A 115,343-nucleotide genomic window follows, 5' to 3' on the forward strand; every position below is an offset into this window, starting at 1 on the left:
GCCTACGGTCTGCCCATGTAGGCCTGATAAGCGCAGCGCATCAGGCGTTTAGGCCCGCACGGAAAGTATCGCTTTTAGCTCCGGCACGCAGGAGCCGCAGTTGGTGCCGCAGCGTAGCTTCGCGCCCAGCGCGGCGGCAGAGTCGCATCCCCCGGCAATCGCCTCGCGAATGGCGTTTTCACCCACGCTAAAACAGCTGCAGATAATCCGCCCCTGCTCCACGCGCTCGCCAGGGCTCTGGCCGTTCAGCAGGGCGTGCCGTTCCGCCAGCTCTACCGGCGCGGTGTGAAACGCCGCTTCGATAAAACCATGCGCCAGCGCGGGCACCTGAGTGCCCTGCCAGAAGCCGAGCATCAGAGCCCCCTGATGCCAGGCGAGCAGGCTGCTGCGCTCCCCCGTTTGCGCGATTTGCAGCTGCCAGCCCTGCCCGGTGCAGTGCGCCAGCAGCCACTCCAGCAGCGGCTTATCCCCGGCCAGCGTCAGGCGTGAGACTCCGGTCACCGCCTTGCGCCACCAGTGGACGAACATCGGCAGCGTCATCTCTTCCCGGCTCCAGAGCTCCCCCTGCCAGGCGGGCTGCCACGGCATCAGCCGCACCGCCGTCTGCTTGCTCTCCGGCTGACCGGAATGGGGATCGCAGCGCCCCTCCACCAGAGCGTTCACCTTGCCCTGGCGGGAAAAGCAGCTGTTCCAGTGCATCGGAACGAACAGTTGTCCGACGCGCTGGCCCTCGTTGATCCGCGCCCGGGCCACCATCAACCCGCGCGGGGCGCTGATCCGCGCCAGCTGTCCCTCCTGCAGCACCAGCCGGGCGGCATCCTGCGGCGAGATATCCACCGTCGGCTCATCGCTGTGCTGCATCAGGCGCGGCACATACCCGGTGCGGGTCATGGTGTGCCACTGATCGCGAATGCGTCCGCTGTTGAGCGTAAAGGGATAGAGCACACTCCCGGTGGCGCCGTGGGGCTGCGGGTTAACGGGGATCTGGCGTCCACGGGTAAAAGCTTCGCGGTTGATGGGCCACTGCCAGGGCGTCAGTCCGTCCCACTCCTCGCGGGTAAGCTGTGCCAGCGCCGCGAGGTTTAGCATCCGCTCGCCCTGATTTTCGAACGCCGTCAGGGCAGCGTGTTCGGAAAAAATGGCGTGGGGATGGTCCCAGGCGAACGCCGCGCCATGGCCGAGCCGCTCAGCGATGCGGGCGATGATCCACCAGTCGGGTTTCGCTTCCCCAGGTACTGGCAGAAAGGCGCGCTGGCGCGAGATGCGGCGTTCGGAGTTGGTGACGGTACCGTCTTTCTCGCCCCAGCCCAGCGCCGGGAAGCGGATATGGGCGAAGCGGCTGGTGTCAGTGTCGCGCATCACCTCCGAGACTATCACCAGCGGACAGGCGGCCAGGGCCTGACACACCGCATGGCTGTCCGGGAGCGACACCGCCGGGTTGGTGCCCATGATCCACACCGCCTTGACGTCGCCGCGGGCGATGGCTTCAAACAGCTCCACCGCCATCAGGCCCGGCGTCTGCGCCAGCCGCCCGGTTCCCCAGAAACGGGCCACGCGGCTTAAATCATCCGGGGTGAAATTCATGTGCGCCGCCAGCTGATTCGCCAGCCCGCCCACCTCGCGCCCGCCCATCGCATTGGGCTGACCGGTCAGCGAAAACGGCCCGCAGCCCTCGCGGCCGATCTTACCGCTCGCCAGATGGACGTTAATAATGGCATTGCACTTATCGCTGCCGCTGGCGGACTGGTTGATCCCCATGGTGTAGAGCGTCACCGCCCGCGGGGCGGCAGTAAACCAGGCGTAGAAGGTCGCGACGTCGTCAGGGGCCAGGCCGCAAAAATCGGCCACCCGTTCGGTCGGCCAGTCGCTGGCACGCCCAGGATCGATGGCGTTCAGCAGGCCGACAAACAGCCCCGCATCGCTGCCGGGCGTCAGGGCCAGATGCAGGTCGGCGATATCGCAGGTCGCAGTGCGGCGCGGGTCGATCACCACCACCTTCAGCGCTGGATTAGCGGCGCGCGCCTGCACCAACCGCTGATACAGCACCGGATGGGTCCAGGCGGCATTGGATCCCACCAGCACCACCAGATCGGTCTTTTCAATGTCCTCGTAGCTGCACGGCACCACATCTTCACCGAAGGCCCGCTTGTAGCCCACCACCGCCGAAGACATGCAGAGCCGGGAGTTGGTGTCGATATTGGCCGCGCCGATAAAGCCCTTCATCAGCTTGTTGGCGGCGTAGTAATCCTCCGTCAGCAGCTGGCCGGAGGCATAAAAGGCCACCGCCTGCGGCCCGTACTGGTCGATAATCTCCCTCAGCCGCTCTCCGGCGCGATCCAGCGCCTGATCCCAGCTCACCGGCTGGTCGTCCACCTCCGGGTGCAGCAGACGGCCCGTCAGGCCGGTCGTCTCCCCTAACGCCGAGCCTTTCACGCACAGGCGGCCAAAGTTGGCCGGATGGCTGTCGTCGCCGCGCACACTCACCCCGCCGTCCTCAACGCGGGCGATCACCCCGCAGCCCACGCCGCAGTAAGGACAGGTTGTCCGGGTTTCCGTCATGAGGTCTCCGCGCGCATCACCAGTTCTTCGCTGCCCACCAGCACGCGGTTGCCATCCACCTTCACCGGCCAGGCGCGCACCGCCACTTCGCCGGTGTCGACCAGACGTCCGTCGCGCAGGCGGATGCGGGTTTTATACAGCGGGGAGATCACCACCGGCTCGCCGCCGGCATCCCCAAGAATGCCGCGCGACAATACGCTGGCGCTGCCGCCCGGCTCCCTGTCTTCGAGGGCATAAATCGACTTGCCGAAGCGGAACAGCGCAATCTGCTGCGAACCCAGACGGGCGCCTATCCCGGCCTCCTCGGGGATGTCGTCCAGGTTGCAGATATCCTGCCAGCGTTTTGCTGGTGCCGGGGCGGCGTCGAGCGTGCGGAACTGCGCCAGACGGCCCGGATCCTGCAGCGTGGTCTGCCATTCGCACTGATAGGTATCCACCACCCGCTGCATCTCCAGCTCCAGCTCACCGGCAATGCCCAGGCTGTCGTCGATGATCACCTCGCGCAGATACTCCAGCCCGCCTTCCAGGTTATCCCGCCAGGTGCTGGTGCGCTGCAGGCGGTCGGCGGTGCGGATATAGAACATCAGGAAGCGGTCGACGTAGCGCAGGAGCGTGGCGTCATCGAGATCGCTGGCAAACAGATCCGCATGGCGCGGCTTCATGCCGCCGTTGCCGCAGAGATAGAGGTTCCAGCCCTTGTCGGTGGCGATCACCCCCACATCCTTGCTCTGGGCTTCGGCACACTCGCGGGTGCAGCCCGACACCGCCATCTTGATTTTGTGCGGGGCGCGCAGCCCCTTGTAGCGGTTCTCCAGCGTCACCGCCAGACCGGTGGAGTCCTGCACCCCGTAGCGACACCAGGTAGAGCCGACGCAGGATTTCACCGTGCGCAGGGATTTACCGTAGGCGTGGCCGGTTTCAAACCCGGCATCAATCAGCTGCTGCCAGATCTCCGGCAGCTGCTCCAGCCGGGCGCCAAACAGGTCGATACGCTGCCCGCCGGTAATTTTGCTGTACAGCTGATAGCGTTTGGCGATCTGGCCGATGGCGATCAGCCCGTCGGCGGTCACCTCCCCGGCAGCCATACGCGGCACAATGGAGTAAGTCCCGTCTTTCTGGATGTTGGCGAAGTAGCGGTCGTTGGTGTCCTGCAGCGGCAGATGGGCCGGTTTCAGCAGGTATTCGTTCCAGCAGGAGGCCAGCACCGAGCCCACCAGCGGTTTGCAGATCTCACACCCGTGACCCTGACCGTAGCGGCTGATGAGTTGCTCAAAGGTGTGGATGCGATTGACGCGCACCAGGTGATAGATCTCCTGGCGGGAGTACGCGAAGTGCTCGCAGATGTCCTTTTTCACCTCCACGCCCTGGGCCGCCAGCTGGAACTCCATCACCTGTTTCACCAGCGCGCTACAGCCGCCGCAGCCGGTGGCCGCTTTGGTGCACTGCTTCACCGCCCCGATGTCGGTCGCGCCGTTGCTCACCGCCTGGCAGATATCGCCCTTGCTGACGTTATGACAGGAGCAGATCTGCGCGCTCTCCGGCAGGGCCGCCACGCCCAGCGCTTTCGGAGCACTTCCGGCTACCGCAGGTAAGATCAGGGTTTCAGGATCGTTGGGCAGGCTGATGCCGTTAAGCATCATCTGCACCAGGGTGGCGTATTCGCTGGCATCCCCCACCAGCACGCCGCCGAGCAGGGTTTTGTTATCGGCGCTGACCACGATCTTCTTGTAGATCTGCTGCGGGCCGTGGGTCCACTGGTAGCTCTGCGATCCGGCCGTGCGGCCATGGGCATCGCCAAACGAGGCCACGTCCACACCCAGCAGCTTGAGTTTGGTGCTCATGTCCGCCCCCATAAAGGCGTTCTCTTCCCCCGCCAGCGCGGCACAGGCGACGCGCGCCATCTGGTAGCCGGGGGCTACCAGGCCGTAGATTTTGTTCTCCCAGAGGGCGCATTCACCAATGGCGAACACATCCGTATCCGAGGTGCGGCACTGGTTGTCGATAATGATGCCGCCGCGCTCGCCAAGCCCCAGACCGCATTCGCGGGCCAGCGCATCCTGCGGGCGGATCCCGGCGGAGAAGACCACCATGTCGGTAGCCAGTTCGCTGCCGTCGGCGAAACGCAGCACCATTCCGCCGTCGGTTTCGGCGATCTCCGTTGTCGCTTTGCTGGTATGCACGCCCACGCCGAGCGCCTCGATTTTGCGTCGCAGCATGGCGGCCCCGTCGTTATCGAGCTGCACCGCCATCAGATTGGGGGCAAACTCCACCACGTGGGTCTCCAGCCCAAGCTGTTTCAGGGCGTTGGCCGCCTCCAGCCCCAGCAGCCCGCCGCCGATCACCACCCCGGTGCGCGAATCTTTGGCGCGGGCGGCGATGTTATCCAGATCGTCCAGGGTACGGTAAACAAAACAGCCCGGCAGGTCGCGTCCCGGCACCGGGGGTACGAACGGGTAGGACCCGGTGGCGAGCACCAGCTTGTCCCAGTGGGTCTCATGCCCGCCCGCCGTGCGGATCACCCGGGCGTCGCGATCGATAGCCTCCACCTGCTGAGAGAGGCGCAGCTCAATGCCATTTTCCGCAAAGAAATCCCCGGCGACCATCGACAGCGAGTCGGCGCTGCGTCCGGCAAAGTATTCTGAAAGATGGACGCGATCGTAGGCGGCATAGCGCTCTTCACCGAAGACCACGATCTGATACTGCTGATGCAAACCGCGGTTGACGCAGTCTTCAAGAAAATGGTGGCCGACCATACCGTGTCCAACCACAACCAGAGTAGGTTTTGTCATAGCGTTCTGTCCTGCAACCTGCGGCTGCGTAGTGAATCGATCGAACAGCCAGTCCGCCCGGGCGGGTTCTGACGTTGCCAGTAAATCGGTGAAGGTGGCCGCGCTGCGACACTCCCCCATCAGCAGCACGCCTGCCAGCGTGCCGTTGCGAACCAGTAAGCGGCGGTAGTGGCGGGTCAGCGGATCCCAGCTGGTCCACACCGCGTCATCCTGTTGCGCGCTCACCTCTCCGGCGCTGAACAGCTCAATGCCGGTGACCTTCAGGCGCATGCCGTTTTGCGTCGGGGTAAAGGGGGTGACGCTGTCGCCTGCAAGACGGGCGGCGAGGATCTCCGCCTGGGCCAGACAGGGCGCCACCAGCCCCCACGTCTGCCCGTCGATTTCGCAGCACTCGCCGATGGCGCTGATGCCCTCAAACCCGGTGCGCATCTCCTTATCCACCAGGATCCCGCGCCCGCACGGCACACCGCTTGCCTGCGCCAGGGTGATGTTGGGCAAGACGCCCGTTGCCAGCACTACCCGGGTGGCGGCCAGAGTGCGTCCGCCGCTGAGGGTGACGCTGTCGGGGGTTATCTGCGCAATACCGGCGTTAAGCTCGCAGCCGATACCGCGCGCCGAGAGCGCCTCCTCCAGCAGCAGCCCGGCATGCTGATCCAGCTGTTGCTCCATAAGCCACGGCCCGCGATGCACCAACGTGACGTTGTCACACTGGAGGCGTAATGCCGCGGCCGCTTCCACCCCGAGCACGCCGCCTCCCAGAATCACCGCCGGGCCGGGCGTCGCCAGAATGGCATTCACGTCATCCAGGGTGCGGAAGGTAAAGACGTGGGGCAGATTGCTTCCGGGGATCGGCGGCACGAACGGCTGCGATCCGGTGGCGAAGACCAGTTCATCCCACCCCAGCAGGCGTTTATCGGTGCGCAACATCCGCGCCGCGCACTCCACCCCCAGCACCCGTTCGCCGCACAGCACCGTGACGCCGCGCACCCGATACCAGGCGTCGTCATGCAGCTGCGTTGCCGCGGCCGCTTTCTCGCCCCCCAGCACCGGCGAAAGCTGGATGCGGTTATAGGCGTGCCCCCGCTCTTCACCGATAACGGTGATGTCGAAGCGCCCGGGGGCGCGGTCGGTCAACGCCTCGATCAGCCGCGTTGCCGCCAGTCCGTTTCCAATGATGACCAGGCGCATGGTGGTGCTCCTCAGGCCGCTTTCGGCTGTTTTTCATAGAGGAAGTGGAGGATCTGCTGGCGCATATGGTGATAGCGGCTCTCTTCCGCCAGCTGCACCCGGTTACGCGGCCGCGGCAGATCGACGCGCAGGATCTCGCCCACCGTCGCCGCCGGGCCGTTGGTCATCATCAGCACCCGGTCCGAAAGCAGTACCGCCTCGTCCACGTCGTGGGTGATCAGCACGATGGTGGTGTTCAGCTCCTGCTGGATGTGCATCACCGAATCCTGCAGATGGGCGCGGGTCAGGGCGTCGAGGGCGCCGAACGGCTCATCCATCAGCAGCACTTTTGGCTTCATCGCCAGGGCGCGGGCAATGCCCACCCGCTGCTTCATGCCGCCGGAGATCTCCCCCGGGCGCTTGTGGATGGCGTGCCCCATCTGCACCCGCTCGAGGTTATGTTCGATCCACTCCCGGCGTTCCGCTTTGCTCATGCTGCGGCGGAACACCTGATCCACCGCCAGCGCCACGTTGTCGAAGCAGGTCAGCCACGGCAGCAGGGAGTGGTTCTGAAACACCACCGCCCGCTCCGGCCCCGGCCCGGCGATCTCGCGGTTATCGCAGAGAAGCCCGCCTTCGGTTGGCAACGTGATGCCCGCTATCAGGTTAAGCAGCGTGGATTTGCCGCAGCCGGAGTGACCAATCAGGCTGATGGTCTCCCCTTCGTGAATATCAAAAGAGACGTTCTGCAGAGCCAGAAACTCGCCGCTGGCGGTGGAAAAACGCTGGCTGACGGCCTGGACCTGAATTAATGGTTTCATGTGCGCTCCTTATTTTTCCTGCCAGCTGAAACGACGGGCGATCAGCATCAGCCCCTGCTCCAGCAGCAAACCCACCACGCCGATAATGACGATGGCGATGAGAATGTTTTCAACGTTGAGGTTGTTCCACTCGTTCCAGATCCAGAAGCCGATACCCATGCCCCCGGTGAGCATCTCGGCGGCGACAATCACCAGCCAGGCGATGCCGATGGAGAGCCGCACCCCGGTCAGCACCGCGGGCAGCACGGCCGGGAAGAGAATGCGGCGCATCACCGTCCACTCGGAGAGCTGCAGCACCCGGGCGACGTTGAGGTAATCCTCGGGGATGCGGCGTACCCCTTCGGCGGTGTTAATGACCATCGGCCAGATCGAGCAGATAAAAATGGTCCAGCTGGAGGCGGGCTCCGCCTTCTGGAACAGCAGCAGGCCAATGGGCAGCCAGGCCAGCGGGCTGACCGGGCGCAGTAGGGCAATCAGCGGGGTGAACATGCGGGACATAAAGGTGAAGCGGCCAATCATAAAGCCCAGCGGAATGCCCACGATGGCCGCCAGGCCAAAGCCGATGGCAACACGCTGCAGCGAGGCCAGCACGTTCCAGCCCACCCCCATGTCGTTCGGGCCGTCGCGATAGAAGGGATCGGCAAACAGGGTGAGAGCAGAATCCAGCGTGCTGAGCGGCGTCGGGAAGCCTTTGCTGTTGATGGCCGCCAGCTGCCAGGCAATCACCAGCAACCCCAGGCCGAGCAGCGCCGGAATGAGGCGCTGCAGCAGGTCGTTAATCCGGCGGGCAAACGCCGGGGTGCGACGGCGCACCTGCACCGGCGGGAGGGTAATCACTTCACCGCTGACGGGCTCGGCGGGTGCGGCTTTGGTGTTAACTTTTTTCATATCAGGCCCCTGTACGGTGAATAGCGAAACTGTTGGCGTAACCCTTCGGATCGGTGCCGTTCCAGACGGTGCCGTCCATCAGGGTGCTGCTGCGCAGCGGCGAAGATGGCGCGCGAATGCCGCCTACTGCGGTGGCGGCGTCCTGCCAGACGTCGGTGCGGTTGATGCGCTGCGCGATGGCGGCGTAGTCAGGATCGGTTTTCAGCAGCCCCCAGCGGCGGAACTGGGTCAGGAACCACATCCCGTCGGAGTGCCACGGATAGCTCACCGCCCCGTCCTCAAAGAAACGGATCGGGTTGGCATCCTGCCAGCGGTGGCCGGTTCCGTTGTCGTACTCCCCCAGCATGCGGCCGGTGAGGTACTGCTCCTTGGTGTTGAGCCAGGCGCGACGGGCCAGCAGCTGAGCGGTTTCTTCTTTGTTCTGCGGCGAGGCGTCGATCCAGCGCTGGGCCTCCAGCAGGGCGCTCACCAGCGCCCGGGCGGTGTTCGGATGCTGCCCGACCCACTCGCTGCGGGTGCCCAGCACTTTTTCCGGGTGTTCCGGCCAGATCGACTGCGAGGTGGCGGCGGTAAAGCCGATGCGATCGTTAATGGCGCGGGCGTTCCACGGCTCGCCGACGCAAAAACCAACCATATTGCCGATGCGCATGTTCATCACCATCTGCGGCGGCGGCACCACCACGGTGCGCACGTCGTCAAACGGGTTGATGCCCGCGCTCGCCAGCCAGTAGTAGAGCCACATGGCATGGGTGCCGGTGGGAAAGGTATGGGCGAAGGTATAGCTGCCCGGCGCCTGCCGGGCGATGAGCTTTTTCAGCCCCTCAACGTCGCGCACGCCCTGCTGAGCCAGATCGCTCGACAGGGTGATCGCCTGCCCGTTGCGGTTGAGGGTCATCAGGTTGGCCATCGGTTTGGGTTTACCGGCGATCCCCAGCTCCAGACCGTACAGCAGGCCATAGAGAATGTGTGCCGCGTCCAGCTCCCCGGCGACCAGCTTGTCGCGCACCGCCGCCCAGCTGGCCTCTTTAGTGGGCACCAGGGTGAAGCCGTATTTTTTATCAAAACCTTTATATGCCGCGATGGCCAGCGGCGCGCAGTCGGTCAGCGGAATAAAGCCGACGCGCACGGTATCGAGTTCCGGTTTATCGGAGCCTGCGGCCCACGCAGCCTGCATCACGCCCGGCAACATGAGCGCCCCGCCGGCCAGCGCGCTGGCCTGTAAAAAACGCCGTCTTGTCCATTCCACCATGCTCACTCCCGAAAAAAAGCCAAAAAAAAACGCCCGGCAGTGCCGGAGCACTGCAGGACGCCTTTATCCTGAAGAACGACCCACCGCCGTTGGCGCGTCGTTAAAATTGTTATGTTGATTAATGCAAGGGTGATGCCAGGTTTTAAACGCTTAAATGACGGGCCTTTTCTGCCTGCGGGCAAGGAAAACGCACCTCAACCATGCAGGCCTTGCCCAGCCAGGGTGCATTCACGGCTGCCAGAGGGCTTTGACCGTCAGCAGCGCCCGGGCGATATCCACCATCCTCTGGTTTTTATCCATCGCCATCTTGCGCAACTGGCACCAGGCCTGCTCCTCGCTCATCTGCTGATGGGTCATCAGCACGCTTTTGGCCTTGTCGATGATTTTGCGCTCCTCCAGGGTGTCGCGCATTGAAGCCAGCTGGCGGGAGAGCTGTTCGATCTCCTGCGCCTGCTGGCGCACCAGCGGCAGCAGGGGTTTCTGCGGGTAGAGCGCCAGCGGCTCATCCGTTTGCGGCTCGGCGGGCGGCTCGTCGTCGGCCCGGCTAATCAGCGACTCTACCGCCAGCATCAGGTCGTCGATGAGCATCTCTTCCAGGGTGCGCAGATGTTCAAGGCGCTCGGTTTGCAGCGAGAACCAGTGCAGCGCCAGCACGCCTTGATCCGCAGCGGGTTGCCGGGTACAGGCCAGCCGCCGCAGCTGTTCAACTTCCGCTCCCGGCACGCTGAGTGTGAAGTGGTTATGCAGGCTGGCAGGCGTAAGGGAGAGGAAGATCTCGAAACAGGTTTGCTGCCCGTCGATCCGGTCCACCAGCGTCTGGCGCATTTCGTCGCTGAAAAAGCCCTGGGTAAAGCCAATCGCTCCCAGGGCCCTCTCCTGTCCTACCAGCTCTTTGCCCTGCATCAGGCTGTAAAGGGCGACAAATCTGCCCGCGATTTGCGGATCGTCAATGCTGTCATTAAGTTGCGGCACAATACTGAGCAGGTTACGCAGCATGCGGCCATAGCGCTCCATTGCCGTCGTCGCGGGCAGCGCGCAATCTGTAATTGCCTCGCGAAGCCCGGGAAGTTGCTCCAGGCTTTGCAGGGCGTTGGCGACCCGCTCGCACAGGGCACCGCTGGCCATCAGCGGCGTGCCGAGCGCCTGATGCAGCGCCTGCAGATGATTGTCCACCAGCGCGCGGCTGGCTTTACACTCCAGGGCGTACAGCGCCCCCTGTGAGCAGAGCCAGATGTTGGAGGCTCCGCGCTCGCACTGTAGCATGTGGGCAAGATGGCCGATCCGGCTGACCAGGGTGCCCAGCTGCGCCAGTTTGCACAGCTGGGCTTTCCGCAGCAATCTGGCCTGCTGGTACCATTCAGTGGCGCCGGGTGGACGGCCCGTGTTTATCGTCATGCTTTCTCTCCCGGATCGATATCTAATGATGAGAGAAGCAATTTTCATGCCTTTTCATTGTTCAGGAGTCAAGATGCAGAAGATTGTGATTGTCGCCAACGGCGCGGCCTACGGCAGCGAATCCCTGTTTAACAGCCTGCGGCTGGCCATTGCCTTGCGCGAGCAGGAGAGCGACCTGGATCTGCGCCTGTTTTTAATGTCCGATGCGGTGACCGCCGGACTGCGCGGCCAGAAGCCTGCGGAGGGCTATAACATTCAGCAGATGCTGGAGATCCTGACGGCGCAGAACGTGCCGGTAAAACTGTGCAAAACCTGCACCGATGGCCGCGGCATCAGCGCCCTGCCGCTGATCGAGGGGGTCGAGATTGGCACCCTGGTAGAGCTGGCGCAGTGGACGTTATCCGCCGATAAACTATTAACATTTTAATAATCCTTTAACTGAAATATTATTTTCTTATGAGCGCGGTTCCAGCATCAAGTTTGCCTGCCCGATGCCGATAGGCATTTAACAACAACACAGCAGGTATAACATTTATGTTCAGGTCAATTCGCGCTCGTATTATTGCGGCGACGGTCGGATGTCTGATCGCCGCGCTTGTACTGAATACCGTGATCAATTTCCAGGTCACGCGTCAGGATAATCAACAGTCGCAACGCTCCATGCTCGCCAGTACCAGCGCCAGTCACAGCATGGCGATTGCCGACTGGGTCAGCAGCAAGACAACCATCATCAACTCCCTGCAAAACGTGGCCCTGAGCGACGATCCGGTCCCGGTGTTTAAACAGCTGGCGCAGGCGGGCGGATTTATCAACGTCTATGCCGGATATGCCAGCAAAACCGCGAAGTTCTCCAATCCTGACGGCGTGCCCGCCGACTACGATCCGACGGTGCGCCCGTGGTATCAGCAGGCGGTGAAAGAGGATCGCGCCATTGTCACCGCGCCCTATGTGGATACCGGCACCAAAAAGCTGGTGGTGACCTTCGCCGTGCCGGTGAAAGAGAACGGCGAGTTAAAAGCCGTACTGGCGGGCGACGTGGCGATGGACAGCGTGATCGCCAACGTGCGCGGCATTCATCCGACCCCGGCCAGCAGCGGGCTGCTGGTGGACAGCGATGGCTCGGTCATTGCCGCAAGCGATCCTGAACTGACCCTGAAACCCTTTAAGGATGTCATCAGCGGCGTCGATCTGGCGGCGCTGAAGAACGGCAACAGCGCCGAAGGCCAGTACAACGGGGTGGCGAAAACCTTCTCTGCGACCCCGATTGCCGGCACCCAGTGGCAGCTGATTGTGGCGCTCGACAGCGATGACGCCACCTCGGGGATGCGCACCCTGCTGAAAGCCTCCTCCCTGTCGCTGGTGATCCTCGTGCTGCTCAGCGCGGTGGTGGTGCATTTCGTGATCGCCCGTCTGCTGAAACGCCTGTCGGAGATCCGCGATGCGATGCACGCCATTGCTAACGGCACCAACGATCTCTCCCAGCGCCTGCCGGAGAAAGGTGACGATGAGGTGGCGCAGATCGCCCATGCGTTCAACGCCTTCAGCGACAAGCTCTCGGTGGTGATGGTGCAGCTGCGCGACGCCAGCGCCTCGGTGAAAAACGCCGCTCAGGAGATTGCCGCCGGTAACCAGGATCTCTCTGGCCGTACCGAGCGGGCCGCCTCCAGCCTGCGTGAAACCGCCAGCGCCGTGGAGCAGATCACCGCCTCCGTCGCCCAGTCCACCGAATCTGCCGCCGTGGCGAACGAGCAGGCGGGCAAAGCTGCCGAGGCCGCGACGCGCGGCGGCAGCGTGGTATCGCAGGCGATCACCACCATGCAGTCCATCGAGGCCGCCTCGACCAAAATTGGTGACATCACCAGCGTGATTGACGGCATTGCCTTCCAGACCAACATCCTGGCGCTGAACGCCTCGGTAGAGGCGGCGCGCGCCGGTGAACAGGGTCGTGGCTTTGCGGTCGTGGCAGGGGAAGTACGCAATCTCGCCAGCCGCAGCGCCCAGGCGGCAAAAGAGATCAAGAGCCTGATCGACTCTACCACCGACAGCGTGGCGACCGGCTCGCGCTACGTGCATCTCGCCGGACAGAGCATGGATGAGATCGTCACCAGCATCGGCAGCATGTCGGGGATCATGCGGGAGATCACTGTAGCCACCAGCGAGCAGATGAAAGGCATTCAGGAGATTAACCGCGCGGTGCTTAACCTGGACAGCATGGTGCAGCAAAACGCCGAGCTGGTGGTGGAGTCGGCCGCTGCGGCCAGCGCCCTGCAGGGTCAGGCAGGCGACCTCGCTGAAACCGCAGGCCATTTCCGCATTTAATGTTAAAGCGATGCCTGAAAGCCGCGTAAAGCGACGTCAGCTGAACCCTTTCAGGCATATTGTCATTTTTGTTTAAGGTTTATGCCATTTTTTGATCAAAATCAGCACCCCTGACCTTCCCCTTTGGTGTTATGCCATGAGTGAATTGTGAACAACATCACGCTCAGGATTGGCCGCAAGGAGAGCGTCGTTTTCAGATACGGGGTAATAAAATGGCACTGGTAAAAGCAAGTCTGAAGTTGTTTGGCGGGGATACGGTAGTGGTGCGCTGCTCAGAGCGTTGCCATATTCATCTGATGAGTAACAAAGCACCACGTAAAACGCAGGCGGATATTTTAAGCGTGCAGGACAGAGACAACGCCTGGCTCACGGTGCCCTACACCGGGACCTGGGAGGTACTCATCGACAGCCACAGCCAGTCCCTTGAGCACTCCATCAGCTACGTCGCAGCCTGATAACTAAGCCCGGTGGCGCAAGGTCACCGGGCGTTTTTTCAGGCAAAGCCCGGACGCAGTTGGCTGTCAGGCGTGGCGTTATCCAGCAAAGCCCGCACCCGCGACACCAGCTCATTCAGACAATCATCCTGCATACCCAGACGCGTTAACTCCTGATCGAGGGAGAAGAGGTACTGCGCGTTGGTGCCAAGCGGGCCGCTGGCGGCGGCAATCAGCGGGGCAATGACCTGGGCGCGGGTATCGGCTTCAAACAGCGGATGGCGCGGATCCATAATGAACACCAGCGCATTAACGGTACGTCCGTCATCCAGTTCCAGCTTGCACCAGCTCGGCATATAGCAGCCGGTGATCATCTCGCGCTTCCACAGCAGCGCCAGCTCCTCTTCCAGGCTCGCATCCGGCAGGCGATAGGCCACCCCCGTGGTGCGTCCGCCCTCTTTCAGTGCAAGCATGCGCCCTGGCTGACAGGCGCTGCCGCGCCCGGCGGTCAGGCGCAAACAGAAGGCGCGATGCCAGCCCGGCAGCGTACCGGTTGCCGATTCGACAAACTCCAGCGCCGGGTTCCACATCAGGGAGCCGTAGCCAAACAGCCAGACCGGACCGTTGTCCGGACGGCAGGCAAGGGTTGCGGCCAGCGACGCCGCTCGCTGCTCGGCTGACCACAAAAGCGACTCTTCAATCGCACCGAAGGCCGTTTTACAGTCGGCCTTCATCAGAAAATCACGCGTTAACATATTGCACCTCCGCCACTGCCTGCTTCCATTCGCACACTTTTTTGAACCTTCCGGGTCCTTTTACTGCTCAATTAGAAAGCAGCTACCGTGACGATATGCAATAAACTCGCCGGGTGCAACAGAGCGGCGCATCGAGAGCCTTAAAAGTCAAAGCGCAGGGTGCAAACTATTAAGCACAGCGCACTAAGCAACGGCTATTTTTTCTTGTGCCACTTATCATCCTCACCCTTTTCATAATCCTGCTTCACCGCCGCCCAGGCCACCTTGTGCGCGGTCTCTTCGCGGCTGTCATCGCCCCGACGGTCCTCTTTGTCTTTGTACTGATCCCAGGCGCTGTTGAAAGCTTCTTTGTAGATATCCTGCGCGTGGGCGGGCAGAACGTGCTGAACGTTATCCGGTAAATCACTTTTCGATTTGTATGGCATGGCAAACCCCTCTTTTTAATCAATTATTAAGTGTGGTCCACAATTCCGGAGCCTTCCAGTCGAAGTGATAATCGGATAATTCTATTGCTTAATTCACTGTTATTAAGAATATATTTAATAAAATCTTCTTATTATGACGCTCTCACGTAAAAATGACGTGATACCGTAAAATTAAGTAAAAGATAAGCAGAAATTAACGGTAATCTGTTAATTTAACGTCCTCTTTTTCTGTCTACAATAATAAGCACCTGCAACTCTGGAGATATACATGACAACAGCACACGAGGCGGTGAAAACCCGCCATAAGGAGACGTCTCTCATTTTCCCGGTGCTGGCCCTGGCCGTGCTGCTCTTCTGGGGAAGTAGTCAGTCGCTGCCAGTGGTCATCGGTATTAATTTGCTTGCCCTGGTGGGTATTCTGAGCAGCGCCTTTAGCGTTGTCCGCCATGCCGACGTGCTGGCCCACCGCCTGGGCGAACCCTACGGTTCCCTGATTTTAAGTCTTTCCGTCGTTATTCTTGAAGTGAGCCTTATTTCCGCCCTGATGGCGACCGGTGACGCCGCGCCAACGCTGATGCGCGATACGCTCTATTCCATCATTATGATTGTCACCGGCGGGCTGGTCGGCTTCTCGCTGCTGCTGGGCGGGCGCAAATTCGCCACCCAGTATCTGAACCTGTTTGGCATTAAGCAGTATCTGATCGCCCTCTTCCCGCTGGCGATTATCGTGCTGGTGTTCCCGATGGCACTGCCGGGGGCCAATTTTACTACCGGTCAGGCCCTGCTCGTGGCGCTGATTTCCGCGGCGATGTACGGCGTGTTTCTGCTCATCCAGACCAAAACGCACCAGAGCCTGTTCGTGTATGAGCATGAAGATGAGAGCGACGACGATGACCCGCATCACGGCAAGCCGTCCGCGCACAGCAGCCTGTGGCACACGGTCTGGCTGGTGGTGCATCTGATTGCGGTGATTGCGGTCACCAAGATGAATGCGAACCCGCTGGAAACCCTGCTGACCGAGATGAACGCGCCGGTGGCCTTTACCGGTTTCCTGGTGGCGCTGCTGATCCTCTCCCCGGAAGGGCTGGGGGCGTTGCGTGCGGTGCTGAACAATCAGGTGCAGCGTGCCATGAACCTGTTCTTTGGTTCAGTGCTGGCGACCATCTCCCTCACCGTGCCGGTTGTGACGCTGATCGCCTTCCTCACCGGGAACGAGCTGCAGTTCAGCCTCGGCGCACCGGAGATGATTGTGATGGTGGCGTCGCTGCTGCTGTGCCAGATTTCATTTTCAACAGGGCGCACCAATGTGCTCAACGGTGCGGCGCACATGGCGTTGTTTGCGGCGTATTTAATGACGATATTTGCGTAGCCTGACGCCCGGCGGCGCTGCGCTTGCACGGGCCTACGGGTTTTGTAGGCCGGGTAAGCGCAGCGCCACCCGGCAAAATCACCCATAAAAAAACCCGCCGAAGCGGGTTTTTTATTAGTTGCTGGTATCCAGCTCTTCAAAACTCTTAACCAGGTCGTCAATCGCTTTAATCTGCTTCAGGAACGGCTCCAGCTTATCCAGCGGCAGCGCGGATGGGCCGTCGCACTTGGCGTTGGCTGGATCCGGGTGCGCTTCAATGAACAGGCCCGCCAGACCGGTCGCCATACCGGCACGCGCCAGTTCAGTCACCTGAGCACGACGGCCGCCGGAGGCTGCGCCAAACGGGTCGCGGCACTGCAGGGCGTGGGTCACGTCGAAGATCACCGGCGACTGGTTGGAGACGTTTTTCATCACGCTGAAGCCCAGCATGTCGACCACCAGGTTGTCGTAACCGAAGTTAGCGCCACGGTCGCACAGAATAACTTTGTCGTTACCGCCTTCGATAAACTTATCGACGATGTTCCCCATCTGGCCTGGGCTCACGAACTGCGGTTTTTTCACGTTGATCACGGCACCGGTTTTCGCCATCGCTTCGACCAGGTCGGTCTGGCGGGCGAGGAACGCGGGCAGCTGGATCACGTCGACAACGTCAGCGACAGGCTGCGCCTGGCTGGCTTCATGGACGTCGGTGATCACTTTTACGCCAAATGTCTGCTTCAGCTCCTGGAAAATCTTCATCCCCTCTTCCAGGCCCGGGCCACGGTAAGAGTGAATGGAGGAGCGGTTGGCTTTGTCAAAAGAGGCTTTGAACACGTACGGAATGCCCAGCTTCTGGGTCACGGTCACGTAATGTTCGCAGATACGCATCGCGAGGTCGCGGGATTCCAGAACGTTCATGCCGCCGAACAGCACGAACGGCAGGTCGTTCGCCACGTTGATATCGCCAATGCTAACCACTTTTTGTTTCATAGGATCGCCTTATTCAGGGGTGAATCGGAATTAAGATTAATGCAGTGTAATCTGTTTGTGCGCGATGGAATTAATCTGCGCGCGGATCATTTCGCTGATCGGATCTTCCGGACACTGCTCAACAAAATAACTCAAATCATTCAGCGCAACGTGGTCGCACTCAAGCTGGACGTAGATCAGACCGCGGTCGCGGATCTCATACGGATCTTCCGGGTTAAACTGCAGCAGCACCTCACTGGCACGCAGCGCCATCTCCATCTGCCGCTCTTCCATCAGCGCCGACTTCAGGGTGTCCAGCAGCTTGCGGATCACCTCGGCGTTATCCGCTTCATCCAGATCTTCGTTGTACAGCTCCGCCATCGGACTGATGTTGCCCTTCAGCCAGACATCCAGCGTATGGTCGTCGAGGGTCTCGCCATTGAACGGGTTGATTAACCACATTTCACCGTCGAGCCACTCGGCGCGCAGCAGCATCTGCGTCGGGAAGATGACCGGCACCAGCGGGATATCCAGACGGTGCGCCACCCATAATAAAATCGCCCCCAGGGAGACGGCGCTGCCCTGACGGTTTTTCAGTACCTGATCGAGCCACAGCGCGTCGGAGAGGCGATACACGCCGCGCGTATCGCAAAAGCCCCACTCGCCATAGAAAAGCTCAATCAGTTTTTCCAGTTGCCAGTCCTGAGGGCGCGCCTGATTAATCTCTTCACGCGCCAGACTCACCAGCTGCTCCAGCTCGTCGTAGACGTACTGCGAAATGAAATCATCGCGGATCAACTCTGATACCTTAATCATCCCATCGCACAGCGGCACTTTGTTAAATTCGAAATCGGCCAAGGACCTCATGACTTACCCCAGTATCGGTATTCTTGTGGTGGCGAGTTTAATGATGATGTACAGCACCACCAGCCCCAGCAGAAAGGCAATAAACCCCACCTGCTGGCTGCGCGGACGATGACGCCCCAGCGCAATAAAACCCAAAACGATGTAGATGATAACGCCAAACAGCTTTTCAGTCAGCCATGAGCCTTCATCTGTAAATGGCAGATAGCCCGTTATCCACATCAGACCCGCGCCGGAAAGAAACAGCACGGTGTCGATGCAGTGCGGCAGCACCCTCACCCAGCGCGCGTTGATCAGGGCATTACTGCTGTAACGCCACCAGTAACGCAGCGCAAAAAAACTGACGGTCAGGGTGACTGCCGTCAGATGCAGGGTGATGAGTAGAGAAAAGCTATTCATGCCATTTGCCAAGGGTCAGGCGCTCATTACCGCCATAGTCGCGACAGGTTTCAACCTGGGTAAAACCGGCCTGCCGGAAGAGGTTACGCACCGGATCGCCCTGCGTCCAGCCATGTTCCAGCAGCAGCCAGCCGCCGCTCACCAGATGTTGACGAGACTGGATGATAATATGGCTGAGATCCGCAAGGCCCTGATCCGCTGCAACCAGCGCGCTGCGCGGTTCAAAACGCACGTCGCCCTCGCCGAGGTGCGGATCGCATTCATCAATATAGGGCGGGTTGCTGACGATGGTCTCAAACTGCTGGTCAGCGAGGGCCGCAAACCAGCTGCTCTGTCGCACCGTCACGTTTTTAAGTCCCAGACGCTCAAGGTTACGCTGTGCCAGCGCCACCGCGTCGGGCATCACGTCCACCGCCGTCACCTGACAGTCAGGCCGCTCGCTGGCCAGCGCCAGAGCGATAGCTCCGGTGCCGGTGCCTAAATCGAGAATACGCGCGGGCGCGGCGGGCAATCTGGCCAGCGCCTGCTCCACCAGACATTCGGTGTCGGGACGGGGGATCAGCGTGGCGGCAGAGACATACAGCGGCAGCGACCAGAACTCACGCTCGCCCACCAGGTGCGCCACCGGCTCGCCGGTTTTACGCCGGGCCAGGAGAGCCTCAAGCTGCGCCTGCTGATCGGCGGTGAGCTCGGTTTCACCAAAGGCGAGAAGATAGGTGCGTGCTTTGCCGGTCACGTGCTCCAGCAGGATCTCCGCATCGCGACGGGGGCTTTCGCCGCCCGCCAGCGTCGTTATCGCCTGCTGTAACCAGTGCTGAAAATCCATTAATCCTGCTCTGCCAGCGCCGCCAGCTGATCGGCCTGGTACTCCTGCACGATAGGCTCGATCAGCGAATCCAGTTTGCCTTCCATGGTCTCATCCAGACGATAGAGGGTCAGGTTGATGCGGTGATCGGTCACGCGCCCCTGCGGGAAGTTGTAGGTACGGTTACGATCGCTGCGATCGCCGCTGCCCAACAGGTTACGACGGGTTGAGGCTTCCGCCTGCTGGCGTTTTGCCATCTCTGCGGCATGGATACGCGCACCCAGCACCGACAGCGCTTTGGCCTTGTTTTTGTGCTGGGAACGTTCGTCCTGACACTCCACCACAATGCCGGTTGGCAGGTGGGTAATTCGGATCGCGGAGTCGGTGGTGTTAACGTGCTGACCACCCGCGCCGGACGAGCGGAAGGTATCGATGCGCAGATCCGCCGGGTTGATATCCGGCAGTTCGGCTTCCGGCAATTCGGGCATGACCGCTACGGTGCAGGCGGAAGTATGGATACGGCCCTGTGACTCGGTGGCCGGTACGCGCTGAACGCGATGACCACCGGACTCAAACTTCAGACGACCGTACACCCCGTCGCCGCTGATTTTGGCGATCACTTCTTTATAGCCGCCGTGCTCGCCTTCGTTGGCGCTCATGATCTCCACGCGCCAGCGACGCGACTCGGCGTAGCGGCTGTACATGCGGAACAGATCGCCGGCAAACAGGGCCGCTTCATCCCCGCCGGTGCCGGCGCGGACTTCGACAAAGGCGTTACGCTCATCGTCCGGATCTTTTGGCAGCAACAGCACCTGAAGCTGCTGCTCCATCTCTTCAGAGCGGACTTTCGCTTCCTGCAACTCTTCCTGCGCCATCTCGCGCATTTCCGGGTCGTCGAGCATCATCTGCGCGGTTTCGATATCTTCCTGAACCTGCTGCCAGTCGGTAAAGCAGCGCGAAACATCGCTTAACTGTGCATATTCGCGCGACAGGGCGCGGAAACGTTCCTGGTCGGCAATGGTCGCGGCATCGCCGAGCAACGCCTGAACTTCTTCATGGCGCTCGTGCAGCGCTTCCAGTTTGGCGACGATAGAGGGCTTCATAGGCGTAAGTGCACCTTTTAATTATAAAATGGGTATGGCGCGCTATTCCAGCCCGAGGCTGTCGCGCAGAATGTTCAGGCGTTCGTCGTCCCCGTCACGGGCAGCCTGTTGAAGTGATTTGGTTGGGGCATGGATCAGACGGTTGGTCAGTTTCCATGCCAGTTCCTGCATGATGACCTGCGGATCGCCGCCCTGTTCCAGGGCCGCCATCGCTTTGGCAGTGAGTTCATTACGAACCTGTTCCGCCTGACCGCGGTATTCGCGAATGGTCTCGCTGACGCTTTGCGCGCGCAGCCAGGCCATAAATTCGCTGGTTTCCTGCTCGACAATCGTTTCGGCCTGCACCGCCGCCGCTTTACGCTGGGCGAGGTTATGGGAAATGATGCTCTGCAGATCGTCCACGCTGTACAGATAGGCGTTCGCCAGCTTGCCGACTTCCGGTTCGACATCACGCGGTACGGCGATGTCCACCAGCAGCATCGGCTGGTTGCGGCGGGACTTAAGGGCGCGTTCTACCATGCCTTTGCCGATAATCGGCAGCGGGCTGGCGGTGGAGCTGATGATAATATCCGCCTCGTTCAGACGGGCGTCGATGTCGCTCAGGGCGATCACTTCCGCGCCCACCTCATCCGCCAGCGCCTGGGCGCGTTCACGGGTGCGGTTGGCGATAATCATCTTCTTCACTTTGTGCTCGCGCAGATGACGCGCGACCAGCTCGATGGTTTCACCCGCGCCGACCAGCAGCACGGAGACCGTCGAGAGGGATTCAAAGATTTGGCGCGCCAGAGTACAGGCGGCAAACGCAACGGAAACGGCACTGGCGCCAATGTCGGTTTCGGTTCGCACTCGCTTGGCGACGGAGAAGGATTTCTGGAACATGCGCTCCAGCTCGCTGGCCTTAAGATGGCCTTTTTGCGAGTCGGCAAAGGCTTTTTTAACCTGCCCCAGGATTTGCGGTTCACCCAGAACCAGCGAGTCAAGGCCGCTGGCCACGCGCATCAGGTGGCTGACCGCATCGTTATCCTGATGCCAGTACAGGCTGTTGCGCAGCTCTTCTTCGTTCAGATTGTGGTATTCGCATAGCCAGCGGATCAGCGCTTCGTGCAGGTTATCCTGCTCTTCCACGCTGAGATAGAGCTCAGTACGGTTGCACGTCGACAGCACCACGCCCCCCTGCACCATAGGCTGGGCAAGCAGACTTTCCAGCGCCTGGTCGAGCGTGTCCGGCGAAAACGTGACGCGTTCTCGCAGTGAAACCGGGGCCGTTTTGTGGTTAATACCGAGTGCTAAAAGGGTCATATGAGCGGGAGTAGTACCAGCGTTAATAAGGTTAGCAGGCCGCATCATACAGGATGCGCGAGATCAATAAAAGAGACTGCCCCCTTTCGGAGTAATAGGTTATTAGTTGTTATTAACGGTTAAATTCAAGTTTTAAGACAACTTGAGCGTAGACGCTGCCGCTACCGGGCGCTAGCATTAAGCGATATAACTGCCACGTATCTCAAGGATTTGTCCTCATTATGACCAGACTGATTCGCCTGCTGCCCCTCGCCGCGCTGGTGCTTACCGCATGTTCCATTACGCCGCCCAAAGGGCCAGGCAAAAGCCCCGACTCTCCGCAGTGGCGTCAGCACCAGCAGGAGGTGCGCGGTTTAAGCCAGTACCAGACCCGCGGTGCCTTTGCTTATCTGTCGGATCAGCAGAAAGTGTACGCCCGCTTCTTCTGGCAGCAGACCGGCCAGGATCGCTATCGCCTGCTGCTGCTCAATCCGGTGGGGAGCACCGAGATGGAGCTGATTGCTCAGCCAGGCAGCGCGCAAATCACCGACAATAAAGGGCAGAAATATACCGGCACCGATGCCGAAGAGATGATCGGCAAGCTGACCGGAATGCCTATTCCGATCACCAGCCTGCGCCAGTGGATCCTCGGCCTGCCGGGCGACGCCACCGATTACAAACTCGACGACCAGTATCGTCTGAGCGAAGTAAACTACAGCCAGAACGGCAAAAACTGGCACGTGGTTTACGGCGGCTACGACAGCAACACCAAACCGGCTCTGCCGTCCAGCCTGGAACTGACCGAAGGCGGCCAGCGCATCAAGCTGAAGATGGATAACTGGATTGTCAAATGATGACCCACTGGCCTTCACCGGCAAAACTGAACCTGTTTTTATACATCACCGGCCAGCGGGCTGACGGCTATCACACTCTGCAGACGCTGTTTCAGTTTGTCGACTATGGCGACACGATTTCGATTGAACTCCGTCAGGATGGGCAGATCCGTCTGCTCACCCCGGTGGAGGGCGTGGCAGATGAAGATAACCTGATCGTCCGCGCCGCCCGGCTGCTGATGGCTGCGGCGCAGCAGAGCGGACGCCTGCCTGCGGGCAGCGGCGCGGATATCAGCGTCGAGAAACGCCTGCCGATGGGCGGCGGGCTGGGCGGCGGGTCGTCAAATGCCGCCACCGTGCTGGTGGTGCTCAATCACCTGTGGGGCTGCGGACTTTCGGTGGATGAACTGGCCGCGCTCGGTCTGACGCTCGGAGCCGACGTGCCGGTGTTTGTCCGGGGGCATGCCGCCTTTGCCGAAGGGGTGGGCGAGATCCTCTCGCCAGCAGAACCTGCCGAAAAATGGTATCTGGTGGCCCACCCGGGGGTCAGCATCCCCACCCCGATTATCTTTAAGGATCCGGACCTTCCACGCGATACCCCGGCCCGGTCAATAGAAACGTTATTAAACTGTGAATTCAGCAACGATTGCGAGGTTATCGCAAGAAAACGTTTTCGCGAGGTTGATGTCGCGCTTTCCTGGCTGTTAGAATACGCGCCGTCGCGCCTGACTGGCACAGGAGCCTGTGTCTTTGCTGAATTTGATACGGAATCCGCCGCACGTCAGGTGCTCGAGCTGGCTCCAGAGTGGCTGCATGGTTTCGTAGCGCGTGGTATGAACATCTCCCCGCTACAGCAGGCCATTCTGGCGCAATCTGAGTTTCGGTGACAACGTCACCCTGTTCCAGACGTTGCATCGCGCTCTTTAATACACCGCCTGGATAGCGTTCGCCTGGCCCGCACAGTTTTCGGCGACACTATCCACCACTGGACGCATGCCTGAGGTTCTTCTCGTGCCTGATATGAAGCTTTTTGCTGGTAACGCCACCCCGGAACTAGCACAACGTATTGCCAACCGCCTGTACACTTCTCTTGGCGACGCCGCCGTAGGTCGCTTTAGCGATGGCGAAGTCAGCGTACAAATTAACGAAAATGTACGCGGTGGTGATATTTTCATCATCCAGTCCACCTGTGCTCCAACTAACGACAACCTGATGGAACTGGTTGTCATGGTCGATGCCCTGCGCCGTGCTTCCGCTGGCCGTATCACTGCTGTAATCCCTTACTTTGGCTATGCCCGTCAGGACCGTCGCGTCCGTTCCGCACGTGTGCCAATTACCGCAAAAGTTGTTGCTGACTTCCTCTCAAGCGTAGGCGTTGACCGTGTTCTGACGGTTGACCTGCATGCCGAGCAGATCCAGGGCTTCTTTGATGTTCCGGTTGATAACGTATTCGGCAGCCCAATCCTGCTGGAAGACATGCTGCAGCTGAACCTGGACAACCCGATTGTGGTTTCTCCGGACATCGGCGGCGTGGTTCGCGCTCGCGCTATCGCCAAACTGCTGAATGACACCGACATGGCGATCATCGACAAACGCCGTCCACGCGCTAACGTTTCTCAGGTGATGCACATCATCGGTGACGTCGCTGGCCGTGACTGCGTGCTGGTTGACGACATGATCGACACCGGCGGCACTCTGTGCAAAGCCGCCGAAGCGCTGAAAGAGCGTGGTGCTAAACGCGTGTTCGCCTACGCAACTCACCCGATCTTCTCCGGCAATGCTGTAAACAACCTGCGCAACTCCGTCATTGACGAAGTTGTCGTCTGCGACACCATCCCACTGAGCGACGAAATCAAAGCGCTGCCAAACGTGCGTACTTTGACCCTGTCCGGGATGCTGGCCGAAGCGATTCGTCGTATCAGCAACGAAGAATCCATCTCTGCGATGTTCGAACACTAATCGGCCGCAGTCTGAAAACCCGCTACGGCGGGTTTTTTTGTCTGTAGCATTTATTTGTATGATTAATGCCTCCTTCACCTGCCATTGAAATGACAGATGATGCGCAACTGGATAATGATTGTGAAAAACGCTTCCTCTCATGTTCTTCCCTTCCGCGCCCTCATCGACGCCTGCTGGAAAGAGAAATACACCCTGTCGCGGTTTACCCGTGACCTGATCGCCGGGATTACGGTCGGCATTATTGCCATTCCGCTGGCGATGGCGCTGGCTATTGGCAGCGGCGTGGCGCCGCAGTATGGCCTGTACACCGCCGCCGTTGCCGGGATTGTCATTGCCCTGACCGGCGGGTCACGCTTTAGCGTCTCCGGGCCGACCGCAGCCTTTGTGGTGATCCTCTATCCGGTTTCTCAGCAGTTCGGCCTTGCCGGGTTGCTGGTGGCGACCCTGATGTCCGGGGTATTTTTGATTCTGTTCGGCCTGGCGCGCTTTGGCAGGCTGATTGAGTACATCCCGCTTTCCGTCACCCTCGGCTTTACCTCCGGGATCGGCATTACCATCGGGACCATGCAGATCAAGGATTTCCTTGGCCTGCAGATGGCCCACGTACCGGAACACTACCTGCAAAAAGTGGGGGCGCTGGTGATGGCGCTGCCGACCGCCAACCCCGGCGATGCCGCGATCGGCGTGGTGACGCTGGGCACGCTGATCCTCTGGCCACGGCTGGGTATCCGCCTGCCGGGCCACCTGCCCGCCCTGCTGCTGGGCTGCGCGGTGATGGGGGTGGTCAATCTGCTGGGCGGCCATGTCGCGACGATTGGCTCACAGTTCCACTATGTTCTGGCCGATGGTTCGCAGGGTAATGGCATTCCGCAGCTTCTGCCCCAACTGGTACTGCCGTGGGACATGCCCGGCTCCAGCTTCACCTTAAGCTGGGACTCACTTCGCGCCCTGCTGCCTGCCGCTTTTTCTATGGCGATGCTGGGGGCGATTGAGTCCCTGCTCTGCGCGGTGGTGCTGGACGGGATGACCGGCACCAAACATAAAGCCAACAGCGAACTGGTCGGTCAGGGGCTGGGCAACCTTATCGCGCCGTTCTTCGGCGGGATCACCGCCACGGCGGCCATCGCCCGCTCGGCAGCCAACGTGCGTGCGGGTGCCACCTCGCCGGTCTCGGCGGTTATCCACTCGATACTGGTGATCCTCGCCCTGCTGGTGCTGGCGCCGCTGCTCTCCTGGCTGCCGCTCTCCGCCATGGCCGCCCTGCTGCTGATGGTGGCATGGAACATGAGCGAGGCGCATAAAGTGGTCAACCTGCTCCGCCGCGCGCCGAAGGACGACATCATCGTGATGCTGATCTGCATGTCGCTGACGGTGCTGTTTGATATGGTGATTGCGATAAGCGTCGGGATTGTACTGGCATCGCTGCTGTTTATGCGCCGTATCGCCCGCATGACCCGTCTGGCGACGGTGAACGTTACGGTGCCGGATGACGTGCTGGTGCTGCGGGTGATCGGCCCGCTGTTCTTTGCCGCCGCCGAAGGGCTGTTCAGCGAACTGGAGTCGCGCATCGCGGGCAAACGCATCGTGGTGCTGAAATGGGACGCGGTGCCGGTACTGGATGCCGGCGGGCTGGACGCCTTCCAGCGTTTTGTGCAACGTCTGCCGGAAGGCTGCGAACTGCGGGTCACCAATCTCGAGTTCCAGCCCCTGCGCACGATGGCGCGCGCAGGGGTTCAACCCATTGCGGGTCGTCTGGCGTTCTATCCGGATCGCGACGCTGCGTTAGCGGATCTGTGACATCCTCCGCTGCATCATGATCCCGATCGCCTGCTGGAGCCACTCAAGCACGGCAGGCGTCATCCAGGTTCCCTTCATCAGATGCGGCTCCTGCTGCATCGCAAAGCGGAATTTTTGCTGAGTAACTGGATGCGTCCCGGCGTAAGACTGGAACAGCTCCAGCCAGTTTTCTGCCAGCCGCTGGGCTTCCGGGCTATCTGCACTCACGCCGTCCCGGCTCGCCTGATGCAGTTTTGCCACCAGCGCCGGCCACTCCATCATGCGATCAAAATAGTGCGCGCGGGTAAACGCCATCTCCTCGGGTGTCAGGTAGCGCGCCCAGATTGCCAGCTTGCTCTCGGCAAACGCCCGGGTGATGAAATCCAGAATTTCAGCGTTGATCCCCGTCTGCTCGCGCATCTGTGGCTCCACGCTGTGCATCTCATTCAGCCGGGTCAGGAAGGCCGGATTGCTCGCGGTATCCTGCTCAAGCTGCGTCATCCAGCGCGTCGCCAGATCGGTGGCGCGCGGGTCGGCAACGTCCACCTTTTCCGCCAGCAGGCTTTGCACTTCCGCCACCAGCCCGGCCCAGATCCCGGCCAGGGCGTCACTCTGCTGCGCAAAGGGTAATGCCTGTAACTCTTCTTTACTGAACCAGCGATCGTACATCGTCATTAACTCCAGCGTCTGTAACCAGGATTCCAGATCGGGCTCTGCCCCTGCGGCCATCGCGCCACGCAGGCCCATCAGCTGTTCGCGCAGCGTCTGTATGCCGCGCAGCTGTTTATCCAGCAGGGCGATTTGCACACTCAGTACGTCCACCATGGAGCGGGGATCCCGATCGAGAATCTCTTTGATTTCGGCAAGTTCCAGCCCCGCTTTGGCCAGCACCTGGATTCGGTGCAGCCGCTGTACATCCGCGAGGGTATAAAGACGGTAACCTGCCGCACTTCTGGCGGAGGGAAGCAGCAAGCCGGTTTGCTCATAGTGGTGCAACGTGCGAACGGTGATCCCCGCTCTCTTCGCCAACAGGCCAACCTGGATTAACATTGCTGCTCCTTTTATCTCGCCATCACGGTCACTCTGGGGGCTTACGTTACGTGAGGGTCAAGGAAAAAGGCAAAAAAAAACGGCTTCCGAAGAAACCGCTTTTCGCGCTGTCGCAGGTTAACTGTGCTTATGCTGATCGCGACGGCAGCGTTTATCGTAGTGGCGCACCCACCAGTATCTGTCGCAAACCTGCTCGTGGCCGCTGACGCGAGCCCCCGCGAGCCACAGCACCGCACCCAGGAAGATGCTGAGCACCGCGCCATGCGCGAAGTATTGCGGCAGGTCAAGTTGCGGAAGCTGGTTTAAAATGGAATAACCGACGCCGACAACCATGACGACTAATCCCAACCCCATCAGCACGTTACCGAGTAGCGAAGCGTTTTTGCGTTTCATATGTCACCTCCGGAACTTTGGGTTGTCAGGGAATAATCTCCCCAATCCTTGTGTGTAAAGTATAGACAACACCCTTTTTGCGGAGTGCGTGAGCGATCACAAATACGTACTTCAGTGCAACAAAACTTTACAAATAAGCCTTTGAGTAGCATGAAATTCTAATGGTTCAAAGGCGGTATTATTCAGCTTTTACGCGTCGGCACGCAGAATTTTGTCAACCGACGCGGCAGACAGTACACTACGCGCCAGTCTTAGCACTTTCAGGAACAAAAACGTGACGATTAAACTGATTGTCGGCCTGGCCAACCCCGGCGCGGAATATGCGGCCACCCGCCATAATGCGGGCGCATGGTATGTCGATCTGTTGGCCGAGCGGTTGCGCGCTCCCCTGCGTGAAGAACCTAAATTCTACGGGTTTACCTCACGCATTAACCTGGCCGGAGCCGATGTGCGTCTGCTGGTGCCGACCACGTTTATGAATTTAAGCGGTAAGGCCGTTGCCGCGATGGCGACCTTTTATCGCATCAACCCGGATGAAATCCTGGTAGCGCACGACGAACTGGATCTGCCGCCGGGCGTGGCTAAATTCAAACTGGGCGGCGGCCACGGTGGGCATAACGGCCTGAAAGACATCATCAGCAAACTGGGCAATAACCCCAACTTCCACCGCTTACGCGTGGGTATTGGCCATCCGGGCGATAAAAACAAAGTTGTCGGTTTTGTCCTCGGTAAACCCCCGGTTTCCGAGCAGAAACTGATCGACGAAGCGGTAGACGAAGCGGCGCGTTGCACCGAGATCTGGCTGCAGGATGGCTTAACCAAAGCCACTAACCGTCTTCACGCTTTCAAAGCGCAATAACCGGCGCGAAACGCCTTTTTTGCCCCGCAGGCTGCGGCTTACGTGTATAATAGGCGTAGTTTTTTACTTTTCTTCGACTCGTTAATGTTAACGCGTTGAATATCAAGATATTAAGGTGATTCAGAAATGGGATTCAAATGCGGTATCGTTGGTCTGCCTAACGTTGGCAAATCCACCCTGTTTAACGCGCTGACTAAAGCGGGCATCGAAGCGGCGAACTTCCCGTTCTGTACCATCGAGCCAAACACCGGTGTCGTACCCATGCCCGATCCGCGTCTGGATCAGCTTGCCGAGATCGTAAAACCGCAGCGTATTCTGCCGACCACCATGGAGTTTGTGGACATCGCAGGCCTGGTAAAAGGCGCATCCAAAGGTGAAGGCCTGGGTAACCAGTTCCTGACCAACATCCGTGAAACCGAAGCGATCGGCCACGTTGTGCGCTGCTTCGAGAACGACAACATCATCCACGTGAACAACAAAGTGGATCCGGCTGACGATATTGAAGTTATCAACACCGAGCTGGCGCTGTCTGACCTCGACACCTGCGAGCGCGCGCTGCACCGCGTGCAGAAGAAAGCCAAAGGCGGCGATAAAGACGCGAAAGCTGAACAGGCTGCGCTGGAAAAATGTCTGCCACAGCTCGAAAACGCAGGCATGCTGCGCGCGCTGAAAAACCTGACTGAAGAAGACAAAGCGGCGATCAAATACCTGAGCTTCCTGACCCTGAAGCCAACCATGTATATCGCCAACGTCAACGAAGACGGTTTTGAAAACAACCCATACCTCGACAAAGTACGCGAAATCGCGGCGGCGGAAGGTTCTGTTGTGGTGGCAGTGTGTGCTGCTGTCGAGTCTGATATTGCCGAACTGGACGATGCCGACCGTGAAGAGTTCATGGCCGAACTGGGTCTGGAAGAGCCGGGCCTGAACCGTGTGATCCGCGCCGGTTATGAGCTGCTGAACCTGCAGACCTACTTCACCGCGGGCGTAAAAGAAGTGCGTGCATGGACCATCCCTGTCGGTGCGACCGCTCCACAGGCTGCGGGCAAGATCCACACCGACTTTGAGAAAGGCTTTATCCGTGCCCAGACTATCGCGTTTGAAGACTTCATCACCTACAAAGGTGAGCAAGGCGCGAAAGAAGCCGGCAAGATGCGTGCAGAAGGGAAAGACTACATCGTTAAAGATGGCGATGTGATGAACTTCCTGTTTAACGTCTAAATAAAATTTGTTGTCTCGTGAGGTTTCATCGAATCTCATGAAAATCACAAAACCCTACAAAATCCACGCAACTGCGTGGATTTTTCATTTCACAATGTCTCAACACATCTCGTAACAACGCTGTCAAAAATGAGTACATGGATGAGTACAACATTCTTCCATCTTCATTTTAAGTGAGTACAATAACGGTATAATAAATAAACAAGGCCCCGTTATGCTCACCGATACACAATGCCGCACTGCCAAGCCGAAAGAAAAACTTTATCGACTTAATGATTTCAACGGTCTCTACCTGGAAGTTAAACCCAATGGCAAAAAGGCCTGGCGTTATCGGTTTAAACTCAACGGTAAATCCAGCATGTTTGCACTAGGTGAGTACCCGACGGTCAAACTTGCCGAAGCCCGCGAGAAATGCGAGCAAGCGCGAAAGCAGGTCGCGGATGGAGTTAGCCCAACACAGGCTCGTCAGTTAGATAAGATTCGCAAGGTCAACGACGCATCCAACACCTTTGAGCTGATCGCCAAAGAGTGGTTGCAGATGAAAGACTGGGCCGAAATTACCAAAACGCGGCGACTGGATATGCTTGAACGTGTGGTTTTTCCCGCAATCGGTAAGCTCCCGGTCAGAGAGATCACCCCACACCACATTCTCAAAATTCTTCAAGAAACTGCTAAACGAGGAGCACCGACAGTTGCCGCTGAAGCGCGTCGAACAATTTCATCAGTTTTCGAGTTGGCAGTAGCGACACTTAGAGCTGATAGTGATCCTGTCTGGCCCGTGCGCAAGGCTCTTCCGGCCAATAAGACACAGCACAAACAAGCACTGAATCCTCAGCAAATCGGAAAGTTATTAAGCTGTTTTGACAATAGTCGTGGCTCGTACCAAGTTAACTATTGCATGTGGCTTATGTGGTGGACATTGGCGCGTCCTGCAGAAACCACCGAAGCAGAATGGTCAGAATTCGATCTTGATAACGCCCTGTGGACTATTCCAGCAGCACGGATGAAAGCCCGAAGAGAACACGCTATTCCCCTGCCCTCTCAAGCTGTCAAAACTCTTAGAACGCTACAAGGATTAACCGGACGTCGGCAGCACCTTTTCCCGGGCAGGGATAATCCGAAAGGTCCAATGACATCACATTCCCTGCGCCAGCTACTTAAAAGCTTCGGCTGGAGTGGTACTTATAGCCCACATGCAACCCGAACCACAGGGAGTACCCGCTTAAACGAAATGGGCTATCGGCCTGATGCTATTGAGGCCCAACTTGCACACGCTGATACCAACAATGTTCGTCGCACATACAACCATGCAACTTACCTTGATGAGCGTAAAGTGATGATGCAGGAATGGGCTGATAAATTGGACGAATGGGTAGACATAGACAAAAAGTTTCATATTAATAAACAATGAAAATTACACAATATCGTCCATTTGCACTTTACTGTAAAAAGAGAGGCACTGACGTTGATCAAAAGTGCCTCGACAAAAACCGCTTATTTTATATTAAAGTTCAGGGGCATATTCTCTTATATAGCCAATGAATTTTATTGACATTTCATTAATTTCCTTGAAACCCTGTGTATTCTTAAACTGTGCCGAATACCTTTCAATGATAATGAGTCGATCCTTAATTATAAGCAACATTCCTTTTGGCACTTGAAAGTCAGCCTCTGCATATTTAAGCCCTGTTTCAAGATTATCTCGCCCCGCGATATAACTTTGCAACCGTTGTTTAAAAACACTAACAGTATTATTTAGTTCCTGCCTAAGAATTTCAAACAGCTCATTTTTATCTCCACCAGATGCAAATTCAACATTTAATTTGAATAATGTGTAATCATACCTGTAGGGATTGCGCTCTCTATCTATATTTATGTGGGCAAGATAGCCAGAAGCATACATAGCCTCGGTAAGCTCATCGTCAAGCCCTGGTACATCTTTATTTTGATATAATGCCCAACTAATATCATTTAGAGTAGTGATAACTACTTCACCATGGGGAGAACCTACCATTCTAATACCATGGTTTCTGAAAATATCCATTGCCCTGTTAATAAAATTAACAGTATTACCAGTGTGCTCTGTGTGAGGAGTTAATTCCAGCGCATGCCGGACTTCAGCTTCTGAAGCAGGATTGACTGCCCCCTTGACTTCGTGCAATAAGTCGTCATTATTTTCAATATCTGCTGGCGAACAAAAGTTAATATCATCGACAAGATTTATGCCACCTTCTTTATAGCACTGTGCTACTAAGCGAGAGCAAAACTGTTTTCTGCTATTTTCAGAAAATTGCTTTAAAAAATGTGGTCCTTTTACCGATAGCGCTTCGGATATGGAGTACTGGCTTCCGACAAGATAACGAGCATGTCTGCATATCTTTTCTATTACTTCAGGTTCAGGTGTTTTTTTAAGCCTCAACACCAAAAAATCGTTTATTTCACGCACTGTTGAACGATTAGGAATTCGGCTAAACACTCCCCCTGCTCGCGTTGCCTCAATGATAGTGCCACCAACGCATATCATTGCGTGAGAATATCGACTACCGGTCTGTTCACAAATCTTTTCTGAATACCATTCGTACCCCCTCTCAAGAATGATATCGCCCGGCTGCAGATAATCTACATTTAGAATGAAATGTGGCCCTGTATAGTTATCTGAGTCATTTACTTTATCCATCATGATAATTCATTCCTTTAATTTAATAAATACATTAAACATTCCCTACCAAGAGATAGTATTACCATACACTGGTATCTATAAGACATAAATATTAATGTTTTTTTTTCAATTCAAGATAAGGATGGCTCCAACATATCTCACGGTTGGTCACAAGCCCGTCATGCTCAATCGAGCCGCATACCCCTGGATTAGCCACCACTGCTTCATACACCGCCTTACTTTCAATACCCTGAATCATATGCGAAAGAACACACCCACGAACACTCGCAGTGATCTTGCCCGGTTTAACCATAAAAGACTGACGAACGGCATTACGTATGGCCCAGCCACGACCGGGGCAATTAACATGCTCATCAAGATAACGCGACACCAACGCGTTAAGCGCCCTTCTCACGGGCCGAACAAACTCAATCCACTCATCAGCCACACACACCGCTTCACTGTAGCCATACAAATCACAAAGCTTACGAAACGCAGCGCTGTCCTTGTGCTTACGAAACTCTCCGAGTGAATAAATCCGAGTATAGATAAGCAACTTAGCAGCCTTTTGATCAACGTTGAACCGACGCATAACCTTCTTCTTGGTGATCTTTGCCAGCCGCTTACATTTGATGCCGTATCGCTCCAGTTCATGTTTCAGAATATTCAGTTGGCTGCTTTTGATATCGTAGTTAATACCCACAACAACTTCCCATTTGATCGCGGCCTTTAACGCCTGAAAGCCGCCATTCTTCTCAAATGAGCGCGTTCCCCGCTCTGCCAGTTTGTATTCAGGGAAGTATTCAACCACCAAAGGAACGCTTGAAACCATCTTGCAACCACGCTCAGCCAGATGCTGGAGGAAGTGCGACTTCAGAGCAGCCTCCCTTTCATTTTCAGGAACGTAGGCCTGTAGCTTATCAAGGTTGATACGCAACGCCCCCATGTTGAGATACACCTGACGCATATATTGCTGGGTTTCACGGGATACGTGACGCGTAGCATGGCGGGGCTTATTAAAGTGCGATAACGCTTTGTGGATCAGTTGTTCCTCCGTCATGATCTTTTGGTTATGAACACGCTTACCCACAGACAGATAAATGTAACGGTCATCGCGCTGCCTGTAATCATCAGGCGAGCTTTCAAACCAGCGTTTGAGGTATGCCTTGGACAAAGCAAAAGTACGGCTTTTCCCATTCCCATAAGAGTATTTTTTAATATCTATAATTCCTGCATCTTTCAGCAACTCTAACGCCCTGTCACAACACAGGTATTTATCCTGTTTAAAGACAAACGGTAATTCCTTTTTACCCAGCTCATTATATATTGGCGAGTATTGCGTCCATGGATTATTCTCTGGGGTGTCTTTAGCATAAAGGAAGTTATTACAAATCAGATGCTGCAAAAACCGTTGGATATCCAGATAGTATGACGGAGACTGGCGACCATCTTTCCCAATGAAAGGTATGTTATGTACATCCTCAATGAACTTATTATAAGTATCAAGTGTAACCAGAATGCCACGTTTAATAATATAACCCACATAACACCTCGTGATTGAAAGTTGCATAACACAAGAAACACAGTTGTTTTTACAACATCAATTACGAATACCTTAATGAAGGCCAATTTTTTTCATATCACTCATTCACTCATCACACTCACGCTCTTCTCGCTCTATTTCCGCTGCTGCTGATTATCACTATTAATATGGCAGTGACATACATATACTATATAGTGAGTAATATAGAGTTATACCTGATAATTACCTTGAGGAGTGCATTAATCGGTATAATTAACAAAAATACATAATCGTAAATACAAACAGGGATCCTGTGTTATGGGTAGAATCGTTAATCCCTGCGGTTAATACCAGGTACTAAAGCCGATGTTTGGAATAAAAAACCATCGGCGGTTTTCCCCTACCATTGTACGAGATGCGAATCTGACACCAAACAGCAGCGGTAGCTAGCTGGTCTGTCACACCAAAATCCTGCAACGATGGGCGGTTTAAAACCGTCATCTTTCAGGTTTCTGATTTAACATGTCCCCATCTTCATGCTTTGAAGCAAACGGCATCCCTGTCCAACCACAATTACCCCTGTTTTCGTCGTAACTGAAGCCACTTCTGGCGATGTTCAAATTGCCAGTATTGTGGTTGTGCGAGAATCCCAAGTTTTTCCACCACAAGCGGTAACATAGCCCATACAGCCTCTGAATCGAACAATTCTACACGGTAGCGCTCCATGAGTTTATCAACGCGCTTATCAGCAGCTTTTTTCGCTGAGCTGACCTGCTTACCATTCAGGGTTGCTGAAGGCTGGTAATCCGCTCTGGCAACCGGATAAGGAACATACTCACGTAGCAGGCGAGAAAAATCAGGTTCAAGCTCAGAATCTACCAGCGCGTTACGGTCATTAAATGCGAGTTTCGATACCAGATTCTCCATACTGAGCAGGTTGTTCAGCATGAGCTTTTTCTTGCCGGGTGATAAACGCAACTCCAGCCGCAGAAAACGCCGGAACTGTTGCTCATCAAGCAGAAGGACAGCTTGTTCATACCTTCTCTCAGTTGCCACACCCGGAGCATCGGCCTTTTCATATATTGACGCGACGATAGTCGTAGATCCCAGCCGTAACCCTTCCTGCTCTCCATGCAAATCATTAAAGTCGCCGCTCCTTGCACCAACCAGCCTGATTAAATAGTCGTGGAGCTTCATTCCCACCACGTCCAGCGCGTAATGGATAGTTGTTATCCAGGCATTACGTAATCCCTGATATAGGTACTTACCGATGCGTCCCTTCCGCCCCAGCCACACAAACAAATCAGTTATCTGTTTCGCAGAATAGTGCTGGGGACTAAGTTCCATTCGCTGAAATCCACGTTGACTACTGGCTGGATCAAAATGGATTGCCAGCAATATGGGGTGTTTGCGCGATTTAGCTTTCAGTCGGATTTCCACCACCCAGCGATAGTGTCCACCGCACTCATCCCTTCCAGCCGGTCGAACTTTGATCAGGTAGTCACCACTAGAGACAAGACCAAGCAACCGCTGCTTGAGTTCGAGATTTTTCTTCCAACCATGCATGTCCGTGACACATGCTAGTTTGTCCAATCCTCCATACATAGGCTGGCCTGCACTATTCATATTCAGAGGATGTTTGCCAAGTAAAGATGTCACACGTTCACGATTAAATTGTTGCGTCATATTCTGTTCCGATAGCGCATAGCAGCAACAGTGATCCCCTCTTTCATATGCAGGTATCATCACTGTTACTGCTTATATGGTTGTATGCCAGGGGTTGGATAAGGCTTACAGATCACTGCGTATTGCTAATCCCGCGCGACTCAATCCAGCTTTGAATTTCATTTGATCCCCATCCCACTGCGCGCCCACTGTCGCCAGTCAGTTTCTTAGGTATTGGGAATGTCCCTTTCGCAATGAGTCGGTACATCGTGGCGGCGGAGATCCCGGTCAGGTGAAGAACTTCTTTTTTGCGGAGAATACGGTTGGTGTTCATGCTTGTGCTCCTTTGAGCTGTTTCAGGAGCTGCGCTATTTACAAGCATGAAAATGGGCTGAATTAGGGACAAAAGCGTGATCATCACGGCTTTTTGTAGTATTTGAGCTTTGACGTTGCGTGAAGATCACGTTAAATACATAATCAACCATGATCTTCACGTTAAGTTACCTACCATTTTTTCTGAGCATTGATGACACAACTGCGCTGGGAATTATTACGTGAAGATCACGCTAGCATGGCTTGTTGATTAATATAATGACGAACAGGCACCTTGAATGAAGGCAGGATTGGCATGGAAAACGAAGACAAAACGCGATTGCAGAACCGTCAGAGACAGGAAAAACGCCAGGGGAATCTGAAAAGGCGTTACGGTAAAGCCTTCTCCCTGAATCTCAATGAAGCGACGATGGAACGTCTGCTTAAAATCATCCCTCAAACCATAGTTAGGAAGAATGAAGAATCAATAACAGTAAAGAGAAGCCTTGCGGTAACCGAGCTGATTAACCGATATTTTCTCGAAAATACGGTACCCCGACATTCTGAAGTATCCGTCACCACTTATGAACTCTATTGTAAGGTTAGGAACATGCGTATTTCAGGTAAAATAAGTCAAAAAATTGCTGAAGAGTTAAATAATGCTGGTCATTTAATCCCTGTGTTTGACAACGAGACCGGGCGGATTTCGCTGGAAGAAGGCACCTGGAATAGTAGGGATATATTAACTATATCTGACACGAATAAAATAATTCAGATGATTGATTCAAATGAAAGGTATCAATAAATATCATAGTCATATCTTTTAGATTTATTAACAGCATTTGATATGACGGCTGTTTCTTATTTTCATGCTCTCTCCATGATAGTCATAGCGCGACGTCGTGGATATGTCGCTGTGCTCCGCAAGCTGACGTACGGTGTGGATATCCACGCCCGGCTATACCAGCGGATAACGGGGTGAGGTAGTAGTATTTAAGCTGTGGCTGGATTAGATGTCGGACAGGGCGTTACTATTAAATTGTCATGACTAACAAGGAGATAAACTATGGTATTTAACATCGACGAAGAAGCACTTCGGGCCTCAGTATTCAAACAGCATTATGTTCCTGCTGTTGAATCTATCGGAAAAATTGGGCGTTACTGGTTTGGTGGAACACGGCAGGCCGCCTCAATGGTAGCATCCTTATTGAGAGAAAGTGGGATGTCGGTCATCTTACATAATGCACCACCCCGATGGGAATTCGTGGTTTACCTGACAGAAAGTGAAGTCAATAGTGATGACTTAGATAAAATTGCGCTTCGTCGACACGAGCTGATAGAACAAGGTGTTGCAGAACGGGATTTTCCTCTTTAGCCATCACCAGCACCGCAACCTCTGTGATGCTTTGGCTTTCATGTCATCATCACGATAGTCGTACCGGGTTGTGGTGGTTATGTCGCTATGGCCTGCCAGCTGGCGTACGGTATTGATGTCCACGCCCTGCTCCAGTAAACGGGTGATAAAGGTGCGTCGCATATCATGTGGGGTAAAACGTGCTATATCTGACGTTTGCTGTAATTGCTCCAGGATGCCGGTTAAACCGGTCGTTGTCAGCGGCTGGCTGGTAACCCTGCCGTTGCGCTGAATACGGTTAAACAAGGCATCCCCGGCCTCTTTCACTCCACTGGCTTTAATCCATGCGCGGATGACTTTATCTACCGCTGCCGCAACGTGTATCTCCCGGTATTTACGCCCCTTCCCCTGCCTCACTGTAAGAATGCCATTGTTATAGTCCCGGCGCTCAAGGCTGACCAGTTCCCCGGCCCGCAAACCCGCACCGCAAAGTGTCATTACAATGGCGACATCACGACAGCAGCGGATACGTTGCGGATGCCGTTTAGCGGCCTGAACGAGTGCACGAACCTCCTCCCGGCTGAGCGCCCTTCCCCTACGCTGGATATCGCCACTTACGCGCTTAACTGATCGGATACGTGCCAGCGTTTCAGCATCCATGCAGTTGAGGTTAAAGGCTGTCTGCGCCACGCCCCGCAGTGCTGACAACGCCATATTCACCGACGACACGGCATAACCGTCATCCAGCAGTGCCACACGTACTTTAGCTACGGCGGCGTAGTTAAGTTGTTCCCACGGATAAACTGCTGCATCCGCACCACGTTTGAGTATGCGGGCACTGCGGTTCAACAGACTGGTGATACCCCGCCGACCCGATGGTGCCAGACCACCAATATACGCATCAAACACGGTAGTTTGCACCACCGGAACGACCTGACGAAACGCAGCCCTTTTCATGTGCTTAACCCGCAATAACGTACATTAAACCAAGTAACTTTCAGCATCACACCAGCCCCCGCTCAGCCATCGACACCGTTTCAGTTCCCGCTACGATAAAGTGGTCAAGTAACCGCACATCCAGCATTTCCAGCAGCTCCTGAAGTTTTTTGGTCAACTTGATATCGCAACGACTGGGTTCAGGCTCGCCGCTGGGGTGGTTGTGGACAAGGATGACTGCGGCGGCGTTATGTTTCAGTACGCGTTTGATAACTTCGCGGGGGTGAACGCTGACCGAGTTTAACGTACCCCTGAACAGGATTTCGCGGTGCAGCAACTGATTCTGATTATCGAGCAGGATGATGCCAAACTCTTCATGTTCAAGCGGTGCCAGCTCAACCATTACGCACCGTCGAACCTCATAAGGGGAACAGAGTTGAACGCCACGCTGATAGTACCGGCTGATAATGTCACGCGCCTGGTCAAGGATACGGTTTTCACGCTGGGTAAACATGGTCATTTCAGAACTCCCGTTCAATGAAGTAAATGGCGTCGGGAAACAGCTGGCGGCGGGTTACACCAGTACGCAGGGAGAAGGCTTTACGGGGCATGGTGGTTCGCCCGTTGCTGTCGAATAAGCAGAGCATTTCTTCATCTATTTTGACCAGAAGGGACCAGTGAAACTGGTCGCTGAGCATAATCAGGCGGGAGTGGTCAGTGACGTCAAGAAACCGCTGCATTTCCCTGAAAAGCCGCCCGTCGGTTAGCCCCCGCGTCCCGGCAAAGGGTCTGGTGATTTGAACTGGGAACTGGCGGCTGTAATGTCCTTTCTGCAACACCTGAGCTATCAGCCAGTCTAAACGGTCTTCTTCAATCCCTTCAGTTAGCCATTCATGCAAAGGCCAGCGCTGCTGATAAGCCTGAATAAGCCGGTTCATTAAAGGGCGTCGCTTCACCCTGCCGTCATACAGCCAGCTCAGCATGTTAACCACGCAATAAGCCCCGCAAAGACAGTCCAGTTCGCCCTGTTGAGACGCACGTATCCCTCTGTTATCAGTCACAGATAATTCCCCGTAAGATAGTGATGATTAGTGTGGTGGGATTAGCTTTCCCAGAGAATGGTAATGGTGTAAGCGTTCATGGCGTGATACTGAATAAAGTTGGATTGCCAGAGTTCAAACAACTCCCTTCCGGCGTTAACAGGCAGATCACCAATATGAGCAAGAAAGACATATTGCTGACTCCAGCTAAAATCAAATTCCTTTTCCAGTTCAGGGTATACCGTCCCCATATAACTGAAGTCGGTAATGTAATCGAAATACCATTCATCATTGCATGAAATAAGCCGTATTTCGACGGGATGGAAACCGCCCTTTTCAGCGCTGTAACTCAGGTCTTTAAATAACAGACTGACGGCTGTAATTTGGGCTTTATGCGGCGGTGGATTTCCCGCTTCATTTATTATGATGTTTATTAATTCCTGATCGACGGGCATAGCCAGCCCTTCCTGATGGATAACACTCATCGTTTTCATTCCGAAAAATATGCATTTGGATTGATGATACAAACCAATAATTGACCATTGCCCATACTGACTGTTTAGACGATAGACGTCCTCCCATCAGAATGGGATAATAAAATGAAATGCTAAGTTGGCAATTAATTTGTATCAGCCACTGGACAATATGACACTATCCAGCAATGTTATTTTACCAGGGCTATGCTTTTAATGCAAATAGTTTCACTCAGGAACTAATTTGGTTGTTATTTTATAAACTCATCTAAAAACATAATCAAGCTTTTTCTCTTAGTGTTATCTAGCTTATTCCAGACTTGCTCGAGACGTTGTTTTAATTCAACGTCAAGCCCAGTAGCATAGTTAATCGGGATATCAGAAACATTTAAATCCTCCATACAATCAATAAAGAACCAACTGATTGGAGTTTTTAAAGCAACGGCAATTTTGACTAAATGAGCAATATTGATCTTATTCGTTCCGCGTTCATAGCGGGAAAGTTGTTGTTGAGAGATATCGATAGTCTCTGCAAGATCGGCAGCAGTTAGCCCTGCTTCTTTACGTCTGGCCTGAATACGCTGTCCTACCAGCTTATCAGCTGAATCTGCCATCAGTTTAACCATCATTTTATCTCCAGAACGTCCATAAGAGGAATTCTGGGGCCTTTTTACTCTTGCATGAACATCCATAATGGACATAAAATTGATATTTACGTCTTTTATAGACAAAAACGGCTGCAGCCGATCAACCAGGCTGGATTGAAAGCCCCATCTGTTGAGCAGCAGAGCAAAGGTGGACAAAAAGGAGAACATTGTGGCAACCACCATTACTGAGATAACGGATTGCTTTGAGTACTTTTTCAGCTCTCTTTACCGGCGAGAATTTGTCAAAACACTGCGTCTGAATGAATGTAGCGAGCGGGAATTACTGCCTTTGGTACGTTGCTATTTGCTGGGTTGGTTTGCAGACAACGTCTCGCCTGAAGTCAAAAGCAGGCTACCAGGAACGGTATCCGGGCATGGTTTCATTGATTTTGTGATTGACGATGTGGCCGTTGAGTTTGCAGTCCGTAAGCCAACAGCTGCTCGTTCCAATGTCTCCGCAACCGTCAACAGCACGGAGGTAAAGAAGCTGATGAAGCACGACGGCAAAGCCCTGCTTGTACTATTTGACTTCTCTGACACTCCCTATTCAGAAGAACAGATCGAATCTTTCCGTAACTGGCCCTCCCTGGGTCGGGGGAATCACCGTAAATCAGCTTTCAACGTTGTGTATTTCTTTGTGGAAAAACGCAGACCTCTGGCACTAGGGAAAATCACCAAAAACATTCGTATCAACTAACAAGGAATTTAATGATGGAAAGAACATTTGTTGCGTTATTACTGGCAGGCGTTGCCCTTCCGACAATCGCTGCTCAGTACTCCAAACCCGGCGCTGTTTTAGCCTTGAAACCAAGTAATAGTAATGTGGAGTTCAGTATAAGTGCATCAGTCAGGGATGGCTCAGGGACCTGCAATATGGAGGGGACAGCACAACAAATAGCTGCTGGCGAGAATCAGAAGCACCGTTGGGTTTGGAATGATAGTTCCAGCCAGTGCGTTGCAGTGTTCAGTGAAATGAATAATGGGAAAGCCGGCGTTATGACGCGTAGTTGTGAAGGATACTGCGGTGCTTCTGCGTCGGGTTTAATAGATGGCCAATACAACAAAAAATAACAAGACAACAACTTTGAATTGAAGGAAAACAATAAATGAAAGTAAACATGCTTCTGGTGTTGATTGCAGCGGGTTTAATGGTCGGTTGCGGTGATAAGACGCCCAAATGCAACAGTGATGATGCCAAGAATCTGGTCGTTGATATAGCGAGGAAAACGATAGAGAAAGGAATGACGTTTGATAAGGATGTCCGAATTTCTGTCGATAATGTCAGGACTTTAAGTCATGAGCCAGGTCTTGAAGTTTATCAGTGTGCTGCTGATCTAACTTTCGCCAAACCAAACATGAAAGACTCGTTGCCAATTTCGTATCGGATACAGAAAACAGAGGATGGCAAGGGACAATTTTATATAAATGTGTATGGTTTATGATAGTTAAACGGCAAAGGATGCCAGTCGACAAGAAGAGGATTTTTTTTAGAATTTGACCGGTGGATGGGATTGATTCAGATTGGCACAACAGCCGAAGACATTCATGCTACACATTAGTAATGTTAGGGACTGTGACCAATCAATGACCGCCGCCGTTGTTCCGACGCGCTAACTTAATTGACTCTATATATGCGCTCCGTGCCATATGCAGACATTAAAAAGAATCGCATGTATTAATCAAAAGGGAGCAGGTCATAGGCTGAGCTCACGGGCAGCGGCAGCGATACCAATACGCTCAGCCAGTTTCAGGGCTTCATCGAGGAATTAGGGTGTGTACTGCTTACGGGTCATTTTGCTGGTCGATGCTGGTTTTGTCATGAGTAATCACCGCTGGCTGAGCGTCAATATATTACGGGTAAGATCATCGAGCGTTGTTTAAGGTAAGCGTTTTCCCCAGGTCTAATTCTCTCCTTCACTCTGCCAGTGAAACTGAAACGCCGATCTTCTTGTATCCTGCATATTGATGACGTAGAAGTTGCGGGGAAAATACTCTATTGGTGTCTCACTGAAGGTGTTTAATCCGTACAATGCAATTTGTTTTCCTATTATTTCCGTTGGATCTGGGATGGTGCTGGAAGGCACACGAAAGACCTTAACAACTGAATTATCGGGTAGCAGGATCTTCAGCGTAAGAAGATGATCGTCATTTTCCGCATCAAGTAATTTTCCACTAATATCGATTCCGCCATGCTGATGATCAGAAAGAGACGGTTGCATCTGCTTGCATAGCTTTTCTGTCCAGGCCGGGCACGAGCAACGGCAGGAACAATGGGAGCAGTACGTGCCTGGACAAGCCAACTCATATACTGAAAGTGGGATATTCCGTGGCAAAAGTCGATTAATATTTTTGATAATCGTAGTGACCCGTTCAATCAGGTCTGTATTTAGTGCCCCTTCCCAACTATCACGGCTCCCCGTCAGAACTAACCCAATGTTCATATCAGGTGCTCGCTCTTTTACCATTATGCCATAGGCCGCAACCTGTAACAGGTTAGCTTCTTTCGGCTGGTTTTGTTCGTCTGTTACCTTTCCGGTTTTCAAATCAACTACGTTTAACCGATCGGGTCGCTCCTGATATATGAGGTCGGCCCGCCCATGCATATCGAAATCATTGCTGGTCAGCATAACCTCCCGGCCAACGGGTAATGTTTTTTCGTGTGCAAGGCCCCCTTTTACGAAAACAGGCGGCATAAGCGATCTGACGTAGCGGATCTGGGTAACAAGCATTTGGCGTGACACCAGCCCGGCAACGCCGTGACGGTCATATATCCAGTTTGCTACCGGCCCGGCACGTCGATTGGCTTTCAGCTCGATCGAAAAATCATTTTCCAGTTGCCTGAGGGTATAATTCCCAAAAGCGGCCTCCCTGCGTATCACTGAATTGACCCGTTGATGTATTACCTGGCCCAGAATCACTCCCGGGTGCAGGGGTAAACGTGCGTAAGAATGAGCTTCACTTTCCAGCAGGTATTTCGCCGGGCAAATGACGAAGCTCCCCAACAGAGAAGGAAGCACCGGACGAGTACGCGATAGCGTCATTTCATTCATTGCATTATCACTCCTGAGCCGAGGACGCCTGAGTCCGTAATTTTGCCATTTCAGTCCCCATGCGGCGGGATAATGCAAAAGTATTCGTCGCGTCTACGTCCACCTCATATGAAAATGCCTCAAGTTCCGGGTTTGCAGCAAATGCAGCATCTGGATCCCAGAATGGATGTAGTACGGCAGCCCAACGCCCGGCCCCGGTGCGAATCACGGGTATATTCCCCTTCATTTCTGCGGCACTGTCGCTGTATAGCGAAGCGGCCTCTTTGGCTAATCGTAGGGCATTTTCTGACCAGTCAGCTACGCCCGGAGAGGTAAAATCACCGTTCAGCCCGGCGTTATAGGTTTGATCCAGAAGAAGTTGAATAACATCCAGTCCCAGACGCCAGTCCAGCAATCCGTGATACGGCTGGTTTCCGTACCGGTGCAGGCAGTGATAACACCCCTGAAAGCAGCGTTCGCGATGATCGGGTTGCAGGAACTCAGCCAGCGGGTAGGCCGTTTTGTTATTTAAAATATTCTTCATGATCTCAAGGATAATGAGAGAACCGGATGCGCCCTTCTGCTGTAGCCGTTCACATAACCCTGAACCATTAACCAGACGATCGGCCATTTGCAGAACCGGTACCGACTTACCGTTTTTCAGCATTTGAACACGGGGTTCCAGAATTTCGATTTCTTCAGGATCAATATCCAGTAGCTCTTTTGATGCATAATTCACAATGATAGAAGACGCCGAGAGCGCAGCAGCTCTGAATGCCGGAGTTAGAGTGGAATACTGTAGCCGGAGACCCGGCGGGGTTTGGGCAACCATCAGCGCAAGTAGATCAGTCACTTTAGGCGCGGCAAGATAAAATGTGTTTCGCGTTTCTCCCCGATCGGTAAAGCGGTTTTTAACTAACAGGTCGGCCTCAATTATTTGACTATCCATCCAAACCCGGTTCGCCCAAAGCGGCTGGTGGGTCCCCTGCTTTCTGAAAGGGACCGATAGGCTCCCCTGTGTTGCGCTGAAACCACGCCATGTTTTATTGGTATAAATTCCCCGATTCAGGCGGTGCAGACATGTCTGTGGCTGAAGCTGTATCGCCACATTAACGTCAGGCTCAGGCGTTGCAGAAAAAGCGTAGGCTTCTGCAATTGATACACGACTGGCCGTGGTCAAGATCTGATCAAAATCCTCTTTGGCCGATTTTGGTTCCAGCGTGGTGATAAATCCATAAGGAACATAGCATTGATAGCGCTCTGCCTTATCCATAACGGCACCGCAGATAGTACATTCGGTAGCCAGAGAGTTTGCTGGAGCCCAAATGTTGCACACCGGACAGGCGGTCATTGTTCTGAGTTCACCCGGTTCGCAGGCATTTGAATAAAATGATCGTGGATTTTTTCTGCTCTGTTTAAGCAGTCCACTATAACCTGCTGTAAAGTAGCGTCGTTTATCCTGAACCAGAATTTTTCCGGGGGCAAATTCCTGTATCGCAATATCCAGATCGCGATCCATGCTGGCGAATTCGATTTCTTTTCCACCTGTGCTTACAGGCCTTGTCAGCAAAAGGCGTGATCGGGTCGGCATGCCATACATTGGGAATTTACCGTGTTCCGCCAACGCTTCAGCCAATCCTTTCGCCTCCATCGCGCTGTCGTTCAGTACGGCGTTGATATCCTGAATCAGCTGTTCCGGCGTCAAAGGCTGAATAATTTTCTGGAACAAATGGGGGTTTTGCTGTGTGCTAGTCTGGGCAAATTCATTGCGCGCCAGGATGGTTGCTTCGATGGCCTGCCGGATTTTTGGCAGCCAGTCCGTTTGGTTTTCTTTCAGCCAGTGCACCGGGAAAAACTCACCATGGTTATCAGGGACGTGTGCGTAGTCGTCAACCGGCCATGGATGATCGGCTTTTTCCGTTTGCTGTCTTAACCATTTGAATGCTGACACCATCCAGATTTTTCGTACCAGTCTCTGGCAGATCATTTCCAGCTTTGTAGTCAGAAACGGTGGCGGAGGGAGGTCGCCTGTAATTTTTTCCGGATAGCGGAAGTAAAACAGATCGTGACTCTTACTGCGACACGCGGTTAATACGAATGAAAACGCTTGTCCACGTCGTCCGGCACGTCCGACACGTTGTTGATAATTAAAGCGCTGTGGCGGCATGTTGGCCTGAAAGACCGCACGTAAATCACCGATATCCACGCCCACTTCCATGGTTGTGGTTACGGAAAGCACATCAACCACCCGGGCTGCCCGGTCAAGATCTCGATCGGGCTCAAAATTTTTCATTCCTTCTGGTAAAATATCATCGTCGTCGGCAATCAAAATACCTTTAAACCGGCGTAGCCTTGCCGCCGGATTTTCGGTCATTCCAGTCAGTTCCTCTGAGCGCATCCTGTGAATACCAGAAGAATGTGAGAGACGTTTGCCGAGATAGTGTTGCATCTGGAGCGTTTTTGCCTCACTGCACGGCGTTTCTGGTAAAGGAGAGTAGCAGCGAGTACAGATTCCCGCGCCGGTGTGCATGTGTATACGCCCACAGCGGGAGCAGCGCCAGACGCGATCTGTAGGTTCCGCCAGGCGAAAGTGCATTTTACCAATATCAATAATACCGCCCTGATGACCCGCCAGCTCTAGTCGCCGGAGAAAACTATCAATTAAAGATAAAGGCTCGCCTCCTGAACACTGGCATATCTCCTGTGTAAAACGGTACAGGCGGTTTCTACGATTGACATCGCGCGCTGAACTCCATGGAGTTTCTGGCTTTGTATATTGTGAAGGGGTAACCCGGTATGCGTCCGCCAACACACGAAACATTGCGTCATAAATCGCGAGATGTTCCCGTGAGTCGTTTCCGGTAATGGGAAGGCAGGGATAACCCCAACCGGACTCTTCCAGCGCGAAGTAGGTTTTACTGAATACGCTTTCCCCTACCAGCCGTTTCAGATCGCGTGAAATCTCCTGTCGTGCCACAAGCAGGTTGTCTTCATAGGATGGAAGCGCTTTCCAGCACCACTCCCCCTGCGTGTTCTTTTCAAAGAGTTGTTGCCATGCAAAGGTCAGCGTGCCTTCTTCATGTTTTTCTGGATCGGGAACAGGCGCGATGCCAGTACGATCGGAAGGGTGAATACCTGCATCTACCTGCGCCCTTAACAGCGGGCCAAGTGGTTGACCTGCATCCGGTGATTCAGGTTCGAGGATTTCACGCAGAGGTATGCTGTCAGATTCAGGCTTTGATAATAACCCTCTGATTTTCTTTCGTTCATCAGCAAGTTGATCCAATTCATCCTCTTCCTCATCCGACCTTACGCTGAGGTTAACTAGTGTTTTGTTCCGGTTCTCTATCTCTGCCTGGCGTATTTTTAGTTGGTTATGGGACGGTTTATCAGCCGCAATAGTCTGTAGCGAATGGACAACAATTTCTCGTCGGACGTCGTCATGGTGACCCGATTCCAGATCGAGCGCCGCCCTTGCGGCATCTTGACGACTGTCTGAAAACGTTACCAGTTGCTCACGGTTACCCGATCGCTGTAGTTCCGCCATTAGCGAGCTGGCCAGTAGTTGTGTCGTTTTCGAAAAACCGACGCGAAAGCTACGGATTGGGGAGAGCTTACCTTTGCCGTATTTATAGGACGTACCGCACGCCGGACACTGAAAAGGTAGCGCCGTTCCCGGTGACTGGCTGGATGACTGGCCTCTTTCCGAGGAGGCAAATTCACCGGGTTTAACGTAATAGAACCAGCCCGCTATATGGTTTTCCGGTAGCGGTTTTAAGAGCGATGCTGGGTGTTGAATAGTGGCGGTAAATGGATCGTAGCTGGCTTTTACCCAAGTACCAAAAGTATTGTCATTATCGCTGTTTAGCTCCTCATTTCCTTTCGGCCAGAAACGTTCGACAACGGGCATAAATAGCGCGTATTCTTCAGCAGATCGGCGTTCTACCATGACTGATTTTGCGTGTTCGGGCAGTTGTTCCGTATCAGGGTCGTTGGGTAAAAGTTCAATTCGACTTTCTGAACCGGAAAAGACCGAAGGTTTACCCCCCCAAAAGAGATTACCGCAACATTCACAATAGAGTAATTCGACACGCCGCGATTTTTTATCTTTGCCGTAACGTAAGCCGGACTCCACGGTAAGATCGCCAAAATATCTGTGATTAATTTCTTGCGCAGATGCAGCGCTAGGGACGGGCAATGGCGCGACATATAACCCCTCAAGAGCGCGCAAAAAAGCATGAGCGCGGAAACGTGGCGCACCGATATCATCAGGAAAGGCATGTGAAAACCATTGCGGCCAATCTCCCTCAGTCGAACGTAACCAGATTAATGCCTGGAGCGCTTTGTCACTATGGGGTTGGGCGTTAAAAAGGCGTGAACTAAGCATTTTGATTGACGTAGCTCTCGGAGAATGATCGTCCGTATAGCAGCCACTTTCAAGCAGGTTGCCCGCCTGTAAAACGACACGTTGCGCTAGTTGTTCTGTAGAGGCTTCACTGGCTGTCATTTCCATGCTGCGGGCGACATTCTGCCAGTGTTGTAATGAGGTAAGTGGTGCTTGCTGTAACTGAAGCACTGCGTGATAAAACGCCTCCAGATCCCCCTGGAAAAGAGACATATTGCCCGGGGGAAGGGTGTCACCTTTAATAATACATTCTCTCCAGTCGCTGGAAGAGGCACCTGCGGGTAATCCCCGCTGACCGAACATCCCCCATAAATATTCGACGCTTTGATCACCTTCAGCACCTTCAACGGGTAAAGAGGCGCTGGAGGCCAGAATGCGCAATTTGTGTCGGTGTTTTTCCTGATCCAGCCCCAGCCGGTTGATCAAATGTTTAAGCAAGTAGCTGACTTCAGTACCAGCGGTTCCTCGCTGTAGATGAAGTTCGTCAAGAATAAGATAAAAATAGGCATCAGGATCGCGCTCAATCCACTGTCGGGTTTGCTCAAAAATAGGATCGTCCACCTCGCGAACCAGCATCGTTGAGAGCATGCTGGTGTTGGTGATCAGAATATCGGGCGGTGTCTTTTGCATTTCCCAGCGGCTGAGAACCTCTCCGCCAGCGGTTCGGGGGAAATTAAACGATAATTCGTTATCCTTGTCCTGCTGCGCTTGTCGTACCGCCTCCTGATGGGTCTCTTCCGTTAATTGCATATATTCACGCAGCTCAGTGATTTTTTTAGCCACGCGCTTTTTCTCATTTTTTTCTTCACTGAGTCGGGGATGTTTAAGCCAGCCAGTTACTTTAGTTGCGCTGGTATAACGGCCAAAGAAGATCCGGTTGCCGCCGAAATGCGTATCCATGACATCATGAGCTTCGCTGGAATCCAGCGCCCGTCGCATACGTACCAGTTGATCCTCTACCAAGGCATTCATCGGGTAGAGGATCAGCGCGCGTACCGCTTTCGGACGAGCAGCGGCTTCATGCTCGCGCATGAAGCAGGGCTGTTTATCCGCTACCTTATGCCACCACGGTTGCCAGCACTTCAACGCCGGGCTTTGCGGCCAGCCGGTAGCTTCTTTTGCGATCTGTGCCAGAACCGGCAGTAAAAATGATTCGGTTTTACCGGAACCGGTCCCGGAGGTGACAATACCCGGTTTCCCTGGCTGTACCCCTCTTTTCAGCATGTCCAGTTGATGGGTATAAAGATTAAAACGTCCCTTAGTTGAATCCGTTTTATTGTGGGGCAGAAGTCCACCTAAACAGAGGTCGATGAATGCCGCCCTTTGTTGCGCATTAAACCCTGGCAACCATGTCTGACCATAAGCATCATTTCGTAATTCGCTGATAGTTAAGCCATAATGCTGATATCGGGGCATCGGTTCAAGAAATAGATCGGCACATAATGTCCCTTGCTGTTCCAGTAACGCTCGCCGTTCAGACTGTATGTCTGATGAATCAATACGGAAGGCTGTTTCAAGGTACGAAATATAAAAATCTCTTATTGATTCAAATGTTTCCAGTGGATTATTCATTATTATTCCTTTGCTTATAACTGGAAAAGGTGCTCAAGTACGCTTGCCGATTCACCGCTAGTCATTTCCTGAACATATGGCCCTAATTCCGGTGCAAGAATGTCAATCGTGGTCGCAATATCTTGTGTTGTACTACGACCGAGACCGTAAGCCAGACGGGCAACGGCTTGCGCTTGTTCATCAGGAAGTAAAGAGAGTAGCGCTGCTTTTAGTGCTTCCCATGGCGCACAAGCCGGGTGTTCTGGCTGGTGGTTGTCCACATAGATTGTCTGCCATAGTTCTGGGGCAATACGAGAAGGCGTGATGTCAGTATTTTGCTCAAATGGCCGTTCATCCGACCATATATTCTCTGCCAGAAACAGAGGTAACTGGTAAGCAAGAGGAGCCTGTAATGGAAACGTGCTTTTCCCGGTGGTGAATGTGAGTAAAAAAAGTATTGGGTGCCGGATGGGCAAATGTCGCAAAGCCTGTCGCCGATCCGTCCAACTGCATGCGGCAGAATGGGGAGTTCTGAATAAACACTCGTGGAGTTCGGGGAGCAGCGTTTCTGGCGGAGTACGGTTAAAACCACGCAATTCAATAATGCTCGCCAGCCCTGCCTCTTGTTGTTGGGTCAAAAAATCGCCCAGTGTCATGGTATGAGTATCGCCGGATAAGCGGATCAGCGTGGGGGAGTTCATTAAATCGCTGAAGCTAAAATGATCGCTATGTACCGATACTTCCCCCCAAACATTACCGGCTAAAAGGTTCGCTAATGAAGCGATAGTCTGTTTTGTCTGTTTTCCCATCAATCCGATCGCGGGTGTAATACTCGCAGTGGCAATCAGGCTGGATAATAAAGATTCACTTAGTCCCGTTGCCTGTGCCTGTTTTTCGATAGCCAATGATAGTTGATGCTTGCGAGTCAGGAGGCTCACCTCTGCTAATGGGAAATTAGAATTTACTGATTCGGCTACAGGTTCTGGTGTTATCCGTTGTTGGACAGGTTGTTCCTGCGCTGTTTCATTTTTGATAATCGCCCGCAGTAGCGCTGTCTGGGCTAGCGTTTCCACTCCCGCTTGAGATGCGGCTTCGAAGGTCTTTTTAATCCGTTGTTCCAGCTCATTTTCTTGCTGACGTAGTGCTTTATTAATTCGATCGGTCTCTTTTTTCAGTTTTTTCTTCTGATCGACTATTTCATTTTCAAGCTGTATTTTCTTTTCAGATAATACCATTATTGATTGTTTAATCTGATACTGTTCGTCTTCGTAACGAGTCAGTATTTCCTGTTTCTCAATATTAATTTGCGCCTCAACCTCAGGTAAAGCCAGTAACTGTTGAGTCGTATCATTAAGAAAGGATCTTGTATCTGCTATCTGTTCCAGATGAGATACTGCACGAAGATAGGATGCCTCATTATCAGATTCATGTTCAGCAATAAAATGGGTTAAGTTTTGTAGCTGCCCTTTACTGAATTGAGGGAAGTCTTTTGCTGAATCAGTTCGTTTAAGCAGGCGTTTGATCCACGTAGTAGCTTCAGCACAATCATACTTTTCACTCACCTGAGGGAGTTCAGTGATCACCGTGAGGGCATGAGAACCAAGTAATGTCTGAGGAACCTGACGATAACTCTCCAGCGGCATATCAAAGTCATATTTTTTAGGATCAGACAAGTCACCCGGTAATCTCAGGGATACTCCATCACTTAGCTGAAAAATGACCGACGTATCGTTTTGCGGTTGGTAGCTGGTGAGTAACCACTCTCTGACAGTATCAGGTTCATCTGAGGCATGAGGCAGCGCGACGACAGGATAAACGCGCGACAGGTAGTCAGTAATGACATACTGCGCGGGTTTATCAGACGGCTGATATCGGGCTTTCCATATTGCAATTTCACCCCGAGTAAATTTTTTGCTGAAATGATTCTCAAAACCAATGGCTTCACCACCATGAGGGAAAAGATCTTTTACCAGTTCCTCCGGGAGGTCTCGTAGGTTGCCATTAATTAACAGACTAATCGGCGTAACAAAAAAAGCGCCGGACGCGGTTAACGCTAACACTTTTCCAATGAACATAACTTCGTCCATCGAACTGTCGATTTCTTTGGAAACAACGGGAGGAGCCTGTATTACACTGGTACCATCCATTTTTTTAAGGTCGTGACTGGCTTCAAACTGATCGATAAGTTCACCCAATTTTCGCGCCAGCGGTAAAGAATGTTCTGATAGCTTTGTCCGCCATCGATTATCGGCTGTACGCGTTCCCCTAAGTGCGTCAACCAATCCCCCAACAAACAGTGGAATAGTGCGCTCTGGCATAGAAATTTCTTTACCCTGACTAATTAAGGCACATTGTTCAATGTCTTCGTCAGTGAAATTAATTGTCAAGGAGTCAGAAACACCATGTTGGGGTAAATCAATTTCTTCACCATTCAGGAATTTCGTTATAATTTCAGGGCAGTCAGAAGAAATATAGAATCCCAGAATGGTGCGCCATAACGGTTTACAGAGTTCAATATCTTCTGCATTACTTTCTGCTTCTAACAGATCTCTAAGAACAATTTGTGGGTCATTTTGTTCAGAAAACGTTAAATTTTCACGAAGCCAATCAGACACAACAGGTTTGGCCTTAGGTGGTAACGTACGGAGAAAATGTAACCTTTTCTCCGGTCCTTTCGGTAAATTATCCGCTTTAGCGCCATTTCTGGTGAGTCTTTGCTTGCACTCTTGCAAGCATCTGATCAATTCATGAGATTCTGTACCGAAGTAGTACATTTGGCCCAGCCGGTCGCTGATAATATTTTTCTTTTTAGCCATCTTAAACGTTCTCCTTACCACCTGATTCTGTAAAATTACTGTAAGGTTCTGCGCAACTTGCGTGTTGTCAGCGCTCTGTTCCGTCGTGCCAACGCTCGTTGACAGGAGGGGAAGGTCATTACATTGTCCCAGAGTGGAACTTTCCCCCCTGCAAATAAGTAACCACCGTTATCTGCTATCGACAAGCATCCATGGGCAACATGGATCCACCACTGTAAAACGGAGGGCGGTAACGCAATAATTTTCGTTGACCAGCACCAGCCACTATCGCCTTTTTGCACACCAACCGTTTCTCCTGAACATATCATCTGAGCCATTAAGGCCCAGGAGAAGCTATCGGTTTGCCAGTATCCAGCATTCTGCCTAATAAAATAACGATAACGCTGTTTTTCCTGACACCGTATCAATAGATTATTTGCCGTTTGAGTAATCCGCTGTTCTTCTGACCATTGGTATTTTTCAGCTTGCCATAGCGACACATGGAGATCCGGGGGTAAAGCCGGGGTAAACTGCATTTGAGACATCGGTAGCAATACTCCGCTCAAAGCATTTACGGGGAAATCGTCGTGATTAACCAAACGTAACCCAAACTGTTCAATGAAAGCATGGACACGCTCTCTGGCTGACAGATGCAATTCAATACAACCCATTGAACAGCCGTTATCCTCAACTAACCGACGCCCTATTCGCTCACCGTTATTAAGTGCTTCTTGTAGAAGATTACGTTCACTTCTTGTAAACATCCCCAGAATTCGAGCAACAATTCCCTGCTCAGTGACATCAACGGAAATGGTTCTTTCAGCCAATGAGACTAACGAATATGGCGCATGACGTCGTTGTACTACACAAAGCCAGCCAGCGGCAAAGAGCATGCGACGCAATTGCCATTCGGGTATCCTCGTTACCTGTGATACCGGTTCAATATGTTTTTTTAATTCACCAAAAGGCAATGTGCTACGGCGTTGAAAACGCAAGGCCAGCGCTTCAGCGATCCAGTCAAATGCTGCGGGTATATTATGTAATTCAGTATATTGACATGTTACAGGAAAGCCATTTTCATACTTCCATAACATCTGAGCACCACTCAATGGCGTTATTTCTTCGCGTTTCAGTGGGGGGATCACTGCCGTATCCCCTAACGCCATTAATACTCCCGATGGTCCATCAGTCAGCCAATCATGTGGCTCTGAAATTTTACAATAAGTGGCGTAAGGCGCATGATCTAACACGTGCACATCAAAATTTACTGGGATATCTGAATGCGCTAACGTAAGTTCGTAGCGACAAAATGCCTGACCAGATATTTCCATCAACTCCTCTGGTGAAATGAATAATCCTTCAGCTCCCTGAGATAGCGAGCCATGAGTTAATTCTTCTCCGTCTTTATTGCTGATGACATAGCATCCTCTTAGTACTTCAGGCATATGAATTATCGGTGTACTGGCAGGGTTAAGCAGTATAGCCTGTCCAAATCGCGCTGCACCTGACATACGAGGTCGAGCAGGCTGCCATCCCTGTATTAGAAAACGACGGGCTTCTTCTGGTAACAAACGGGCAATCTTATCCAGCGTTTGCCTGCCAACTTTATCGGAAGAAACTATCGACCATTTGGTAGATTTAATATCCCGACGTTGTACTCTTTCGCCAACCTTCTTCAAGACAGTGAAAACACTGTCTGCATATGTATGATGAAGTATTAAATAGGTTGGAGAATCTTCATAATATTCTCCTTCTGAACTAATATGACAAAAATCATCACGAAAAAGCGGTAAACACCCAGACCGCAATGCGACTCCCACTCGTGATTTATAGAAATAACCCTTCCGTTTTTTTAATAATAAATCCAAGGAATTTAATGTGGTGCCTATGTCTCGTTCGTAATATATATTATTATAGTTCTCTATTTCATTAGGCAAGGAGTAATAATGCTGGATTTCTGAGGCTGTAGCAGCAGCGTCATCCATAAGAAGATAAATCTCCGGATTACCTGAATCATTAAACTCCATGTGAATACAATACTTACCATTCTCTTTGAGTTGTTCTCTCTCCGTATGTACAGTGATATCACGAACAGCGCCCCAAAAAGGAGAGTCATAAGCCTGCTGCATGGCAGCCTTTGAAAGTAATGTTCTGAACTCAATAAACTCTTGGTTAAAAACCTCGCTAAAATAATATATATATTGATGTACTACCTTATTAACTGATTCAAAAGTTGAATAGTTATCTAGTTTATTATCGATGAGAATATTCCGTAAAAAGACCTCATCTTTGTAGCAGGGAAAAGCAATTCTCTTGGAATACCCAATCAATCTTTCATGCTTTGATGGCCTTGGCAAGATTAAACGGGTACAGTTTTGTCTTTTACTACTCCATCTTTCTAACCTTTCCCATAAGTTGGGTAATTCAGTAAAAACAAATTTTTTATTTTTATCAAAGCCAAGCAGCACAGAAAATCGAACCCGAAAATCCCCTTCGTCATGTGTTTCATCATCAGCACTGGCAGCAAGTAATGTTAAATATAAAACGGCAAAATAAGTAGGGTATCCTTTTATTTGCGCTAAAATGTCTAATCGCGACTCATCTCTGAGAGCATCCTGGATTTTAGACGCTTTTTTTCCAAACGAAATCAGGAAACTTCGCTTAGCATCCTCTTTGCTACGTGGACCTGCAAGTTGCTCAAAAATGCGGCCCGTAGTATCAATTCGGCTTAAAGTCGAGCCCGTATGCGAAGACTCAAGAAAGACGATCTTTACTAGTTCAGCATTCCATTCTTCTAAAGTAACCGGGAAAGAATCATCCATACTCACCGCCTAATTACCGTTCGCTGTCATCATTTTCAAACCAGTACCAGAAAATAAATGCCGAAAAAGTACCTCAGCCAGCAGTGGAGGAACAGCATTACCAATTTGGGTAAATTTTGACTCGACGTCTCCTACAGGCTCAAAACCCTGTGGAAAAGTTTGTATTCGTGCACATTCCCGCCATGATAACCGCCTTGCCTGTTCCAGTTTGGGACGAGAAGTATCAACAATTAGATGCTCATATTCATCAGAAAAGTCCCAGCGCTGCTTCCAGCCATCCTCCAGGTTTGACCATGTTAACTTCATCACCGGGCTGGCAGGATGTAATGTCACATGACGCCAGTTAGCTACGACGGTGTAAGCAGGGCTGTCCCATAGAGCTTTACGATTTCGGGACATGAAATACCATGAGAAATGCCCTTCAGGATCATGTGGTCGTTCGTAAAACTCACCTTCAGGCCATAGTGGTAAATCCCTAATAGCCTCACCATGTGAAACATAGGGTTTTAAATGAGGATTCTTTTTTGTCGCTTTGCCATGTGTTTCAGCAGGAAATTCAAAGTATTGCCCCAGGTCGTTTCTGACACCAATGATAAACAAACGCTTGCGTGACTGAGGTACGCCATAAGCCCTTGCGTTTACCATATGATAGCTGACCTGGTATCCGGCAGCTTTGTATGCTGTGAGCTGTTGTTCCAGAAAACTACCGGCTCCCAAATGTTTCAAGCCAGAAACATTCTCAGCAACAAAATACTTAGACCGAACGGTCTCTAATACCCGTAGAAAGTGTTTATAAAGATTTGTTCTGTCGTCATTGTTTGGTTTTCTGTTACCTGCCATTGAAAATGACTGGCAAGGATAGCCACCAACAACAATATCAACATCTGGAAAAGACTGAATTTGAGAGATATCGCTATGTCTGACATCAGTATCGGGGAAATAATTTCCTAATGTTTTACAGGCATTCTCTACGACATCGTTGGCAAAGACGATGTCTCCACCAGCTGAGGTAATTCCAAAATCCATACCACCACAACCGGAGAAAAGTGAAAGTACCCGAATATTATCGTTCTCTCTCTCAAAAACACTGCTCATACGCCCATACCAAATATCTTCTTCTAACAAACCGTAACTGGTTGTTAATTCGCCATAAAATCATAGAGAAAGATTATACCCCTCAGTAAAGAATCTTACATCAATATACTTAGCTTTTGAGGGGAAAGTGGTGTTTTTGTTGTTAAGGTATTACTAAATGGCCGTTCTTCAGATAGCGCTTCCCACCAAATCCCTCATCAGCAACATCGGATCCATCGGCAACGGTTCAGCGGATAAAATTCCCGCGCTTCTTCAGACAACGCATCAACCAGCGTCCCGCGAATACCGATGGTTTCCGCCACCTGTATTACCCGCAACTCGAGGTCACGTATCAGTGCCAGCCCCATACCTTGCCTATGTAGCGATTTATCCACCTCTAGGCGTCCCAGCACCAGAAGGGGATCGGGCAAGACATATTGCGACAAAAGCGCACGGGGGCAGTATTTGTTGTTACAGCGCTTGAAGCCAGCGAGTAGGAAGACATCACCTTAGCATCGTCGAAGCAGACAAACGTGCGGGATGCGACGGAAAGCTGGTTCTTCATCGCCCACTGTTTTAGCCAGTTATCCATAGAATCCACTCCACAACAGAACGAGGTAAGAATATGCCCTGTATGAAGGGGAAAATGTATTTATTGAAAGCCTCCAGAATGTCAGAGGCATATCCTTCAGACCATCGACCAAATCTCGTCGCATGCCATTCAAGTGCCACAGTCTGGAACGTGTTGTTGAGTTGTCCATCGCAAACCAGTTTCTCTTATTTCTTTGTTGTTGATGGGTGTAAGCATACCCGTTTTAGTTCCACGCACTTTTTGAGATCTCCGGGTTTTTGACCCTGGCCCAAAATCAGTGCAGTGCTAAATCAGAGATCTTCGTCTTTCCGGAGACTTCGGATGAATTCAGCCGGAGTCATGTCATTTAATGATGAATGCGTCCTTTCATGATTATATTCCCTGCGCCAGCTGTCGAGTTTATCCTGCGCATCTTCCAGTGACAGGAACCAGTGAATGTTCAGACACTCATCCCGCAGACTGCCGTTAAATGATTCAATAAACGGGTTATCTGTCGGCTTTCCGGGGCGCGAGAAGTCCATGGTCACGCCGTGTTCATACGCCCATTTATCCAGACTTTTTGAGATAAACTCGCTGCCGTTATCTGTCTGAATACGTACCGGCAGGCGCTTACCCAGCACCCGCAACCCTTCCATCACACCGACCACATCCTCGCCTTTCAGCGACTTTCCGGCATGGATCGCCAGACACTCCCGACTAAAATTATCGACTACAGTCAGCGCCCGGAAACGCCGTCCGTTAAACAGATTATCCGACACGAAATCCATACTCCAGCACTGATCGATATGGGTCAGGACCGGACGTTGCTGGCGTTGTGCTGCACTGACATGTCTGCGGGGGCGCTTTCTGCGCAGGTTGAGGCCTTCCAGACAGTAAATCCGGTGTGTTTTCTTATGGTTAACAAACCAGCCCTCCCGCCGCAGCTGGATATGAATACGCGGACAACCATAGCGTATCCGGGTTTCCGCGATCTCCCGGATACGCAGGGTTATCGCCCGATCGTCACGCCGGCTCTGCCAGTGGTAGACAGTTCTGCTCTGCATCAGTAATCCGCATCCCCGGCGGACACTGATACGGTATGCTTCCTGCAGGAAATGCACCGCCTGGCGCTTCTGAGCCGGCCTCAGAACTTTTGCTTCAGTACCTCCTGCAGCATCTCCTTATCCAGACTCAGATCGGCCACCAGTTTCTTCAGCCGCTGATTTTCATCCTCCAGTTGCCTCAGGCGCCGCAGTTCCGTCACACCCAGACCGGCAAATTTCTTCTTCCAGTTGTAAAAGGTGGCCTCAGAAATGCCCATCTTTCTGCAGACTTCCCCGAATCGGATCTTACGCATAGCGATCTCCTCAGGGGACATAATCAGTATGTCGGAAGATCTCTAAAAGTGAATGGTTCGGTTTGCCGGGATACTTACAAACTCACAACCCAAAGCTATCTTTTTCTAACGACGAGCGAGGGATGGTCTGAAGTACTCGACTCCTCAGCCTCAGCCGGTCTGAAATAAACTAGCGAGAAAAAGGCGGCAATCATAACGCTTTAGAATATAATTCCAGAACGGATCCAATTTGCCACCTTGGACGGTAATCAACTCAGACGAACATATTCATCTTAGAGTCAGATGTTCAACTGGGAATTCATAAAGTACAGCACACTTCCATCATCGAGCTTGACCTCATCTCCACATGCTCCCTTAAAAAGGGCAACACTGCGACTGTCCACCTTTAAACCTTCTTGTGACAAGTAGTGATAAAATGACGGATGATAGTCCAATCCTTCGCGAAAGCGGTAAGGATCATCTTTGGTTCCAACTCCAAAAATATCCCTTCCAAATTTCAATTTTTGACCTTCAAGTATTCGCTTCGCCTTGATACTTTTTCCGAGGTCAGTTGATTTTTCTCGCAGCGAGTCGAGCCAAGATCCGGTCAGCATAGAGGCTACTTGGCGATCCATCATCGCCTCAATCCCACATAGCGTTGAAAGCATAAGTGTCAATTGTGCCAGAATTATCTTATGACCTGACTTCCACCCTTCTCCCCCGCCCCCCAAAAGATCACCTCCGGTAGCAATTGTACCGTGCGCAACATGGGACAAGAAACCGTACTGGCTGAGCACCCCTGGTTGTTTTGAATTCATTGTCCCTAGTGGAGTTAGTATGTTATACGGCTTTTTGATAGACTCTCGCCACAGGTGCTGCCACTCGGACGTTGCACCAGACAAGTTCGAGCTTCCCGCAAGAACTCGTGCCAATTGTTTCTCAGCGTTCGCCAATAATTCCGAAATTTTTCCGGAGTTAGGGGCAGACTTTTCCACCTCATTTTTAGCTTTGGTTAATTTCTCCCCTAACTCGAATGCCAATGCATGATGCTCAAGCATTGAGCGCACGAGTAGCGTCACCCCGAGAACGCTGTCTGCGTTAACAAGTCTCGCCGCTTGACGAGCCATAGACCACATCTTGTACTCAATTACCTCGATGCTGAAGCTCAAACTCGGAACTAGGATCGAGAGCTGCTCATTACCCTCATACGACCCATTCGGTATAGGTAAAGAATTAGCAGCTTGAGCAAGTCGAAATTCTTGTTGAATTAAGAACGAATATCGATTCTGCCCTGAAATTGTCTTAAGTGAGTCAGGCCAAAGACTTGGTGAAAGCTGGCTCTCTCTCAAAGCCTTGATTGCCTCAACATCTGTTGGCCAAGTCGGCGGAGTACCAAAAGCGCTTTCCCAGTTAGACTCGCAGTTAGCAAAATGGTGAAAAGTCCCCTCTGCGTCCTTCCAATCTGCTTCTCTATGCCCCATTTCCACAGAGTATGTCTTTTTGAGGATGGGTAAAGTGACATCCGCCAAGATACGGAAAGGATCAATTGAGGATGTCTGATTCAAAGGTAAAAAAACAATATGATCGCAATTGTCATTTTCAACCCATGGCAATTGAAAAAACGCTTCATAAATCACGATAAAAGCGTCAGCTACAATAGTTGCGGCCTCAGTGGAGTGAGGCCTCACAGATAGAATGTGGCTACCATAGTTAGGATGGACATATTCACTAAGTTGGTTGAAAGCCAGCTTCAGACTTTCATGACGTTTATCGGCTATCTCTTTATCTGAAGCCTGATTAGTCAGCTCCTCCCTATTTTTTGATTCCAGCCTAGGTAAGACCCGACTTTGGAGAAAACGAATTTTTACCGCCACAGCCTCACTGTCAAATGGAGTCTTTTTGCCAAATTCAAAGAGTTCCGCAACGACATTTAATGCATCGAGTTCTTCTATCTGGGTTCGAAGCACTAGAGCAGCCAAATGTAGGTCACCTGTGGTGGAGGCTTGGTCTAACGCCTCTTCCAGGAGCAACCAGCGTGGCCAGACACATGCCAAAAGCAAAGGTTCGATTTTTTGGTGCAATATCTCAGGGGAGTCCAATCGCGCCCGTGATAAATTAAGAGCAGCAAGAATCAGGGTGTGATCACTCAGACCCTCAAGTGCTGGAGGTCTTTGACGCCCTCGCTGCCTCCGCGCGGCAATAGAATCAAGCTTAGTCATCTTATCGCTGAGTTGAGTGTCCCAAATCGAGCGCCATGGGCGGAACACTGGAATGTTAAGCATAGTTAATCGTTAATTCCTTATAGTAATCTGCGCAAAGCAATTTAAAAACTTAGCATGCTTTGCTTGCCTTATCCGCATCACTATCACAAGCAGTGCCAACAACACCCGCGGTGCAATCCACATTATCGCCTCCCTAGCCGTAAACTCCAGTCCCATAATATGTAAACCACCATAGCCTTCTACCCATTGGCTCACCTTTGTTCCGTACCATTCAAGCGCCACAGCCTGAAGCGTGTTGTTGAGCTGCACATCGCGAACCAGTTTTTCTTCTTTCTTGGCAAAAGATGAATCGATGCCCTCAGCCAGCTTTTTCTTGGCTTCATCACGTAGTGCCCTCGCTCGTGCAAGAGACACTGATGGATAAACACCAAAAGCCAAACGCTTCTCTTTTCCATTGAAGCAATATTTCATCCGCCAGTACTTGGAACCAGAGGGAACGACTTCAAGATACAAACCAGCCCCGTCTACCCACTTGTAGGCTTTCTCTCTGGGTTTAGCAGTGTCTACCTGTCACGCATTAAGCTTCATTGGGGGCATCTCCCTGGACCGAACACATAATGCCCCCACTTATACCCCCAACTGTGACTTGATTCCGGTTAAGTCCAGTTGATAACAGGAGATAAGACACGGGTCATAAACCACTGTATACGGGCTTTGTGTTGATTTCGATAGACTTGAGAAGCGTTTGAAATGGTGTCGATAATAGGAGTCGAACCTACGGCCTTCGCGATACTAATGCGAGCAAACTCCAAAATGAGTACAATGATAAGTACATACAAAAATATGAATAAAATAAAACACTTATATCAATAAGATAATTGTTAAATCACGGTTCAACGTCTGATGTCTTAAGCGAGCCGCACGCTGTGGCTCTTTAAATATAAAAATCCACGCGCTTGCGTGGATTTTTTATTGCAGGGAAACTTACTGGTAGTAAAGTCGGAATGAGTACGCCCCGCCCACTTTAACACCATCTACGTAAGCTGTGCCTTTCGGATATTTGTCACCGGCACCCGGCCCAAATCTGTTAAGTAAAAAGATCGGGGCTTCAAATTCCTGTTTTATGGCCCACCAGCTGACGGCATTATCTGGCGTACACTCATCACAGGTCAGGCGCAATACATATTGCTGATTGTGGGTGATCTTCACCCCATCTAAATCAAACCACGCGTAGGCATTGTCTTTGAGCGTTTCCATTTTGACGACCTGGCTTGCGATAACCTTTCCTGAATTATCCAACAGCGCAAGGGTTAGCGGGCCATGGTTTTGCCGCGCAAAGGTTGCCAGCATCAACTCGACCCCTCTGAGAGAATTCGTTTCCGCCATGATCGACTGTTCAAACCGACGCCCATTGGTAAGATAGCCATAGCTGGTATTAAACAGAGGTTGCTCAACAATCGTCACGGACTGCCACATGCGGAGGTCTAAAAATTTTACTGTCGCAGGGTAAGTCGCCGTGATTAAACCCGTTACCATCAACACAGCAACCACGCCTTTTATGATCTTACTACGCAGGTACGCGATCACCTTTGCTATGACTAAAGAACAAACGGGTAAAAAACCAAAGAAATATCTGGCCTGCATTGCACCCGTGTAGCCTGTTTTTAGATGCATGTCTCTGATGGTGAACAGGTATATGATGAAGAAAATGAAAAATGCCACAATCAAAGAGGATGTGATAACAAAGTAACTTTCCTTTTTGGAGGATTTTTTGATTGATACATATCCAGCCATCACAGTTAACACAATCAAGATAGCTTTAACGACGACGATTCTGCTTTCACTGTCTGCAATATAAATATGCCCATAGGGAATAGTCAAAGTTACTAAATTCCCGTTGAGAAAATTGCCAACAAAATCTGAAAAGGCCAGCCGTTTCGCATCGGGGTTTTCAACAAAAAACCACGTCGCAGGCGTGCCCTGAGGCGCAGGATAAAACCCACCATAAATTTTATGCACGCTAATAAAATAGACAACCACAATCGCGACCGAGGCGACAATGATTAGCCATTGTTTTACAGACAGATTCTTTACAAGCTGTATCACTCGGGAAAAATTGAAAATCGCAACGCTCACCAGCATGCACACGATTGCCAGCGAACCGGTGGCTTTTGTGAGTGAGGCGATAATACCGCCTGCACATATACAAAGGATCCACGATGTTAAGGGCTTCTTTTCTTTGTCAATTTCCATTAACCCTAACAGTCCGTAGATAACCAGAGTACAGCCAAGCGTATTGATCTGATCGTTACTGACCGCACTTCCTAATAGCACAAACATAGGGATAACTAATAAAAAAGCCCCCCCCAGAAAAGTCGCGAGGCTGGATTTGGTCGTCTGATATAACATTCGACATGTTAATGCAATTATGATAACCGAAATAAGCATGTTTACGTATCGGCCTACATTTGCAAAAGCATCCTGCAAATCCAACAGCTTGGCCAGCTCGCCCACAATCACATAATAGAGTGCAGGATGATTCAGGTAGTTTAGTTTGTTACTCGAGAAAATGAGGCCTTCCCTGTAATCGGGAAAGTTATTTTTCAGCACATCAACAATGTATCCCATATGAGCAAACTCATCTGGGAAAAAACCTGGATTATAGGATTGTGAATAACCGATGCCCAGCATCAGATAAAACAAACAAAGAGCAATAACAATTAAAACAACGCTGAGTTTTTGTTTAATCATAACAGTCATCTCAGAGTGAGAGAGTATAAATAAAAGAAGCAATCGCCAACTACCGTCGTAATTCGACTTATAATTACCGCCATGACGATATCAATCTCAGCAAAGAAAGGCTTCAACAACAGAATCAACAAAAATTCTCTGATACCCACCCCAGCGGGCGAACCCGGTGTGACAAGCCCTGCAAGCCACGCGATGACATAGGCTCCAATAAGCGGAAATACCATTGCGGGAGTTAGTGTCCAGCTATCGACAATTGAATACAATACGCACAGGAATACGGTGCCTGAGATAAGCAGGAATAAAAAGTACCTGGCTACCACCCTGATTAACCCCCCCTGACCTCGCCATTTAAGGCTCCATGCAAACAACAGCGCGGTAATCACAAAGAGCGACAGGCCATAAACAATGGTTAATGCCGGGTACAACAAGGGTAACATCCACAGAACAAACCCGGCACCGGTCAGAACCAGCAGCAGTAATTCCAAAAATGCGCTTTTGGCTATGGCTTTTCCGGAAAAGCCATATGACATCGCCATAAACTGCCTGCCGGCAAACTGAAAGATATTACCCGGCACATATTTCGCCAGCTGCGTCAGGCCGTATATCCTGGTTGCAACCCGGGCGCTGATAGCCTGCTCAAGCTCAGTCATCAGCACCCGCCACGCTGAGGCAAGTATAATGTTCGCTGCACCGTAAACACATGCCAGCAGCAGAATTAACAACAGCAACTTTACCGTAAAGGTGTTATCCGGAACCTGCGCCCAGTATGCGTGGATCCTGTGCGCAACAAACAGGACACTCAACAGGGCAATAATGCTACCAGCATAATTGAGCGCCTTGCGTAAATTACTTTTTGTCATACGGCACGCACAGCAGCATGGTCCAGGGGAAAGGAGAAGAGACTTCCAGCACCTTGAAATACCGGCCAGTGAACTTGATAAAGGCATTTTTTGACCAGTGTTGTATATGGCCCGGCGTATTACCAAAGTCTTTTAAGTACTTTCCACGGGCCATATTGAGCGCGCACCACACCGGTTCACGTGGCACGCTGACAATGAGATAGTGTTTAACCAGACTTTGTAAAACCTTCATCGCGCGGTCTGGATCCTCAAGATGCTCCATAACCTCACAGCAGACAATGAGATCCGCGCTGTCGGTTTCAGGCCTGAGATCGTATATACTCTTAGCGTTAAACACATCAGGTATAAGCCCCGCGCTTGCCGCATTCTCTCGCGCTAAAGAGATAACATCATAAGAAAAATCGCTGCCGACAGCCTGTAATCCCTGCCCGTTCCATTTGTTGACCCAAAAACCTTCGCCGCAGCCAACCTCATGAATTGTTTGTGGATTAGCGAGGGTAACGAAGTTTTCAAGAGAGGAGTCAAAACCCTTCATCATCCATTTTACAATGGGATTTTTAGAGCCGTATTTGTCGAAAGCGTTTCCGAAAACAACGCCGTCTTCTGACTTTCCACCCGATACTTTAAAACCCATAATTACCTCTTCTGTTTTTGTTCTTAGTCATTATTATCAGATTTATTTCTCGGGCTGGTCTCCCGTTGAGCGACCTTAAAACGCAGATCTTCAAGCAGCTTTCTGTTGGCGGATAAAAGATCCGTCACAAACGCGACAAGGATGGTCTGAAACCCCATTCCCATCAGTATCGATGCCAGGATTAATGACTGAACATAACCATCACCGTCGCCGGTCAGGTATTTATAAAGGAAACGAAGGCCTAATAAGAACCCGGCCGTAAACAGCACGGTGCCTATTGTGCCAAAAAAGCGGAATGGGCGATAAATAACAAAAATACGGACAATGGTAATAATACTTCTTTTGATATAGGACGAAATACTTTTTACCAGGCGTGAAGGCCGCAAATCTTCGTTGACACGTACTGATACTGAAGTGATGGTAATGTTTTTTTGACCCGCCTGAATAATGGTTTCTAATGTATAGGTGTAGTCGTTAAAAACCATTAATTTTTGCGCTGTCTCTCGCGACATTGCCCTGAAACCGCTCGGCGCATCGGGGATATTGGTGTTACTTGCTACCCGGACAACCCAGCTTCCGAGTTTCTGCAGGTATTTCTTTATGGGAGAAAAATGTTCGATGGTAGTGATGGGTCGCTCACCGATAACCATTTCTGCGCGGTGTTCGAGGATAGGCGCGACAAGAAGCGGTATATCATCAGCGCTGTATTGATTGTCAGCATCCGTATTGACAATGACATCAGCATTCAAATTAAGACATGCGTCCAGACCGGTCATAAAGGCTTTAGCCAGTCCTTTATTACCTGCATGCTTAACAATATGATCAACGCCGTTTTGTCTGGCCACGTTAACGGTATCGTCGGTACTGCCATCATCAATAATCAGCCATTCAACCGTGTCGAAACCGGCAACCTGTCTGGGCAGGGCATTCAAAGCAATTGCAAGTGTTTCAGCTTCATTAAAGCAGGGAATTTGTATGATTAATTTCATTACCCTTCACCTTACATTTCTTTTTGATTGATTTTTTATACCGCTTCCTTATCGAAGGTTACACTTTATATACAAAAAGTTAGCTTTACAAATTTCGCATCGCAGAGGTTTTGTTTTAATGATTATTCTCTGAAAAGTGTTATTCGGATCGCAAAATGGCTGCGATATATTCTGATTAACCACGGTTGTCTGTTTTAAAAAACAGAATAAAGCGAGAATAAAAGTGATATATCCAACGCGTTCAGAGGAATATAAGTGCTATCTACCCAACCATACCTTATATAACATTCTGCCCGTTTTTCGTACTTATCCCGCTGGCTCAGCAAAGCCTTTCCTGTACGCCGCAGGCGTCGTCGACAGCTGGTTTCTGTAGTGATGGCGCATCGTCGCCACGCTACCAAATCCTACCTCCCCCGCAATCCGCTCAATCGACAGCCGGCTGTTCTCGAGCAGATCCTGGCTGCGACTCAGGCGGGTGTGTAGCAACCACTGGGCGGGCGTTTTACCGGTTGTCGCGGTAAAGCGGCGCAAAAAGGTTCTCGGGCTCATCCCGACAAATTTCGCCAGCGACCCGACGGTATGGGGTTCCGCGAGCCTGGCGTGCAGGTAGTCAAACAGCGCACCAAGGCGATGGCCTTCGTAGGCGACAGGGACAGCCTGCTGAATAAACTGGGCCTGGCCGCCATCGCGATGTGGCGACACCACCAGCCGACGCGCCACGCGGTTGGCCGCGACACTGCCGTAATCCCGGCGCACCAGGTGCAGGCAGAGATCGATGCCTGCCGCACTACCGGCGGACGTCAGCACGTCTCCGTTATCGATATACAGCACGTCAGGCATTACCTGAATGGCGGGATAACGCTGCTGCAGCAGGTCGGTGTATCGCCAGTGGGTGGTGGCCTGGCGGTTATCGAGTAATCCTGCGGCGGCCAGCACAAACACCCCGGAACAAATCGACAGGATCCTGGCGCCTCGACGGTGCGCCGCGACAAGCTGTTCGCACAGCGCGGCGGGCACCGGGACATCCGCCCCCCGCCAGCCGGGAACGATGATGGTTCCGGCCTCACTCAGCAGCTCCAGCCCGCCGTCGACCACCAGCCTGAAGCCGCCCGTTGCGCGCAGCTCTCCCGGCTCAACGCCCGCTACCGCAAAGCGATACCAGTTATCACCCATCTCAGGGCGGGCAAGGGCAAAAATCTCAACGGCAATGCCGAATTCAAACGTACAGAGCCCGTCATAGGCCAGCGCAACCACCAGAGGATTATTCATCACCGCACTCAATGCTTTTTGTCATGATCTTGATGTTATCTGGCATTTCTGCCAGCTGTCAAAACTGCTGCTCAGCCGTAGAGTAAAGGCTCAATTATGGAGGTGTTTATGAGCTATGTGACTGATTATCCTGCTGCGCCAGCAGAGACGGCGGCCAACCATTTTTTACAGCGACTGAGTGTGGAAACAGACTGCGACGATGTCCACACCGCGTTCAAAGCGGGTGATGTCGATTTTGTGCTGCTGCATGTGGTGGGTAGCCCGGAGGCGTTCGCCCGCCGCCATATTCCGGGGGCGCTGCACCTGCGGCATCGGGATATGAACCCACAAAGAATGGCGGAGTGGCCAGCCGACACATTATTCGTTGTCTATTGTGCCGGGCCGCACTGCAACGGTGCCGATCGGGCCGCGCTGAAGCTGGCCCAGATGGGCCGCCCGGTAAAAATTATGATTGGCGGCATGACCGGCTGGGCCGACGAAGGTTTTGCTTTCAATCTCACCTGACATTGCAGACACCCTCTTAACGCGAGGGTGGTCTACAGCATAAAAAGCCGAGCTACTGAAAAGGCTGCTAAAGCAGCTATTAATTCATTGATTGCTAAGGTATGCCCCAGGATAACATTTGGAGTTCGTTAGCGACGTTGTCCCTGCAAATGGAGAGCAAAATGAAACTCGCGCTGGTTGGTAACTGTCAGCTGGAAGTATTGGGTGACCTCATTAAAAATTATCCCGCACTTCATCAAGATAAGTTTACTTATGTTTTTAATACCCCTATCTACAAGCTTAATGAAAAAGAGCATCTACTGAATTTTTACCATGAACTCGAGGAATGCGATGTCATTTTCATGCAGTATCATTCAAAGAGATGGGGAACTTTATCAACAGCGTCGATGAGTCAATATTTTGATCTCACGATGCTCCCGACGCTGGAATCGCGTGTGTCGACCCCGCAGTTAGGTTATTACGATTTACCGATCCCGGACCTGATGGTGTATGTCGATTTTCGTTTCTTACATCTCTATCTGACCGGCCACAATCATCGTGACGCCGTTTCCCGCTATCATCACGTTCAGTTCTCCAGCACCAGACAGTTAGCCATGCTGGAAGAAGACGCTAAAAAATATAAGACGTTGTTCCAGAAAGGGAATGTTTGCTTCGATTATTCAGAGGATTATTTCCGTCTCGTTAGTGAAAATACTGACAGCTACTCCACCATTAGCCATCCAAACAATGAACATCTGGGGATCCTCCTGCGCGCAATTTACCAGCATATTTTTGGTAGCAGCGAGAAATTCGATCTGCAGGGTAATGATATGCTTCTCAATTACACTGCGCCGAAAATGGGCTCCGGTGATGATTCCTATTTCATGATGCGCAATACCGGCCTTTCACTTGCAGGTAAAATCAACTTTGCCTTTTTTGAACATCAGGACAAAGCAGTGCTCAAAAATGCCTTGCTGAAATCGGCCTATTACCAGTCATTATCCGCGGAGCATATGAATATCTGACCTCTGCTCAGGCAGTTCACCCCTGCCCTACGCAGCTTGGGGTGAACGGTAATTTCTTTACCTTCCCGACGCCGGATAGATCGTCTCTTGCGGCAGTACCCGACGGTCAAAGCGTCGCAAGCCATAGTACAGCGCCGCCGTGCAGAACCAGCCAATCACCCACGAGACATCGTTGTCGGCAAAAATCCAGGTCAGCGAACCGTGATAGAGCGGGTTCTCAATAAACGGCAGCTGGATTAACACCCCAACGGCATAGACGCTGATCGCAAACAGATTCCAGTGGCCGTAGCGCCCCTGGGCATCAAACAGCGCCGGGATATCCACCGCTTTGCGGGAAATAATAAAGTAGTCGGTCAGGCTGATGGCGCTCCAGGGTACAAAGAATGCCAGCAGGAACAGCAGGAAATGGGTGAAGTGTTTCAGGAACGCGGGTTCGCTGAGCAGCGCAATCACGCAGGAAATCGTCACCATCAGCACCACGAAAGTGATGCGGCTCTTCTGGCTCAGCGTGGTCTGTTTACGAAAGCCCGACACAATGGTGGTTAGCGACATAAAGCTGCCGTAGGCGTTCAGGGTGGTGAAGGTGATTTTGCCGAAGCAGATCGCAAAGTAGATCACCATCGCCATCGCCTCGCTTTTACCCAGCCCGACGATGTAGCTCACCTCATGGCCCTTGAAGGCGCTGCCGGCTATCGCCGCAGCGATCACGCCGAGCGTCATCGAGGCCTGAGTGCCGAGCACCGTGCCGCTGAAGACGGCCAGGAAGGTTTTCACTCCGGAAACGTCGCGCGGCAGGTAGCGGGAGTAGTCCGACACATAAGGGCAAAACGCGATCTGCCACGACGATGAGAGCGACACCGCCAGCAGGAACATCGGCATCGAGAAGTGGTTGTTTTGCGCGACAGCGCTCAGATCGCTGGACATCAGCAAAGCGATAAACAGGTAGACGAATGCCAGCACCCCCACCACGCTCGCCACCTTTCCGAGTTTGTGGATCACCCGATACCCCAGCACCGCAATCACGATAATAATTGCGCTGAAGAGGATCATCCCGGCCACGTTCGACACCGACAGCAGCCTGGCCATTGCCTGTCCGGCCAGCACCGTACCGCTGGCGGAGAAGCCAACGTACATCACACACACCAGTACCAGCGGGATGACGGCCCCCAGCACGCCAAACTGGGCGCGGCTGATGATCATCTGTGGCAGGCCGAGGCGCGGCCCCTGCAGGGCGTGAAACGACATCACCACGGCGCCCAACACCTGACCCACCAGCAGGCCAACGATCGACCACACCACGTCGCCACCCAGCACCACTGCCAGCGCGCCGGTCACAATCGCGGTGATCTGCAGATTGCCGCCAAACCACAACGTAAACTGACTGAAGGGGTGGCCGTGACGTTCATTATCCGGGATGTAATCAATGGAGCGGGTTTCCGAAATCCGCGCCCCGCTTTTCTTTGACTGCTCTTCTGAAGACGAAAAAGACGACATAGTTTCCTCTCTCAATGGATGATTCATGACCGTCAGACACCCTGCCTGTACTACGCAACGCCATATGACAGAACATGTATATACAACCATTGACAACGCCCCACACAGATCTGATGATGGATTTGTGAGCTGAACTGTGAATAATTTGTAATTAATATGAAAATTATCTGTATCTCAGATAGCGCGACAATCCACACTCAGATGAGGCATTACCGCGGCCGGCGGCATCGATCGCCATGATAAGCAACCCGCTTTAACAGGAGCGCAGATGAGTAACAACAGACGAGCGGTTCCCGGGATCCGCCATTACGCCGGACCGGCAGGCGGCTGGGGAGCCTTAAAAGCCACGGCGATAGCCGTTCGCACGCAGATGGACGCCTTCGACGCGCCCGCCACGCTGCTGCGCACCAACCAGCCAGACGGCTTTGACTGCCCGGGCTGCGCCTGGCCCGACAAAGAACACAAATCCACCTTCCAGTTCTGCGAAAACGGCGCCAAAGCGGTGACCTGGGAAGCCACCACAAAACGCGTCACGCCGGAATTTTTCGCAGAGCACACCGTCAGCAACCTGTGGGCGAAAAGCGATTTTGAGCTGGAAGGTTACGGGCGGCTGACCCATCCCATGAAGTACGATCCCCGGAGCGACACTTTCCGCCCGGTGGCGTGGGACGAGGCCTTTGCCCGTATCGGTGACGTACTGCGCAGCCTGGCGCCGGATCAGGTGGAGTTTTACACCTCCGGGCGCGCCTCGAATGAAGCCGCTTTCCTGTATCAGCTGTTTGCCCGCGAGCTGGGCACCAATAATTTCCCCGACTGCTCCAATATGTGCCACCAGGCCACCAGCGTCGGCCTGCCCCGCTCCATCGGCATCGGTAAGGGCACCGTCTCGCTGGAGGATTTCGACCACACCGATCTGGTGATCTCCATCGGCCATAACCCGGGCACCAACCATCCGCGCATGATGGGCACCCTGCACGAACTGGCCCGCCGGGGCGTGCCGATTATCGTCTTTAACCCGCTGCGCGAAACGGCGCTGGAACGTTTTGCCGATCCGCAAAGCGTGCGTGAGATGGCGACCTGGAGCGCCACCGATATCGCATCAACCTACTATCAGGTAAAAGCCGGGGGCGATGCCGCGGCGTTAAAAGGTATCGCCAAACATCTGCTGGTACTGGACGCGCTGGATCACGACTTTATCGCCGCCCATACCCAGGGGTTTGCCGACTTTGCCGCCGATATCGCCGCCACCAGCTGGGAGGCCATAGAGCGCGAATCCGGCCTGAAGCGCGCCGATCTGGAGAGCGTGGCGCAGATCTACGCGAAATCCAGCGCCGCCATCATTACCTACGGGATGGGGATCACCCAGCACAACAAGGGCACTGCCAATGTGCGCCTGATTGCCGATCTCCTCCTGCTGCGCGGTAATTTTGGCAAGCCCGGGGCAGGTATCTGCCCGCTGCGCGGCCACTCCAACGTGCAGGGCAACCGTACGGTGGGGATCACCGAGAAGCCGACCGCGGCGTTTCTGGACAGGCTGGGGTCGGTGTTTGGCTTTACCCCGCCTGCCGCCCACGGCCATGACGCGGTGCAGGCAGCCCAGGCGATGATCGACGGCCAGGCAAAAGCGCTCCTCTGTCTCGGGGGCAACTTCGCGGTGGCAATGCCCGATCACGACAAAGCCTTTCCGGCGCTGAAAAGCCTCGATCTGAGCGTCCATATCGCCACCAAGCTGAACCGCACCCACCTGCTGGTCGGCAGGGAGACGTATCTGCTCCCCTGCCTCGGTCGCACGGAACTCGATATGCAGCAGGGCGGCCAACAGTCAATTACCGTCGAGGATTCCATGTCGATGGTACATGCCTCCAGCGGCAAGCTGAAGCCCGCCTCCCCGTGGCTGCGTTCGGAACCGGCCATTGTCGCCGGGATCGCCCATGCCACTCTGGCGAACAGCAAAACCGACTGGCTGGGTCTGGTGGAAGATTACGACCGCATCCGGGATCGCATTGAGCAGACCCTCCCCGGCTTTGAGAACTTCAACGCGCGCATCCGGGTGCCCGGCGGATTCCGCATGCCGCTCCCGCCGACAGAGCGCGTCTGGCCCACCGCCAGCGGCAAAGCGATGTTCTCGCTGTTTGATGGCGTGGCGGAGAACAGTCCGGGCGAAGGCGAGAGCGTGCTGCGCCTGGTCACCTTAAGAAGCCACGACCAGTACAACACCACCATCTATGCCCTGGACGATCGCTATCGCGGGGTGTTTGGCCGTCGCGACGTGCTGTTTATGAACGAAGAGGACATGCGGCAGTTGGGTCTGGAGCATGGCGACAGGGTGGATATTCACACTGCTCTTGCAGACGCTCAGCAGCGGCTGGATGACATCACCGTGGTGGCCTATAGCATTGCGCCGGGCACGGTTGCCGCCTATTACCCGGAAGCTAACGTGCTGGTCCCCCTGAGTTATCTGGATAAAGAGAGCGGTACGCCGTCGTATAAATCGGTGCCCGTTCGTCTGACCCTGCGCTCAAAACAGATCCGCTCCCTGTAATTTCACCCCGCATCCCTGACCGAGCCGGCGTTTCGCCCGGATCGGTCAGCCGTCTTCATATAGACAAAATAAACTTTTTAGTCCACACTGAGACATGACTTTCTTACCCGTAGCGGGAGCATTGTATGACCAGGCACCTGAATCCGGCCTCTGAGACTCGCGGCGATCGTGACCTGATCGCTATCCGGGCGGCGATGAACATTCTCGATAAGTGGGGCTGCACCCCCGAGCAGCAGCAGAACATCCTGCAGCTTTCCCGGGCGGCGCTGTACAAGTATCGTCACGGCGACACCAAATCCGCCTCCCTTAGCCATGACCAGTTAACCCGCATCAGCTACCTGCTGAACATGCACTCGGCGCTGCGCATTGTGTTCAGCAACCCCGAGAACGTGTACGGTTTTATGACCATGGCCAACCACAATGCGTACTTTAACGGCGCCACGCCGCTGTCGCTCATTGAGGGCGGCGAGTTCGGCAACCTGCACGAAGTGGCGAAACGGGTGGACGTGCTGCGCGGAGGCCTCGCCGGATGATCCATCCCGACGTTCCCCGTACCGCAGTGGTGCCCATCAGAGGCTACCGTCTGCTGCACACCAAGTACCCTGCCATTTATGTGTTTGAAGACGTCGCCACGCCCGAGGCGTTCGACGTGCTGTATGAGATCCAGAAACTGACCAACCCGCGTCTGTCGGACGAGGTGGGCAATCTCAGTTTGTTGCCGCGCAAGGAGTGGGTGCTGGGGATCCGCGGGGCGCATTACGCGATGGCCGCCTTCACCCACGTTAACCCGGACGGTAGCCGCTTTTCCAACGGCGATTATGGCGTCTATTACCTCGGCGACAGCAAAGAGACGGCGCTGGCCGAAATCGTCTACCACTGCGATCTCTACTGGCATAACGTGCCGGAGCTGAAATTCGAACGCTTCGAGTACCGCTGTCTGGAGACCGAGCTCGGCGGCTGCGCCTTTGCCGACATCACCGGCCTGCCGGATTCACACCCCTGGTATCATCCCACCGACTACAGCGAGCCGCAGCGGTTTGGCGCCAGCCTGCGCGTCGCGGGCGAGACCGGCGTGACCTACCGCTCGGTGCGCAGACCGGGCGGCATCTGCTGGGCGCTGCTCACCCCGAAACCGATCACCAGCATTATCCAGACCTCCCTGCACCAGATTATCTGGGACAAGGGCATCGTCAGCGTCGGCCTGGTCACGCCGGTGAGCAAATAAAACGCTTCAGACGGTTTCGGCAGGCTCAACATCTAAAACAGACGTACCGTAAGAATTATCGATGGTGCACAGCCAGCGGTCGTTTTCCTGACGGAAGACATAGGTCGCGCGACGGGTGATCTCTGTCGTGCCGCCCTGTTCATCGGGGAAGAAAAGCTGGGTTTCCATGATCACCAGCGCGTCGCCGCCGCCTTCGATGATCTGCATTTCGCCCTGCTTGACGGTGAGCTGCTCCTGAAAATAATCCGCGATGGAAATAAAGGCGTTACGGATATTGTCTTTGCCTCTGACGATCATTCCGGGCTTAACCACCAGCGCGGCGTCCTCGGCGTAATACTCCATCAGCGCGTCGAAATCTTTGGCCGAGATCGCCCTGTCACACGCCTTGATGATCTGGTGAAGCGGATGTTCGTACATGTGCTTTTCTCCTGTTAAGTGACTGCCTGTATTGAATCTACCACCAGACTGCCAAATGTGCAGGCCGGGCACGCATAGCGCGTCCGGCTGGCCTTTCTGGAAGACGCCTCGCAAAGCTGAAAGTAAGCCTATGAAATTCAGGGTTATGGCTTTTCATCCTTTTATCATGGTCATAAAGTGACCGCATTGCGGCACATACGCAATCAGGCCAGGGAAGCGAGTGGGCATTGCATGCAGGGAGCGATATGTGCATATAGAAGAAGAGGTTTTTCTTGACGATTATGGCATGAGGCGGAAGACGTTTTTCTACGATCGTCGGATACATCACAGCTACGTCTTTGTTGCCGGGACCGAGGTTTACACGGTGATTGTGGGTAGTTTGTTAGATGAGGTCACGTTTACACGGATCGGATACGAAATGCCGTGGGGTATTCCATTCCCGATCAACGGAATGGCAGAAGTATGTTTTGATACTTTCGACGGTATGGGGGGGTTGGCTGATTTTCGCCATATTAAATTTAAAGGACTAGGTAGCGCTGTCGTTTTGCAATCAGTCTCCCTGGCGTTAATCGCCCATGCGGAGAAACTCAACATTGGTGGTTTTGTTTTCCAGGCGGCATCAGGAGGTGTGGTTGATAAAGGCCGCCGCACTTCCCTGGAAGAGACCTATGACATTCTGCTTGGGTTAAAAAATGTACCGCGTTACAATTCACGAACAGGGTTGCCAAAGCGAATTCCGCGACCACTGATACAGGGAAATTTCCATGCGTACAAGAGAGTTACAGAAGGGAGAGCCTGCTATGTCGTATTGCAATAAGCATGAACATTCCGCGCATCTTGCCCCGGGTGACAGGGAAAAGAGAGTATTTCAGGCATTAGCGTCTGCTGAATTGAAAGCACACGGCATCAGTGCAGAGGCCTATATCCGCGACCTCAAAATTGAACTGGCTGCGGTTAAAAAACGCTCCTCAGCCTCCCTGCTTCGCAAAAAACTGAAAGAAACACCTGGACGTGTATAAGCGCACCTGACCAAATATCTTTCAGCAAAAGGCCCAACGACTGGGCCTTATTTTTTCAGAAGACTACGCCAAAAAATACCCCGCCGCGCAGAACGCCACTACCCCGGCAATGACTGTGGCAAATAGCCCACGGGTAATAATGCCCACCAGGGTAGCGAACGCCGCCGCCAGCAGCGAAATGCTGATCCCCGAGTCCGTCATGGCGGGTTTACTCATCAACTCGGCGGCGACAAGGGCGGCCATAATGGCGGTGGGGATAAAGCTCAGCCACTGCAGTAGTACCTCAGGCAGGCGGAAGCGGGAGAGCAGTAATACCGGCACGGTGCGCATCAGGGCGGTGACCAACGCAGAGGCGAGGATCGCCAGCAGAATATTTCTTTCCATCTTATTTTCCTTTCCGGGCGCGTAACAGCAGCGTCGCCAGGGTGGCGGCAAGGGATGCGGCGACAATCACCACCATACTGAGCGACGTGCTCCCGGCCATCAGCAGCGTGATGACCACCGCGACGGCTATGTTCAGGGTTTCCAGTATTTTTCTGCGGCTGGCAAACCACATCATCAGGATCAGACCGATAAACATCGATACCAGGCTGAAGCCCAGCCCCTCCATCAGCGACGCTGGCAGCGCGGTCGCCAGCCAGGCCCCGGTTACGCAGGCGATGATCCAGTTCAGCCAGGCGGTGACATTCAGCCCCAGCATCCAGTAATAGTTGATCCTGCCCTGCGGACTGGCGCGCTGCACCGCCACGCCAAAGGTTTCGTCGGTCAGCAGCAGCCCGCTGACCACTTTCTGAAAGGTGGTGTATTCACGAAAAAAGACGCTCATGGAGGAGCTCATCAGCAGGTAGCGCAGGTTCACCAGCAGTACGCTCAACACCACCGACGCCATTTCCGCCCCTGCGGCCCACAGCGAGTAAAACAGAAACTGCGCCGAACCGGCGTAGAGGGCACTGGCCAGCAGCGCGATTTGCCCGGTAGTAAACCCGGAGAGCGTGCCAATCGCCCCGGCGGCAAAGCCTATGCTCCAGTAGCCCGCGATGGTGGGCAGACAGGCGGTAATACCGGCCCGAAATTCGTCCACAGCGGACGCGGGGTGTCCGGTATTTATCTTCATCAACATCGTTTCATCCCTTATATTACTTAGTTCAATAACTATCTTAAGAATCAGCAGCAATCGCTATAGTAAAATCCTGCTCAGCAGTGAAATTTACGAAGGCCAGGGAGACGCGACGTGGGGCAAGTGAAACGCGATGAGATTAGCCTGTGGCGCGACAGCCAGCTGCATGGCGGGATGGAGATCCTACAGGCCACCTGCTACGAACACAGCTACCCGCCCCATTTTCATGATGAGTTTGTGATTGCCGCCTTTGCCCGCGGGGCGCAGCGCACCCGGGTGTGCAGGCAAAACGGGATTGCCGCAGCAGGGTCGGTGATGATTATCGCCCCCGGCGAAGTCCACACCGGCGAGGCGGTGCAGCGCGATGAAGGCTGGGATTACTGCGCGTTCTATCCGGGCGAGACGCTGGTCAACGAGGTGGCGCAAACGGTGCTGAGCGGCAAAGGCAAGGTGAATTTCGGCCAGCAGGGAATTCGCCACGATCCGCTTATGGCCCGCCGCATGTTGCAGGCCGCGAGCGTGATGAAACAGAGCAACGATCCGCTGGAAAAAGAGTGCGTGATGTACCAGATCCTTAACCTGCTGGTGGGTCATTATGGCGAGCGCAGCGTAAAAGGCTCGCGCCAGCCCTTTTTGCGCGCGGATATCCGTCAGGCTATCGACTTCTTGCACGGCAACTACGCCCTGCCCCTGACGGTAAAAGAGATTGCCCAGGCGGCAGGCTTAAGTGAGTTTTATTTTATGCGCACCTTCCAGAAGATGACCGGCCTGTCGGTGCATCAGTATCTAACCCAGATCCGCCTGATGCGCGCCAAGGGGTTGCTGGCGAAAGGGATCGGCGCCGCGCAGGTTGCCAGCGATATCGGCTTCTTTGACCAGAGCCATCTAATCAAACACTTCCGCGCCCATTTTGGTACCACGCCTGGGGTGTTTGCTGCCGCGTCTGTTTGACGCTTTTGTAGGCCGGGCAAGCGAAGCGCCCCCGGCAATGCCCTTTCAGGCATTCATCTTCAGCAAGCGAAACACCCCCATCACCACGCCAATAATAATGGCGGCGAGCACGACGATTTGGTTCGGGAATGGCTCAGGGTGACCCACTACCTCCACATTCAGATATTATTACAACGTGAACTGTTCACTAAATCAGCATATTATGCATTACCATCACAGTTCAGAGGGATATTGAATGCAGGCTTCAGACTATTTAAGAGTGAAGTTTCAAAGTGACAGGCAGTTTGCCATCCATGCTGAAAATGGATTTACCAACACGATAAAGGCAGCAAGAGGTGTTGCATCTGATATTTATTCGGGGATTGAGCGCGCCAGCTGGTACTCTAGCTGTTTAATTCCCAGTTATAACAACATATGTCAGGAACTCAAAGCTGAAGAGATAAGGATGGTCTATTCCATTATGTCTATTTACAGATACCGCAATGTCATTGCCCACATGCTTTATTTGTACTTCCAGACCCTATGCAAGGATGTGAAAGAGGGCAATCATGACGGTTCGGCTCAGAACATGGTTCGCAATGCTGCAAGCCTTGCGGCAAGTATGGCAGTAGCGGGTGGAACGCGGTTCGTCGTAGCGGCGGCGATGGCGGAAGCCATCGCACAATCTGAGTTTCTTTCGAAGTCCGTTGCACAGAAGCTGGCGGGGAAAATGCCCGTTGGCGTTTATCTTCTTCAGGTGTATGGCATCCAACAAAAAGCGGCCATGGCTGCTCGGGGGCTAAAAGCCATTGATCCTAATTATTACTGGATCCTTTATCAGGCAAAGCTGGAAATGCTCTATTACTTCATCGAGCCCGTACTCGCTGACATTATAAAAAAAGTGAAAGCAGGTCTCTATTCTTCCCTCGACGACCTTACCGATGAAATCAGGGAGAAATTCAGTGTTTAAAAGCGTTATCTCACTTTTACTCTATAATCTGGTGCTCCCTACTATTCTTATCGGCTTCGCTGTGCTCTGGTTATATTTATTTCCTGATTATTGGTGGGGACTAATGCTCGTTACAGTTATCGCTATCTTTTGGTTTTTCCCCCTCATCACTGCGAAACTCGAAAAGTTTAAATAATGAATCACACACATATATCAACGTAGTCTATAAACACAAGGAATGTATATGTCTAATCCTGCTTATCTTTGGTTAGAGGATGCCAATGGTTCTCCGCTTGTCGGTTCATCTCTGATTGCTGACCGGATCGGTGCGATCGAAATCAAATCTCTTACCCATAACGTGAATATCCCAACAGACGGGAATACAGGGCGACTAACAGGTACACGCATTCATGCCCCGATTCAATTTCAGAAAGAGTTTGATCGGGTCACTCCCTTTTTATATAAGGCTCAAAGCGAAGGTGCCACGCTAAAAAGAGCAACAATAAAAATGTACACTATTACCGAAGTTGGCATGGAAAAGGAATATTTCAATATCATTCTTGATAACGTAAAAATAACATCAATTACCGCCGACCTTTACCCGGGGGCATTAACCGGAACACACCTTGAAACCGTTCTGCTGCGCTATGAAAGCATTACCTGGAAGCATTGTGAAGGGAATATTATCTATACGGATGCCTGGAATCAGCGCGTTTTCGCGTAGTGGTCAGAGCCCATTACAGGGCTGTGAAAACAGCCCTGTAATGGGCTCTGACCGCATGGTGAAATGATTTTTCCCATGTGGACGGATCATTTTACCTCACAACTTCGGTTTTGTAGGCCGGGCAAGCGAAGCGCCCCCGGCAAGTTCTTTCAGGCATTCAGTTTCAGTAAGCGAAACACCGCCATCACCACGCCAATAATAATAGTTGGTGAATGAAAGCTGATGTTCACGATCTCTCCCCTCTTTTTATGTGACTAAAGGGGAGTGTAGTTATCGATGCAGGGCAAGCCAATCACCCGGTATGACCTTTCTGGAAGGCACCTCGCAAAGCCGTAAGTAACCTTATGTAATCTGTGGTTAACCCTTTTTTTCAGGGGATCGGCATCGTAGAGTGATTGCGTTGCGGCACATCCGCAATCGGGCGTAGGAACCCGCTGGCACAAGCGACATTTATTATGTCGCAGCAGCGTATATCCGTTAAAATCACGGTGGCGCTGGCGGAGCAGCCGTAAGGCTGGCCGTTTTCATTGTGCACGGCATTCCTACCTCCGTCAGCGCTACCACCTCGAGCGTAGGAACTCACAGGTGGTTAATCAAAACTGCACAATGAGGATGCCCTATGGCTAATATCCCTGCTTTTTCTTATCTCCAGTCTGACGATAGCATTCTTCACCCGCTTATCGCCCTTCCCCTTCCTGCTGATGCGGATCTCTTTGAGACCGCCGACCACTGCGCCGCACTGGTCATCGTGCTGATCGAAACTGACGATCCGGCAACATGTACTACGCTCTGCGAGCGCCTGCTGCATGGGCTGCGCCAGCTACGAGAACTTTGCGATGCCGATCTGCCCCCGCATCTGATCGCACAGCTCATCGCGGGTGAGAAAATCACTTCCTGTGTGCCAGAATGCTGGCAGGATACCGCGTTACAGGTGGATTATGCGCTGGCATTAACACAGGCGCTGCTGGCTGGCACACTGCCGCCTGGCATTGCGAAGGAATTAACGGGTTTGCTGCATGATATGGTGTGGCTGTTGGATGAGTTTGTGAAAGAGCCCTATATCACTGCGCATTAAGCGCATTTAAGACATTGAGAAAACCGGTCGCAAAGACCGGGTTTATAGTGGCTATGCTTGTCTGTTTCTCAGGGTGGCGACGATATAAATTAATAAGGTATTGATTATTACTGACGCCCCAAGAATGGCTAACATGAATAAATCATTCCATGCCTGTTCGGTAATGAAACCAACCAACTCGCTGAAACGTCTAAAAAAATAAACCTCAGGCAAGAACAGATAAAACGCTGAAAAATTAATAGAAACGAACAAAAATAAGCAAGCCAGAACCCTGTTTGTTTTGCTGGCGTCATAGTTGATACGCCTGAATATGCATTAAGTTGCATGTGAAAAATACGAAACTCAGCATTTCGCTCTCGACCACGATTATCGAGAGAGATCATAATATATTTTACCGACGTCATTTTTAATCCATAATCAAGAAAAAACCATAATTTACAATCTCCATTCAGATTGAGGTCTCAAGCTATAAATTTATGATTTTCAATTACATATGCAAAAAAATTAGTTCTCGAACTGCCTATTTATAACTTAAAGATTCTGATGGTTGTATATGAAAGCAAAAAATTCCGATTAAGTGCGAACTCGAAATTTAGTACTTATAGACACTTAAAGGATGGTTACCGAAACGGTATCATTTCGTGATTTGCAAAATCATTTCCGCACTTTAATCATGTTATACTGATTATACTTTTAATATTACTACAATCATTACGACTTACTCACAAAAACAACGGGGCAAATTCTTCTGCTATTTCTTTGAATTCACAATCACTGGTTGTTCACTAAACACATTTATATTCAAAGTAAATTTGTAGCATTCATTATTATTTTTTCTTAGATACATCACACGCCATTGTTTTGTCCCACAATCAGATATAAATGAAGCATCTGACAAAATCGCAACTCTTGCCAAGTAAACTGAAGATAGAGCAGCAAGTAAAAAAGGAATCGCTACAACAATTACTAAATACTGAAGAATGTTAACAACCCTGACAAACATCGATTGCTCATAACTAACTTTTATCCACTGTGGAAGGAAACTAATAATGTTACCAGTAACCATGCTTATTGATCTTGATATACCTGCCAATAGCACCAATAAAAAATACGAAACACAAAAAGAAATAGGAATGGTAACTATGGCAGGGGAAAACTTCAAATACTCCTCATCAACACTATAAATCACACTGAGCATTTTTAGGGTCAATAAATATGAAATGAACCATATCACCACATTATAAAATTTTATAGTAAATACACTTTTTATTATTTTTTCTAGCAGAAATCTTTCAGGGTAAAGTTTGTACAAGCTGTAAATTAATAAAACTGAAAATGCGATAAAAACATGTTCACTCGTAATTAGTAGCAACACAACCACAACCACGAAAATTAATAGCAAAAGATCCTTTACTTTCTCTTTCATACCTTAACCTTATCATTTAAGTTGGGTTTACATCAAAAACATCATAAACAACATACATAAAACATTAAATACAACTCCAATTTGATCGTTGCATCTTTGACACTTCATTTCAACTTATGAAGTATCAAGAATTTAAACTTGAGTATTCATTTGACTGTTTGCCGTTTGAGGTAAATACCAATAAAAGATGGGTAACAGATGCTTGTAACACTTGACAACACCACTTGAAAAAAATTAAGCGAGGCATTAATAAAAATCAACAATATTCGAGATATCCCACCAGCACAAAAAAACCGGGCCCGCTCTCGCGGGCCCGGCCCTCTACCCTTCCGAACCTACTCCTTCACGCGCGCCCGCTTCCCTCTCTGCTCCTCCTCACTCTCCGCCGCTTTCACCAGCGTAAAGTTAAAATTCACCTCCGTATGCTCCCCGTTGAGGTCGCGCTCCCGGGCCACAGCCGCATCGGTAATCTTCACCGGATCCGCAATCAGCTCCGCCCTGGTCGCGAACGCAAAGTCATCCCACAGATACTCATCCCCGTTCAGGTTGATCTGCGTGGTCAGGTGCTTGTACCCCGGTGCCGACACAAAGAAGTGCACATGCGCCGGGCGGTTGCCGTGGCGGCCAATGGCTGTCAGCAGCTTCTGGGTTGGGCCATCCGGCGGGCAGCCGTAGCCGCACGGCACGATGCTGCGCACGGTGTAGCGACCGTCATCACCGGTACGGATGCGGCGGCGCAGGTTGTATTCGCTCTGGGACTGGTCGAAGAACGAGTAGCCGCCGAGGGTGTTGGCGTGCCAGATGTCCACAATTGCACCCGCCACCGGCTTGCCGTTCATATCCGTTACCTGGCCCTGCAGCCACATGGTTTCCGCCTGCTCCTGCCCGTCGTCCATGCGGGCAAAGCCTTCGCTCAGCGGGGCGTTGGCCACGTACAGCGGCCCTTCGATGGTGCGCGGGGTGCCCACTTCGTTGCCGGATGCCGCCTCTTTCTCGTCGGCACGCATGTCCAGATAGTGCTCCAGCCCCAGACCGGCGGCCAGCAGCGCCGCTTCCTGACGTCCGCCCAGCTCGTTGAGGTAGTTCACCGCAACCCAGAACTCTTCATCGGTCACATCGAACTGCTTGATGGTCTTGCACAGGTCGCTCAGCAGCTGGTGCATGATGTTCTTTAAACGGTCGTTGCCGCCGGTGGAATTTAAGCCGCTGCTGATTGCCAGTAAGGTGTCCAGTTCGGTTTGATGTACAGGATTCACAGACATTGCATATTCCTCTTGTAGGGTACGATTGTTGTAGTTATTGCGACGACTATTGTTCGTTGTGAATGGATGACGGATGCGTGCACAGAGGCTGGACGCTGATCTCCATCCACGGGTAGAGGGGCAGCGCGGTCAGGATGTCGTGCAGCTCCTGGTTATCCGCCACGTCAAAAATGCTGACGTTGGCGTACTGGCCGACCACGCGCCAGATGTGCGGCCACTTGCCTTCACGCTGTAGGCGCTGGGAGTAGGCTTTCTCTTTCGCCTTAATGGCTTCGACGTCTGCCGAAGGCAGCGACGACGGGATGTTGACCGTCATTTCAACTTTAAAAAGCATGATGTTTTCCTTTATTGACGCGCGTAATGACGCAGCTTGTCTTCGTCGATATCAATGCCTAATCCTGGCCCCTGAGGTAACGTCACCTCTCCCTGGCTGAAATCCAGCGGACGTACCACGATGTCATCCTTCAGCAGCAGCGGGCCGAACATCTCGGTGCCCCACTGCATCTTCACCGTCGACCAGGCGTGCAGCGAAGCCACCGTGCCGAGCGTGCCTTCCAGCATGGTGCCGCCGTAGAGCGCCACCCCTGCCGCCTGCGCCACGTGCGCCAGCTTCAGGGCCTGCACCGGGCCGCCCGCCTTGGCGATCTTCAGGGCGTAAACGCCGGTAAAGCCGCCGCTCGCCAGGGCGTAGCCGTCATGGCTGGTCGCCACCGCTTCGTCGGCGAGGATCGGCACCGTAAAACGCTGGCTGAGGGTGATAAGCCCTTGCCGGTCCCACAGCGGGATCGGCTGTTCCACCAGGTCGATGCCGCCCGCCTGCAGTTGGGTCATCCCTTTGATGGCGGTGGTCAGATCCCAGGCCTGGTTTACGTCCACCCGCACGCTCACCTCATCGCCCAGCGCGGCCTTGATCGCCAGGGCGTGGCGAACGTCCACGTCCAGTCCGCGAGCGCCGATTTTCAGCTTGAAGGTGTTGTGACGCCCCTCCGCCAGCAGGCGTTTGCCCTCATCGATGTCTTTCTGCGTGTCGCCGCTCGCCAGGGTCCAGAGCACCGGGAGGCGCTCCGTCAGCGCCCCGCCCAGCAGCGCGCTGACCGGCTGGCCCAGCGCCTTGCCCTGCGCATCGAGGAACGCGGTTTCGAGGGCAGATTTGGCAAAGGTATTGCCCTTTACGTGAGCGTTCATCTTGTCGGCGAGCGCCGCCACGCCGCTGAACGACTGGCCGCACACCAGCGGGGCCAGATAGGTCTCAATGGCGGATTTGATCGCTTCCGGGCTTTCCGGGCCGTAGCTCATGCCGCCGATAGTGGTGGCTTCGCCCCAGCCGGTGACGCCGTTCGCGCAGGTCATTCTGACGATGGCGAGGGTCTGGCAACCCATGGTCGCCATCGACAGCTTGTGCGGGCGAATAGTGGGAATGTCCACCAGCCAGCAGGCCAGGGATTCAATGGTGAGGGTCATGTCGTGCTCCTGCGGGTTAAAAAGGTCAGCACCTGCTGGTTAAAGGCCTCCGGGCAGGCGACGTTCGACAGATGCGAGGCGGGTAGCGTAACGGACTCCGTCTGCTTTGCCTGAGCCGCGAGCCACCGGGCGTCCTGAACCGTGGTGACCGGATCGTCTTCGCCTGCGATGGCCAGCATCGGTCGCAGCATGGCGGCCACCTCTTCGCGCAGATCGGCGGTGGCCAGCGCTTCGCAGCAGGCGGCGTAGCCTTCGGCGGGCGTGCCGGCCAGACCGTCAATCAGCAGCTTCACCATTCCGGGATTGCTCTGGCGATATGCCGGGGTGAACCAGCGCTCCGCCGCCGTGCTGGCGACCGGGGCCATCCCCTGCTGGCGCACCGTTCCGGCACGCTGTTGCCAGCCTTTCGCCTCGCCGATTCGGGCTGCGGTGTTCGCCACCACGAGGCGTGAGAAACGTGACGGGGCGTAACGGTTCAGCCACATCCCGGTCATCCCGCCCAGCGAGATGCCGCAAAAACAGGCGCGTTCCACGTCGAGATGATCCAGCAGGGCAATCACGTCCTGCCCCAGGGTGTCGAGCGTGATGCCCGCGTCCGGCACCGGCGAGCGGCCGTGGCCGCGGGTGTTGTAGCGCAGCACGCGAAAATGGCGGGTGAAGTCGGCCATCTGCCCCTGCCACATCTGCCAGGTGGTACCGAGCGAGTTGGAGAGCACCAGCAGCGGGGCCTCTTCCGGTCCGTCGAGGCGATATTCCAGATCCATTTACGCCTCCTCGGTTTCAGCGTTCAGGGCAAAGGTCAGCGACACCGGGGTGACGGACTGCAGATACTCCGCCGTCACGTCGCCAAACAGCTCGCGCACCACGATGCCATCCGGGGTGATATCCATCACCGCCATGTCGGTGTAGATCCGGTCGATGCAGGCCATGCCGGTCAGGGGATAGGTGCAGGTTTTAACGATCTTGCAGTCGCCCTGACGGGTCAGATGTTCGGTCATCACATAGACGCGCTTCGCGCCAATCGCCAGATCCATCGCCCCGCCAACCGCCGGAATCGATGAGGGTTCGCCGGTGCTCCAGTTCGCCAGGTCGCCGCGCTCAGAGACCTGATAGGCTCCCAGCACGCAGATATCCAGGTGGCCGCCGCGCATCATGGTGAACGAGTCGCCGTGATGGAAATAGCAGCCTCCCTCGAGCAGCGTCACCGGCTGTTTTCCGGCATTAATAAGCTCAGGATCTTCTTCTCCCGGCGCAGGCGCCGGGCCCATGCCGAGAATGCCGTTTTCACTGTGCAGGAAGATCTCGCGATCGGCTGGCAGATAGTTGGCAATCCGCGTCGGCAGGCCGATCCCGAGGTTCACATAGGCCCCTTCCGGGATATCGCGGGCGATACGTTCGGCCAGCTGTTGATGGGTCAGTTTATTCACAGGCTCTCCTTATGCCGTCTGCGGCAGGCGTTGCGGCGCGACCGTCACCACGCGCTGGACAAAAATTCCCGGCGTTACCACCGCCTCCGGATCAAGCTCGCCCAGGCGCACCGTCTCGCTCACCTGCGCAATGGTGCAGCTGGCGGCGGCGGCCATGATCGGCCCGAAGTTGCGCCCGGTTTTGTCATAGACCAGGTTGCCCCAGCGGTCGGCCTTCAGGGCTTTGATCAGGGCGAAATCGGCTTTTAATGGGTACTCCAGCACGTAATCCCTGCCGTCGATGTGCCGGGTCTCTTTGCCCGCCGCCAGCTCGGTGCCAAAGCCGGTCGGGGTGAAGATCGCCCCCAGCCCGCTGCCGCCCGCCTGAATGCGCGCCGCGAGGTTGCCCTGCGGAACCAGCTCCAGCTCTACTTCGCCGCGACGGTAGAGGTCGTCAAAGACCCAGGAGTCGGTCTGGCGCGGGAAGGAGCAGATCACTTTTTTCACGCACCCGGCCTTCAGCAGCGCCGCCAGACCGTAGTCGCCGTTTCCGGCGTTGTTGCTGATCAGGGTCAGATCCCGCGGTCTGCGGCGGATCAGGGCATCCAGCAGCTCGGCGGGCTGTCCGGCCGCGCCGAAGCCGCCCACCATCACCACCGCGCCGTCAAAAATGTCCGCCACGGCGGTATCGGTGGCGGCAATCCGTTTATCAATCATTTGCTTACCTCGTTATTATTCGTTGACGGCAGGCTGCGCAGGGCGATCCACGCCAGCAGCGCGTAGGCCATCAGCAGCAGGGAGACCGGCCAGGAAGCATCGAAGTGCATCAGCAGCGCCACCGCCAGCATCGGCCCCAGTCCGCCGGAGAAGATCGAGCCCACCTCATGCCCCAGCGCCAGGCCGGAGTAGCGCACGCGCACCGGGAACAGGTCACTCATGATGCAGGGCTGGGTGCCGATCATCGCCCCGTGGCAGAACGGCAGGCCGAGCAGCATCGCCAGCATGATCCAGCCGTAGTCGCCGGTGGAGAGCAGCCAGAAGAACGGGAAGGCCATCACCAGCAGGCCGATGACGCCGATGTAGTAGACCGGCTTCAGGCCAATGCGATCCGAGAGCGCGCCCCAGAACAGGATCGAGAAGAACTCCACCAGCATCGCCAGAGTCACGGCGCTGATGATCTCCCCGGTGCCGATGCCTATGTGTTTGGCGTAGACCACCGAGAAGGTGAAGAAGATATAGGAAGCGCCGTTCTCCGGCAGGCGCAGGGCGATGGCCTGCAGCAGCGCTTTCGGGTGCTCGCGCACCAGCACCATCAGCGGGATCTTCTCGTGTTTCTCTTCGGGCTTCGCCTGAGTGAAGGCCTTGCTCTCGCGGATGTTTTTGCGGATATAGACTCCAACCAGGAAGATGACGATGCTGAGCAGGAAGGGCACGCGCCAGCCCCAGCTCATCAGTTCGTCTTCCGGCAGCTTTTGCACCAGATAAAAGGCAAACGCCGAGAGGACAAACCCGCCGGAGACCCCCATCTGGCTCCAGGCGGTAAAGAAGCCGCGACGCGACGCCGGAGCGTTCTCACTCAGCATCAGCACCCCGCCGCCCCACTCGCCGCCCGACGCCACGCCCTGTAAAAAGCGCAGGGTGATGAGTGATATCGGCGCCCAGATGCCAATCTGGGCATAGACCGGCAGCAGGCCAATGACGAAGGTGGTGGCCCCCATCAGGGTCAGGGTCATGATCAGCGTCATCTTGCGGCTGTAGCGATCCCCGATATGGCCGAAGACGATCCCGCCCAGCGGACGGGCAAGGAAGCCCACCGCAAAGCCCGAGAAGGCCAGCAGCGTGCCCTGCATCGGGTCGCCGCCCACCGGGAAGAACAGCGGTCCAAACACCAGCGCCGCAGCGGTGCCGTAGAGGAAGAAGTCATACCATTCCAGCGCGTTACCCAGCACCGAGGCGAACACCAGCTTGCGCATCTGCCCGGCATCGTGCGGAACGGCTGCCGGGGCGGCGGTGGTTTGAGTCTCAACATGGCTCATCAGCGTTACCCTTATGGTTGGTTTTACGCTTCCACGTCATGCCCGATGGCATGGTAGCGACGGTTGAAGTAGACCAGCCCGCGCGGGGCGTCGCTGATGCGGATCGCCTGCACCTGGCAGTAGAACACCGTGTGGCTGCCCACTTCATGGCAGGTGTCGATCACGCAGTCGAAGCTGGCGACGGACGAGCTCAGCACCGGCGCGCCGCTGGCCATCACCTGCCAGGTGTCGTACTCGAAACGTTGCTCGGAGCGCAGGCTGGCGTTGGCGAAGATCCCGGAGAGATCCTGGTGGTCGCTGGAGAGGACGTTGACGCACAGGACCCGGTTCTGCTTGAAGGGCTCATGGGCGTAGGAGTTGCGGTTCATGCACACCAGCAGCGTCGGCGGCGAGTCCGTGACGCTGCAGACGGCAGAGGCGGTAAACCCAAACTTGCCCGCCGGGCCGTCGGTGGTGATCACGGAGACCGCACTGCCCAGTTGCGCCATGGCATTACGAAATTCGGTTTGCAGTGTCATAAGGAATTCCTCACAGATCGATAACTAAACGGGCGCTTTTTGCCCGGGAACAACACAACAAAATCTGGTCGCCGTCGGCTTTCTCTTCGTCGGTCAGGTAGCTGTCGCGATGATCCGGCTCGCCTTCCAGCACGTCGGTCAGGCAGCTACCGCAGATCCCCTGCCTGCAGGAGACACACACCTTCAGCCCGGCCAGCGCCAGCGCCTCGACGATGCTCTGGTTCTCCAGCACCTGCACGGTGATGCCGCTGGCGGCGGCGAACACTTCAAAGGCCGCCCCGCCGGTGACCACCCCGGCGCTGAAGCACTCCTGATGCACCTGCTCCGGGCGATAGCCCGCTGCCGCGGCCTGTTCGCTGACCGCATCCATCAGCCGCGTCGGGCCGCAGGTGTAGACGTGGGTGTTGGCCGGAACGTCGCTCAGCACGGCCGCCAGGTTCAGGCGCTGGATATCGCTGAAGTGCAGATGAACGCGGTCGGCATACGGAGCCTGCTCCAGTTGAGAGATAAACGCCGCCTGTTCCCGCGTCCGGGCGCAGTAGTGCAGGCTGAACGAGCGCCCGCTGGCGTGCAGTTCGGCGGCCATCGCCAGCATCGGGGTGATGCCGATCCCGCCGCCAATCAGCAGGCAGTGGCTGGCCGTTTCCTCCAGCGCAAACAGGTTGCGCGGGTCGCTGACCTGAACCCGATCCCCTTCGTTCAGGGCGTGGGCGGCAAGGGAGCCCCCCTGGGATTTACTCTCTTTGAGAATGCCGAGCTGGTAGTGGCGGCGATCGTTCGGGTCGCCGCACAGGGAGTACGGACGCACCAGGTCTTCTGCCAGATGCAGATCGATATGCGCCCCCGCGCTGAAGGGCGGGAGGTCGATACCGTCAGAATGCGCCAGCGTCAGCAGGACCACCTCGCCCTGCAACTCCCGCCTGATAACCTGTAATGTCAGCATGTTGACTCCTTAACGCATAAACAGGCCGCCGTTGATGTCCCAGGTCGCCCCGGTGACAAACGACGCCTGCTCTGATGCCAGCAAGGCCACGGCCTGTGCGACAAACTCTGCTTCACCTAATTTGCCGACCGGGATCATCTGCAGCAGTCCGGCCATCTTCTCTTCCGGAACCAGGGCGTGAACCATCGGCAGATCCATCGGGCCCGGGGCAATGGCATTCACCGTCACGCCGGATTTACTCAGCTCGCGGGCAAACACTTTGGTGAGGGTCAGGATCCCGCCCTTCGAGGCCGCGTAGTGGGCCCCGGAGGCGGTTCCGCCGTTCTGCCCGGCCAGTGAAGCCAGGTTGATGATGCGGCCATAGCCTTTGCCCGCGAAGTAGCGCCCCATGGTCTGGCAGCCGACAAAGGTGCCGCGCAGGTTGGTGGAAATCACCCGGTCGAACTCGTCGACCTCAATCTCCATCACCGGCGTGGCGAGGGTCAGCGCGGCGTTGTTCACCAGCACTTCAAGGCTGCCGAAACGCTCGAGGGTGGCCGCCAGCGCTTTGGCGAAATCCTGCGGCTGGCGGATATCCAGCCCCAGCGCCAGGACTCTGCCCTGCCCGTTATCCAGGCGATCCGCGGCCTGCTGCGCCCGGGCGGCGTCGACGTCGGTCAGCACCACCTGATATCCCTGCTCCAGCAGGTGGGCGGCAATCACGTTGCCGAGACCGGCGGCGGCGCCGGTCACTAATACGGTTTGCGTCATGGACGGCTCCTCAGAGGATGTAGCCGATGCTGTGCAGCACATCGTCGCTGTTGACCAGGCGGATCACCTTTTGGGTAATCAGCAACCTGCCGTCCTGCGGCTTGAGGTGCCAGGTGATGTCCGCCGCGTAGTGGCGGCTGTGCCCCTTGCGGTGCTCCCACAGGGACTGCGCCCCGCGCACCACGATCAGATCCTCGCTGGATTCCAGCAGGCGGAAGCGCGACAGGGTGCGCAGCGTTCTGGCGCGCGGCGTGGTGGAGATGGACTCCCCGCTGTAGAGACGCTTCACCCGGCGCTCGCGCATGTGGTGATCGTCGCAGGCGTAGTTGAGGGTGTTTTTAAAATCGGTTTCATTCGCGTCGATGGGCACCACGTACAGGCCGTCGCGCTGCCACAGCTCCAGCCAGGCGTTGAACTCGCCCTGGTCCAGCAGATCGCCTTCGAGGTTGATTACGGACATGGCCGCAAACAGGACAGAATCTGGGGTCATCATTTTTCGCTCTCCGTCATCAATTTTTTCCACTGCTGATAGGCTGCGCGCATGCCGGTCTCGGCGCTGACGTCGCTGCGCAGGCCATCGTCGGTGCGGTACTCACCGGCAAGGCCGCGGTTGAGCATGATCCACAGGTCGTCGCCAGCGGTGGCCCCGCGCTGCACGCGCTCCCAGGCTTCGGAGTCGTCGGGGGTGCCAAAGCCCATCGGCCCCTGGAAATGTTCGTGCAGACGCAGGCGCGCCTGGTTGGCAATCTCCGGCCCGCCGTCCATGGTGATCACCGCGTGGTGGATTTCGGTTTCCATCACCGAGATCGGCTGCAATACGCGGAAGAAGGCCATCGAACAGGCGATATTCGGGAACAGGTTGAGGTTGAAGCCGGAGCCGCCCACCGCGCGCACGATGCGCTTAACCTGCTCTTCGTCGTGATCTTTGCGCAGTTCATTTGCCAGTTCGACAAAGCGCTCCGGGATTGGCGCATCGAGGTTAGCTTCCAGATCCACCAGCTCGGGGATCATCACCATCACGCTGTGGCCGTTGCCGAGATCTTCCACATAGCCGCTGCCGTCCACGAAGTTGAGCATCTCTTCGGTCTGCTTATCCACCGAGCTCAGGAAGGAGCGGTGCACCACCGGGAAGTGGTAGCCGTCGGTGGTGTTCTCCAGCTGAATTTTCCAGTTGCCCGGGAAGCGGAAACGGTGCGCAGGCCCGGTCTTGATCGGGTAGCCCGCCCCCTGCTTCATAAACAGATCCATCCACTTCTTCGCCGCGCCGAGGAAATCCTCCAGCGGTTCGATCTCGTCGTTAAAGGTGGCGAAGACCATGCCCGCATACTGTTCGGTACGCAGCGACACCAACCCCAGCTCGTTTTTCTCAAGCTGATCGGCATAGCTTTCCGGGTGCGGCACGCCGCGCAGGCTGCCGTCGAGGGCGTAGCCCCAGCCGTGGTACGGGCAGACGAAGCTGTTGGTCTTGCCGCTGCGGTGCTCGCAGACGGTGGCCGCGCGGTGGCGGCAGCGGTTCAGCAGGGTGTGAATGGTGCCTTTGCGGTCACGCACCACGATCACTGGCTGGGTGCCGATCTCGGTGGTTTTGAAGCTGCCGGTCTCCGGGATCTCGCTGACGTGCGCCACCCAGACCCAGGTTTTGCTGAAAATACGCTCCAGCTCCAGCTGGAAGAGTTCGTCTGAGGTGTAGAGCGACGTGTGGACGCGGTCATGCTTTACCAGGCCCGCAATCTCTTCCCGGCTCAGGCTCGGCTGCGCGGTGGTATCGATATTCTTGACGTTGATGATGTGGTCACACTGCATAATCTTTCTCCTGCTGGCAGTCGAGGTTCTAGTTTTTGTCAGGGACAGGTAACGCATCCGCCGCATGCCAGTGGCTCACCGGCCGGCTGAACAGGTTGCGGGTGGTGAAATGGTGCATGGTCATCTCACCCGCCTCGCGACGGAAAATAATCTGCAGCTCGGCGGCATTCAGATGCGCGCCCCCGGCGGTAAAGGCGGAGGTTTGCAGCATCTGCCAGCGGCCATGCAGCTCGCCGTCGGCATCGTGATACAGCGCTTCGGAGCACAAAAAATGGCCGTTCAGGGCGAAGTGCGCGGGCGTGCGGACGTAGCCCGCCATCATCGCCACAATCGCCTCGCGCCCCTGATGTCTTCCCAGCCGGGTGGCGTAAGGCTCACCCAGCCCTTCCCAGCAGGCGTCTGCGCTGAACAGGGCCCCGATGGCCTGCACCGTCGCCATGTCGTCCAGCCGATCGCACAGCCGCATGTAGGTGCTGATACAGACCCGGGCGGCCTGCTGATCTTCAAGCTGCTGTAAACGCAGCGCATCCTGTGGGCTCATGATCCACTCCGTTACTGAATGATCAGTTCACGACCGACGCGGGCTTCGATCTTGCAGTACTTCCACAGCTTGCTGTCGCCGTCGCCCACCGGGGTGGTGCGGAACAGGTTGCAGGCGGCCACCACACTGTCGAGGGTGTCGGCATCGGCCAGCACGTAGGTGGTCCACGGGGAGGTGGTGGACGGGCCGACCATCAGGCGGTCATCGTCCATGTTGCCGATGACGCGGATCCCCTGGGTTTCGTCGATGCCCTTCATCATCACGCCGAATGCGGCCCACACCTGTTTGGCTTCTGCCGGGGTAGCGTCAAAGAAGTTCTGGTTCACGCCGATGCAAAACAGCACGCGTAAGGTTGTTGTCTGGCTCATCTGTTGCTCCTTTCGTAAAAATTACAAATAACCCGGCAGAGGCTGGCCACCGAAATAGACCGTACCGGCGTTGAGATAAGAGAGGTCGCCCATAAAGGCGTGCTGGGTGATCACCATGGTGTCGCGCACGTAGCGTTGCAGCGGGCTTTTCATGGTGATGCCGCCCATGCCGTTCAGCGCCAGCGCCTGGCGGGTGACCTCGGCGGCCACGCGGGTGACGTGGGTGGACGACAGCCGCAGGGCGTTAATCTGCTCGCAGGCCGGATCATCCCCGGCGAGAATGCACTGCCAGACGTCGTCGATGGCGTCGTAGAACCAGGCCCGGGCGGATCGCAGATCCGCTTCGCAGCGGGCAATCTGCATCTGCGCCTGCGGGCGGTCGGCGAGGCGCGGCGCGCCGGTGACCGACTGCTGACGATGGGCAATGGCATAGATTTCATTGAGAGCCGCGCGGGCGACGCCGAGCGCCACCACCGACAGCACCTGGGTCGCGAGGGACAGCACCGGATAGCGATAGAGCGCCCCTTCCAGGTTGAGCGCGCCGCCGCGAACGAAGGTCCACTCCTGCGGCACAAAGGCGTCGTTCACCACCAGATCGTGGCTCCCGGTCCCGGCCAGGCCGACGGTGTTCCACACCGGGTCGATCTGCACGCTGTCACGCGGTAGCACCGCCATGCGCGGCAGGGTTTCGCCACTCTCCGGCAGGATCCCGACGCCAAACACCGAGGCGCCCATGCTGCCGCTGGCAAAGCCCCAGCGTCCGGTGACGCGGTAGCCGCCATCCGCCAGCACCGCTTTCTGCGGCGGGAAGATGCCACCGGCAAAGACCACGTCCGGGCCGTCGCGGTAGAGTTCTTTTAAGGTGTCCGCCGGCAATGCGCCGAGATAGAACGGGCTCATGCCGAAGCTGGCGACCCAGCCTGCGGAGCCATCGGCGGTGGCGATCTGCTCGATCAGCTCACAAAACTGCGCCGGGGAGCACTCTTCGCCGCCGTAGATTTTTGGGACTAAGGCGCGATAGACGCCAATCTGCTTAAAGCGGGCGATGATGTCGTCAGAGATATGACGCTGTTGCTCAAAATCGGCGCTGCGGGTGGCGACTTCATTCAGCAGTGGAACGAGTTCCTCACGAACATGAACGGCAGACATAGCTTCCTCCCAAAAGAGTGTGCGGCCCGCAGAGAGACGAGTGCTGCCGCAATGAGTGGTACTCACTGAGTTATGGTTAAAACTGAACGGTAAAACGGGATGTTTAGCGGCGTCGTCGCCCGGACAACCACTCAGCCGCCTGAACCAGCAGACCCTCCTGCCCTTTGGCGGCGACGAGCTGCAGCGCCACCGGGCGTCCGTTTAGCGTGCCCGCAGGCAGGGTCAGCGCCGGATGGCCGCTGAGGTTAAACGGCCGCACCAGACGGGTGAGGTTCACCACGGTCAGCGGATCTTTCGCCTCTTCCAGGGTTGGCGGCAGTTCCGGCAGGGTTGCCAGCGCCAGCAGAGGGGTTTTCGCCAGTTGGGCATCCACCTGGGCGGTAAAGACCTGGCGGATGGTTTCTGCGGCATGCAGGGCACCGGCATCGATATCGGCCCCGGCACGGATGCGGGTAGCGACATCGGCGGAGAGCCGCTCATCGCTCAGGAGCGGGTTAAACGCCTGCCAGTTTTCGTGGCTGATGATGGTCAGCCCGGCGCGATGGGCATCGCCCAGCAGCGGGAGCTCAACCTGATGGGGACGCAGGTCAGCCTGCGCCAGGAACTTCAGCAGCAGCGAGTCGATGTCGACGAGCGCCGCCGGGATAAAGCCGATGGCGGGCATCGTCTGTAATGGGGCGTCAACCGGCAGCCCCAGACGGGCCAGTACCTCGCGCAGCACCTCGGCGCGGCGGGCGAAGATCCCTACGCAGTCCAGCGAGCTTTGGGCGGGCATCACCCCTTCCCGGCTAAGCTGGCCGTAAGTTGGCTTTAAGCCGAGGATCCCGCAGCAGGCGGCAGGCATGCGCACCGAGCCGCCGGTGTCGGTGCCGAGGGCAAAATCGACCTCGCCGGAAGCCACTACCGCGGCAGAGCCGCTGGAGGAGCCGCCGGGGATCAGGTCAGGAAACTGCGGGTTAACCGGCGTGCCGCCCCAGGGGTTGATCCCGGTGACGCCAAACGCCAGTTCATGCAGGGTGGTTTTTCCGGTCAGGACGCAGTTCTTCCCGAGAAGGGTCGCAACCACGTCGGCGTGCGTTGCTGCCACCGGGTTTGCCGCCAGCGCCGGGCAGCCTGCACGGGTCGGAAAGCCTGCGATGTCGAGGGTGTCTTTCACCGCGAAGCGCAGGTCGCCCTCACCAAGGGTAAACTGCGCGACGTAACCATTGCTCTCAGTAACGGGCTGCATAATTCGCACCTTAACCAGAAAAAACGAATCATATTCGGGCGGGGCAGTCTTCGCTGCGGTTCGACCCACGTTTGCTCAGGTCAATCATGGAATATTTAGATGAATATTCAAGTAATATTTCACGTTAATTTTACGAAAAAATAACACTGAAACATTTTGTTAACACATGTGGATAAGTGGGTCAGGATGATGAAAAATAACAATAAAGCCTGCACGGGAATCAAAAAAAAGCCGCCCTGACAATCAGGACGGACTGTTTATAAAATCATTTATTTACAGTGGCTTATAACAAATATCTACGGCGGTCACAAAACCGCAATTCTCCCTGTGGCAGCTTCAAAGCTCGTTGAGGTTGTCGAGCACCTTCGACAGGGAGAGGTTCATTTTTTCCATCTGGGCGGCGGTCATGCCCTTAAAACCCTTCTCGAAAACCTTGCTGGCAAGACGGTGTGCCTCGGTCACTTTTTCGCGTCCGGCATCGGTGAGCATCACCTCGGTGACTCTGGCGTCCTGTACGCTGCTGGCGGTGGTGACCAGACCGTCATCGCGCAGCCGACCGACGATTTTGGTGACGGTGGGCATTTTAGTCATGGCGTATTCGGAGATCTGCGAGATGCTGGCCTTACCGTACTGCTCGGTAATCATCAGCACCCGAAAGCGGGACACATCAAGCTGCACCTTTTTCAGTGTGATTTCCATAACTTGCGTATAGCGCGCGTAGACGTTGACGATCCAGTAGAAGGGGAACTCTTCGCGGTGAAAAGTGGGGCCGGTGTCTGACGATGTCTTCGTTTGACTCATGAAATGACGTTCCAGAAGTGATGCAATGGCCGCAATTATACCCGCTATTGACCGCCCGCTATAGCCCGATCGCACCCTGCCCCGGGCTGTTAACAAATCGCCGCGCCACAAAAGCCGATCGATATCGCATTATGATTCGAAAACGCTACGTGATTAACATTTGCGTATCATTTTTTAAACAGAACATTGACGTTCATATGTGCGGTTTCCTATACGTTAGCGCACGTGTTCAGCTTGCACGAAATAACAACAATACCTCTAACCGCTATGTGGAGCATTTCATGAACGACAGCCCATCGATGGAACAGACACGTGACAACGTGCTGGGTCCGCCTTCGTCTGCTGACGGCACGCTCGATCCGCGTCAACAGCGAGTGATCAAAAAGTTGTTCCGGAGATTGATCACTTTTTTGTTCATTCTTTTCGTCTTTTCGTATCTGGATCGCATCAATATCGGCTTTGCCGGTCTGACGATGGGCAAAGATCTGGGCCTTACCAGCACCATGTTTGGCCTGGCAACCACGCTGTTTTACGTGATGTATGTCATCTGTGGGATCCCCAGCAACGTGATGCTGAGCGTGGTGGGCGCCCGCCGCTGGATCGCTATTCTGATGGTGGTGTGGGGGATTGCGTCCACGGCCACTATGTTCGCCACCGGCCCTAACAGCCTGTATGTGCTGCGTATGCTGGTGGGGATTGCCGAAGCGGGCTTCCTGCCGGGGCTGCTGCTGTATTTAACGTTCTGGTTCCCGGCGCACTACCGCGCCCGCGCCAACGCCCTGTTTATGATTGCCATGCCGGTGACGATGGCGCTGGGGTCGCTGGCCTCCGGGTACATCCTGAATCTTGATGGGGTGATGAACCTGAAGGGCTGGCAGTGGCTGTTCCTGCTGGAAGGCTTCCCGTCGGTGATTCTGGGCTTCGTGGTCTGGTTCTGGCTGGACGACAGCCCGGATAAAGCGCGCTGGCTGACCCAGGATGACAAAGCCTGTCTGAAGGAGATGCTGGAGGCGGATCGCCTGAACGCCATCAGCACCCGGGAGCGGGAACAGGCCGCGACGCTGGTACCGCAGCAGCGCAGCGTGATGCGCGAGCTGTTCACGCCGACCATCATGCTCTACACCCTGGCCTACTTCTGCCTGACCAACACCCTCAGCGCCCTGAGCGTCTGGACGCCGCTGATCCTGCGCAGCATCAGCGAAGAGAGCAGCAACGTGACCATCGGCATTCTGAGCGCCATTCCGCAGGTGTGTACCATTGTGGCGATGGTCTGGTGGAGTAAACGTTCCGACAAGCGCAACGAGCGTAAGATCCACACCCTGCTGCCGTACCTGTTTGCCGCCGCAGGCTGGATCCTGACCGCCACCAGTACTAATCCGATGCTGCAGTTCACCGGGATCGTGATGGCCTCGTCAGGTGCCTTTGCCGCGATGGTGATCTTCTGGACCACCCCGGATCGTTCCATCTCCCTGCGTGCCCGCGCGTTGGGTATTGCGGTGATCAACGCCACCGGGATGACCGGTGCCGCGCTGGGGCCGCTGCTGATGGGGCTGATGAAAGATATCACCGGCAACTTCAACGCCGGGATCTTCATGGTGGCCGGTTTCCTCGTGCTGGGTGCGGCGGTGATTGCCTTGATCCCGATGAAACACGCAACGAAGCAGGCAGAGTCGTTGAAAGGATTGCCGACGAACGGGTGATTTTTAGCACCTGTGCGGCATGTTCCCCCTCACCCTAACCCTCTCCCTCAAGGGAGAGGGGATCTATCGTGGACACATTTAGTCCGCTGCCACCGGTTTAACCCGCACCCCGGCGAATACCATCACCATCGCTGCTACCAGCAGCACGCCGCTGGCGGTAAATACCCCGCTCGCCCCGTTGAGATCGAATACTGCTCCGCCCCCGGCGGCACCGGCGCTGATCGCCAGCTGGATCGAGGCCACCATCAACCCACCTGCGCTTTCGGCTTCGTCGGTGACGGTGGTTGCAAGCCAGGTTGACCAGCCCACCGGCACCAGACCAAACGCAAAGCCCCACAGGCTCACCAGCAGGCCGTCCACCAGCGCCAGATGCCCGAACGCCACCATCAGCAACGCCAGCATGCCCATCGCCAACGGTACCAGCGCCAGAGTCAGGCGCAGGTTGCGGGCCAGCAGATGCCCGGCAATGGAGGTGCCGACAAAGTTCGCCACCCCAAAGCCCAGCAGGATCAGCGAGATGGTCTCCACGCTCACCTGCCCTACCGTCTCAAGGAACGGACGCAGGTAGGTAAAGAAGGCGAAATGGCCGCTGAAGATCAGGATGGTGGCCAGCAGGCCGCCCACCATTCCCGGACGGCGCAGCACCCGCACCAGAGTGCCGAGGCTGCCGCTGTTTTCCGGGCGCATCGACGGCAGCACCCACAGTTGCCACAGCAGAGCCAGGGCGCTGGGCACCACGCAGAGAATAAAGACGTTACGCCAGCCGATCAGGCTGCCGAGATAGCTCCCCAGCGGCGCGGCCACCACGGTGGCAATCGACACCCCGGAGAAGATAATTGCCAGCGCTTTAGGCACATCGCTGGCGGGCACCAGCCGCATCGTGGTGGCGGTGGACATCGCCCAGAAGCCGCCTATCGCTACCCCCAGCAGCAGGCGTCCGCTCAGCAGTACCTCCAGCGACGGTGCAAAGGCCACCAGCAGGCTGGAGACGATCTGCAGCACGGAGAAGAACATCAGCACCCAGCGGCGGTCGATGCTTTTGGTCGCCGGGGTGATCAACAGGCCGGTGACCAGCGCCACCAGCGCGGTGGCGGTCACCGACTGCCCGGCGACCCCTTCGCTCACCCCCAGACTGGCGGCCATGGGCGTCAGCAGGCTGGCAGGTAGAAACTCGGCAACGATCAACCCGAACACCCCGAGCCCCAGGGACCAGACCGCGCGCCAGGCCGGTCTGGCCGGGGCGCTGGCCTCGTTTGCGACGATGGATGAATGCATTTGTAATACTCCCGTTATGAAAATGTGACGTATGTCGCAAAGCATAGGAAGTTCACCGCGGACGATCTATGACATATAATCTTCATTTATTGATTATTCGTCCGGGAATAGAGAAATGAACCTTCGCTCGCCAGATTTGATCAGTGAGTTACTGCGCGGTATGCGCCTGTCGGGGGTGAAATACCGCCGCATTGAGGCCAGCGCGCCCTTTGGCGTGGCCTTCGGCGCGGCCCCCGGCAAAGCGCAGTTCCACTTTATCAGCCGGGGTCCGGCGGTCCTGCGGATGCACAGCGGCTCGCGGTTCGAGCTTAACAGCGGTGACGCGGTCTTTCTGCCGAACGGGGATGCCCACGCCCTGCTCTCCGGGGATGACGCCACCATCACGCCGGTATCGGCCTTCCCCAGCGAACCGATCTGCAACAGCGTGTGCGACATTCACTGCGAGCCGTGTCCGGACAGCGAGAACGTGGTGATATTCAGCGGGTGCATGGATTTCGATCTGGGCGGGATGCAGCCGCTGATCAAGGCGATGCCGGAAGTGATGATGGTCAGCCGTCTGATGACCACTTGGCCGGAGATCCATCCCCTGCTGGTGGCGATGGAGCGGGAGTCGATGGCGCGCCAGGTCGGTTTTGCCGGGATCCTCGCCCGGCTGGCGGACGTGGTGGCGGCGCTGATTGTCCGCGGCTGGGTTGAAGCCGGGTGCGGTAAGGCCACCGGCTGGATCCAGGTTTTGCGCGATCCGCGCCTCAGCCGGGCGATCTACGCCATGCACCAGCAGCCGGGCATTAACTGGAGCGTGGCGGAGCTGGCAAAAGAGGCGGGAACGTCGCGGTCGGTGTTTGCCGAGCGTTTTCTCTCAGCTACCGGCACCACGCCGGCGAAGTACCTGAGCGAACTGCGGATGCGGCTGGCGATCCAGTATATCGGTCAGGAAAATCAGGCGATTGAAACCGTGGCATTGCGCCTCGGCTACAGTTCGCTGGCGGCCTTCAGCCGGGCGTTTAAGCGGATTGTCGGCCAGTCGCCGGGAGCACTGCGCGAAGCCAGTCAGACCCCACAGGAGATCTGACCGGCCCGGAGAGTTACAGCCAGCTCTGCTGGACAGGCGCGCCTTCGGTGCGCTCCGCCCGGGGCATCTCAATGGCCAGGGTTGACAGGTGTTTGGCCCACAGGTCAGCCACCCATTTTACGCCGCGCGCGGTAAAGCGTGCCTGAGACCAGGTGCGCTCGTTTTCACCCACGCCGCTGTGCAGGGTAAAGTAGCCCGCATCGATGTGGTGCTGCGGCGGAACCAGGTTGCCGCCGACGCGCTGCATGATGTTGCGCTCCAGCAGAAACTCCCGGAACTGGGGCTCTTTGGCCTTGAGGATCTTACAGAGCTGGCGGAAGCCCAGCGACTCCTTCACCTGCACGAACTGATCAAAGAACGCCGCCTTGGGGGCCCAGAGCGCAAGCTGCTCTTCGGCACGCTGGCGTTTTTCATACTGCTCGGCCCAGGCGCGCGCCGCCGCCGCCGGGTTGGTGAAGTCCGGGATATTGACGTTTCTCTCCTGCTCCTGCCAGCGATCGAGCATGGCGGCAGTGAAGCCCGGGGAGATACGTGAAACCGTCAGCAGGGAGTCCCGTTTGTTCAGCAAAAACTCCTGCCGCGTTTCACCTTCGCGCTCATACAGGCTGGTCGTGACCGGCTGCGAAAGACGCTGCGCCGTTTCCAGGCTTTGCACCATACGCTTCACCTCGGTATGGGCAATACCGGTCAGCTTCGCGATTTCGCGACTGCTGATGGTGGCAAGCTGGCCACTGGACTGGAAAGTTTCAACAGGAATTACCATAGGTTTCACCCCTCACTCATACATTACTCGGGTAATTTGCTCTAATAGTATACAAATACCTGTTCAAATATCCAGTATAATTTTTAAACGATCATCTTCAATGCCGCGCCACGCCTAAGTTGCGGTAACTAAGGCTGTTTCTGGTTTTCACTTTTTTCAGATGTACCAAAATGCGCGGTGTCGCCGTGGCCGTGTTCTCCGCTGCCCTGCACGCGCTTAAGCTGAATCACCTCGCCGCGCTGCCAGGCGTTGGCGCCTTCCGCTACCGGGTGGGCCAGGATATCGGCCCGCCGGGCTTTGATCTCCTGAGTATCGATCTTCAGGCGGCGATCGCGATCCGCCAGCAGCGCCGGATCGAGCTGTCCCTCTCCGGTAAAGCCCATCATCAGCGCCGGGATGCCGAGCGGCAGGGTTTTGTCGCGATCCGTATGCCAGGTGTGCCAGGTTTTGCCGTAGGTGTTGACGATTTTATTCATCAGCGCCTTGTCGGCAACCGCAGGCAGGCCGGGGGCCACCAGGCTGCCCGATTTCACTTCGTACTGGTGGCTGTGCCAGAGCTTTTTCTCCTCCGGCGGCAGGGTGTTAAACAGGCGCTCGCTGATGATGTACTCCACCCCCATCAGGCGGGCATCTTTGGTATTACCGTCATAGATGACCGCCTGCATCACCTCTTCATTGAGCACGGTCACGTAGTGATGGGCTTCCATCTGCCCGTTTTTATCCCCGCTGTAAAAATGAAAGCCGTCCAGATACGCGCTGATGGCCTCCACCGGCGGCCGCGACTGGATAACCTGAGCCCCCGTTTCCAGGGTACTCAGGGTGGCAGAGGTACTTTTACCGGGGAGAGGGGCCTGGGGCGGGGTATTATTCGCGCCGCAGCCGACAAGCAGCAGGACAGCAAGATTCAGAGGTAACGATTTCATTGGCACTCCCTTTCATAAAACCTGGTTATGAAGGTAGTGCAGATGAGGGAATTGATCCGGCATATCTGAGAAAAAACAGCGGCTTCGCTCGTTTTCATCCGCAACGGTAAATTGTCTGTATATGCGCAAAATGTGGTGTCGAACACACGAAGTCACTCAGTTTCGTCTAAGGTTTTCAGGTGATTAATGGCAGCGGTCGCGCTGCCCGGAGAACCCAGGAGAACAACCATGATGAGACCTCAGCAGCACGCAGCACTGCGGCTGGCGATTGGCGGCATCCTGCTTGGGATTACTGCCTACAGCTATGCGGACGAACCGTCCGGCGCAATGAAACAAGCCCCTGATATTCTGTTTGGTCCACTGTTTAACGACGTGCAAAGCGCCAAACTTTTCCCGGATCAGAAAACCTTTGCCGATGCCGTACCGAAAAACGATCCCCAGACGATCCTTGCCGACTACCACATGCAGCGTAAACAGTCCGGGTTCGATCTGCGCCACTTCGTGGAGATGAACTTCACCCTGCCGACCGAAAAAGAGAAATATGTGCCGCCAGCGGGTCAGACCCTGCGGGCCCATATCGACGGGCTGTGGCCGGTGCTGACGCGCACCACCTCCAGCGCCGGGAAGTGGGATTCGCTGCTGCCGCTGCCGCAACCCTACGTGGTGCCGGGCGGGCGCTTCCGCGAGATTTACTACTGGGACAGCTACTTCACCATGCTCGGGCTCGCGGAGAGCGGCCACTGGGACAAAGTCGCCAGCATGGTGGACAACTTCGCCTATGAGCTCAACAGCTGGGGCCACATCCCTAACGGCAACCGCAGCTACTACCTGAGCCGCTCCCAGCCGCCGTTCTTTGCCCTGATGGTCGAACTGCTGGCGACGCACGATAAAGACGCCCTGAAGAAGTACCGTCCGCAGATGGAAAAAGAGTATGCCTACTGGATGGAGGGGGTGGATGCCCTGCAGGCGGGCCAGGCCAGCCAGCGCGTAGTGAAACTGGACGATGGCGCAGTGCTTAACCGCTACTGGGACAATCGCGATACGCCACGCCCGGAATCCTGGCTGGATGACATCAACACCGCGAAAAAATACCCCAGCCGCCCGGCGACCGAGATCTACCGGGATCTGCGTTCTGCAGCCGCTTCCGGCTGGGACTTCAGCTCGCGCTGGATGGACGATCCGCAGCAGCTGGGGACGATCCGCACCACCAGCATCGTGCCGGTGGATCTGAACGCCCTGATGTTCAAGATGGAGAAACTGCTGGCGAAGGCCAGCCAGGACGGGGGTGACAGCGAAGCCGCCAGCCGCTACGAGGGTCTGGCCGCCGATCGTCAGAAAGCGATGGAACGCTATCTGTGGAACGACAAACAGGGCTGGTACGCCGATTACGATCTGAAAAACAAACAGGTTCGCGATCAGCTGACCGCCGCGGCGCTGTTCCCGCTGTACGTTAATGCTGCCTCGCAGGAGCGCGCGGACAAAACGGCGAAGGCCGCTGAAGCCCAGCTGCTGAAAGCCGGGGGCATTTCGACCACCACCGTTAACAGCGGCCAGCAGTGGGATGCGCCTAACGGCTGGGCTCCGTTGCAGTGGGTGGCGACCGAAGGTTTGCAGAACTACGGCCATAAAAAAGTGGCGATGGACGTGACGTGGCGCTTCCTCACCAACGTGCAGCACACCTACGATCGCGAGCAGAAGCTGGTGGAGAAGTATGATGTCTCAACGACCGGCACCGGCGGCGGCGGCGGCGAATATCCATTGCAGGACGGCTTTGGCTGGACCAACGGCGTGACGCTGAAGATGCTGGATCTGGTTTGTCCGCAGGCCAATCCTTGCGACAAAGTGCCCGCCACGCAGCCCGCGGCCAATGATGCGTCGGTAAGCACGACGCCATCGACCACCAGCGAGCAACCGGCGGCGAATAGTTCATCGACAACCAGTGACCAGCCAGCGGCCAATGATGAACCGGCAGACGCACAGAAAAGTGTCGGCCAGCAGTAACCTCCAGGCCGCTTGGCGGCGCTACGCTTGCCGGGCCTGGAAGGTCAAAGGCGACATGTAGGCCGGGTAAGGCGTAGCCGCCACCCGGCATTTCGCACCGGTGCAGGCCACAAAAAAACGGCTCTAAACAAGAGCCGTTTTATACGTTTCAGGCGCGTCGCACCATTCTGTAAACAAGTAGCACGATAATGGCACCCACCACAGCCACCAGAAAACTTTGCAGGTTAAATCCGGATACACTGCCGCCGATGCCAAACATCGTTGCCAGCCAGCCGCCGACAACCGCACCTACGACCCCAAGGATACAGGTCACAATAAAGCCGCCGCCATCACGTCCCGGCATGATGAATTTTGCGATAACGCCAGCAATCAGACCAAATACAATCCAGGCGATGATACCCATAGCAATGCCCTCTTGCAGAGTTAAGCCCGTGCGGAACACCGGCCCGCGCAGGTAATACTAAGTATAGGCAATAGCGGGAAAACCAGTTTTACTACACCGACTTAATTGCGGCTGAGGCGAAAAAAATAATTACCGGTTTGTATTAAGTTCCGCGCCGGCGTGCCGATAACGCATCCACAGACTGTCATCAATGAAGGAGCCCTGGGGCGTGAGTAATTACAGTGAGCAGTTCCTGAAAACGAATCCGCTGGCGGTGCTAGGTGTAATACGCGATCTGCAAAAAAATGACGTACCTGTCCGCATCAGCTGGGGCAGCAACCAGTTCATCAGCAAAATTCTGGATGCGACCCCGGAGCGCCTGGTCATGGATTTGGGCAGTCAGGAGTATGAAAACCGCGCGGTGCTGCGCGCAGAAAACATCACCGTGGCCGCTGATACCCAGGGAGCGAAAGTCGAATTCGAACTGCCGCGCATTGAGCAGGGCAATTACCAGTCCCTGCCCGCCTTTATCACCCCCCTTCCGACATCGGTGTGGAGCATTCAGCGCCGGGAATATTTCCGTATCAGCGCCCCGCTGCATCCGGCCTACTTCTGCAAAGCCAAAATGCCGGACAAGAGCGTGATCCGTTTTCGTCTGCACGACCTGTCGCTCGGCGGCATGGGTGCGCTGATGGATACCGCCAAACCGGAAGGTCTGGTGGAAGGGATGCGTTTTTCGCAGATCGAACTGGATATGGGCGGCTGGGGTCGCTTCTTCTTCGATGCGCAGCTGATCACGGTAAGCGAGCGTAAAGTGGTGGACAGCAAAAACGAAACCATCACCACGCCGCGTCTGAGCTTCCGTTTTCTTAACGTCGGGCCAGGGCCGGAGCGCGAGCTGCAGCGGATCATCTACTCGCTGGAGCGCGAAGCGCGGGAACGTGCTAACAAAGTGCGTTGATCGCCACCGGGCAGCGCGACGCTGCCCGGCAGCCGATTACATGGCGTCCATCGCTTTCTGCACTTTCCAGATATAGCGCGGTGCCTGCGGTGCGGGGTGGTTATTGACGACATGCTCAAAGAACTCGTCTTTATCCATATCGTTGATTTCGGCTATCGCCTTTTTGCGATCCGACGAGAAGGTGCGCAGCAGCGCGCCCGCGCCGTTAACGTACGAGACCACCAGTGCATATTGCATTACTTCCGGATCGTCGATTCCGTTCAGGATCCCGTGCTCAAGAATGCTCAGATAGGCGGTACCCATGGAGATATTGCGCTCCGGGTTTTTTAGCTCGCTGGTGGAGGGTTGCCCGCTCCAGCCCATGTGCCGGTAAACCTCGCGCCCGGCGGTGGAGGCTTTAAGCTGCATCAGGCCCACCGCGTTCGATTTACTGACCAGATTCGGGTTACCGCCCGACTCCACCGCAATGATGGCCGTCACCAGACGCGGGCTGACGCCCCAGGCCTCACCAGCTTTTTCACTGATCGGCATCCACTGCATCGCCCGTTTAACCGGGACTTCCGGGTTCCATTCCGGCTTCTGGTAATCCTGCTTTGAACTGCATCCTGCAAGCAACACAATCAAAAAAGCAAACCATCTTAATTTCACGTCATCTGTCCTTATGGTCATTCATCGCTGTTACCCTATCCTCCGCTTGATGAAGGACGCGCTCAGGCGGCATGATATATACATTCAGCTTTATAAGTCAGCAAGGAAATGCCATGTCTCAGTTTCATCTCATCGCACCATCAGGTTACTGCATTAATCAGGAAGCGGCGCAACGGGGCGTGGCGCGATTAATGGAAGAGGGCCATCAGGTACAAAATCAGACGATTATACCCCGCCGCCAGCAGCGATTTGCCGGTACCGAGGCTGCGCGCCTGAATGATATCAACGCCCTCACCCGCCTGTCCGGGGCCAACCAGATTGTGCTGGCGGTACGCGGCGGCTACGGTGCCAGCCGCTTGCTGGAGCAGATCGACTGGCAGGGGCTGGCGAAACGTCAGCAGCAGAACCCTTTGCTTATCTGCGGTCACAGTGATTTCACGGTGATCCAGCTGGGCCTGCTGGCGCTGCACAACGTCATCACCTTCAGCGGCCCGATGCTGGCGGGCAATTTCGGTGCGCCAGAACTGAACGCCTTCACTGTAGACCATTTCTGGCGGGCGCTGCGTAATTCTACCTACTCCGTCGAGTGGCAGGGCGATGGCCCGCAGTGCGAATGCGAAGGCCAGTTATGGGGCGGCAATCTGGCGATGGTGGTGTCGCTCATCGGCACCCCGTGGCTCCCCGCCATTGAGAACGGCATCCTGGTGCTGGAAGACATCAACGAACACCCGTTCCGCGTCGAACGTATGCTGCTCCAGCTGCTTCACGCGGGCATTCTCGACCGTCAGCGGGCGATTGTGCTCGGCAGCTTCAGCGGAGCAACCCCCAACGATTACGATGCCGGATACTCTCTTGCGACCATGATCGATTATCTGCGCGCCCGTGTGTCGGTGCCGATTATCAGCGGGCTCGATTTCGGCCATGAACAGCAAACCGTCACCCTGCCGATTGGCGCACAGGCGACGCTGGTTCATACATCAAGGGGAAGTTCTTTAACGTTGAGCGGTCATCCGGTGTTAAAGGCATAAAAAAAGCCCCTTAAACGCCCGATTTCCGCGCTGTGAGGGGCGTTAATATGTTAGGGTTTTAATAACAGTCACCACGTCGGGCAGGGAGTACGCAAACATTGGATGCCGCAGCAATAATCAGTCTTTTTATCCTGGGTTCAGTTCTTGTAACCTGCAGTATTTTATTGAGTTCATTTTCATCACGTCTTGGCATCCCCATTCTGGTTATTTTCCTCGCCATCGGCATGCTGGCGGGGGTTGATGGCATCGGCGGTATTCCCTTCGATAATTACCCGTTTGCGTACATGATCAGTAACCTCGCCCTGGCGGTGATCCTGTTGGATGGCGGGATGCGCACCCAGGCCAGTTCGTTTCGCGTGGCGCTGGGCCCGGCCCTGTCGCTGGCGACGGTCGGGGTGCTTATCACCTCCGGCCTGACCGGGATGATGGCGGCGTGGCTGTTTAAGCTGGACATTATGGAAGGGCTGCTGATCGGCGCGATTGTGGGCTCAACCGACGCCGCGGCAGTCTTCTCGCTGCTCGGCGGCAAAGGGCTGAACGAACGTGTCGGCTCGACGCTGGAGATTGAATCCGGCAGTAACGATCCGATGGCGGTGTTTCTGACCATCACCCTGATTGAGATGATCCAGCAGCATGAAACTGGCCTGAGCTGGATGTTCGCCTGGCACATCCTTCAGCAGTTTGGCTTAGGCATCATCATTGGCCTCGGCGGGGGCTATCTGCTGCAACAGATGATCAACCGTATTTCGCTCCCGGCGGGGCTCTATCCGCTGCTGGCGCTGAGCGGCGGGATTTTGATTTTCGCCCTCACCACGGCGATGGACGGCAGCGGCATTCTGGCGGTCTATCTGTGCGGCTTCCTGCTCGGCAATCGCCCTATCCGCAACCGCTTTGGCATTCTGCAAAACTTTGACGGCCTGGCGTGGCTGGCGCAGATCGGCATGTTCCTGGTGCTGGGGCTGCTGGTGACGCCGTCGGATCTGCTGCCGATTGCCATTCCGGCACTGCTGCTGTCGCTGTGGATGATCTTCTTTGCCCGTCCGCTGTCGGTGTTTGCCGGTCTGCTGCCGTTCCGGGGCTTTAACCTGCGCGAGCGGGTGTTTATCAGCTGGGTGGGGCTGCGCGGCGCGGTGCCTATCATCCTCGCGGTATTCCCGATGATGGCCGGGCTGGATAATTCCCGTCTGTTCTTCAACGTGGCGTTCTTTGTGGTGCTGGTGTCGCTGCTGTTCCAGGGCACGTCCCTGTCGTGGGCGGCGAAAAAGGCCCGCGTGGTGATCCCGCCGGTGGGCTGGCCGGTCTCCCGCGTGGGGCTGGACATTCACCCCGAAAATCCGTGGGAGCAGTTTGTTTATCAGCTCAGCGCCGATAAGTGGTGCGTGGGCGCCTCGCTGCGCGATCTGCATATGCCGGAAGAGACGCGCATTGCCGCCCTGTTTCGCGATAACGCCCTGCTGCACCCGACCGGCAGCACCCGGCTGCGCGAAGGGGATATTCTCTGCGTGATTGGCCGGGAGCATGACCTCCCTGCCCTCGGCAAGCTGTTCAGCCAGTCGCCGCCGGTGGCGCTGGATCAGCGCTTCTTCGGGGACTTTATTCTGGAAGCCAGCGCCAAATTCGCCGATGTGGCGTTGATCTACGGCCTGGACGAGGGGCTGGAGTATCGCGATAACCAGCAGACGCTGGGCGAGATTGTGCAGAAGCTGCTGGGAGCCGCACCGGTCGTGGGTGACCAGGTGGAGTTCGCCGGGATGATCTGGACGGTGGCGGAGAAAGAAGATAACGCTGTGCTGAAGGTGGGTGTCCGCGTGGCGGAGGATGCTGAAGAGTAGGCCGGGTAAGCGTAAGCGCCACCCGGCGTTTGACTCCGGTGCTGATGCCGGGTGGCGGCTACGCCTTACCCGGCCTACAAAACTGCTTTTGCTTTTATATGGTAACCACCGGCACCCGCGGCGCTAGCGCGGTTAACAACTCATACCCGACGGTGCCCGCTGCGGCGGCAACGTCGTCCACTTTCACCTCGTTGCCCCACAGCTCAACCGGCGTACCGATCCCCGCCTGCGGGCACGGGGTCAGGTCAATCGCCAGCATATCCATCGACACGGTACCGACCGTGCCGGTACGCACGCCGTCCACCCACACCGGAGTACCGGACGGGGCAATGCGCGGATAGCCGTCGGCGTAGCCTCCGGCGACAATGCCGATCCGCTGCTCGCCCGGGGCGCGGTAGCGGCTGCCGTAGCCCACGGTATCCCCCGCCTTCAGGGTCTGAACGCCGATAATTTCGCTGCGCAGGGTCATCACCGGCTTCAGGCCGCTGTTGGCGATATCCTGCCACTGCCCGGACGGTGACGCGCCATACAGGACGATCCCCGGACGCACCCAGTCAAAATGCGCCTCCGGATGCCAGAGCGTCGCCGCCGAGTTAGAGAGCGAGCGCGGGCAATCCAGCCCCTCTGCCGCCTGCTCGATGCGCTTCATCGGTTCGGCAATGCCCTCCGGCTTTTCCGCATCGGCGAAATGGGCCATCAGGGTCATCTCCCCGACGTTCTTCAGCGCCCGCAGCTGTTGCCAGACGCTGTGAACCCGCTCCGGCTGGAAACCGAGACGGTTCATGCCGCTGTTCACTTTCAGATAAATATCGAGCGGGGCGTGGAGCCTGGCATTCTGGAGCGCCTTGACCTGCCAGTTGCTGTGCACGCTGGTGGTCAGGCGGTACTTATCAAACAGGGGCAGCTCATCTGCGTGGAAAAAGCCTTCGAGCATCAGGATCGGTCCTTTCCAGCCGCGCTCGCGCAGCAGGATCGCCTCTTCGAGATTGAGTAGCGCAAAACCATCAGTCGCGCTTAATGCACTCCAGACGCGATCCAGACCGTGGCCATAAGCGTTAGCTTTGACCACCGTCCAGACGCGTGAAGCTGGCGCAGCGCGACGGACAATTTGCAGGTTATCCTTCAGGGCCTGCAGATCCAGCTGAGCCAGAACGGGACGGGACATGACGACTCCTTGTTAGTTATGCGCGCCGTGTAAATGCTGTGGACGTGACGGCGTGAACCCCGGACGGTAGCGCGCAACGCTTAAATCATCGAACGGAATAGCGGGTGTGCGCCCGGAGATCAAATCACTGAGTAACTGCCCTGAACCGCAGGCCATTGTCCAGCCCAGGGTGCCGTGTCCGGTGTTCAGCCACAGGTTCTTAAACGGTGTCCGCCCGACTACCGGAGTGCCGTCCGGGGTCATTGGACGCAGCCCGGTCCAGAAGGTCGCCTGTTCAATAAAGCCGCCGCGCGGGAACAGGTCGCCAACGACCATCTCCAGCGTTTCCCGGCGCGGTTGCAGCAGCTCAGTGTTAAAGCCGACGATTTCCGCCATTCCTCCCACGCGGATCCGGTTGTCAAAACGGGTGATCGCGATTTTGTATGTTTCATCAAGGATAGTTGAAACCGGGGCGCCGCTGTCCTCTTTCACCGGGATGGTGAGCGAATATCCCTTCAGCGGGTAGACCGGAATATCCACGATGCCTTTCAGCATGGCGGTGGAGTATGAGCCGAAGGCCATGACGTAAGCGTCGGCCTTGACCACTTCATCGCCACAGAGCACGCCGTAGATGTTATCCCCTTCATACAGCAGCTTATCGACGGCGGTGTTGTAGCGGAATTTGACGCCCGCCTGCTCTGCCATCTGTGCCAGATTCTGGGTAAAGAGCTGGCAGTCGCCGGTTTCGTCATTGGGCAGACGCAGACCGCCGGTCAGCTTGTGCGCCACCTCGGCGAGGGCCGGTTCCACCTGCGCCAGCTGGCTGGCTTCCAGCAGTTGATACGGGACGCCCGCGTCCTCGAGGACGGCGATATCACGGGTGGCGTTTTCGTACTGCTGGGCGGTACGGAACAGCTGCAGGGTGCCCCCCTGACGGCCTTCATACTGGATGCCGGTGGAGGCGCGCAGCGCTTTCAGGCAGTCGCGGCTGTACTCCGCCAGACGCACCATCCGCCCTTTGTTTTCCATATAGTGCGAGGTGTCGCAGTTGCGCAGCATCTGCCACATCCACTTAAGCTGGAACTGCGTGCCGTCGAGGCTGATCGCCAGCGGCGCATGGCGCTGGAACATCCACTTAATCGCCTTCAGCGGAACGCCCGGTGCCGCCCAGGGCGCCGCGTAGCCCGGAGAGATTTGTCCGGCATTCGCAGCACTGGTCTCCAGTGCCGGACCCGGTTCCCGATCGATAACGGTCACATCGTGCCCGGCCTGACTTAAGTACCAGGCGCTGGTTACGCCAACGACGCCACTTCCCAGTATGACAACACGCATAGCCACTCCATTTATAAGCAAAAGAACAATCTTCTGGTTACATATTGATAACCCAGCTGAAAATATTATTCAACATAGGCATTTTTTATGGTGACTTACCTCACACCTTCCCCATATGACGGGGCTGGCGGGTATTTGGCATCTCCTGCTGCGCGGCATTTTTAACCAGCAGATTATGCTGTTGACCACCCCGTTTTCGCCATCGCCGCGACGGGAAATCGCAAAGAAAAAAAATAGCGTGCCAGCACGCTTTTGAATGCTGTGTTCTATGCTTGAAAAGAGGTTCTCCAGACAGAGAGAGCTACCAACAACGAGGGCGCGCTAATGGCTACTATTGATTCCATGAATAAGGACACCACACGTCTGAGCGATGGACCCGACTGGACATTCGAGCTGCTGGATACCTATCTGGCGGAAATTGATCGGGTGGCGAAACTCTACCGTCTGGACGCCTACCCCCATCAAATCGAAGTCATTACTTCTGAACAGATGATGGACGCTTACTCGAGCGTTGGGATGCCCATCAACTATACCCACTGGTCGTTTGGTAAAAAATTCATTGAGACCGAACGCCTGTATAAACACGGCCAGCAGGGGCTGGCGTATGAGATCGTCATCAACTCCAATCCGTGTATAGCCTACCTGATGGAAGAGAACACCATCACCATGCAGGCGCTGGTGATGGCGCACGCCTGCTACGGGCATAACTCGTTTTTCAAAAATAACTACCTGTTCCGCAGCTGGACCGACGCCAGCTCGATTGTCGATTACCTGATCTTCGCCCGGAACTACATCACCGAGTGTGAAGAGCGCTACGGGGTGGAAGAGGTTGAGAAGCTGCTGGACTCGTGCCATGCGCTGATGAACTACGGCGTGGATCGCTATAAACGTCCGCAGAAGATCTCCCTGCAGGAGGAGAAAGCCCGGCAGAAAAGCCGCGAGGAGTATCTGCAAAGCCAGGTGAATACGCTGTGGCGTACCCTGCCGAAACGGGAAGAGGAGAAAGCGGTGCCTGAAGCGCGCCGTTATCCCTCCGAGCCGCAGGAGAATTTGCTCTACTTTATGGAGAAGAACGCCCCGCTGCTGGAGCCGTGGCAGCGTGAGATCCTGCGCATCGTGCGTAAGGTGAGCCAGTACTTCTATCCGCAAAAACAGACCCAGGTGATGAACGAAGGCTGGGCGACCTTCTGGCACTACACCATCCTGAATCATCTGTACGATGAAGGCAAAGTGACCGAGCGCTTTATGCTGGAGTTCCTGCACAGCCACACTAACGTGGTGTTCCAGCCGCCTTACAACAGCCCGTGGTACAGCGGCATCAACCCGTACGCGCTGGGCTTTGCGATGTTCCAGGACATCAAGCGTATCTGCCAGAACCCGACGGAAGAGGATAAATACTGGTTCCCGGATATCGCCGGTTCCGACTGGCTGGAGACGCTGCACTTTGCGATGCGCGACTTTAAGGACGAGAGCTTTATCAGCCAGTTCCTGTCGCCGAAAGTGATGCGTGATTTCCGCCTGTTTACGGTGCTGGATGACGATCACAACAACTATCTGGAGATTTCAGCTATCCACAACGAGGAGGGGTATCGCGAGATCCGCTCCCGCCTCTCGGCCCAGTACAACCTGAGCAATCTGGAACCGAATATTCAGGTCTGGAATGTGGATCTGCGCGGGGATCGCTCCCTGACGCTGCGCTATATCCCGCACAACCGGGCGCCGCTGGATAAGGGGCGCAAGGAAGTTCTGAAGCACGTGCACCGTCTGTGGGGCTTTGACATTATGCTGGAGCAGCAGAACGAGGATGGTAGCGTTGAGCTGCTGGAGCGCTGCCCGGCGAAGGGGAATATGTTGTAATTCGGTGCGGCCTGTTTGCCGGGTGGCGCTTCGCTTACCTGGCCTACAAAGATTGCAGATTTTGTAGGCCGGGTAAGGCGCAGCCGCCACCCGGCAAAAAAAACCTCTCAAGCGAGAGGTTTTTTATTTTAGCGTCCGTGAATTGCCAGATCGCCCGGGAGGGTTTTCTGCATGCGATGCCAGATCTCGCCGCTTTCACGGCCGTAGCGACGTACGGTTTCATACACCTGGTCGTGCTGACCTTCAGAGCAGAGCTCGCTCAGCTTGTGGTAGAACCCCAGCGCCAGGCTGCGGGCTTCCGGGTTGGCGAAGTAGTGACGACCGATGCGGGTATAGAGCCCCTTCATGCCGTTGAGGATCAGGCCGTAAATCGGGTTACCGGAGGCAAACGCCAGCCCGCGGAAAACGTTGTAATCCAGCAGGGCAAAGGCGTCGGCGTGATCTTCTACCGCCGTGGCGCGGGCCAGGACCTCCAGCGCCTTATCAGGGTGCTGGCGGAACGCCGTACGGATAAAGATGGTGGCGATGTTGGTGCGCACGGAGAGCAGGTTGTCGATCAGCTGCGGCACGCTTTCGTGATCGAGGCGCGCCAGCGTCTCAAGAATATTCAGGCCCGACGTTTCCCAGAAGTTATTCACTTTGGTCGGTTTGCCGTGTTGGATCGTCAGCCAGCCGTCGCGGGCCAGTCTCTGCAACACTTCACGTAAGGTGGTACGTGTGACGCCAATCAGTTCAGAGAGTTCGCGTTCTGCGGGAAGGATCGAGCCTGGGGGAAAACGGTTATTCCAGATGCTCTCGATAATGTACTCTTCCGCGAAACCCGCCGGGCTTTGCGCCTTAATGACCATAGTGAGTTTTCCATTAACTGCTTTTTACAAAATTCACTCATCATACCAGAGGCTGGCAGAGGCAGATAGCGCAGCGAGGCGAGAAAAAAGGGATCGCCGTTTTATTTTTATCATTTAAAAAACATCCCCTGCGCTCCTCCACCGGCCTCATTTGCGTATACTTAGGACGTAATTATGTGACGGGCAAGGAAATCTGTTGTGGAAATGTCTTATCGTCGCGCCCTGTGGCGCAATTTTTTAGGCCAGTCTCCCGACTGGTACAAACTGACCCTGGTTGTCTTCCTGGTTCTTAACCCGCTTATCTTCATCATCAGCCCTTTCGCCGCAGGCTGGCTGCTGGTGGCGGAGTTTATCTTCACCCTCGCGATGGCGCTGAAGTGTTATCCCCTGCTGCCGGGCGGCCTGCTGGCCTTCGAGGCGGTGGTTATCGGCATGACCAGCGCAGAACACGTGAAAGAGGAGCTGGCGGCGAACCTCGAAGTGCTCCTTCTGCTGATGTTTATGGTGGCCGGGATCTACTTTATGAAGCAGCTGCTGCTGTTTATCTTTACCCGCCTGCTGCTGAGCATCCCCTCAAAAACTATGCTGTCGCTGGCCTTCTGCCTTGCAGCCGCGTTCCTGTCGGCCTTCCTCGATGCTCTGACCGTGGTCGCGGTGGTGATCAGCGTCGCCGTCGGCTTTTACGGCATTTACCACAGGGTGGCTTCGTCCCAGCCGGAAGCCGGCATGCAGGATGACAGCCACGTTGACGTCCATCAGCGCGACGTGCTGGAGCAGTTTCGCGCATTTCTGCGCAGCCTGATGATGCATGCGGGCGTAGGTACGGCGCTGGGCGGCGTGATGACCATGGTTGGCGAACCGCAGAACCTGATCATCGCCAAAGCCGCGGGCTGGAATTTTGTTGAATTTTTCCTGCGCGTGGCGCCGGTCAGCGTGCCGGTGCTGGCGTGTGGCCTGTTCACCTGCTGGCTGGTGGAGAAGTGTAAATGGTTTGGATACGGCACCCTGCTGCCGACCCAGGTGCGCGACGTGCTGCGCCGCTTCGACGAAGAGAGCCGCAGCCAGCGGACCCGTCAGCAGCGGCTGGCGCTGATTTTCCAGGGCATCATTGGCGTCTGGCTGATTATCGCCCTGGCGTTTCACCTGGCGGAAGTGGGGCTGATTGGTCTGTCGGTGATTATTCTGGCCACCACCTTTAGCGGCGTGACGGATGAACACGCCATCGGCAAAGCCTTTACCGAAGCGCTGCCTTTTACCGCGCTGCTGGCGGTCTTTTTCGCGGTGGTGGCGGTAATTGTCGATCAGCATCTGTTTGCGCCGATTATTCACTTCGTACTGCAGGCTGAACCCGACGCCCAGCTGTCGCTGTTCTATCTGTTTAACGGCCTGCTGTCGGCCATCTCCGATAACGTGTTTGTCGGCTCGGTCTATATCAACGAAGCGAAAGCGGCGATGGAGAGCGGCGTGATAAACCGCGAGCAGTTTGAGATGCTGGCGGTGGCGATCAACACCGGCACCAACCTGCCTTCGGTGGCCACGCCAAACGGTCAGGCGGCCTTCCTGTTCTTACTGACCTCCACCCTCGCCCCGCTTATCCGCCTCTCTTATGGCCGGATGGTATGGATGGCGCTGCCTTATACCCTGGTATTAACCGCAGTCGGTTTGTTATGCGTCAAAATTACCCTCATTCCTTTTACCCAATGGATGCTGCAGGCGGGTATACTGGCGACGCATTAAGTCAGTCAGCCGGGCGATAATTCGCCCGGTTGCGCTTGTGCATGATAAATATCCGATTACGTTATATTTTGCGCGCTGAGGCTGGCGCGCAAATTGTTTTCGTTTACACTGCGCTTTCTATACCTGTTCCAGGGAAATGATTATGTTGAAATTTTTGAACCAGTGCTCGCGCGGACGCGGGGCGTGGTTGCTGTTGGCCCTGACCGCCTTCGTGTTAGAAATGGTGGCATTGTGGTTCCAGCACGTGATGATGCTGAAGCCATGCGTGCTGTGTATCTACGAACGCTGCGCGCTGTTTGGCGTGATGGGCGCGGGTCTGGTGGGCGCTATCGCCCCGAAAAGCCCACTGCGCTATGGCGCCATCGCCCTCTGGCTCTACAGTGCCGGCAAAGGCCTGCAGCTCGCCTGGGAGCACACCATGATCCAGCTGCACCCCTCCCCGTTCCAGACCTGTGATTTTGCCGCCAGCTTCCCGAGCTGGCTGCCGCTGGACAAGTGGCTGCCGCAGGTGTTCGTGGCTACCGGTGACTGCGCCGTACGTCAGTGGGAATTCCTGACCCTCGAGATGCCGCAG

The 115,343-nt window shown here is 54.8% G+C and carries 102 protein-coding genes and 6 pseudogenes (1 of these 108 running past the window's edge); 36 read left to right on the plus strand and 72 right to left on the minus strand.

Going from position 1 to position 115,343, the window contains the following annotated elements; genetic code table 11:
- Positions 1-48: 48 nt before the first annotated feature.
- From FFB58_RS05225 to nasR, 6 genes are all read right to left on the minus strand, one after another.
- On the minus strand, positions 49-2,559 hold the full coding sequence (locus FFB58_RS05225) for a nitrate reductase (protein ID WP_138369258.1): 2,511 nt from the start codon (positions 2,557-2,559) through the stop codon (positions 49-51).
- Positions 2,556-6,536, minus strand: coding sequence for a nitrite reductase large subunit NirB (gene nirB / locus FFB58_RS05230; protein ID WP_138369259.1), 3,981 nt, complete (start codon positions 6,534-6,536; stop codon positions 2,556-2,558). Before nirB ends, FFB58_RS05225 begins: the two co-directional genes overlap by 4 nt.
- A gap of 11 nt (positions 6,537-6,547) precedes the next feature.
- A complete protein-coding gene (locus tag FFB58_RS05235) occupies positions 6,548-7,336 on the minus strand; it encodes an ABC transporter ATP-binding protein (protein ID WP_103179937.1) in 789 nt (262 codons plus the stop codon).
- Positions 7,337-7,345: 9 nt separating this feature from the next.
- Positions 7,346-8,224, minus strand: coding sequence for a nitrate ABC transporter permease (gene ntrB, locus FFB58_RS05240; protein WP_138369260.1), 879 nt, complete (start codon positions 8,222-8,224; stop codon positions 7,346-7,348).
- Position 8,225: 1 nt separating this feature from the next.
- Positions 8,226-9,473 (minus strand): CmpA/NrtA family ABC transporter substrate-binding protein, encoded by a 1,248-nt coding sequence (locus FFB58_RS05245; RefSeq protein WP_138369261.1) that lies wholly within the window; start codon positions 9,471-9,473, stop codon positions 8,226-8,228.
- A 228-nt stretch (positions 9,474-9,701) separates the two neighbouring features.
- Positions 9,702-10,868, minus strand: a complete 1,167-nt coding sequence (gene nasR, locus FFB58_RS05250) for a nitrate regulatory protein NasR (protein WP_138369262.1) — start codon at positions 10,866-10,868, stop codon at positions 9,702-9,704.
- A gap of 73 nt (positions 10,869-10,941) precedes the next feature.
- Here nasR and ychN point away from each other — a divergent pair, with 73 nt between their 5' ends.
- The 3 genes from ychN (at position 10,942) to FFB58_RS05265 (ending at position 13,642) form a co-directional block, all read left to right on the plus strand.
- A complete protein-coding gene (gene ychN / locus FFB58_RS05255) occupies positions 10,942-11,295 on the plus strand; it encodes a DsrE/F sulfur relay family protein YchN (RefSeq protein ID WP_039030707.1) in 354 nt (117 codons plus the stop codon).
- Between the two features lie 107 nt (positions 11,296-11,402).
- The gene (locus tag FFB58_RS05260) at positions 11,403-13,187 is read left to right on the plus strand and encodes a methyl-accepting chemotaxis protein (protein ID WP_138369263.1); all 1,785 of its coding nucleotides are present in this window, start codon (positions 11,403-11,405) and stop codon (positions 13,185-13,187) included.
- Positions 13,188-13,399: 212 nt separating this feature from the next.
- Positions 13,400-13,642 carry a DUF1883 domain-containing protein gene (locus tag FFB58_RS05265; protein ID WP_039030709.1) on the plus strand — a complete coding sequence of 81 codons (243 nt, stop codon included), beginning with the start codon at positions 13,400-13,402 and terminating at the stop codon, positions 13,640-13,642.
- A 38-nt stretch (positions 13,643-13,680) separates the two neighbouring features.
- On the opposite strand, the gene FFB58_RS05270 is transcribed toward FFB58_RS05265, so the two are convergent.
- Together FFB58_RS05270 and chaB are read right to left on the minus strand one after the other, a co-directional pair.
- Positions 13,681-14,376 (minus strand): gamma-glutamylcyclotransferase, encoded by a 696-nt coding sequence (locus FFB58_RS05270; protein ID WP_138369264.1) that lies wholly within the window; start codon positions 14,374-14,376, stop codon positions 13,681-13,683.
- Positions 14,377-14,570: 194 nt separating this feature from the next.
- Positions 14,571-14,801: a putative cation transport regulator ChaB gene (gene chaB / locus FFB58_RS05275; RefSeq protein WP_039030711.1), complete on the minus strand. Its 231-nt coding sequence runs from the start codon at positions 14,799-14,801 to the stop codon at positions 14,571-14,573.
- Between the two features lie 268 nt (positions 14,802-15,069).
- Here chaB and chaA point away from each other — a divergent pair, with 268 nt between their 5' ends.
- Entirely contained in the window at positions 15,070-16,170 is a 1,101-nt protein-coding gene (chaA, locus tag FFB58_RS05280) for a sodium-potassium/proton antiporter ChaA (protein ID WP_039030712.1), read from the plus strand.
- Positions 16,171-16,284: 114 nt separating this feature from the next.
- Here the strand turns inward: chaA and kdsA are convergent, their stop codons facing one another.
- The 6 genes from kdsA to hemA are packed head-to-tail and all read right to left on the minus strand — an operon-like array spanning position 16,285 to position 21,588.
- Positions 16,285-17,139 carry a 3-deoxy-8-phosphooctulonate synthase gene (gene kdsA, locus FFB58_RS05285; protein ID WP_039030713.1) on the minus strand — a complete coding sequence of 285 codons (855 nt, stop codon included), beginning with the start codon at positions 17,137-17,139 and terminating at the stop codon, positions 16,285-16,287.
- Positions 17,140-17,175: 36 nt separating this feature from the next.
- Complete coding sequence (gene sirB1, locus FFB58_RS05290; protein ID WP_138369265.1) at positions 17,176-17,985, minus strand: invasion regulator SirB1; 810 nt, start codon at positions 17,983-17,985, stop codon at positions 17,176-17,178.
- A 3-nt stretch (positions 17,986-17,988) separates the two neighbouring features.
- On the minus strand, positions 17,989-18,381 hold the full coding sequence (sirB2, locus tag FFB58_RS05295; protein WP_039030715.1) for an invasion regulator SirB2: 393 nt from the start codon (positions 18,379-18,381) through the stop codon (positions 17,989-17,991).
- Positions 18,374-19,207 (minus strand): peptide chain release factor N(5)-glutamine methyltransferase, encoded by an 834-nt coding sequence (gene prmC, locus FFB58_RS05300; RefSeq protein ID WP_138369266.1) that lies wholly within the window; start codon positions 19,205-19,207, stop codon positions 18,374-18,376. Before prmC ends, sirB2 begins: the two co-directional genes overlap by 8 nt.
- Positions 19,207-20,289 (minus strand): peptide chain release factor 1, encoded by a 1,083-nt coding sequence (gene prfA, locus FFB58_RS05305; protein ID WP_138369267.1) that lies wholly within the window; start codon positions 20,287-20,289, stop codon positions 19,207-19,209. The genes prmC and prfA overlap by 1 nt, the downstream gene beginning before the upstream one ends.
- Before the next feature lie 42 nt (positions 20,290-20,331).
- Entirely contained in the window at positions 20,332-21,588 is a 1,257-nt protein-coding gene (gene hemA / locus FFB58_RS05310) for a glutamyl-tRNA reductase (RefSeq protein WP_039030718.1), read from the minus strand.
- 221 nt (positions 21,589-21,809) lie between these two features.
- Between hemA and lolB the strand changes: the two genes are divergently transcribed.
- The 4 genes from lolB to dauA all read left to right on the plus strand — a co-directional run bounded on the left by lolB (position 21,810) and on the right by dauA (position 26,156).
- On the plus strand, positions 21,810-22,421 hold the full coding sequence (gene lolB, locus FFB58_RS05315; RefSeq protein ID WP_039030719.1) for a lipoprotein insertase outer membrane protein LolB: 612 nt from the start codon (positions 21,810-21,812) through the stop codon (positions 22,419-22,421).
- Positions 22,418-23,287 carry a 4-(cytidine 5'-diphospho)-2-C-methyl-D-erythritol kinase gene (ispE, locus tag FFB58_RS05320; protein ID WP_138369268.1) on the plus strand — a complete coding sequence of 290 codons (870 nt, stop codon included), beginning with the start codon at positions 22,418-22,420 and terminating at the stop codon, positions 23,285-23,287. The genes lolB and ispE overlap by 4 nt, the downstream gene beginning before the upstream one ends.
- A 124-nt stretch (positions 23,288-23,411) precedes the next feature.
- The gene (gene prs / locus FFB58_RS05325) at positions 23,412-24,359 is read left to right on the plus strand and encodes a ribose-phosphate diphosphokinase (RefSeq protein WP_003856663.1); all 948 of its coding nucleotides are present in this window, start codon (positions 23,412-23,414) and stop codon (positions 24,357-24,359) included.
- Between the two features lie 120 nt (positions 24,360-24,479).
- The gene (gene dauA / locus FFB58_RS05330; protein ID WP_171029934.1) at positions 24,480-26,156 is read left to right on the plus strand and encodes a C4-dicarboxylic acid transporter DauA; all 1,677 of its coding nucleotides are present in this window, start codon (positions 24,480-24,482) and stop codon (positions 26,154-26,156) included.
- Here the strand turns inward: dauA and FFB58_RS05335 are convergent.
- Positions 26,142-27,185, minus strand: coding sequence for a MerR family transcriptional regulator (locus tag FFB58_RS05335; protein WP_138369269.1), 1,044 nt, complete (start codon positions 27,183-27,185; stop codon positions 26,142-26,144). The genes dauA and FFB58_RS05335 overlap by 15 nt on opposite strands.
- Positions 27,186-27,302: 117 nt before the next feature.
- Positions 27,303-27,578: a stress-induced protein YchH gene (ychH, locus tag FFB58_RS05340; RefSeq protein ID WP_039030722.1), complete on the minus strand. Its 276-nt coding sequence runs from the start codon at positions 27,576-27,578 to the stop codon at positions 27,303-27,305.
- A gap of 274 nt (positions 27,579-27,852) precedes the next feature.
- Between ychH and pth the strand changes: the two genes are divergently transcribed.
- The 3 genes from pth (at position 27,853) to FFB58_RS05355 (ending at position 31,069) form a co-directional block, all read left to right on the plus strand.
- On the plus strand, positions 27,853-28,437 hold the full coding sequence (gene pth / locus FFB58_RS05345) for an aminoacyl-tRNA hydrolase (protein ID WP_039030723.1): 585 nt from the start codon (positions 27,853-27,855) through the stop codon (positions 28,435-28,437).
- Between the two features lie 126 nt (positions 28,438-28,563).
- Positions 28,564-29,658 carry a redox-regulated ATPase YchF gene (gene ychF, locus FFB58_RS05350; protein ID WP_032611353.1) on the plus strand — a complete coding sequence of 365 codons (1,095 nt, stop codon included), beginning with the start codon at positions 28,564-28,566 and terminating at the stop codon, positions 29,656-29,658.
- Between the two features lie 214 nt (positions 29,659-29,872).
- Entirely contained in the window at positions 29,873-31,069 is a 1,197-nt protein-coding gene (locus tag FFB58_RS05355) for an integrase arm-type DNA-binding domain-containing protein (RefSeq protein WP_138369270.1), read from the plus strand.
- A 93-nt stretch (positions 31,070-31,162) separates the two neighbouring features.
- Here FFB58_RS05355 and FFB58_RS05360 read toward each other — a convergent pair whose 3' ends face one another.
- The 4 genes from FFB58_RS05360 to FFB58_RS05375 all read right to left on the minus strand — a co-directional run bounded on the left by FFB58_RS05360 (position 31,163) and on the right by FFB58_RS05375 (position 35,838).
- A complete protein-coding gene (locus FFB58_RS05360) occupies positions 31,163-32,338 on the minus strand; it encodes a YiiX/YebB-like N1pC/P60 family cysteine hydrolase (protein WP_138369271.1) in 1,176 nt (391 codons plus the stop codon).
- Positions 32,339-32,429: 91 nt separating this feature from the next.
- Positions 32,430-33,860, minus strand: a complete 1,431-nt coding sequence (locus tag FFB58_RS23020; protein WP_286172539.1) for a hypothetical protein — start codon at positions 33,858-33,860, stop codon at positions 32,430-32,432.
- 552 nt (positions 33,861-34,412) lie between these two features.
- A complete protein-coding gene (locus tag FFB58_RS05370) occupies positions 34,413-35,525 on the minus strand; it encodes a hypothetical protein (protein ID WP_138369272.1) in 1,113 nt (370 codons plus the stop codon).
- Between the two features lie 112 nt (positions 35,526-35,637).
- Complete coding sequence (locus FFB58_RS05375; RefSeq protein WP_097169344.1) at positions 35,638-35,838, minus strand: AlpA family transcriptional regulator; 201 nt, start codon at positions 35,836-35,838, stop codon at positions 35,638-35,640.
- A gap of 294 nt (positions 35,839-36,132) precedes the next feature.
- Between FFB58_RS05375 and FFB58_RS05380 the strand changes: the two genes are divergently transcribed.
- Entirely contained in the window at positions 36,133-36,621 is a 489-nt protein-coding gene (locus tag FFB58_RS05380; protein WP_097169343.1) for a hypothetical protein, read from the plus strand.
- A 27-nt stretch (positions 36,622-36,648) separates the two neighbouring features.
- Here the strand turns inward: FFB58_RS05380 and FFB58_RS23025 are convergent.
- A pseudogene (locus tag FFB58_RS23025) lies at positions 36,649-36,783 on the minus strand (site-specific integrase); the annotation flags it as partial.
- Between the two features lie 99 nt (positions 36,784-36,882).
- Here FFB58_RS23025 and FFB58_RS05390 point away from each other — a divergent pair.
- Positions 36,883-37,191 (plus strand): hypothetical protein, encoded by a 309-nt coding sequence (locus FFB58_RS05390; RefSeq protein WP_138369273.1) that lies wholly within the window; start codon positions 36,883-36,885, stop codon positions 37,189-37,191.
- 3 nt (positions 37,192-37,194) lie between these two features.
- Here FFB58_RS05390 and FFB58_RS05395 read toward each other — a convergent pair whose 3' ends face one another.
- From FFB58_RS05395 to FFB58_RS05415, 5 genes are all read right to left on the minus strand, one after another.
- On the minus strand, positions 37,195-38,127 hold the full coding sequence (locus FFB58_RS05395) for a site-specific integrase (protein ID WP_138369274.1): 933 nt from the start codon (positions 38,125-38,127) through the stop codon (positions 37,195-37,197).
- 46 nt (positions 38,128-38,173) lie between these two features.
- A complete protein-coding gene (gene radC, locus FFB58_RS05400; RefSeq protein WP_138369275.1) occupies positions 38,174-38,626 on the minus strand; it encodes a DNA repair protein RadC in 453 nt (150 codons plus the stop codon).
- 1 nt (position 38,627) lies between these two features.
- Positions 38,628-39,089: a hypothetical protein gene (locus tag FFB58_RS05405; protein WP_138369276.1), complete on the minus strand. Its 462-nt coding sequence runs from the start codon at positions 39,087-39,089 to the stop codon at positions 38,628-38,630.
- 119 nt (positions 39,090-39,208) lie between these two features.
- Positions 39,209-39,601, minus strand: a complete 393-nt coding sequence (locus FFB58_RS05410) for a DUF2787 family protein (protein WP_087856096.1) — start codon at positions 39,599-39,601, stop codon at positions 39,209-39,211.
- Positions 39,602-39,870: 269 nt separating this feature from the next.
- The gene (locus FFB58_RS05415; protein ID WP_275411603.1) at positions 39,871-40,434 is read right to left on the minus strand and encodes a helix-turn-helix transcriptional regulator; all 564 of its coding nucleotides are present in this window, start codon (positions 40,432-40,434) and stop codon (positions 39,871-39,873) included.
- A gap of 1 nt (position 40,435) precedes the next feature.
- On the opposite strand from FFB58_RS05415, the gene FFB58_RS05420 reads away from it, so the two are divergent.
- The 3 genes from FFB58_RS05420 to FFB58_RS05430 are packed head-to-tail and all read left to right on the plus strand — an operon-like array spanning position 40,436 to position 41,708.
- Complete coding sequence (locus FFB58_RS05420; RefSeq protein ID WP_087856095.1) at positions 40,436-40,963, plus strand: hypothetical protein; 528 nt, start codon at positions 40,436-40,438, stop codon at positions 40,961-40,963.
- A 14-nt stretch (positions 40,964-40,977) separates the two neighbouring features.
- A complete protein-coding gene (locus FFB58_RS05425) occupies positions 40,978-41,337 on the plus strand; it encodes an acyl-CoA dehydrogenase (RefSeq protein WP_138369277.1) in 360 nt (119 codons plus the stop codon).
- A gap of 35 nt (positions 41,338-41,372) precedes the next feature.
- A complete protein-coding gene (locus FFB58_RS05430; protein WP_087856093.1) occupies positions 41,373-41,708 on the plus strand; it encodes a hypothetical protein in 336 nt (111 codons plus the stop codon).
- A gap of 258 nt (positions 41,709-41,966) precedes the next feature.
- On the opposite strand, the pseudogene FFB58_RS05435 reads toward FFB58_RS05430, so the two are convergent.
- The 16 genes and pseudogenes from FFB58_RS05435 to ftrA form a co-directional block, all read right to left on the minus strand.
- Positions 41,967-42,086, minus strand: a pseudogene (locus FFB58_RS05435) (IS3 family transposase); the annotation flags it as partial.
- A gap of 81 nt (positions 42,087-42,167) precedes the next feature.
- Positions 42,168-43,316, minus strand: coding sequence for a PD-(D/E)XK nuclease family protein (locus tag FFB58_RS05440; RefSeq protein ID WP_087856092.1), 1,149 nt, complete (start codon positions 43,314-43,316; stop codon positions 42,168-42,170).
- Positions 43,317-43,323: 7 nt separating this feature from the next.
- Positions 43,324-49,272 carry a DEAD/DEAH box helicase gene (locus FFB58_RS05445; protein ID WP_138369278.1) on the minus strand — a complete coding sequence of 1,983 codons (5,949 nt, stop codon included), beginning with the start codon at positions 49,270-49,272 and terminating at the stop codon, positions 43,324-43,326.
- 14 nt (positions 49,273-49,286) lie between these two features.
- Positions 49,287-52,067: a kinetochore protein gene (locus FFB58_RS05450; protein ID WP_138369279.1), complete on the minus strand. Its 2,781-nt coding sequence runs from the start codon at positions 52,065-52,067 to the stop codon at positions 49,287-49,289.
- Between the two features lie 35 nt (positions 52,068-52,102).
- Entirely contained in the window at positions 52,103-54,868 is a 2,766-nt protein-coding gene (locus FFB58_RS05455) for a hypothetical protein (protein ID WP_138369280.1), read from the minus strand.
- Between the two features lie 9 nt (positions 54,869-54,877).
- Entirely contained in the window at positions 54,878-55,993 is a 1,116-nt protein-coding gene (locus FFB58_RS05460) for a DNA cytosine methyltransferase (RefSeq protein WP_286172540.1), read from the minus strand.
- Positions 55,994-56,131: 138 nt separating this feature from the next.
- Positions 56,132-56,594 (minus strand): annotated as a pseudogene (locus tag FFB58_RS23030) (GNAT family N-acetyltransferase).
- Positions 56,576-56,746, minus strand: a pseudogene (locus tag FFB58_RS23035) (integrase); the annotation flags it as partial. The pseudogenes FFB58_RS23035 and FFB58_RS23030, both read right to left, overlap by 19 nt.
- Positions 56,747-56,824: 78 nt before the next feature.
- A pseudogene (locus FFB58_RS05475) lies at positions 56,825-57,849 on the minus strand (IS3 family transposase); the annotation flags it as partial.
- Between the two features lie 299 nt (positions 57,850-58,148).
- Complete coding sequence (locus FFB58_RS05485; RefSeq protein WP_138369282.1) at positions 58,149-60,131, minus strand: hypothetical protein; 1,983 nt, start codon at positions 60,129-60,131, stop codon at positions 58,149-58,151.
- A gap of 87 nt (positions 60,132-60,218) precedes the next feature.
- Positions 60,219-60,659, minus strand: a pseudogene (locus tag FFB58_RS05490) (Arm DNA-binding domain-containing protein); the annotation flags it as partial.
- Positions 60,660-61,055: 396 nt separating this feature from the next.
- Positions 61,056-62,822, minus strand: a complete 1,767-nt coding sequence (locus FFB58_RS05495; RefSeq protein WP_138369283.1) for a DUF2142 domain-containing protein — start codon at positions 62,820-62,822, stop codon at positions 61,056-61,058.
- Between the two features lie 5 nt (positions 62,823-62,827).
- Positions 62,828-63,682 (minus strand): hypothetical protein, encoded by an 855-nt coding sequence (locus tag FFB58_RS05500; protein ID WP_138369284.1) that lies wholly within the window; start codon positions 63,680-63,682, stop codon positions 62,828-62,830.
- Positions 63,669-64,316 carry a class I SAM-dependent methyltransferase gene (locus FFB58_RS05505; protein ID WP_138369285.1) on the minus strand — a complete coding sequence of 216 codons (648 nt, stop codon included), beginning with the start codon at positions 64,314-64,316 and terminating at the stop codon, positions 63,669-63,671. The genes FFB58_RS05500 and FFB58_RS05505 overlap by 14 nt, the downstream gene beginning before the upstream one ends.
- Positions 64,317-64,339: 23 nt before the next feature.
- Positions 64,340-65,305, minus strand: a complete 966-nt coding sequence (locus FFB58_RS05510) for a glycosyltransferase family 2 protein (RefSeq protein WP_138369286.1) — start codon at positions 65,303-65,305, stop codon at positions 64,340-64,342.
- A 306-nt stretch (positions 65,306-65,611) separates the two neighbouring features.
- A complete protein-coding gene (gene ftrA, locus FFB58_RS05515; RefSeq protein WP_138369287.1) occupies positions 65,612-66,574 on the minus strand; it encodes a transcriptional regulator FtrA in 963 nt (320 codons plus the stop codon).
- A 108-nt stretch (positions 66,575-66,682) separates the two neighbouring features.
- Here ftrA and FFB58_RS05520 point away from each other — a divergent pair, with 108 nt between their 5' ends.
- Positions 66,683-67,078: a rhodanese-like domain-containing protein gene (locus FFB58_RS05520; protein ID WP_138369288.1), complete on the plus strand. Its 396-nt coding sequence runs from the start codon at positions 66,683-66,685 to the stop codon at positions 67,076-67,078.
- Positions 67,079-67,239: 161 nt separating this feature from the next.
- Entirely contained in the window at positions 67,240-68,082 is an 843-nt protein-coding gene (locus FFB58_RS05525; RefSeq protein WP_171029935.1) for a WcbI family polysaccharide biosynthesis putative acetyltransferase, read from the plus strand.
- Between the two features lie 57 nt (positions 68,083-68,139).
- On the opposite strand, the gene FFB58_RS05530 is transcribed toward FFB58_RS05525, so the two are convergent.
- Complete coding sequence (locus FFB58_RS05530; protein ID WP_171029937.1) at positions 68,140-69,525, minus strand: cytosine permease; 1,386 nt, start codon at positions 69,523-69,525, stop codon at positions 68,140-68,142.
- 319 nt (positions 69,526-69,844) lie between these two features.
- Between FFB58_RS05530 and FFB58_RS05535 the strand changes: the two genes are divergently transcribed.
- The 3 genes from FFB58_RS05535 (at position 69,845) to FFB58_RS05545 (ending at position 73,343) form a co-directional block, all read left to right on the plus strand.
- Positions 69,845-72,118 (plus strand): FdhF/YdeP family oxidoreductase, encoded by a 2,274-nt coding sequence (locus FFB58_RS05535; protein ID WP_138369290.1) that lies wholly within the window; start codon positions 69,845-69,847, stop codon positions 72,116-72,118.
- A gap of 125 nt (positions 72,119-72,243) precedes the next feature.
- Entirely contained in the window at positions 72,244-72,651 is a 408-nt protein-coding gene (locus FFB58_RS05540; protein ID WP_039030732.1) for an MbcA/ParS/Xre antitoxin family protein, read from the plus strand.
- Positions 72,648-73,343, plus strand: a complete 696-nt coding sequence (locus FFB58_RS05545) for an RES family NAD+ phosphorylase (RefSeq protein ID WP_052246200.1) — start codon at positions 72,648-72,650, stop codon at positions 73,341-73,343. The genes FFB58_RS05540 and FFB58_RS05545 overlap by 4 nt, the downstream gene beginning before the upstream one ends.
- A gap of 6 nt (positions 73,344-73,349) precedes the next feature.
- Here FFB58_RS05545 and FFB58_RS05550 read toward each other — a convergent pair whose 3' ends face one another.
- Positions 73,350-73,760 (minus strand): SgcJ/EcaC family oxidoreductase, encoded by a 411-nt coding sequence (locus FFB58_RS05550; protein WP_138369291.1) that lies wholly within the window; start codon positions 73,758-73,760, stop codon positions 73,350-73,352.
- Positions 73,761-74,007: 247 nt separating this feature from the next.
- Between FFB58_RS05550 and FFB58_RS05555 the strand changes: the two genes are divergently transcribed.
- Positions 74,008-74,577, plus strand: a complete 570-nt coding sequence (locus FFB58_RS05555; RefSeq protein WP_138369292.1) for a hypothetical protein — start codon at positions 74,008-74,010, stop codon at positions 74,575-74,577.
- Entirely contained in the window at positions 74,561-74,779 is a 219-nt protein-coding gene (locus tag FFB58_RS05560; RefSeq protein WP_138369293.1) for a hypothetical protein, read from the plus strand. The genes FFB58_RS05555 and FFB58_RS05560 overlap by 17 nt, the downstream gene beginning before the upstream one ends.
- Before the next feature lie 63 nt (positions 74,780-74,842).
- Here the strand turns inward: FFB58_RS05560 and FFB58_RS05565 are convergent, their stop codons facing one another.
- Both FFB58_RS05565 and FFB58_RS05570 read right to left on the minus strand, forming a co-directional pair.
- Positions 74,843-75,163 carry an AzlD domain-containing protein gene (locus FFB58_RS05565; protein WP_138369294.1) on the minus strand — a complete coding sequence of 107 codons (321 nt, stop codon included), beginning with the start codon at positions 75,161-75,163 and terminating at the stop codon, positions 74,843-74,845.
- Position 75,164: 1 nt separating this feature from the next.
- Complete coding sequence (locus tag FFB58_RS05570; protein WP_138369295.1) at positions 75,165-75,899, minus strand: AzlC family ABC transporter permease; 735 nt, start codon at positions 75,897-75,899, stop codon at positions 75,165-75,167.
- 111 nt (positions 75,900-76,010) lie between these two features.
- Between FFB58_RS05570 and FFB58_RS05575 the strand changes: the two genes are divergently transcribed.
- From FFB58_RS05575 to FFB58_RS05590, 4 genes are all read left to right on the plus strand, one after another.
- Complete coding sequence (locus FFB58_RS05575; protein ID WP_286172542.1) at positions 76,011-76,847, plus strand: AraC family transcriptional regulator; 837 nt, start codon at positions 76,011-76,013, stop codon at positions 76,845-76,847.
- A gap of 235 nt (positions 76,848-77,082) precedes the next feature.
- Positions 77,083-77,796: a hypothetical protein gene (locus FFB58_RS05580; RefSeq protein WP_138369296.1), complete on the plus strand. Its 714-nt coding sequence runs from the start codon at positions 77,083-77,085 to the stop codon at positions 77,794-77,796.
- Positions 77,797-78,019: 223 nt separating this feature from the next.
- On the plus strand, positions 78,020-78,499 hold the full coding sequence (tssD, locus tag FFB58_RS05585; RefSeq protein WP_138369297.1) for a type VI secretion system tube protein TssD: 480 nt from the start codon (positions 78,020-78,022) through the stop codon (positions 78,497-78,499).
- 619 nt (positions 78,500-79,118) lie between these two features.
- On the plus strand, positions 79,119-79,574 hold the full coding sequence (locus FFB58_RS05590) for a hypothetical protein (protein WP_138369298.1): 456 nt from the start codon (positions 79,119-79,121) through the stop codon (positions 79,572-79,574).
- 751 nt (positions 79,575-80,325) lie between these two features.
- On the opposite strand, the gene FFB58_RS05595 is transcribed toward FFB58_RS05590, so the two are convergent.
- The 18 genes from FFB58_RS05595 to FFB58_RS05680 form a co-directional block, all read right to left on the minus strand.
- Positions 80,326-81,000 carry a hypothetical protein gene (locus FFB58_RS05595; RefSeq protein WP_138369299.1) on the minus strand — a complete coding sequence of 225 codons (675 nt, stop codon included), beginning with the start codon at positions 80,998-81,000 and terminating at the stop codon, positions 80,326-80,328.
- 335 nt (positions 81,001-81,335) lie between these two features.
- Positions 81,336-82,262 carry a catechol 1,2-dioxygenase gene (gene catA / locus FFB58_RS05600; RefSeq protein WP_138369300.1) on the minus strand — a complete coding sequence of 309 codons (927 nt, stop codon included), beginning with the start codon at positions 82,260-82,262 and terminating at the stop codon, positions 81,336-81,338.
- A gap of 46 nt (positions 82,263-82,308) precedes the next feature.
- Entirely contained in the window at positions 82,309-82,596 is a 288-nt protein-coding gene (gene catC / locus FFB58_RS05605; RefSeq protein WP_039030742.1) for a muconolactone Delta-isomerase, read from the minus strand.
- An 11-nt stretch (positions 82,597-82,607) separates the two neighbouring features.
- Complete coding sequence (locus tag FFB58_RS05610; protein ID WP_138369301.1) at positions 82,608-83,723, minus strand: muconate cycloisomerase family protein; 1,116 nt, start codon at positions 83,721-83,723, stop codon at positions 82,608-82,610.
- Positions 83,720-84,487: a 3-oxoadipate enol-lactonase gene (pcaD, locus tag FFB58_RS05615; protein WP_138369302.1), complete on the minus strand. Its 768-nt coding sequence runs from the start codon at positions 84,485-84,487 to the stop codon at positions 83,720-83,722. The genes FFB58_RS05610 and pcaD overlap by 4 nt, the downstream gene beginning before the upstream one ends.
- Complete coding sequence (locus FFB58_RS05620) at positions 84,488-85,150, minus strand: 3-oxoacid CoA-transferase subunit B (protein WP_138369303.1); 663 nt, start codon at positions 85,148-85,150, stop codon at positions 84,488-84,490.
- A gap of 9 nt (positions 85,151-85,159) precedes the next feature.
- A complete protein-coding gene (locus tag FFB58_RS05625; RefSeq protein WP_138369304.1) occupies positions 85,160-85,846 on the minus strand; it encodes a 3-oxoacid CoA-transferase subunit A in 687 nt (228 codons plus the stop codon).
- Entirely contained in the window at positions 85,843-87,102 is a 1,260-nt protein-coding gene (locus tag FFB58_RS05630) for an MFS transporter (RefSeq protein WP_138369402.1), read from the minus strand. Before FFB58_RS05630 ends, FFB58_RS05625 begins: the two co-directional genes overlap by 4 nt.
- 86 nt (positions 87,103-87,188) lie before the next feature.
- A complete protein-coding gene (locus FFB58_RS05635) occupies positions 87,189-87,683 on the minus strand; it encodes a flavin reductase (protein ID WP_138369305.1) in 495 nt (164 codons plus the stop codon).
- 10 nt (positions 87,684-87,693) lie between these two features.
- Positions 87,694-88,626, minus strand: a complete 933-nt coding sequence (locus FFB58_RS05640; protein WP_138369306.1) for a PDR/VanB family oxidoreductase — start codon at positions 88,624-88,626, stop codon at positions 87,694-87,696.
- Between the two features lie 9 nt (positions 88,627-88,635).
- Entirely contained in the window at positions 88,636-89,376 is a 741-nt protein-coding gene (locus tag FFB58_RS05645; protein WP_138369307.1) for an SDR family NAD(P)-dependent oxidoreductase, read from the minus strand.
- A gap of 10 nt (positions 89,377-89,386) precedes the next feature.
- A complete protein-coding gene (locus FFB58_RS05650) occupies positions 89,387-89,866 on the minus strand; it encodes an aromatic-ring-hydroxylating dioxygenase subunit beta (protein ID WP_138369403.1) in 480 nt (159 codons plus the stop codon).
- Complete coding sequence (locus tag FFB58_RS05655) at positions 89,866-91,179, minus strand: aromatic ring-hydroxylating dioxygenase subunit alpha (protein ID WP_138369308.1); 1,314 nt, start codon at positions 91,177-91,179, stop codon at positions 89,866-89,868. Before FFB58_RS05655 ends, FFB58_RS05650 begins: the two co-directional genes overlap by 1 nt.
- A gap of 28 nt (positions 91,180-91,207) precedes the next feature.
- On the minus strand, positions 91,208-91,720 hold the full coding sequence (locus tag FFB58_RS05660) for a nuclear transport factor 2 family protein (protein WP_039030752.1): 513 nt from the start codon (positions 91,718-91,720) through the stop codon (positions 91,208-91,210).
- Between the two features lie 11 nt (positions 91,721-91,731).
- Positions 91,732-92,088, minus strand: a complete 357-nt coding sequence (locus FFB58_RS05665; RefSeq protein ID WP_039030753.1) for a hypothetical protein — start codon at positions 92,086-92,088, stop codon at positions 91,732-91,734.
- Positions 92,089-92,109: 21 nt separating this feature from the next.
- Entirely contained in the window at positions 92,110-93,237 is a 1,128-nt protein-coding gene (locus FFB58_RS05670) for an acyl-CoA dehydrogenase family protein (protein WP_138369309.1), read from the minus strand.
- A gap of 103 nt (positions 93,238-93,340) precedes the next feature.
- Positions 93,341-94,465: an amidase gene (locus tag FFB58_RS05675; RefSeq protein ID WP_138369310.1), complete on the minus strand. Its 1,125-nt coding sequence runs from the start codon at positions 94,463-94,465 to the stop codon at positions 93,341-93,343.
- 336 nt (positions 94,466-94,801) lie between these two features.
- Positions 94,802-95,266 carry a MarR family winged helix-turn-helix transcriptional regulator gene (locus FFB58_RS05680; protein ID WP_039030756.1) on the minus strand — a complete coding sequence of 155 codons (465 nt, stop codon included), beginning with the start codon at positions 95,264-95,266 and terminating at the stop codon, positions 94,802-94,804.
- A gap of 299 nt (positions 95,267-95,565) precedes the next feature.
- On the opposite strand from FFB58_RS05680, the gene hpaX reads away from it, so the two are divergent.
- Entirely contained in the window at positions 95,566-96,966 is a 1,401-nt protein-coding gene (gene hpaX / locus FFB58_RS05685; protein ID WP_251930998.1) for a 4-hydroxyphenylacetate permease, read from the plus strand.
- Positions 96,967-97,044: 78 nt separating this feature from the next.
- Here the strand turns inward: hpaX and FFB58_RS05690 are convergent, their stop codons facing one another.
- Positions 97,045-98,241, minus strand: a complete 1,197-nt coding sequence (locus FFB58_RS05690; protein ID WP_138369312.1) for an MFS transporter — start codon at positions 98,239-98,241, stop codon at positions 97,045-97,047.
- Positions 98,242-98,356: 115 nt separating this feature from the next.
- On the opposite strand from FFB58_RS05690, the gene FFB58_RS05695 reads away from it, so the two are divergent.
- A complete protein-coding gene (locus tag FFB58_RS05695) occupies positions 98,357-99,313 on the plus strand; it encodes an AraC family transcriptional regulator (RefSeq protein ID WP_138369313.1) in 957 nt (318 codons plus the stop codon).
- 13 nt (positions 99,314-99,326) lie between these two features.
- Here FFB58_RS05695 and FFB58_RS05700 read toward each other — a convergent pair whose 3' ends face one another.
- Positions 99,327-100,076: a phage antirepressor KilAC domain-containing protein gene (locus tag FFB58_RS05700; RefSeq protein ID WP_039030760.1), complete on the minus strand. Its 750-nt coding sequence runs from the start codon at positions 100,074-100,076 to the stop codon at positions 99,327-99,329.
- Between the two features lie 128 nt (positions 100,077-100,204).
- The gene (locus FFB58_RS05705; protein ID WP_138369314.1) at positions 100,205-100,999 is read right to left on the minus strand and encodes an OBAP family protein; all 795 of its coding nucleotides are present in this window, start codon (positions 100,997-100,999) and stop codon (positions 100,205-100,207) included.
- A 228-nt stretch (positions 101,000-101,227) separates the two neighbouring features.
- Between FFB58_RS05705 and treA the strand changes: the two genes are divergently transcribed.
- Positions 101,228-103,000, plus strand: coding sequence for an alpha,alpha-trehalase TreA (gene treA, locus FFB58_RS05710; RefSeq protein ID WP_138369315.1), 1,773 nt, complete (start codon positions 101,228-101,230; stop codon positions 102,998-103,000).
- 148 nt (positions 103,001-103,148) lie between these two features.
- On the opposite strand, the gene FFB58_RS05715 is transcribed toward treA, so the two are convergent.
- Positions 103,149-103,403, minus strand: a complete 255-nt coding sequence (locus FFB58_RS05715) for a GlsB/YeaQ/YmgE family stress response membrane protein (RefSeq protein ID WP_039030762.1) — start codon at positions 103,401-103,403, stop codon at positions 103,149-103,151.
- A gap of 208 nt (positions 103,404-103,611) precedes the next feature.
- Between FFB58_RS05715 and FFB58_RS05720 the strand changes: the two genes are divergently transcribed.
- A complete protein-coding gene (locus FFB58_RS05720) occupies positions 103,612-104,343 on the plus strand; it encodes a flagellar brake protein (protein ID WP_138369316.1) in 732 nt (243 codons plus the stop codon).
- A gap of 36 nt (positions 104,344-104,379) precedes the next feature.
- Here FFB58_RS05720 and emtA read toward each other — a convergent pair whose 3' ends face one another.
- Positions 104,380-104,991, minus strand: a complete 612-nt coding sequence (emtA, locus tag FFB58_RS05725; RefSeq protein ID WP_039030763.1) for a membrane-bound lytic murein transglycosylase EmtA — start codon at positions 104,989-104,991, stop codon at positions 104,380-104,382.
- A 113-nt stretch (positions 104,992-105,104) separates the two neighbouring features.
- Between emtA and ldcA the strand changes: the two genes are divergently transcribed.
- A complete protein-coding gene (gene ldcA, locus FFB58_RS05730; protein ID WP_138369317.1) occupies positions 105,105-106,019 on the plus strand; it encodes a muramoyltetrapeptide carboxypeptidase in 915 nt (304 codons plus the stop codon).
- 98 nt (positions 106,020-106,117) lie between these two features.
- On the plus strand, positions 106,118-107,851 hold the full coding sequence (locus FFB58_RS05735; protein WP_138369318.1) for a potassium/proton antiporter: 1,734 nt from the start codon (positions 106,118-106,120) through the stop codon (positions 107,849-107,851).
- 94 nt (positions 107,852-107,945) lie between these two features.
- Here the strand turns inward: FFB58_RS05735 and dadX are convergent, their stop codons facing one another.
- Positions 107,946-109,016 (minus strand): catabolic alanine racemase DadX, encoded by a 1,071-nt coding sequence (dadX, locus tag FFB58_RS05740; protein WP_039030766.1) that lies wholly within the window; start codon positions 109,014-109,016, stop codon positions 107,946-107,948.
- 12 nt (positions 109,017-109,028) lie between these two features.
- The gene (locus tag FFB58_RS05745; RefSeq protein ID WP_039030767.1) at positions 109,029-110,327 is read right to left on the minus strand and encodes a D-amino acid dehydrogenase; all 1,299 of its coding nucleotides are present in this window, start codon (positions 110,325-110,327) and stop codon (positions 109,029-109,031) included.
- A 324-nt stretch (positions 110,328-110,651) separates the two neighbouring features.
- Here FFB58_RS05745 and FFB58_RS05750 point away from each other — a divergent pair, with 324 nt between their 5' ends.
- On the plus strand, positions 110,652-112,184 hold the full coding sequence (locus FFB58_RS05750; protein ID WP_039030768.1) for a SpoVR family protein: 1,533 nt from the start codon (positions 110,652-110,654) through the stop codon (positions 112,182-112,184).
- 128 nt (positions 112,185-112,312) lie between these two features.
- Here FFB58_RS05750 and fadR read toward each other — a convergent pair whose 3' ends face one another.
- Entirely contained in the window at positions 112,313-113,032 is a 720-nt protein-coding gene (gene fadR, locus FFB58_RS05755; protein WP_039030769.1) for a fatty acid metabolism transcriptional regulator FadR, read from the minus strand.
- Positions 113,033-113,230: 198 nt separating this feature from the next.
- Between fadR and nhaB the strand changes: the two genes are divergently transcribed.
- Both nhaB and dsbB read left to right on the plus strand, forming a co-directional pair.
- The gene (gene nhaB, locus FFB58_RS05760) at positions 113,231-114,769 is read left to right on the plus strand and encodes a sodium/proton antiporter NhaB (protein ID WP_138369319.1); all 1,539 of its coding nucleotides are present in this window, start codon (positions 113,231-113,233) and stop codon (positions 114,767-114,769) included.
- Between the two features lie 142 nt (positions 114,770-114,911).
- On the plus strand, positions 114,912-115,343 hold the 5' portion of the coding sequence (gene dsbB, locus FFB58_RS05765) for a disulfide bond formation protein DsbB (protein ID WP_039030771.1). 99 nt of this gene lie beyond the right edge of the window; 432 of the gene's 531 nt are visible here — the first part of the coding sequence; it begins with the start codon at positions 114,912-114,914; its stop codon lies beyond the right edge, outside the window.

Source organism: Enterobacter sp. MF024 (assembly GCF_005843915.1).
GTDB lineage: Bacteria > Pseudomonadota > Gammaproteobacteria > Enterobacterales > Enterobacteriaceae > Enterobacter > Enterobacter barmai.

What these genes read in the sequence shown, in the direction of transcription:
- FFB58_RS05225 (WP_138369258.1), bottom strand. Translation starts at nt 2,559, where the DNA reads ATGACGGAAACCCGGACAACCTGTCCTTACTGCGGCGTGGGCTGCGGG.
- nirB (WP_138369259.1), bottom strand. Translation starts at nt 6,536, where the DNA reads ATGCGCCTGGTCATCATTGGAAACGGACTGGCGGCAACGCGGCTGATC.
- FFB58_RS05235 (WP_103179937.1), bottom strand. Translation starts at nt 7,336, where the DNA reads ATGAAACCATTAATTCAGGTCCAGGCCGTCAGCCAGCGTTTTTCCACC.
- ntrB (WP_138369260.1), bottom strand. Translation starts at nt 8,224, where the DNA reads ATGAAAAAAGTTAACACCAAAGCCGCACCCGCCGAGCCCGTCAGCGGT.
- FFB58_RS05245 (WP_138369261.1), bottom strand. Translation starts at nt 9,473, where the DNA reads ATGGTGGAATGGACAAGACGGCGTTTTTTACAGGCCAGCGCGCTGGCC.
- nasR (WP_138369262.1), bottom strand. Translation starts at nt 10,868, where the DNA reads ATGACGATAAACACGGGCCGTCCACCCGGCGCCACTGAATGGTACCAG.
- ychN (WP_039030707.1), top strand. Translation starts at nt 10,942, where the DNA reads ATGCAGAAGATTGTGATTGTCGCCAACGGCGCGGCCTACGGCAGCGAA.
- FFB58_RS05260 (WP_138369263.1), top strand. Translation starts at nt 11,403, where the DNA reads ATGTTCAGGTCAATTCGCGCTCGTATTATTGCGGCGACGGTCGGATGT.
- FFB58_RS05265 (WP_039030709.1), top strand. Translation starts at nt 13,400, where the DNA reads ATGGCACTGGTAAAAGCAAGTCTGAAGTTGTTTGGCGGGGATACGGTA.
- FFB58_RS05270 (WP_138369264.1), bottom strand. Translation starts at nt 14,376, where the DNA reads ATGTTAACGCGTGATTTTCTGATGAAGGCCGACTGTAAAACGGCCTTC.
- chaB (WP_039030711.1), bottom strand. Translation starts at nt 14,801, where the DNA reads ATGCCATACAAATCGAAAAGTGATTTACCGGATAACGTTCAGCACGTT.
- chaA (WP_039030712.1), top strand. Translation starts at nt 15,070, where the DNA reads ATGACAACAGCACACGAGGCGGTGAAAACCCGCCATAAGGAGACGTCT.
- kdsA (WP_039030713.1), bottom strand. Translation starts at nt 17,139, where the DNA reads ATGAAACAAAAAGTGGTTAGCATTGGCGATATCAACGTGGCGAACGAC.
- sirB1 (WP_138369265.1), bottom strand. Translation starts at nt 17,985, where the DNA reads ATGAGGTCCTTGGCCGATTTCGAATTTAACAAAGTGCCGCTGTGCGAT.
- sirB2 (WP_039030715.1), bottom strand. Translation starts at nt 18,381, where the DNA reads ATGAATAGCTTTTCTCTACTCATCACCCTGCATCTGACGGCAGTCACC.
- prmC (WP_138369266.1), bottom strand. Translation starts at nt 19,207, where the DNA reads ATGGATTTTCAGCACTGGTTACAGCAGGCGATAACGACGCTGGCGGGC.
- prfA (WP_138369267.1), bottom strand. Translation starts at nt 20,289, where the DNA reads ATGAAGCCCTCTATCGTCGCCAAACTGGAAGCGCTGCACGAGCGCCAT.
- hemA (WP_039030718.1), bottom strand. Translation starts at nt 21,588, where the DNA reads ATGACCCTTTTAGCACTCGGTATTAACCACAAAACGGCCCCGGTTTCA.
- lolB (WP_039030719.1), top strand. Translation starts at nt 21,810, where the DNA reads ATGACCAGACTGATTCGCCTGCTGCCCCTCGCCGCGCTGGTGCTTACC.
- ispE (WP_138369268.1), top strand. Translation starts at nt 22,418, where the DNA reads ATGATGACCCACTGGCCTTCACCGGCAAAACTGAACCTGTTTTTATAC.
- FFB58_RS05335 (WP_138369269.1), bottom strand. Translation starts at nt 27,185, where the DNA reads ATGTTAATCCAGGTTGGCCTGTTGGCGAAGAGAGCGGGGATCACCGTT.
- ychH (WP_039030722.1), bottom strand. Translation starts at nt 27,578, where the DNA reads ATGAAACGCAAAAACGCTTCGCTACTCGGTAACGTGCTGATGGGGTTG.
- ychF (WP_032611353.1), top strand. Translation starts at nt 28,564, where the DNA reads ATGGGATTCAAATGCGGTATCGTTGGTCTGCCTAACGTTGGCAAATCC.
- FFB58_RS05355 (WP_138369270.1), top strand. Translation starts at nt 29,873, where the DNA reads ATGCTCACCGATACACAATGCCGCACTGCCAAGCCGAAAGAAAAACTT.
- FFB58_RS05360 (WP_138369271.1), bottom strand. Translation starts at nt 32,338, where the DNA reads ATGATGGATAAAGTAAATGACTCAGATAACTATACAGGGCCACATTTC.
- FFB58_RS05370 (WP_138369272.1), bottom strand. Translation starts at nt 35,525, where the DNA reads ATGACGCAACAATTTAATCGTGAACGTGTGACATCTTTACTTGGCAAA.
- FFB58_RS05375 (WP_097169344.1), bottom strand. Translation starts at nt 35,838, where the DNA reads ATGAACACCAACCGTATTCTCCGCAAAAAAGAAGTTCTTCACCTGACC.
- FFB58_RS05380 (WP_097169343.1), top strand. Translation starts at nt 36,133, where the DNA reads ATGGAAAACGAAGACAAAACGCGATTGCAGAACCGTCAGAGACAGGAA.
- FFB58_RS05390 (WP_138369273.1), top strand. Translation starts at nt 36,883, where the DNA reads ATGGTATTTAACATCGACGAAGAAGCACTTCGGGCCTCAGTATTCAAA.
- FFB58_RS05395 (WP_138369274.1), bottom strand. Translation starts at nt 38,127, where the DNA reads ATGAAAAGGGCTGCGTTTCGTCAGGTCGTTCCGGTGGTGCAAACTACC.
- radC (WP_138369275.1), bottom strand. Translation starts at nt 38,626, where the DNA reads ATGACCATGTTTACCCAGCGTGAAAACCGTATCCTTGACCAGGCGCGT.
- FFB58_RS05405 (WP_138369276.1), bottom strand. Translation starts at nt 39,089, where the DNA reads ATGCTGAGCTGGCTGTATGACGGCAGGGTGAAGCGACGCCCTTTAATG.
- FFB58_RS05410 (WP_087856096.1), bottom strand. Translation starts at nt 39,601, where the DNA reads ATGCCCGTCGATCAGGAATTAATAAACATCATAATAAATGAAGCGGGA.
- FFB58_RS05415 (WP_275411603.1), bottom strand. Translation starts at nt 40,434, where the DNA reads ATGTTCTCCTTTTTGTCCACCTTTGCTCTGCTGCTCAACAGATGGGGC.
- FFB58_RS05425 (WP_138369277.1), top strand. Translation starts at nt 40,978, where the DNA reads ATGGAAAGAACATTTGTTGCGTTATTACTGGCAGGCGTTGCCCTTCCG.
- FFB58_RS05430 (WP_087856093.1), top strand. Translation starts at nt 41,373, where the DNA reads ATGAAAGTAAACATGCTTCTGGTGTTGATTGCAGCGGGTTTAATGGTC.
- FFB58_RS05440 (WP_087856092.1), bottom strand. Translation starts at nt 43,316, where the DNA reads ATGAATGAAATGACGCTATCGCGTACTCGTCCGGTGCTTCCTTCTCTG.
- FFB58_RS05445 (WP_138369278.1), bottom strand. Translation starts at nt 49,272, where the DNA reads ATGAATAATCCACTGGAAACATTTGAATCAATAAGAGATTTTTATATT.
- FFB58_RS05450 (WP_138369279.1), bottom strand. Translation starts at nt 52,067, where the DNA reads ATGGCTAAAAAGAAAAATATTATCAGCGACCGGCTGGGCCAAATGTAC.
- FFB58_RS05455 (WP_138369280.1), bottom strand. Translation starts at nt 54,868, where the DNA reads ATGGATGATTCTTTCCCGGTTACTTTAGAAGAATGGAATGCTGAACTA.
- FFB58_RS05485 (WP_138369282.1), bottom strand. Translation starts at nt 60,131, where the DNA reads ATGCTTAACATTCCAGTGTTCCGCCCATGGCGCTCGATTTGGGACACT.
- FFB58_RS05495 (WP_138369283.1), bottom strand. Translation starts at nt 62,822, where the DNA reads ATGATTAAACAAAAACTCAGCGTTGTTTTAATTGTTATTGCTCTTTGT.
- FFB58_RS05500 (WP_138369284.1), bottom strand. Translation starts at nt 63,682, where the DNA reads ATGACAAAAAGTAATTTACGCAAGGCGCTCAATTATGCTGGTAGCATT.
- FFB58_RS05505 (WP_138369285.1), bottom strand. Translation starts at nt 64,316, where the DNA reads ATGGGTTTTAAAGTATCGGGTGGAAAGTCAGAAGACGGCGTTGTTTTC.
- FFB58_RS05510 (WP_138369286.1), bottom strand. Translation starts at nt 65,305, where the DNA reads ATGAAATTAATCATACAAATTCCCTGCTTTAATGAAGCTGAAACACTT.
- ftrA (WP_138369287.1), bottom strand. Translation starts at nt 66,574, where the DNA reads ATGAATAATCCTCTGGTGGTTGCGCTGGCCTATGACGGGCTCTGTACG.
- FFB58_RS05520 (WP_138369288.1), top strand. Translation starts at nt 66,683, where the DNA reads ATGAGCTATGTGACTGATTATCCTGCTGCGCCAGCAGAGACGGCGGCC.
- FFB58_RS05525 (WP_171029935.1), top strand. Translation starts at nt 67,240, where the DNA reads ATGAAACTCGCGCTGGTTGGTAACTGTCAGCTGGAAGTATTGGGTGAC.
- FFB58_RS05535 (WP_138369290.1), top strand. Translation starts at nt 69,845, where the DNA reads ATGAGTAACAACAGACGAGCGGTTCCCGGGATCCGCCATTACGCCGGA.
- FFB58_RS05540 (WP_039030732.1), top strand. Translation starts at nt 72,244, where the DNA reads ATGACCAGGCACCTGAATCCGGCCTCTGAGACTCGCGGCGATCGTGAC.
- FFB58_RS05545 (WP_052246200.1), top strand. Translation starts at nt 72,648, where the DNA reads ATGATCCATCCCGACGTTCCCCGTACCGCAGTGGTGCCCATCAGAGGC.
- FFB58_RS05550 (WP_138369291.1), bottom strand. Translation starts at nt 73,760, where the DNA reads ATGTACGAACATCCGCTTCACCAGATCATCAAGGCGTGTGACAGGGCG.
- FFB58_RS05560 (WP_138369293.1), top strand. Translation starts at nt 74,561, where the DNA reads ATGTCGTATTGCAATAAGCATGAACATTCCGCGCATCTTGCCCCGGGT.
- FFB58_RS05565 (WP_138369294.1), bottom strand. Translation starts at nt 75,163, where the DNA reads ATGGAAAGAAATATTCTGCTGGCGATCCTCGCCTCTGCGTTGGTCACC.
- FFB58_RS05570 (WP_138369295.1), bottom strand. Translation starts at nt 75,899, where the DNA reads ATGTTGATGAAGATAAATACCGGACACCCCGCGTCCGCTGTGGACGAA.
- FFB58_RS05580 (WP_138369296.1), top strand. Translation starts at nt 77,083, where the DNA reads ATGCAGGCTTCAGACTATTTAAGAGTGAAGTTTCAAAGTGACAGGCAG.
- tssD (WP_138369297.1), top strand. Translation starts at nt 78,020, where the DNA reads ATGTCTAATCCTGCTTATCTTTGGTTAGAGGATGCCAATGGTTCTCCG.
- FFB58_RS05590 (WP_138369298.1), top strand. Translation starts at nt 79,119, where the DNA reads ATGGCTAATATCCCTGCTTTTTCTTATCTCCAGTCTGACGATAGCATT.
- FFB58_RS05595 (WP_138369299.1), bottom strand. Translation starts at nt 81,000, where the DNA reads ATGAAAGAGAAAGTAAAGGATCTTTTGCTATTAATTTTCGTGGTTGTG.
- catA (WP_138369300.1), bottom strand. Translation starts at nt 82,262, where the DNA reads ATGTCTGTGAATCCTGTACATCAAACCGAACTGGACACCTTACTGGCA.
- catC (WP_039030742.1), bottom strand. Translation starts at nt 82,596, where the DNA reads ATGCTTTTTAAAGTTGAAATGACGGTCAACATCCCGTCGTCGCTGCCT.
- FFB58_RS05610 (WP_138369301.1), bottom strand. Translation starts at nt 83,723, where the DNA reads ATGACCCTCACCATTGAATCCCTGGCCTGCTGGCTGGTGGACATTCCC.
- pcaD (WP_138369302.1), bottom strand. Translation starts at nt 84,487, where the DNA reads ATGGATCTGGAATATCGCCTCGACGGACCGGAAGAGGCCCCGCTGCTG.
- FFB58_RS05625 (WP_138369304.1), bottom strand. Translation starts at nt 85,846, where the DNA reads ATGATTGATAAACGGATTGCCGCCACCGATACCGCCGTGGCGGACATT.
- FFB58_RS05630 (WP_138369402.1), bottom strand. Translation starts at nt 87,102, where the DNA reads ATGCGCAAGCTGGTGTTCGCCTCGGTGCTGGGTAACGCGCTGGAATGG.
- FFB58_RS05635 (WP_138369305.1), bottom strand. Translation starts at nt 87,683, where the DNA reads ATGACACTGCAAACCGAATTTCGTAATGCCATGGCGCAACTGGGCAGT.
- FFB58_RS05640 (WP_138369306.1), bottom strand. Translation starts at nt 88,626, where the DNA reads ATGCTGACATTACAGGTTATCAGGCGGGAGTTGCAGGGCGAGGTGGTC.
- FFB58_RS05645 (WP_138369307.1), bottom strand. Translation starts at nt 89,376, where the DNA reads ATGACGCAAACCGTATTAGTGACCGGCGCCGCCGCCGGTCTCGGCAAC.
- FFB58_RS05650 (WP_138369403.1), bottom strand. Translation starts at nt 89,866, where the DNA reads ATGACCCCAGATTCTGTCCTGTTTGCGGCCATGTCCGTAATCAACCTC.
- FFB58_RS05655 (WP_138369308.1), bottom strand. Translation starts at nt 91,179, where the DNA reads ATGCAGTGTGACCACATCATCAACGTCAAGAATATCGATACCACCGCG.
- FFB58_RS05660 (WP_039030752.1), bottom strand. Translation starts at nt 91,720, where the DNA reads ATGAGCCCACAGGATGCGCTGCGTTTACAGCAGCTTGAAGATCAGCAG.
- FFB58_RS05665 (WP_039030753.1), bottom strand. Translation starts at nt 92,088, where the DNA reads ATGAGCCAGACAACAACCTTACGCGTGCTGTTTTGCATCGGCGTGAAC.
- FFB58_RS05670 (WP_138369309.1), bottom strand. Translation starts at nt 93,237, where the DNA reads ATGTCTGCCGTTCATGTTCGTGAGGAACTCGTTCCACTGCTGAATGAA.
- FFB58_RS05675 (WP_138369310.1), bottom strand. Translation starts at nt 94,465, where the DNA reads ATGCAGCCCGTTACTGAGAGCAATGGTTACGTCGCGCAGTTTACCCTT.
- FFB58_RS05680 (WP_039030756.1), bottom strand. Translation starts at nt 95,266, where the DNA reads ATGAGTCAAACGAAGACATCGTCAGACACCGGCCCCACTTTTCACCGC.
- hpaX (WP_251930998.1), top strand. Translation starts at nt 95,566, where the DNA reads ATGGAACAGACACGTGACAACGTGCTGGGTCCGCCTTCGTCTGCTGAC.
- FFB58_RS05690 (WP_138369312.1), bottom strand. Translation starts at nt 98,241, where the DNA reads ATGCATTCATCCATCGTCGCAAACGAGGCCAGCGCCCCGGCCAGACCG.
- FFB58_RS05695 (WP_138369313.1), top strand. Translation starts at nt 98,357, where the DNA reads ATGAACCTTCGCTCGCCAGATTTGATCAGTGAGTTACTGCGCGGTATG.
- FFB58_RS05700 (WP_039030760.1), bottom strand. Translation starts at nt 100,076, where the DNA reads ATGGTAATTCCTGTTGAAACTTTCCAGTCCAGTGGCCAGCTTGCCACC.
- FFB58_RS05705 (WP_138369314.1), bottom strand. Translation starts at nt 100,999, where the DNA reads ATGAAATCGTTACCTCTGAATCTTGCTGTCCTGCTGCTTGTCGGCTGC.
- treA (WP_138369315.1), top strand. Translation starts at nt 101,228, where the DNA reads ATGATGAGACCTCAGCAGCACGCAGCACTGCGGCTGGCGATTGGCGGC.
- FFB58_RS05715 (WP_039030762.1), bottom strand. Translation starts at nt 103,403, where the DNA reads ATGGGTATCATCGCCTGGATTGTATTTGGTCTGATTGCTGGCGTTATC.
- ldcA (WP_138369317.1), top strand. Translation starts at nt 105,105, where the DNA reads ATGTCTCAGTTTCATCTCATCGCACCATCAGGTTACTGCATTAATCAG.
- dadX (WP_039030766.1), bottom strand. Translation starts at nt 109,016, where the DNA reads ATGTCCCGTCCCGTTCTGGCTCAGCTGGATCTGCAGGCCCTGAAGGAT.
- FFB58_RS05745 (WP_039030767.1), bottom strand. Translation starts at nt 110,327, where the DNA reads ATGCGTGTTGTCATACTGGGAAGTGGCGTCGTTGGCGTAACCAGCGCC.
- FFB58_RS05750 (WP_039030768.1), top strand. Translation starts at nt 110,652, where the DNA reads ATGGCTACTATTGATTCCATGAATAAGGACACCACACGTCTGAGCGAT.
- fadR (WP_039030769.1), bottom strand. Translation starts at nt 113,032, where the DNA reads ATGGTCATTAAGGCGCAAAGCCCGGCGGGTTTCGCGGAAGAGTACATT.